This window comes from Candidatus Saccharibacteria bacterium (genome assembly GCA_016699955.1).
In the GTDB taxonomy this organism is placed as follows: domain Bacteria; phylum Patescibacteriota; class Saccharimonadia; order Saccharimonadales; family UBA4665; genus JAGXIT01.
In genome coordinates this window covers 288,358-403,700 of record CP064993.1, presented here as the reverse complement: position 1 = coordinate 403,700, position 115,343 = coordinate 288,358, and the positions used below count along the sequence as shown (strand labels likewise).

The following is a 115,343-nucleotide window of genomic DNA, read 5'->3' as shown; positions in this document are numbered from 1 at the left end:
TCCAGACTGATCACCGGGTTCATAGAAAGTCCTGTACCTATCGCCCACATCAACTTTTACCGTTTCCGGCTTAAAGCTGAATCCCGGCAGCGGCTGGTCTGGATTACGATTGATATCAGTGGTCGTCGTGTCCGGCCTCGGTGTAGGATTATGTTCACTCCCTGTACTTTCACAAGCTGCAACTGCGAGTGCCCCTGCTACTGCTAGTGCTGTAAATATGGTTACTCTCGACCCTTCTTTGCCAAAAACACGACTTATATTTCTGCCCATTGATTCCTCCAGTATATTATATTGTCTATTAGTCAATATTATATATTACTGGGTAATATTGTCAAGCAAAGACCCCAGATTACATTCCCAAACTTTCCACCTAGCTATTTGCAAGGACTAGCTGTCGCTGCTCAATTGGATTCTCCAATTGTATCGTTTTCGTGATCGGTTGTTAAGGATATCTTCTACTTCTCGTAGCTCTTGGTTGATGAAACCGACAGCGCTGCACGATTGTATGCGGCCAACGGATGAAAATAGTCTTCAGGAAACCTTTATGGCCGTCACAGACGACCTAAGTTGGCGGTGGCAACAATCACAATAACTCGGTCCAATACGTAAATCCTCGTTGTTTCATACATAAGGAATGTCATAAGACATTACGTATTTCTCGACAACAGATGTAGAAAGAGCAAAAAACCAACACTTTCCTGCCTATAGTTATAAAAATCGTACTTGCAGGAATTTAGTTCGTAGAAAAATGCCATAAGGCATAGGTGGCTGCGGCTATAACTGCGACGGCAAGCACCGTTGCTGCGGTATGTGACTGCTGTGCTTCAACCATTACTGGATTACCTGAATGTTTTTGGGACACTAGTCTATCTGAGTCCGCAGAAGAGAAGTGCACGGTCAAGCCTGCTTCTTTTCCCAAGCTTGTAAACATCGCCTTGTCTTCCGTGGGAAGCAGAGCCTTACGATCCTTAATATTTCGTAATTCATCGCCATCGAGCCAACGCAGCTGGCAGCCAGGCCACAAGCACGAGTCAATCATAACCCCTGAACCACAGTAGTTAACGGCCGTCATATCGTGGCCACAGGCAGGACACGCAATGAGGTACTGACGGTGGCGCGCTTGGGGCACTTCGGCATCTACGGCATCGATAGCCCGAACCAGTGCTTCATCTTGCCGACTAAGCTGACTTGCCCCCAGTAGCACACCGTGACCTTGGGGACATACATGACAGCCTTGTTGGATATCCTTCAAATCAGACGCACAAATAGGACAACGCATGCATATATACTACCACTAGTTGTTTGTGCGGAACGTCAATCGGCGTTTCTACGCGTTGGCTTTGCGGCGAAGGCGAATGTGATAGAGTATGGAACCGCTGGCGACTGCGCCGATTACCGGCAGAATCGCACTTTCAGGACCGGTGTTTGCAAGTTGGGTTGTGGTGGTTGTGCTTGTCGTACTCGTTGCAGCCGCGGCCGGTGTTTCTGTAGACGTTGAACTTGTCTGGCCGGCACTAGACGAGCCGGTACCGCTAGTTGCTGACGAGGTCGTGGGGGTTGATGGGGTCGTGCTTTGCGTAGATGAGCCCGCCGATGGAGTTGCTGTATCGGTTGTACTGGTTGTACTGGGAGTCGTAGACGTAGATGTAGAAGGGCTTGATTTGTCTTTGTTAACCGGGTTTTCTATGGCATTGGAGCTTTTTTGAACAGTTGATTGGACGCCGTTTTTTGCCGTTTCGACTGTGCGATCTACTTTGGGGCTGCGCCAAAAGAGCAACCAAAGCACAAACCATACCAGTGCCGCTAAAATAAGCAGTGAAACAATAAACCATATTATTCGTCCGACAACTGAAACTTTATTTTGCTCGTACATGCACCTAGCCTCTATTCCTTATGATTGTACGATAGCAGAATAGTTGCATTAATGCAATATACCATGGCTCGCTAGCAATAGCGTTGCTTAAGCTCGACCTGCTAAAACCTCAGCCGGCGCAACAAACTGTCCATCGCATCGACCTTGTGCGGTTCCATGGGAAGAAAATCTGATATGTAGTCAACGACAGTCTGCTCATGCACCTCATCGACATAGAGCGCGACTGGTGGCATAAACCGTTTTAACGGCATAAGCGATATCCCAAGCACTGGCGCCGCTTCATCAACTGAAAAAGCCTTAAAATCGTCAAGGTGATATGTTTTTTGCCCTATTTGAATTAATCCGTCACGTAACGCGTAGCTTGCTTCAATGGGTCGATGTGCAGAAACAAAAAGTAGTCCGCCTATTGCCAGCACAACAACCGCCGTAGATATGACGTCCTTCGTAAACAGATAAATGAGCGCGCCCAGCAGTATGCTGCCAAGCGTAACTGCTCCGTACCACGTCGCGTTCTTTTCATTATCAATATATTCTGCCGCACTCCAAGCGATATCTGCAGTCTGGAGTTGATTTTGGGTAAGGTTTTCTGACTCTGACCAGGTTTGTGCCGGAATTTCTTGAGCTGCTTTGTCCGTTTGCTCAGCATATGTCAGAGCTGGCAGTGGAGATACTGCGGCCAGCGGCGTAGCTTGTAGTGAACCCTGAGCGTGCGGTGATGGGGTAGGTGGCAGGGAAGACACGGGCTGAGCACTCTGCTCGACTATTTGATTATTCGCCAGAGGCTGCGGCGCAGGGTTTCCCGGCGATATAACTCGCCCCGGTTGCTGTTCTTCCATAAGCGATATTGTACTACATGTGTGTGTAGAGAGGCTAACTAGCCAGATTCCCTTGTCCTAAACCGGCACTGCGCGCTGGTTCACTCCGCTCAATTGGATCAGGCAGTTAGATAAACATTTTTGCTATTTTTAACCTCAGTTGCTATAATCACCTCTGTTCTTTTTACATGGAAGAGTGACCGGTAGCTTACGCCAATTAGGTACTCGCAGTACTTTTAGAACAAAAGCTGCCCTTTGATAAAACTGGCTGAGACGACAACCGAGTTTCAGAGATAAAACATGGAGAGATGTCCGAGCGGTTTAAGGAGCTTGTCTTGAAAACAAGTGTGCCCGCAAGGGTACCGAGGGTTCGAATCCCTCTCTCTCCGCCAAATCTGTTACACTAGTAGCAGAAGCCAGCCAGAATGCATGTGTTCAAGACAAAATTGAGCAAAGCGAACGAGGCAATAGCCAAGCTTTAGAGGGCGCGCAAACTAGTTGAACTCACTTCAACTAGCACAGCAGAGGGGCGAGTCCCTCATAAAAAGGAGAGGTACCCAAGTGGCTGAAGGGGACGGTTTGCTAAATCGTTAGAGGGGCGAGAGTCCCTGCGAGGGTTCGAATCCCTCTCTCTCCGCCAGACTGAAGACTTCACCGAAAGGTGGAGTTTTTAGTTTGGCCCGAGACGGGATGAGAACGGGAGTGCCAGTGACACTCCCCGATCCCGAAGCCCGGAAGTTGCCTACGGCAAGTTACGGGGCGTCACGAAGTGACGAGGCGAATCCCTCTCTCTCCGCCAAAATGAAGACTTCACCGAAAGGTGGAGTTTTTAGTTTGGCCCCAAGCAATTGCTTTCTTATCCCATCCCCGCCTGTGCAAAAACAATCGCATCGACCTGCTTTGCGCCGGCTTTTTTTAGCAATCGGCCAGCTGTTTCCAGTGTTGCGCCACTGGTAAGGACATCGTCAACCAAAATAATGTGTTTGCCCTGCAAGCGATTGGCGTGGATTATTCGAAAAGCACCTTCCAGATGCCGCAGCCGCTCCGCCTTTCCCGAGCCTACCTGATGAGCCTGTGATGTTCTTGCCAGAAATGACTCACACAAAACATTTTGCGAGCCAGCAAGTATACGTGCTAGTACTTCTGCCTGATCATACCCGCGCTGTCTAACCCTTCGAGTTGCGGTTGGAACCGGCACCAGTACAGCGTCCTTTGGCAGGTGAGCTAGCAGGGGTGCTAGTAGCTCCGCCATTTCGGCGAGCCCAGAACGAGCCCTTTCATATTTAGCATGATGAAGTAACTCTTTTGCAAGCCCATCGTAATGCAGTGCAACATGCAAATGCCTAAGCGGACTATGTCGACGACAGGCAAGGCACACGCCGAAATCTCTGGTTACCGCACGGCAACGATAACAGCGCGAGGGAACGGAGGGCAGGGCACTACGGCAGGACTCACATATGAGCTGGTTGTCTTCGGTCTTGCAACCAAGACATAAATGTGGTGCATATAGGCTGATTATTTTCTCAAGCAGTAGCATGTTGTGATTATTGCGTTGTAAATAAGTGCACCCGCCCTTGCACACTGTTGACGGCCTCAGTTATACTGTTTTTAACACAAACAAGCAAGATGCTGTCTATTTTGTAATCCGGCATAAACTGCCGGCGGAGGGTAATAACTACTATGGCACGACGCAATCGTGATGACGATTTGTTACTGGAAGAAGATGAATTAACTGCGGCGTTTTTGGGCGATGAAGCTCCCCAACAAGCCCCAGCACAAGTTGATGATGACCCTGCAACAATGGGTTCCGTCGACGAAGAATGGAACGACGAGGAAGCCGTGTTGCCCGGGCAACTCGCGGTAGACGTTTACGAAACGAGAGAACTGCTCGTTGTCAAAGCGCGAACTGCTGGCGTCAATAAAGGTGACCTAGATGTAAGCATTGCCGATAACACCCTCAGCATTCGCGGTACTTTAAGTGCAGGTAACGAAGACCAGGTTGAGAACTACTTCGTGCAAGAGTGCTACTGGGGTGAATTTAGCCGCAGCATAGCGCTACCCGTTCCTGTCAAAGAAGAAGATATTGAGGCTGTCCTTAAAGACGGCGTTCTAACGGTTAGCTTCACCAAGGTCAAGCAAGACACCGTCAAAAAAATCCAAGTCGTCTAGCCCTACTCGTGCGTTACACGTACAAAACCGCCGGTGTATTTATCTGGCGGTTTTTTCATACAACTTACCCCAAGACATGCTACTTCGCTTTTTTCTAAGAGCTCCCCCGCCTTTGAAGGCTCCTTGCTCGCTTGGCTTGCACCCTGAAGGGGTACCTAAAAGGCTGGGGACGTCTCTGACGGCAAGCAGGCTGACTGGTGCAATGTAACGTGGAAGCAAAAAGCCCCGCAAAACGGGGCTTTTTTACGAAGCGACTTGTGTTAAGGATTGGTCGTGACTTTGCCAAGCACAAACTTCACAATAAACTGTGCCAGTGCTACAACCACTAAACCTATGAGCGCATAGATAATAGTATTTTTTGCGGATGTAATCTTGCCGCTATCTCCACCAGACGTGATGTAGCGCAGCCCGCCCCAAATTATCATAATCACTGCCACGACGCCGACAAGCACAGAAAAGATATTAACCACATCAGTGATAACACTGTTGATTTTTTCATTACTACCTGCGGTGTCGGTATCGCAAGTTCCCGTGCCATCAACGGTTAGCGTACTGACAGAGTTACACAACTTACTTTGAATCTCTGGTGCTGCGAAACTAACTGCCGATGCGACGAAGGGGACTACCACCAGCATTGCGACTCCAAGTAACATAGCTATTCTTGTTCGAATCTGAGTAAACATTTTCATATTCCTTTCTTATTTTGCTTATCTTAATTTATACCACTCTAGGGCGTGCAATTCAACTACGACTTCTTGGGCTTCGTTACGCATGTATTTGTTTTATCGTCTACTACCTGATTACTCGAGCAGGTCGGAACGGTTCGAGTTGCTCGATTGAGCACAAATTTTACAATACCCTGAGCAAGAGCTACTATCACCAGCCCAATCAGAGCGTATACCAATGTATTTTTGGCACTCGTAAGCTTGCTACTGTCGCCCCCTGATGTAATGTATTTAAAACCGGCCACAATAATCATAATAACCGCCACAATACCTATAACTGCCGTGAATATAGTAATAACAGTCGATACGACCGAATCTATCTTGGTTCCTCCGCCCGCATCTTGATCACAGCCAGCGCCACTACCGATAGCCTCACACACAGCCTGCTGGTTTGGGCTCAAAGCCGCCTGGGCGTGAGCAGCGCGAGGGAACAACGCTAAAACGCTCAGAAGGGTCATCCCGCTAATAAGCACAGTAAAAATGCCAAGTCTGTACGTAGAATGTTTCACGTGCCTATCCTTTTTATTACGTAAGTTATGATTGTTTGCGCCAGCACAATAATGACAAGTCCAATAATTGCCCCCACAAGCGTGTGTTTTGCACTCGTCACTTTTTGTGTGTCACCGCCTGAGGTAATGTAACGAAAGCCACTGATAAGTATAATGATGATGGCTCCAATGCCAGCTACCACCGCAACTATCTCCGCGACATTATACAGTATCCCATCTGTCCCCGTTAGCGGATTCTCGGTTGTCCTACTTTTACATGTTGGCGAGTCGGGAGCCGTATCGCAAACATCTGCCAGTGGGTCAGCGGCATAGGCAACTGGCACTGTCGACGCAAGACCCATTGTCAATAGCAAACAGAGCGTAAGCCCAAAACGTATGGCTTGCTTCATTATGAGGCACCTTTTACGACAAATGTCACAATACTAAATGCAGATAACGCAACAACAAGACCAATCAGAGCGTATAATATTGCCTGTTTTGCTTGCGCCATTTTGCCTGGGTCTCCAGCGGCGAGAATATAACGAAAGCCACTTATGACAATCATGAGCAAAGAAACAGCGCCAATTGTAGCGAACGTAATAGTCAACACCGTGCTGAGCATATCACTCGGCGCATCTACACTCTTACTATTGGGCAACGTGGTGACATTCAGCAAGTCCCCCGAAGCAGCAAAAAACGTGTAAATATAACTCATCATGGCGCGCTTAGTTTACTCCCTATGAATGATACTACAGCGGCCGCAACAATCGCGACAACTAGCCCAATTAACGCACCGAAAATAGTCTCACGCCCTCGTTTTGCCCTGTCAGGTTCACCATTACTTGTTATAAAATATATCCCACCCATTATCACAAATACAACCGCGACAAATCCGGCTATTCGTACTAGCGCATCGGCTATGGCAAGCGAAACGGGTAGTATACCGCTATTTTTACCGTCTCCCAGGAGCTGAAACTTATTATTTATGTTACAGTCAGGGTCAAAATTATCGTCTTGTAGATACGCAAACCACGGTTTAAGCCCCAGAAACTTTTTGCCACACGTTGCTGCACTAGCCGTCCCACCTACCGGGGCGGTGTTACTAGATATTCCTCCAGGCGATAAGAACTGCAGTGCTGAGTACAAAAACAGAAACGCAATGAACCCGTATAAAGCTTTTATTATTTTTCCCTTACCGGCGGCCGTCTTTTGGGGATCACCGCTAGAAGCAGAGTATTGAATGCCCCCTATAATAATTCCAATTATTGCCGCAATCCCCGCGGTAAAAGTGAGAATCTTAATTATGGGATTTATATATTTAGCATACAAACATTTTTTCGAATCATCCTGGGAACCATCTGGGCAACACGTTTTGTTGTCACCCATTAGTGACTGTCCAGTGGGGCAAGTAGAGCCGATTGAACGAATACTAGTTGTACCCGTAGGACCGGCAGGCGCAGCCGGTGCAGTTCGCCTAGCGTCGGTTGGGCTCATACACGCACCCTGAAAGTACGTCCAGCCTGTCTGCCCACAAGGAGCGCCTTCTACTGCTTGGGCCGCGACCAAACTAGGGACAGCCATTAGCGCCAGAGAGAAAAGCAAAAAAGAAAACCAGGCGAGTTTGTGCCATTTGTTATGCCACATGTACTTCATTTTTACACTATACCGTCTTGCCGTCCCTAGCACAACCTTTGTCCCGTAGCTCGACTACCCTTGAACCTAAAAAGTAGCTGCCCTACATTTTAGGATGCCTACCTTTTAGGTTGCAAAGGTGGTGAGTTGCTACGTTGGATTTGACAGCCACTAGTATATATGCTAGTATTAAATTGTTCTCCGTATTTTATACCATTTACTTGATTGTAAAGAAGAACGTAAAATCTCACCCCAAACGCGACTTTCGTAATACTTTCGCTAATTCCAGTGTAGCAGTCTCTGGGCTTTCTGCGTAGTAGCGCTGAAACTGGGCTGGGGTCATGAGGTCTGGTAAGCCCATGTGCCAGCGCCGGTTCATGTAATGTTCGGCGTACTTGTCGGCCTGTTTCTGGAGCTTTGGTATGTCAGATTGTTGGTAGTCACCCCGAGGAAAACACTCGCTTCTCAGTGATTTGTTAAAGTTCTCAATGTGCGATTGTTCGTTTTTCTTGTAGGGTCGGCTGTAGCGGTGTTCTGCGACAGCCTCGACGGCCTCACGAAAGGTCGTCTGAAATTCGCTACCGCCGTCAGACTGGTGCAGTAGGGTGCGACCATAGAACTGGTGGTGCTTGGTAAAGGCAGTGGCACCAGTGGCCATCTCTAGGTTATTACCGATGTAGACGCTGGGCTCCTTGGAAAATATGTCAATGGCGGTGTAGGCGTAGACGCCACCACCGAGATCGACGGTGTCATGCTCGACCACCTCACGCGGTGCGTGAGCCGTCACTAGGGCTTTGTGCTTCTTGTAGCGCTGCACACTAATAGCAGCTTTGGTAAAACGTCTGTGGAGGTACCGGTATACGGTCGAGAGGGCTAGGCTAATACCATGGTTTTCTTTGAGCTCTTTACGTATCTTGGCTCCACACCAACCAAACTCGTTACGAATGTCGACAATCTTCTGGATGACATATTCGGGAGTCTGAGCCCTAGGGCGACGCACCTTGCAGGCTGCTTTGCGACGGTGGAACTCACGGATACCAATCTGGCGAATCTTTGCCAGCCAGCGGTAGACGGTAGCCCTGTCCTTACTGACCACGATTGTTATTTGTTCCATGGTTGAACCAGCTCGGGACATATTCCAAGCTACTTCGTAGTGTGTTAGTGTACGCATGAGCGAAACTCCTTCCTTTGTTTAGTTAGTCCTAAACGAAAGTATACGGGTGTCGCTCTTTAGTTAGCTCCGCTTTGTCGCATTGTTAGTGGGAATTTTCCGAGAAGGTTGCGCTACAGATGACAGCTACGCCAGAAACCAGACCGTCCCGACCACAAACTGGCTTAGGTGCACCAGTACCAAGTGCCGAGCATAGTCCCCAGTCTAAAGCCGGTGTCAATCCACCATACTCTGCACCAGAAGACACTAGTACGCGGTTAACCCCTGAGCCTACGCATGCTCCGGAACACCCAGTTTCGCCAGAAGACCCACTTAAGACTGGCGCGACCACGCCCACACATCGGAAAATTCCCTTCTGGGTCAAGGTGACGTCCGGAGCGGTGGCGCCGGTGGCCGTAATATCCTTTGCCCTAGCTATTGCTCACAAAAGCGACGGCGAAGCCACGACAGCTGGAATAGCTGCAACTGCATCTGCCGAGCCCGGAGCAACGGGTTCAGCTGAAGCAACTGCTGCTGCCAAGCCCGGAGCAACGGGTTCAGCTGAAGCAACTGCTGCTGCACCAATTCTGGAAGTTAAAATTCCAGAAGTTAAAATTGGAAGTCTTGAGAAAGTTATATTTTCGCCCAATCCACTGCCCTTAGAGCCTATCGAGGGAATACCCGGGAAATTCAAACCTCTGGATCCGGAATTCTTTGCTGTGCTTTTTTCGAAAAACCCGAACCCTGAACAGGCTGTCGCGGCTAGTTACCAAATGGAAGTTGACGTACACAATGCAGGCCTTGGCGCAAATATAAATCGGCAGACAATCAACGATACCCCAGATGGCCCAAACGGGGAGTTTAGCCAAGCAATCATTTCTGATAATATAGCCGATGCCGTGGTTCCTGCCTATTTGCAGGCCCAATATGGCACAGCCAATGAAGCGCAGCTCAACGTAACGTTCCAAACTGCACAAGGCGAGCCCCTCGCCGAAGCCCTCAGAAAAAGAATTGCTAATAATTTTCAGAGACAAGTCTTGGGTACTGTTTACGGGGATACAACCAAGCCCCCAAGTCTGACAATGTCCAATCTGGAGTGCAATCAGCTCGGTAAAACCGCATTTACGTGTACTTTTATAGGAAGCGGCGTTAACAATATGGCTGAGACTGGTATCCCTCACGGCAGTACGACATGGAAAGAAAATATCAATTCTACATCAACCGAAACTAAGTATGCTATGAAGATGGCTGTCGTAATGGGGCGCTGGGTCATAGTAAGCTGATAGAGACAACTCGGGCAGGCTCTTTATACTCGAGGAAATGGTGCCCTTGTTCAATCCGTGTCTTCCATAAGGCTTAGATATGGTGTTTAATATTGGCATAAGCACTACTATGATAAAACGATTTTCAGTTTACTTTATTACATTCGTACTGGCGGCAACCTCGTTAGTGTCCTTGCTAATGCCTACGAAGGTAGCAGCTGCTCCCTTGGACTTCTCTGCGCTATCCATTCCTGACCAGGCCTACATGTTCGAGTCCTACACTTACATGAACTATAATAATGACTTCACGTGCGCGCGTCGTTTCTCGTCCGCTATAACCATCACAAGGGCTGCAAACTGGGAGTTTGGAACCGCCACTAATGCCGCGAACCGTTCTGGGCTAGTAATAGGCGAAAATAAGCCCTGCGGTGATGGTGCCTGGATGGCGCAGGCCTGGGGTAAGCTTGGCTACAGCGACCCGACGCAGGTTTTGTTAGACCTTGGTTACACAAAATTATCTCCACAAGATACAAATGGAATCACTACCTTTAAATACTATAAAGCCGCGAATGCAAGCTATGAGTTCCCCCCTCCTGGGGCTGTTTTGAATACCGCTGATGTGAAGGATGGTGTCTGGCGCATATTCAAAGAAAAATATGGTGATGTACCGCGCCTGAATGACAATTCAAGGTTTTATATTTACAACAATGCTTATACATCTCCGTCAGGTTGCAACGGAAAAAAACTCGAACGCTACGATGCGAATAATGAGCTTCAGCAGGCGCGCATAGTAGAAGAGGAGCTGGTGCACTTTTATGACCTCGATGGCATTGAGTACATTTGGAGCCAAGGTCGAGGCCTTGGAAGCGATATTACAACTGGCTACGACCTAATACCTGGGCAACCTGATCAGTTTGAGCAGTCGTGTAAAATGCTTGTTGAAAAAATGTCGGGTAACGCTGGGCGAGACCTAGCAAAGGCATATGCCAACTTCATAGCAGCCAACCCGGACGCTGCAGACAGTTCCACAAGAATAGGTGGAGGCAGCACTTCCACCGGAGACAGTGCCTGCGGCTATGGTAACAGTGCTCTTAACTGGATTGCGTGCCCATTGACCACACTCATGCAGGAAGCGGCCACAAAAGTCGCGGATATGCTGCAGGGCCTACTCTATTTCCCAACCGATGCTATCTTTAACTCAGGGACACTAAAAAACGCCGACTTCAAAGAGGCTTGGTCGAGTTTCCGCAATATTGGTCTGGCGCTAGTAATTATAGCCGGGCTTGTCATGGTAATTAGCCAGGCTCTAGGGCTTCAGATACTTGACGCCTATACAATTCGTAAACTCATGCCTCGACTGGCAATAGCAATGATAGGGATATCTCTCTCTTGGCCAATCCTAAATTTCGCCATAAGCTTTTTCAATGATATTGGTTCATGGACTAGGTCGCTGATTATTGCCCCCTTCGATGGGATGCCTCTAGCCAATTCTGGGGGTACCAATGTTTTGCTCAACTGGGGCGCTCTGTTTATAGGCGGACCAGCCTTTCTTCTATACTTATCCCTCCTGGGTCCGCTGGCATCTTTGAGTCTACTGGGGACACTCCTGCTGGCAATTATCGTGGGGTTGATTACACTAGCTATTCGATGGGTAATTATTGCCTTGTGTATTCTGTTTGCTCCCCTGGCAATTGCTGCTTATGTACTGCCAGGAACACAAAAACTTTGGTCTTTTTGGAAGACTACCTTCATATCTTCGCTAGTAATGTTTCCCATTATCATGGGGCTACTTGCCGCTGGCGAAGTGATGGCTAGGGTTGCTACCGCCATAGAAGCAGGAAACTACCTGTTTATACTACTCCTCTACTTTGGCCCGTACTTCTTGCTACCACTAGGATTCAAACTGGCCGGCGGACTTCTGAGCACCATTTTCTCGCTTGCCAATGACAAAAGTAAGGGTGTTTTCGACCGTATGAGTAACTTCCGTCAGAATTCCCGCAAGCAGCGCTTTAACGAATATGCACAGGCTCGCCGTGGCGAAGGCATTGTCGCACAAACTGCAGCATATGCACGTGCCGCGGGGGACCCAGGCGTGGGCATAAGGGGACTGATATCAAAACACGGCCGACAAGCAATACGTACATCGCTGTCAGAGCAAGCCGCTGCTGAAGCCAGAAAGAATGACGTTCTCCATTCAACAGACGATGACTTCGGCCTCAGGGCTGCTCATGATGTAGGCTTGGGTGTCGCGCAAGGTAGGGTCGGGAAATCACGAGGAGAGATGGAAGAGCACTTTGTTAGTACCTATCTTAGCTCAGCCACTGCAGCAGGGAGAACCCGTAGCCGAGATGATGCCCTACGAGCCTTAGCCGAGCTGGAGGCCGGGCTAAAAACTCAATTAGGGTCAGGCACGATGACAAGAGTAGCTGGGGCATCAAAAGTCCAATCTAAAACTGTCTACGGTGAGGGCGAAGCAGGAATGCGTGAAATGCTGCAGGATGTTGAGGACATGGTTCAGGCTGGCCTCTGGACGGATGCACAGGCGACGGCCACGATTAAGCAGGCTCAACGGCAAGAATTTAGCAGCATTAGCCACGGTGATCTATTGACGAAGTTCCATGAGCTCCGAGCTAGTAACGGAGGACAGGGACGAGCCGTAACTATGAACGATGCAAGCCAGATGTATGAATCCGCCGTTACCCAAATGCAGTTCAGCTCCTTAGCAGGAGCACGCAAGGAGACGATTGAAGGGGTTGCGAAGCACCTACAGGCTCGGTACCAGGGCGCAATACGTGCAGATGGCTCAATAGACGAAGATGAGGAAAAGAAGATTATGGCCGATATCGCCAGTTTCCGCGAAGCAGTAAATTATTACAATAGCGAGAACAAGGATCTGCTCGCAGACTACTTAGCCTCACAACCATCAGGATACACCGATCCAAATACCGGAGCTACTATTTCTATTCGTCAACGCGAAGAGCAGCTCCGAGCATCTTCCGATCCAATATTCATGGATAGGCGTAAAGAGTGGGACTCTCGTCAAGGTCAAATGGTGGGTCAGCCAGGTGGTCCGCAAGGGACCGGCCCTGGGCAACCCGGTCCACAACCGACATCATAATTGTTTGTTCCAAGAACCATGGGCTACAGGGCTTCAGAGGCCAGAGCTCTGACAGGTGAGAGTTTCGGAAAATTCCCACTAAGAATGCGCCAAGGGGCCCAGGGGCCTGGAGGCTAAGAGGCTAGGCCTCTGGAAATTAGCTCTGGAAGCGAGATTTTCAGGTATACTATAACCAATATGGCGACGTATAAGGTTTTACAGGATATTGAATCGGAAGACACGCTAGTCGGGCCACTGACGCTCAGGCAATTCATTTATGCGGCAATTTCAGCATTTTTTATGTACCTCTCGTTTTTTGCCGTTACAAAAAATGTCGGATTTCTGTTGATTCTGTTTATACCGCCCGCGCTTTTTACCGGTTTTTTAGCAATACCGTGGCACGGAGACCAGCCGACTGAGGTCTGGGCACTAGCAAAGTTGCGCTTCTATCTTAAGCCACGAAAGCGCATTTGGGATCAAAGTGGAGCAAAAGAACTGGTTACAATTACTGTGCCCAAAAAGGTTGAGCGCAACCTGACAAATGGTCTGAGCCAAACGGAAGTACGGAGTCGTCTGCACGCACTGGCTGACACAATTGATAGCCGAGGTTGGGCGGTAAAAAATGTCAATGTTACCCTCGACGTCGGACTGCATCAAAATGTGGCTCCTTCTGACCGCTTGGTTGACGGCTCAATGCTGCCACAAGAAGTTAGTGGTGTCGATGTCAGTGCAACCGACGACATGCTTGACCCACTGGCAAACCCAATAGCTCAACATTTTGACAGTATGATACAAACCGCGGCTGCTTCCCAGCGCCAGCAGCTCATGCAGCAGATGCAGACAGACCCCGCGTCACAGTCCACGCCAACTCAACAAACAACGCAGCCGCAAAACGACTACTGGTTCATGCATCAACCGACACCCGTCAATGGTCAAGCGACGTTTGCGAGCGCAGCAGTTGTGTCGCCCGGTATGCCCGTGGCAAATGAACCCCCCATTGTTACTCAAGCAGCTTCACCTACCGCCGACGAGGAAGCGTTGGTACAGCAGCTGAAGGAAGCCCATCAATCGCGGGCTAGCACCAATGACCATTTGAAACACATAAAAACTCCGGCGGAAATTGCCGAGGAGCAGCGTCGCATTGCTCAAGAAAATGCCGCCATAGAAGCAGAGCGTCAGCTGGCAGAACGCCAAAAAGCACAAGTGACTTCAGAGAAGCGGGCTGCTATAATGAACCTAGCAAGTAATGATGATTTAAATATTGCAACGCTCGCTCGTCAGGTAACAAAAGAAACAAGGCATGATGACGACGAAGTTGTGATATCTCTTCGCTAAGTCATCCAAGGTGGAGCAAAAGGCATGGACCCAAACCAGCAACCATACACACCACAGACGCCTTCTCAAGGTATGGCTGCGGCCGCATACCCTCAGCCCGTGCCGCCTCAGCCACCGCACATGGCTATAGCACCAGCCCCTGGTTCAGCAGGCAAGGGAACACAGCCCCCCGCAAACAGCACGCAGAACACCCTTCAGATTGCCGAGATACGCGATGGCATTGTCATCATGAACGACGGGACATACCGAGCCGTTGTTATGGTCAAAAGCATCAATTTTGACCTGATGAGTCCCCAGGAACAAGAGAGTACTGAATATGCCTACCAGGGCTTTTTGAACTCACTATATTTCCCTATGCAAATATTTATACGTTCGCAAAAAGTAGACCTTCAGCCTTACATAGAGAAACTAGACAAAATCCGCACTGAGCACGACAACATGCTACTTGCCTTACTCATGGACGATTACATCGGTTATATAGATCAGTTAGCTTTACAGACTAACATTATGGACAAAAAATTCTATATAGTCGTCCCGTTCGAACCCGCTGCTGGCCCAGAAAAGGCAATCACACAAAGTAAAAACTTCTTCAATGGTTTTATTGATTTGTTTAATAAAACTGAAAACCATGTTGTGATTAATGAGCCTGACCTTGCCAAAGCAAAAGACGAGCTGCGAAACCGCGTTCAATCCGTACTTGGTGGCTTGCAACAGTGTGGCATACAAGGCTTGCCTCTTGATACACAGGAGCTGATCGAGTTGTACTACGACACATACAACCCAGACACCGCTACGCGCCAACAGCTGAAAAATTTTAACGACCTTACTGCCGAAGTCGTTCAGAAAGGCCAAGGCATGGCACCACAGGAACATTTGCAGAGGGAGCTCCAATGAACAAAAGCGTTTTGAGTTTTGGTTTATGGGTTAGTAGGACGCATTACAAGACTTCGTTCTTGTCTCTTGTATGTTGCCCTTTGTGCGTAAGACAGGAGGTTGGCTAAATGGCTTTTGGCAAGAAACAGCCCGCTATTGACCCGGTTTCGCTCGCCCAAAATCAGCAGGCGCGTGAGCAGGCAGAGGTTAGCGAGGCTTTTCGCAAGGGCATTACGGCGCTCCGCGACTTCATAGCACCGAGCAGTATTGAGTTCTTTAGCACATACTTTCAGATTGGCACACGACTAGCCCGCACCTACTACGTCTATGGGTACCCCCGTCAAATCTATACCGGCTGGCTGAGCGGCCTCGTCAATTTAGACGAAGTGATGGATCTTTCTATATACGTATACCCCGTGGAAAGCCAGGTTGTGCTTGAAAACCTTCGCAAAAAAGTTACTCAGCTTGAAGCAGGCTTACAAATAGATGCCGAGAAGGGTCGTGTACGTGACCCGGGTAAACAAGCTGCTATTCTCGACGCCGAAGAAATGCGCGACAAGTTGCAGGTGGGCGAAGAACTCTTCTTTAGGTTTGGTCTGTACTTTACCATTTACGCCAGCAGCCAAGACGAGCTTGAGTTTGTCAGCCATAAGGTAGAAAGTATGCTTGGCCAGCAGCTTGTCTACAGCAAAGCCGCGACTTCCCAGCAAGAACAAGGACTCAACAGTGTTGTGCCGCAAATGATGGATCAGCTACAAATTCACCGCAACATGAGCACCGGCGCTATCAGTACCAGCTTCCCGTTCACCAGCGCCGATCTCAGCCAGGATAACGGCATTTTATATGGCATCAATATGCACAACTCAGGATTGGTCATTTTTGACAGATTCAGTCTCGAAAACGGCAACTCAGTCGTGTTCGCCAAGTCTGGCGCAGGAAAAAGCTTTGCAGTAAAACTTGAAGCCTTGCGGAGCCTCATGTTTGGAACCGAAATTTTCATTATTGACCCCGAGAACGAGTACGAACGCATGTGCGATGCGGTCGCGGGTGCCTACGTCCGGCTCAGCCTTAACTCTGCAACAAGAATTAATCCGTTTGACCTACCCCAAGTTGTTGATAACGAGGAGGCAGATAATGCCTTGCGCTCTAACCTCATAACTCTGCATGGTTTATTGCGTCTGATGATGGGCGGCGCTCAAGCCCAAATGCTTGGAGGAAACAGCACGCTTGCACCAGCGCTTTCACCAGCAGAGGAGGCAGACCTTGACGCGGCGCTTATTGACACCTACGCAAAGGCTGGCATCACCCAAGACCCCCTGACCCATTCGTCGTTACCACCCACTATAGCCGATTTGTACGACACGCTCCTCCATATGGGCGGTAGTGGGCCGCAGCTTGCTCAAAGGCTGCGCAAATACACCAGTGGTACATTTGCTGGAATATTCAGTCAACAAAGCAATATTAATATCAACAATCCGCTGGTTGTGTTTAACATACGTGACCTCGAAGATGAGCTCCGGCCAGTTGCCATGTATATTGTATTAAACTACATCTGGAACAAGACAAAAGGTGACCAAAAGAAGCGTATTTTGATTGTTGACGAGGCGTGGCAGCTCATGAAATACGAAGACAGCGCAAACTTCCTCTTCAGCCTCGCTAAACGCGCTCGAAAATATAACTTGGGCATTACCACTATTACACAAGATGTAGAGGATTTCATGGGATCTCGGATGGGTCGCGCCATTGTGGCAAATGCGAGTATGCAAATTCTCTTGAAACAATCCAGTAGTGCGGTTGATGTTCTGAGCGATGTTTTTAAGCTCACCGAAGAAGAAAAGAAACGGCTCGGCCAATTCCCCGTGGGACAGGGGCTGTTCTTTGCTGGCCAGAATCACGTTCATGTGCAAATAGTTGCAAGCCCCACCGAAACCAGCCTCATTACCACCAACCCACAACAGGTTCAAGCCATGAGGCAGGGTGAAATGACCCAGCCCCAGGGAACAATCGATCTTCAAAACCAATTATACCCAGGGAGCACGAATAATCTTTCGTAGGAGTTACCATGCCTCGCGTATACGACCCAGAAACAACCAAACAATACGTACCAGGGAGCCACGATGATTTAGGTGTTCACCCCGAACGTGCCGAAGCAGAAACCGACCAACTTGAACGCCTATATAAAAGCTCGCCAGACGGACATGCCGGTAACGCCCGCCGGGAACAGCCGACTGCAAAACAACTAGCCGAAAACAACCGTGCAGCCGACAGCCCAGATACCCTACGTGATAAAGAGGATGCTGGCGGAAGTTCGGCAGACCAGCCAAACGCAGCGCAAGACGAGCAAAACAAGCTCGGACGAGGTTTTACTGGATCAAAGCAAAAACTGAAAGGTTCAAACAGCCTGGTAAAAAAAGGCTCTAAAAAATGGCTCATTGCTGGCGCTGGCGGGGCAGTGGGAGGACTTGTTGCCGTGATAGTCATTGTCATGCTTTTCTTGTCGTCTCTTGGTTTGCCGAACTTCATGCAAAATGTTATGAAATATAGTTTCGCACGCTTTAGCCGTCAACTAGCAACCACGAGCGTGTTGTCAACTCAAGAAGCTTTGGCGGTGCAAGCCGCAGATGGACGAGTAAAGACGGCCTTAAAGAAGCGGTTTGGTCCAACCATCGACCGCTTTGAGAAGTGGCGACCACAGAAGGTTCTTGAAAACATTGGCGAAACAAAAGGTCTTCATTTTTATTACGGAGGAAGTGACGGCGCAACGCTAACAAAAATTGCGTACGGGAGCGACACTTATGGAATAAAGCAACCGCCTGGTGTTTTGGATATTAAAGGAAACCTGAAAGACCCTTTACGGTTCGGGGGGTACGTTGAAAACGCTAAAATTCAAGCAACCATTCTGCGCGCTGTCCGAGAGGATATGAAGCTTACTAACGTCAACTTTCTAGTACGCGCAAAAGCAATGGAAAACTTGCGGAGTCGAATTGGTGCCAACTTGGCCGGCCGGATCCTGTCACGCTACAGTGGTCTCGATAAAGATAGTGCCGCGCTCAAAGCCGCAAGAGATAGAGCAGCCGTGGTAAGTGGCGCACAATTCGTTGCAGAACCCCCCGCCACCGCAGTTCTAAAAGATGGTGCTATTGCTGCATCTGAGGCAGAAAAAGCAGTGCTTGCGAGTGATGAGTTGCTGGATGATACTCTCAAAAAAAATGGTGTGGCCGACAAAATCATTCGGGATGTTGAGGCTACTGGGGGGGCCGCGCTCGGCGAAGGTGCGCTAGGAACCACGCTATCCTTTATAAACACTGGATTTGCCATCGCTCTTCCTCTTTGTATCATTTATGACGGCTCCATGGAAAAAGCAGGTTCAACCATCGACCAACAGTCAAATCAGCAACAACTGGCCTTTTACGATACTATGGCTGTCTCCGCGCAACAAATGCACGGTAGCAGATCTGATGTCAGCGATCCTGTTGCGCTGGCAACAGCTGTGGGCGCAACGAACGATCAATTTGGTGACTACAGCAATTCAAACGCCATGCAGAGAGCTGCTGGCAAAACACCAAATACTTCCGATAGCCCGCGCGCGCAGGCGAACGCAATGGGTACATACGACTATTCAATACTTAACGCCCTAAACATTGCCCCCGGGGGAGTAGCTGGCAATGCGGTTAATAAACTCGTCTCGGGCGGGTGTAGTGCCATAACAGATATGCGCACCGTTGTTGGTTTGGCGGCTGGAAACATTCTGCTTGACATTTTTACTGGCGGCGGCAAGGTTCTACTAGAGAAAGGGGTAGAAAAAGGCGTTACAAGTTTTATTACCAGCTACATCAAACTTAAGTTTACGAGTATGCTTGAAACAGCGGTCGCCAAGTCGATTATAAAGAAGACTGCTAAAGATAGTCTTTCTACTGTTGAGACGAATTCAATTACCCGTATGGCACGGTTTGTTATCGGCTCAAAGGCTCTAGGCGTAGGCGCCGTCAAACAAGGCGCAATCATTGGGGGAACGTATGGGCTAACGGAACTTGCCCGATTGATCACGTACACCCGGGCTGGGCAGCTTACAAGCGGGCTTTCAATGGGAACTGACAATGCTAATAACGTTGACTCCGGCGGAATAATTGCGGGCAACGAAGCATCACGAAGTATCACGTTTGGCGCTCCTCTTACTCCCGAGAGTATCGTTCTTAGTCAACAAGCAGATGCCATATATCTTGCTGACCAACAAAAAAACTTGAGTTTCTTTACACGTTATTTTGCCTTAACAAACGCCGGTTCACTTGCTTCGCGTATGGCAATAGGGATGAAGATTAGCCTAAATTCGGGCTTATTACAGACAATAAGCAATATTGGCACGACCATACTTAACCCACTACGGTATTTCGGATCGTTTATTAACAACCTCAGCCCGACAGTAAAAGCACAGGCGGCAGGTTCAGATAGCTACTACGGGAACACTCAGTTTGGCTGGACAGAGCAAGAAGAAGCGTTAATCATAAATAATCAAGACAAATATGGGATGGCTATCAACAAAGAGTACCTACGACTCAGCGGTCGCTCGGATGATATAGCGGCCAACTATGGCAAATGCTTCACTAGCAGCCTTGGAGAGCTCTTTAGTCAACGAATGATCGAAAGGGATGACCGTGGGGATGTGGTAGACAACCCAGAATTACCCTGTTCACCATCCAATCTCGGTAGAAACAATACTCAGGGATTTGGCGATCTAGTATTCCGCTGGCGGCTTGATGGACGTTATGAAAACAGTTTCGCCCACCTCGAGGATCTTTCCAAAGTAACAACAGGTGTAGCCCCGGTCGGCTCAAACTCACCCACCGGTTCAGATCTGGGAGCGCCCGTGGGCACGGCTGACGTTGCCGCCCTTGCTAAACAAATTTTGGCACTTCGGGACTCAGGGAAAATAACAATAGCTGACTATTCTTCCAACAAAGCAGCTGACAGCGCTACTAGGTCACTGGCCAGCCAGCAACTCGAAGACATGGCGGCTGGCAAACCGGTGGGTATTACGACGCGCTGCGCTTACCAAATGCCGGCGACAATTACCCCCCATCCTTCTCTGCTTAAATTTCTCGTTGATTATGGTAACCAGTACCACTACAAAATCAACTCTCTCTTCGGCCAGTGTCACAGCGCGGGCAGCCAACATGGCCGAGGTCAAGCTGTCGACTTTGGTTGTCCGGCCAATGTCCAACTTGGCGACAGTATTGGGCAAAAATACAATGTTGTTCGCTTTCTTGGTGAGTCTTGCGGCGGACCAGGCAATCACTGGCACTATTCACTCGGGAGAACACCATAATGAAACTATCCCTACTTCGCCCACGCGCACAGCATAACACCTCACTTTTCTGGCTGACTGTCAGACGAATATCCTACGTCCTTTGTGGGATTATTGTTTTAGTCACTTCGCAGGGTAAACCAGTGCTCGCGTATACAACAGATGATTTTAATTGTATGTATTACAACACTTGTTGGTATAACCCTACCGAGGTACCCACCTGCAGCCAACCTACTTCCAATGTGGCGACATCAGCAAATAACCACGAAAATCTTGTAAACGCATACAACTACTTCTTGTCAAAAAAGCTTCCAGACGGAACGCCACTAAGCAGAATACAGGCTGCAGCGATTATCGGTAACATCGCTCATGAATCAGGCGGTGATCCACTTAATACGCAAACTGGCTTCACTCCCGATAGAACAACCGACCCCACCCAAGTTAGCTTCAATGCCAAGGGTGATCAGGGTGGGTGGGGTCTTATACAATGGACTCCGGCGAGTAAAGTAATTGGCATAGCCCAGAAAGCAAATATTACCGGCCCAATTTCCGAATTATCCACTCAGCTCGATCTTGTCTGGTGGCACATGAACTACGATAGCCCCACCAGTAAAAAAAATATGCTGGCTGGTTTCACCCAAACCGACTTACGAGAGGCGGTTGTATACTACGAATTATCAATGGAGGGTGCGGGAGAGAAAGCCTATGACTCCCGCGTAAAGGCAGCGGAGATAGCCCTCAAATACCAGCAAACTGGCGCAACATATGTAAATGCTTCTTCGGGTTGTTCTTGCTCAGTGGGCAACGCCTCCAACGCACCCGTCGTAGTGCTTGACCCGGGTCATTCCGGTGCTTCTACGAGGGATGCTGGCTTAAAAGATTCAGAAACTGGCTTGTATATAGGCGAAACCACAAACCCTGAAGAACGGAAGCAGGTCTGGGAGGTAGCACTTCAGACCAAGACAATCCTTGAATCAGAGGGGTATAGGGTAATAGTAACTAAAGAAACCGAAGACGAGGCAATTAGTCTTAAGGAACGCGCTACTATTGCAAATAATGCAAATGCAGCAATAGCAGTGAGTATCCACACAGACACCGGCAGGTTTGGTGACAAAGAAAAATCCTGGGTAAGCCCGCAGAAAGTTGGCGCTTACCGCCAAAATGATGAGGGTATAAAAACCACCTTTTCAGACTCGGCAGTAGCCGCGAAAAGCCAAGAATACAGCAACAAAATGATACAGGCTAGAAAAACTGCTGGCGAAGCGGGCACAATTGAGAAAGACCTAAACTTTGATGGGCGTTCCGGTCTTTCTGCGGGTAATATATCGATTGTGCAGCTTTTTTCCAAGGTACCTTGGGTATACAACGAAACTGGGCGGACCGGATTCAAACAAGACGTCTACGCCCGAGGCATAGCACAAGGCATAATGACTGCCGTACCTGTCGGATCAGGAGAAAAACCCATTCAGGCGCGGGCGGGGACAACCCCCCTATGGGGAAGGGTTAATTCTTTCTTTTCTCCTACCGCATCGGCTCAGACGACTTCTGCAACCAGTCAAGCCGGCTGCGGAACAACCGGCTCGGGTAGCGTCGCCCAAGTAGCGATAAACTATGCCTGGCCTAAGTACCGAAAAGCGACAGAAAACCCCACAGAAAAAAAACCATCGTACGAGCAAGCAATTCGAACGGCAAAAACCAACGGCAAGTACACGGGTGATACTTGCTACGGAGGTGGAGTTGATTGTGGCGGCTTTACGACAAGAGTTATGCAGGATAGTGGGGTAGACCCGAAATATGGTGAAGCTAAGAACGGAGCGAGGAATACCGACGGTCAGCTGGCTTACGTCCGAGAAAACCCGGACATGTACGAGGAAATCAAACCAAAAACCACCCAGGACCTTGCAAAATATTCTTATGCCATTGCACTCAGAAGTGGTCATACCTACTTGTACATTGGAGAACATGCAGGCTTTTATTCTAAGATTGCTTCTGCGTCACAGTGTTCAAGAGCACCCATGGCTGGCCTAGAGGGCGTTGCCGACCCAGATTTCTTGTGGTTCGTTGTTAAAACAGATTTAGGTGTATAAGGAGGAGAAATTATTATGCAGGACAACTCGCGCCTATTCAAACGAAGGCTTGTTGCGCTCAGTGTATTTTTTGCCGTACTACTTGTGATACTTATTGGGCTAAACCTGTATTCAAGCACTTCACGCCAGGGGAAAATTCGTGTAACGGTTGCCGTTTCGCCAGATGATGCTACTGTTTATCTTAATGGCAAGGTAATATCTGCCGGTGTGCAGTATCTGGCGCCCGGGGAATACGAGTTTTCTGCAAAAAAGGCTGGCTTTGCAGATGACACACAAAAAACAACTATCTCCGCCTCCCGAACGTATATTGGTCTACTGCCCGCCCCCGAGTCACCAGAAGCTATCACCTGGTCAAATTCTGAAGGAATTAATGCTAAGCGCGAAGAGATAGGCGGCTTGAATGCTGAGAATAGAGGCGCTTCATTCCACGCAAAAAATCCCATCATTGAACTGCTGCCTCATTACGATATATCTGGCCCATACACTATTGATTATGGCTATGTTGGCGCTGGTTCTGACAAAATATTCCTTCTCATAGGTAACAGTACCCCGACGGGTCGCCAGAAAGCGCTGCAATGGATCGTTGATAATGGTTACTCTCTCGCGCAGCTTGACATACGTTTTGATGATTTTACTAATCCGTTAACAGGAGAAAATTTGTGAAGCCCTTACGCTTACGGACAATGTTTTTCTTAGGGATATTTCTCATTTTACTAACAGTTCTGACTATATTTGTTAGGAACTACCTTAATAGTCGTCCGCTGACAGTGATATACCAAAACGTCTCTGCGCTCTCTATTTACGACGTTTCTGGGAGGGAAGCTGGCGGTAAAGATGTGCTACTAAAAAAACTTGCAAAAAGCGGTGAAACTGTTCGTATACCAAAAGCAATTTCATCCGTTTTAGTTGTTTACTCTGGAGCTTCCGGCTATGCGGATGGCTTTAAGTATGCGGATTCGCAGAGTGTAACGATTACCCCTGAATACTCACGCGATAAAATAAAGTCGCTGATTGGTGAGCAGTGGGGTGAAATTCAGTCGGCGGTCTTTAGCGAACTACAAAACCAAAGTTCATATAGTTTAGCAGAGGGGACATTACTAATGCGTGGGAATTGGTATATCTCCAAGCTCACTCATGTTGACCCTCTCAACCAAAATAGTGATACCTTGCGGGTATTATTGAATAAGACTGAGGCCGGCTGGGTAAGAGTTGGTACGCCTCGCCTTGTGTATTCGGTGTTTTCAACTAGTGATGTACCTGCCGATGTATTAGACGCAGTTAACGCTTTCTAGCCCCCTCAAGTGAGATTACAGTGTACTTTTTAACGTCATCCTTAACTATGTCTGCTTCGGTTGTCGTTAGGAGCGTCTGGTAGTGTTGGAGGTGTGTTGTTAGGGCGCTTCGGCGAGTAACGTCTAGCTCACTAAACACGTCATCGAGGAGAAGGAGTGGCTTCACACCGTTAACGCGTTCCAGTACCTGTAGTTCAAGTATTTTGAGGGCAAGTGTGGCGCTACGAACTTCGCCGCGTGAGGCTGTAAGGGTGGACGGGACACCATCAAACAAAACCTTGAAATCTTCTCGGTGCGGCCCGTGAGTTGTAAACCCTCTGTCTATCTCTCTTGATATATTGGACTCTAGCGCATGTAGCAGTTGTGATTCATAAGTTCCGGCGGCAAACTGACCACTATACTCCACTGTTACTCGCTTCTTATCTTTCGATAGTTCGCCGTAAAGTTGGTCTATTTGTGTATGAAGCTCCGCGGTAAGTTCGCTGCGGGCGCGGTGAATAACAGCGCCGAGTTCGCTGAGGCGTAGGTTCCATGGAAAGTAGTCGTGGGCAAATGCGTTTCTATGTTTCAGCAGCGCATTTCGTTGAGCGAGCACCCGTTTGTAGTTTTTCCGAAAACTAGTATAGCCTGGTGTGGTTTGCTCGAGAATATCATCAAGATAGTTGCGGCGGTTCTCTGGTGCCCCTTGTAGTAAGAGGAGGTGATTTGGTTCGAAAAGTACGACTGGGTGTTTTTTGTTGTCGGCCAGCCTAGTGTATTGTTTGTCGTCAATGGTGTATGTTTTTTTTGTAAGACCATGTGGCGTTAGTTTTATAGTTCGGTTGTGAGATGCGTCAAACAAGGCATCGAGCCTTGCCCATTCTTTTCCAAAATGGATTAGATCGGCGTCTGCTACGCGGTAAGAGCCACCGCGCGCAGCGACAAGCACCGCCTCAAGTAGGTTGGTTTTGCCGCTGCCATTTGACCCAACAATAACATTTACCCCGTCACCAAATTCAAATTTTGTGTCTAGGTAGGACCGAAATTGTTGCAGGCGTATGCTCGAAATCATACGGTTAGTATACTGGACTTACGTCTAGCTCTTCAGGGGCATGATAATGTGTTTATAATCTTCTTGGCTAGGATCTGAAAGAAGTACCGCTTCAACCTTACCATTAAAACCAATTTGCACATCTTTTCCGGTCATGGCTTGCAGCGCCTCAAGAAGGTACCTTGAATTGAGTGTGATTGAGCCAGACCCTTCTGCCTTCACCGATGTTGTGGCGTTATTTTCACCAAGTTGTGAAGCAACGGCACGAATCCACACACTTTGACTTGCCTCGTCAACACTCATAACAACACTTCCGGCACTTTCGCGCGCAAACAAACTTGTCACTTTTACAATATTCACCAGTTCTGCGCGCGGAATGAGCGCGGTTGTGGAGAATGTCGAGGGAATAAGTTTGCGGTAGTCGGGATAATTACCTTCTATTAGCCTTGCTACCAGTTCCACGTCACCAACTTTAAACAAAACTTGTTGCTCGTCGCAGGTGACGGTAATGTCTTCGTCTTGATCTGTAATAATCCGAAGTACGTCATGCAGCGCAGAAGCCGGTATAAGAAGATTGACGTCCTCTTTAATAGTACTGAGCCGTTTTTCCGCAAGACGATAGCTGTCCGTTGTTGCAAGGTACAGAACACCCTCTAAAGTCTGCACAGCAACTCCTGTTAGCACCGGCCGGCTTTCGTCGTTGGACGCTGCAAAAAGCACCTGTTGGAGCGCTGCTTTCATGAGCGGGGCAGGGACACTCCAGGTTTTTCCTTTATCTATCGCTGGCATTACCGGGAACTCTTCGGAGCTAACACCATTTATAACTGACTTGTAGTGTTCTGCTGAAATTTTCAGTCTCTGCTCATCTAATTCCAGTTCAATCACACCATTTGGTAAACCCGAGACAAGTTCTTGAAAAAGCCGAGCAGGAACTGTTGTAGTTCCTTCGGTTTGTATTTGAGCCCCAATTGTACTGGAGATTGCTATGTCGAGATTGGTTGTTGAAAGTTTTAGACGATTATCTTCTACTGCTATGAGTACATTTGCGAGAATTGGTAATGTCCCTCTAGTATTGGCAACACGTGAAACGTGCCCGAGTGCTTTCGATAGGTTTTCTTGGGTTACTTTTAGCTTCATCAATACACCCTTCCACTTAGTTGATTATAAATAATTTCATTTTTACCAATAATAGCCCTTATTATAGGCCCTGTGGAAGAAGGGGATAACGCGCTCGTAACAGAGAGAAAATACGAAAAAATGAGGGGGATAACACAGTGCACACGGCAGGGGGCACTAGGAGTATAAACACGTAAGAAGTCCCCAACCCCCAAAACAAAACATCGTGAGTGGTGGAAAAAGCCAACAAAAACCCATCCTTTTTCCACAAACAAACCCCCATTACTCCACAACACCCGGCTTACATTATGCATATAAATGCTCCTTAATATCCGCAATAATAGTTCTCATAGCGGGGTCAAGGTCGGTTTCTTTCCTGATTTTATCGACCGAATGAATGGCAGTAGTGTGGTCTTTGCGGCCGAGCTCATGAGCAATTTTAGGAAAACTAAGGTGTAGCTCACTCCGAAGTAAATACATTGCGACCTGTCTAGGGACAACAATATCCTTGTCTCGCTTAGGGCTCAAAATATCGTCGAGTGAAATCTGGTAATACTTTGCACAGCGCTCAACAATTTGGCGAGCACTGAGATGTTTTGGCCGTCCCTTTGACGAACCGAGTAGCCCGGTGACAATCGCTAGGTTTGGTGCAAGACCGCGCATTTCACAAAAAGCCAAAACCTGGTTGAGCGCACCCTCGAGCTCGCGGATGTTTGTTTGGAACTGGCTGGACAGAAACTCAACGACATCATGAGGCAGGGTAGTGTCTTTATCTTCAGCTTTTGACTGGATAATGGCGCAACGGGTTTCGAAGTCGGGGTTTTGCATATCTATACTCATACCCCAAACAAACCGACTACGGAGGCGTTCTTCTAAGGTTGGGATTTCGCGCGGTGGCTTGTCACTACTAATAATGATTTGTTTATTTGCTTGGTGAAGAGCGTTAAAGGTATGGAAAAACTCCTCCTGAATTTTCTCTTTGCCAGCCAAAAACTGCACATCGTCAACAATTAGTACATCAGCCCCGCGGTAATAATCCGCAAAATCTGTGTTTTTTTTGAAACGAAGCGCGTCAACAAACTCCTGAACGAACTGCTCACTTGACACATACACGACATGAGAACCGGGTCGGCGGTCGAGCACCGCGTTACCAACGGCCTGTATAAGGTGAGTTTTTCCTATACCAGCTCCGCCATACAAAAAAAGCGGGTTGTACTTGTTGCCGGGGTCGGTGGCGACCGCCTGACAGGCAGCATAGGCAAGTTCGTTGCCAGACCCAACAATAAAGTTTTCAAAAGTATACTTTTCATTGACTCCTTGACGGTATGGGTGAGCCAGGGAGCTACCGGGGCGAAAATTGCGCGCCGTGGGTGTCTGCTGGTGCGAAACTTGCGCCGCGCGGGCGTCTCCGAGCACAACTGGCTCGTCTAGCGTGTCTTTACGGGCAGAGCTTGTGTGAATCTTAAAATCTACCGTCACAGTACCAGCATCGGTTTTTTGTAATGTTTCAGTTATAAACTCCCGATATTTTTTTTCAAGCTGCTGTTTAACGAAAACATTCTGCACGCCAACCACTGCATGCCCCTCGTCTACAGAAAGAAGATGGGTATTTTTAAACCACGTCATATAGTTAGCGCGCGAAAGAGATATCTCTATGTCGCCGAGCACTGTTTGCCAAAGCCGGTCACAATCTACTATGGTTGCCACGTTACACTCCAATTTCTGTGTATAACTATACGCTAACTCCTACCTAGTTTTCCACAGCATTTTCTACAACTATTTTGTCAAATATAAAACGCTTCAAAAGAGAACAACTTATCCACAGGGCGTGTTAACACCTTAGATTCTGTGGATAATACTGGGAAAGGGGGGATAACTTTGCTATACTATGACGCGAATAGCAAATATAGCCAGTGATCTGGGCGGCAAATCGCTCCATGGTATACTGTATGGTAAAGGAATAAAGGGAAAAAGCATATGCCAAAACGAACCTATCAGCCAAAAAAACGCCACCGCGCAAAAGTGCATGGCTTTATGAAGCGCATGGCAACCAAAGCCGGACGCGCCGTCTTGCAACGACGTCGTATCAAAGGCCGTACGCGGCTAACGCACTAGGTCGGAGCACAGGGCAGTGCTTGCTAGTAATCATCGCTTTCGAGGCAGCCGGGATATCCAACGGCTGTATAAACATGGAGCGGGCTCCCGAACAAGACTACTCGGGTTGCGCTACCGCACCGAGACCGACCAGTTATTTCGTGCTGCTGTAGTTGTTAGCAAAAAAGTGCATAAATCTGCCGTTGTACGCAACCGCATTCGCCGCCGTCTTTACGAGCTGCTTCGCACGGATTACGGCGTACACCTCAAAGGAGTCGAGCTACTTATAACAGTGTTTGACGCGTCGCTTGCCACCATGTCAGCAAAGTCTCTCAAGCGCGAGTTAGCCAATTTGTTGTCAAAAGCGCAAGCTAGTGGTCGACCGAAGACGAATCGTGGTATAGTAGAAGACAAAGGGGAGTAAATGTTTACTGAGTTCGTTGTTCAACCAATCTTTAATTTGCTCGTACTCATCTACGCGCTTATACCTGGGCACAATTTTGGTTTGGCAATTATTTTGTTTACCGTTGTCATCCGGCTTCTTATGTGGCCGCTTGTCAAAAAACAACTGCGTCAAACTAAAATTACGCGCCAACTTCAACCAGAACTAAAGCGGATTAAGAAAGAGGCTAAAGGCGACCGCCAACTTGAAGGCCGCATGATGATGGAGTTGTACAAAGAACGCGGTGTTAACCCGTTTGGTATGTTCCCAACACTTATTGTGCAAATGGTTGTACTAATCGGCCTCTATATTGGGCTAATTAAGGTCATTAAAGACCCCAACCAAATCGTACAGTTCGCCTATGCACCATTTCAGCATCTACCATGGATGCAGCATCTCGCAGAAAACATCAAAGCATTTGACAACTCACTCTTTGGGATAGTTGACCTTTCGAAAGCTGCTGTCAGCAAAACGGGCATATATTTCCCGGCGCTGCTCTTGGTGTTCCTCAGTGCCGGTATCCAGTTCCTGACGAGTCGCCAGCTAATGCCGTCGGACAAAGAGGCGCGAAAGCTGCGGCACATACTCAGGGCTGCCGGTGAAGGACAGCAGGCCGATCAGGCCGAGGTGAGCGCTGCCGTCGGGCGTGGCATGGTGTACGTTATTCCATTTATGGTATTTTTCTTTACGATTAACCTTGCAGCCGCACTCAGCCTTTACTGGTTTGTTGGCGGGCTGGTTGCGTACTTGCAACAGCGTAGAGCACTTAACGACGACGCCGACCGGCTTGTTGAAGCGGCCGAGTCAGCTGATGATAAAATTCCAACCAAAAAAGCGAAGCCCAGCCAAGACAATAAACCGGTTCGTACCACAAAAAACGGCAGTAAGGTCACCATATCCTCAACCCCTGAAGCAGTAGTCGCAACCTCAACAAAACAAATACGCAGCAAGGCCTCCAAAAAAGCTAAAAAGAAACGGAGGTGACTATGAACGAAGATGTTGAAGCAGCAATTCAGTACGCAAAAAAATACCTAGAGGATATACTTTCATTTTTTGGGCTAAATACTGACGTCTATGCCACTACCGAGGACAATGAAGTAATTGAATTGAACATTCCCTCTACGCACCTCAACGGCTTCTTGATTGGTCAACGCGGAGAGACCATGCGCTCCATGCAGTTTCTTGTCAGTAGCGCTCTCAAGAACCAAAACTTTGCCATGTGCCGTGTCAATGTCGACGTAGCCGAGTACAAAAAACAACGTGCCGATCGGCTAGCGAGCGCTGCCGAAGACTGGGTCAAGCATGTGCAAGAAACCGGTGAGCCCTACGAAGTAAAGCCGATGAATGCCGCTGACCGTCGTACTGTACACAGGGTCGCTTCAGAGGCCGGACTGGTGAGTGATTCAGTTGGCGAAGGCCGCGACCGCCACATCGTCATTAGCCCCGCAGCGTAGAATATCCTCGACAACGTATCACGCGCAGTAACACTTGGCGCGACAAGTTTGGCGTAGCCATATAACTAACTTGCATAACACACTAAAAAAGAGTAAAATAATGCTCAAATAATTGAGAGAACTAATGAAGCGTTATTACTCGGCGGCAGTCTGTCTCAGCTTACTTCTTTTTTTGGGTGGTTTTGTGTCCGCTGTGTCACCAAGTCGTCCAGAGTGGCTTAGTAACACCGAGCCACTTATTACAAAAACCAAAGAGCTCCCAGCAAACACTGAGCCACTGAGTACGAGCGTAGATTGCACGATTTTGCCGCCCTCAAGCGGCTATCCAGCCCCACGATGTGGGTACAAGACCCCCATAGGCACCCTTGCAACCGGCGACCAAGAACTTATTGATGGGCCAAACGGCGCGTACCGATACGAAGTTAACCCCGGTGGTTTTGTTCAGCCTAGCGTCCCCAATCACCCCGAGCTGATATTTACGAGATATTATACGGCTTCGGGCGCAACGATAGCCCTCGGAACGTACAATCCGAGCGCCCTAAATTATATTAACAATAACCTCGGGACATACTACACGTATAAAGGGCTGTTTTCTTATGCCGTAAGACCACTGGCTAATAACACAGTCCTGGCATCGATTAGCGGCGATTTGGCGTATTCCAATAACGGCCAATGGTTCTCTGCAGTGGCGGGGAGTCGTGGGCTTGTGCGATTTGATATCAACAACAAAAAGCTCAAATATCTGGCCTGGGATATTGAAACGTACGCGCCTTCCGTAGATAACTTTACGAAAACGAACAACACTGCCATTACAGATGATGGGAGATATTTAGCAATTGCGTTTACAAAAACCGAAAATGACGGAACAAAACACCCAGTACTACGGGTCTACGATACAGAAAGTTGCCGTGACCAATATGATCTCAACGACGCGCTTGTTGCGCATAATGACTGTGAGTATAAAGATCTGTGGAGTGGCCAGTATCGCACCGGGAATACCCGTGGCCTTCGTGATGTCTTACCGACGGCCGAGTACCCCCGCCGCATTCGGTTTTTAGACAAAAACACACTCACCTTTGACACCGTTTATGACCGCACGAGTACGACAAGTTTTAAAGTGGCCCGCTACAGCGTAACCATGCCCAAAGAAACCCCGCGAGAATACGTAGGGCTTTTGGGTATGGGTGACTCGTATATTTCAGGCGAAGGTGCAACCGGCACATTTTTTGCCGGCACCGACACGAAGCAAAACAAATGCCACGTCTCCTACTACTCTTACCCCTACCGCATTGGAGCAAAACAATTTCCTTACGGTCGCTCCGTCGCTTGCTCTGGGGCAAAAATGCTTGACGTGACAATGGCCGCGGGGGACCCCGAAATAAACCCGGAAACTCGTATAAGTAAAGAAAGTGAGTATTTGGGTCAAGACGATAAAACCTGGCAGGATAGGCTGGACAACGAAAAAGAACTAATATTTAAAAGCTTTTCTCCTGGTTACGCCCAACAAACTATCTTCGCTCGCGAATACAAACCTCGCACCGTTCTCCTCTCCGTCGGAGGCAATGACATCGCATTTGCAAAGATTCTAACTACCTGTGTTGCCGGTGATATTGCCGGTACGTGCTACCAGTATTACGAAGACCGCGTTCAGCTTATGCAGCAAATACTTGGCCAATATGACCGTTTGGTAAAAACATACAAAAGCGTTAGCACAGAGAGTGGCGGTGCGCGCGTGTACGTGGTAGGCTATCCCCAAATCTTTAAGGAGGGCGGAAATTGCGGCGCAAATGTGCACTTCAACGCTGCAGAGGTTAAGTTTGGAGCGCAGCTTATAATCTACCTAAACTCTGTTATTAAACGGGCTGCGGCAGAAGCTGGCGTGTACTATGTCGACACAGAAAGCGCCCTGAATGGATATCGTCTTTGTGAGGCTCCCAAAGACTCGGCGGGTGTAAATGGCCTAACTGCTGGTGACGATAAAGGGGTGACAATGCAGGCTCATGCTGCCGGGAAAACATATTCACATACGCTAGGTATTGCTAACGAAAGCTATCACCCCACGATATTTGGCCACAAACTGCTCGCGCAGAAAGTACTCTCGAGCACAACCAACCTTACCGCACCTATGCCAGCACCTCGCGCCAATAACAAACCAAGCCTGGACTATACGAGCGCGCTCCTTAAAAACGTTGTGCACGCACCTGAGCAGCAACGCCACACTGAAGCGATCAAGTGGTCGGACGGTGGCGTAAAAGTTCTACAAAAAGATAGTAAGTACACAACCAATATTCCGAAAGGGGTACTTAAACAAGGAGCTCCAGTCAAGGGAGTTCTGCGTTCGGAGCCAGTTACACTATTTGAGGGGGCGTATGATGAAAACACCGCCATAACCTTTGAAGTCCCAAGCGATCCGTTGGTCGGATTTCATACGTTTGATGTGTACGGTATCGCCGCAGACGGCACGCCTGTAGATTTGCGAGAAGTAGTTTTTGTGGCAGAAGAGGCAGAAGATTTTGACGGCGATGGTGTAAAAAACAACCAGGAAGCTTGCCAGCTCGTTAGCTCGTCAGGAGTCGATGTAGACGGAGATAGAGTTGACGATGCCTGTGACGGAGAACTACGCGGTGTAGCGGTTGTTGCAGATCTTATACCCGACCTTCCGCCAGAGAGCCCGATTTCATTTGACTCTACCGAAGACAATAACGAATCAAACCAGCAGGGTATTATTGCGCTTTTCGTACCACCCCAAGTAAATAGCCCAGAGGAAAATAACTCATCCCAGACAAAAAAGGACAGCGGGGCCCTACCGTCAAACACCCCAACTAGTCCACCGAATAACCAGCTTGCCACTGCAATGCGTATAGCCGGAAGTCTGCCGCCAAACTACGGATATGCCTTGACTCCTTATCGTGCTCCGACATCGACCGAGGACAGCACTACCCAACCTGAACCCATGGTACTGAGTGGCACCACTAAAATGCCCGCCAAGCTGACAAAAACAGCAGACAGCACAACCACAAAAAGTAAATCCGCGCTTGCATATGCTTTGGCCGGTTTTGTTGCCGCCGGGCTGGTTTTATTACTCGTGGTCTTGCGCCGCCAAAAAACATAGCAAATACTGTTACAATAAGCTCATGCCAAAATTAAAACCGGCCAAGCTTCCTAATAAAACCCCGAATACTATATCCAAGATACAGAACTGGTATAAAAGTCTCAGTAAGATAGTTAAACTAACCCTTGCACTAGCCCTAATCATAAGCCTTCTTTTCGGAGTCGGCCAAGCTCTGATATACAAAGAAAAGACAACGTACAAAAATGCAGAAAAACAAATAGCCACCTTCGTCGATGAAGCCGCCAAACTCGCCCCAAGTGCTAAAAGGTTAAAAAACAAATACTGTTCCCGTATTTCCGAAAAGTTTGATGACGGCGCGCTAATATGCGTAGTGGAAGAGAAATTAATATTTCAAGGCATTTCCCTAGATAGCTTCAAGTCTGTTATGGCGGCAGTACAAAAACATGAAGCGATAGCAAATTGGACAAAAGAGTTCACAGAACAGTCCTCGGAAGGTACCCCAGGAACCGTTGCTAAAACGATTTATAGATTCAATAATTTAACGTGCGGAATATATTATCGTCAGCCGTATGTCGAAGAAGTTTCTAGTGGGCAGGCCTCAGTAACGAGAGACTACATTATTGAGATTAGCTGCTCCGGCCCGGCCCAAAGAGAATATTACTAAAGGGCTTAATAACAAAATCTAGTTGTTGCTAAAGCTTAATACGGACAGATTTCATTGTCATCAATTCTCGTTATTCTTGTAAGTGCAAACTAAACAAGGAGTAGCGAAGATGACTCGAAAGAGCTGTCCGTTTTTTAATTGTACCAACGTGACCAAACATGGGCTACAGAATGGTCGCCAGCGTTATCGCTGCGTGGCGTGTAGCCGCACATGGACGAGTATTCGACGTCCGGGAAGACGACTCAATGTTCTATGGCACAAGTATGCTTTTGATGGTCGCAGCGTACGGAGCTTGGCGTGCGAATACAAAGCAAGCGAAGGCAGTATTCGTAGCCGATTGCACGCCTACACCCCAACCCTCATCACTCAAGTGCCCCGCACAGTAGCCGTCATCATTGATGTAACCTACTTTGGCAGCTGGGGTATATTAGTAGTCATTGATCCATATGCAAAGCAGAAAGAAGGTGAAAACACCGTGCTGTATTATGCAGTCGTTGAGGGCACCGAGCGAACCATAGATTACGAGATTTCAACAGATACGATTGAAGCTATGGGTTACAGTATCATCGCCGTAACAATTGATGGTAGACGCGGTGTGCGGAACATGCTTGAAGCGAGAGGTATACCAGTCCAGCATTGCCAGTTCCATCAGCTGATGACCATCACCCAATGCCTGACAAAAAAACCGAGACTGACGCAGAACATTGAGCTACGAGCTATTGCTTTGACGCTCAGCCAAACGGACGAGCCGACGTTTGAGGACGCTCTGGCTGGTTGGTACGGTAAACACGGTAAGTGGCTCAAACAGAAGGATCCAGTCACCAAAAGATGGGCACACGAACGTACCAGACGAGCCTACTTTAGCCTCGTCAGAAATCTGCCGTACCTATTCACCTACCAAGCAGATTACTTGCAAGAATACGCATGCCAAACAGGCAAGAAAATAGCTAATACTACCAGCCCGTTAGATGGCAGGTTTGGTGTCTGGAAAGACAAGCTAATCAAGCATCGTAGAGCCTCAAAACAGCTCACTTTTACGATGCTTTGTAGTTTATTCTCTGAGGATACAGGGGTGAAAAAACACTAGATTTTGTTATTAAGCCTACTAAAGCGATCACTTCAGGGCTTGTTCACAAACAACACGGGGCTTATTCAGCGGTGCGTTGCCAGTAATGTACCCTCACCCCATAGGCTACGAGCTACTAGGTTGTTACAATAAGCTCATGCCAAAAATAAAACAGGCCAAGCTTCCTAATAAACCAGGGAAAAATATCTCCAAGATACAGAACTGGTATAAAAGTCTCGGTAAGATAGGTAAACTCTCCCTTGCACTAGCCCTAGTCATAACCCTCCTTTTTGGAGTCAACCAAGCTCTGATATACAAAGAAAAGACAATGTACAAAAATGCAGAAAAACAAATAGCCACCTTCGTCGATGAAGCCGCCAAACTCGCCCCAAGCACTAAAGAAACAAGAAAATACTGTAGGTACAGCTCAGCAAAGTTCAGTAATGGAAGCCTGAGCTGTACAATGTCAACGACAATAAAATATCTTCCTACCTCTGAAAATGATACAAAAGGCATAATTATGGGCGCAGATAACGCGCAAGCCGTCATTAAGTGGCGTTTTCTTGGCGACAACACGCAAAGCAACAAGAAATATATATCAGAAAATTATATTAAGTCACGGATATACGAGACCGAATCCATAAGATGTGGCGTGCACTACAGGTATGATGAAGATAAAGATCACAATAGAGTATCTATTGACGGTAAGGTAGTCTTGACTATTGAGATTAGCTGCTCTGGCCCGGCACTAAGAGAATATTACTAAAGTTATCGCTTCAGGGCTTTTTCATACACGGCAAGGGTTTGTTCGGCGGTGCGGCGCCAAGAATATTTTTTGGCTTGTGCGCTGCCGCGCAAAATTAAATTGCTTCGTAGCGCTTCATTATCTATTACAGGACTAATTTTTGTGCCCATATCTGCGACGTCTAGCGGGTCGAAATAGATCGCTGCGTCGCCGTACACCTCCGGCAAACATGTTGCATTGCTGCTGACGACTGGCGCACCGTGCATCATTGCCTCTAGCCCAGGCAGCCCGAAGCCTTCAGACAAGCTAGGAACAACGTAGGCGGCGCAGTTTTCGTACAACCACCGCAGCTGCCCCTCACTCACAAAACCAGTAAACACAACATTACGAATACCCTCTGCCCTTACCCGCTCTTCATGTCGAGCATAGTTGCCATCTTTCTTCCCGACCAGCACGAGGCGCAGCTCTGGGTGGACTTTTTGCAGCAACACAAACGCGTCAATCAACCTCCCCAAATTTTTATGTGGCATGGGTTTTCCTGTGTACATAACGTACTGCGTATCACTAAGCTCAGGAACGGTCTCGGGGCTATCCAAGATAGCATCGGCCGCAAGCGGAACAACAGTAAATTTGTCGGGGGATATTCCTGCAAAGGCAGCCACATCTTGTTGCACAAAATGTGTATAAGAGATAAGTGCCTTTGAGCGACGCGCGACGCGCTTATTCACCCATACGTACACACGTTGTTTCAGCCAAAAAACAACTACATTTTTTGAAGGATTGCGAAAACGCGTGGTCGTTAAATCGTTCATTGTCGTAACAACTAGACCACCATACAACACTGGCTGCTGAACCATGGGGAAATGAACCAGGTCAGGATGCAGCTCGTTAATTTGTCGCAACAAACCGGTCTGCTCGGCAAACGTGAATTCTTTGTGCGGGCATGCTAGCGGCGTAAAACGCTCACTGATTGGTTGCCAGCCACTCATATCAGTTGGTTTGAGTAGCACCGTGTAGTCGTTGTGAGTGTCTAGCTGCTGCAAATAATGGAGCAGGCGCTCAACGTAACGCCCAGTTGTGGTACGCAACTCACGCGCATCTATGACGATTCTCATACACTCAAGTATACTCGACTTGCCTAAAAACTCCCGCCGCCCCAGACTCACCGTGACCGGCTATAAGTCACTTTTCTTTCGTCTATGGAGATAAGTTCCTCGCCTAGAAGAGAAACCGCCTTCTGGCTTGCTCCTGGACGAACCCGAAGACAGCGAGGGTTCTATGAAGGCAGAGCATAAACTACGCCGAGGCATACGTACCATCAACCCTAAGGGAGTGGTATACTTTTTATAGAATTTAATGAGAGGAGCTGAGACAGTATGGCGAAGAAAGCGCTTTTAACGGGCATGGCCGGGCAAGACGGCGGACATCTTGCAAAATTACTACACGAAAAAGGCTACGAAGTATACGGAGTTGTTCGCGGCCAAATGGAGGCAAGCCATCCACGCTACCAAAAGCTAAAAGCAGAAATGCCATATGCCGAGCTTGTCATGGCCGACTTGCTTGATCTTTCTGCGCTGACTCGTGCGGTTCAGAGTATTAAACCAGACGAAGTGTATAACCTTGCGGCCATCAGTCACGTAGGCTACTCATTCCGCGACCCAATTCTTACGTGTGACGTGACGGGCAAAGGTGTTCTAAATGTGCTTGAAGCAATCCGTCTAAGTGGTCTCGAAAACACAACACGCTTTTATCAGGCTTCTACTTCTGAAATGTTTGGCGGTCTTGACTATAACCGCCCGGGCAAAGGGTATGACGAAGACTCAGTCTTTCATCCACGTAGCCCTTATGGTGTCGCAAAGCTTTATGGTCACTGGATTACTAAAAACTATCGTGAAAGTTACGGCATGCATGCAAGTTGTGGCATACTTTTCAACCACGAAGGCGAACGCCGTGGACCCGAGTTTGTAACGCGCAAAATCAGCCTGTCGGTTGCACGGATCAAGCAGGGTACCCAAGAATATTTGGAGCTTGGCAATCTCGATAGTAAGCGTGATTGGGGATATGCCGGTGACTACGTTGAGGGTATGTGGCGCATGCTCCAACAGGATAAGCCGGACGATTATGTACTTGCGACCGGTCAGACCCATACAATCCGCGATTTTTGTGAACTGGCATTTGCCGAAGTTGGCATGAATCTCACCTGGAGAGGTGAGGGCGAAAAAACAGAAGGTGTTGACGAGGAAGGTCTGGTACGCGTAAAAGTAAACCCAGAATTTTACCGTCCCGCTGAGGTGGACATCTTACTTGGCAACCCAACCAAAGCCGAAACCGTCCTTGGCTGGAAGCGCGCCGTCGACTTTCCCGGCCTTGTAACGCTTATGGTTGAGCATGACCTAGAACTCGAATCCGACTGAACCTTGACCTAACGGTGGTTTTCGTCCTGTAGAAAGTTCGCGGTTGCTGCCGTATTGCCGGCTAGAAGACTAACGGCGTAGCGTAAGGTACGCGCGTCACCTATATCTGCAGGATTACCAACGTAGACCATCTCTACGCTCTGGCTCCGTCGAGCCAACTCTTCAGCCATGGCGAGGTCGGAAGGGCTATCGCCGAATGCGACATAATGTTTGGCTTTCAAGTCTCGGGTTTGGAGAAATTCAAGAAAGCGGTCAGCTCCCAGTGCCTTGCCAACGTAGCGGCTCTCAACGTCAGTTGCAATCGCTGTTTTATCAACTCGGAACATAGCTCCCTCAGGATGTGAATCTAGTAGGGCCTGAAGCTCAGACGCAAAGACAGCTTGTACCACATGGAACTCATCGATATTGGCACCATCAAGCATCTCGACGGAGAACATCGTCTGCTTAGGGTCTAGGTTACCCATAGTGTCGGCATACTTGCTTGCTAACTCATCGACGGCTTGGCTTAAAGTATCTGGCAAACTTAGCGAATCGGCTATGCCATATAAGGGGGTACCGTCTTCGCCAAACGTTGCCCAGGAGGCGCCCTTCTCACCGACGATGATTGCGTTTTGGAGGATGCCCGGGTCGCTAGCTCTTTCCAGCATTGGCTGGACTACGTTGTCGACAACCCACTTTGTTGAACGACCAGTGTTAAATGCGACCGGCAGGCCAGCCTGGAGGCGGTCAATCAGCCCCGTGAAGATAGCCTCTCTATCGACAATCTTTGTCGTAGGGTTGGTTAGCACGCCGTCAACATCGAATAGGTATGCGGTGTCGACTACTCGACGTTCCTCGGGTACTAATCCGACTCGAACCAGCTCGTCATCTAGGTCAGGCAACCCTTGTTCGCTCGGTGTATAAGCCGGAGTATAAGCGTCAAGATTTCTGTCAGCAACGTGCTTGTTCCACATACGCTCAGGGACAAGCTTATTCGCGCCCGGGAAGGTTTTGTAATACTTTGCTACCATTGCATCCATCGTTGTATAATTCTGCGCAACACCTATCTTCGCCTCATTCAACCACTTGTCAGCTGCAGCTTTATTACCTTTTTCGAGCATCAAGCTATATCCGCATGCGAGAAAAGCGGCAGCATGGGTTGGGGGCAGAGGGCAGTGAACCTCTGAAAGTAGTGTCTTGATAGCCTCCGGCGAGGCTGCGATATCGAAAAACTTCTCGTCAAGATCTTCGGGGGCAAGACCTTTATTTTTATTCGAACTCTCGGAGTGCTTTCTGACTTCCTCGAAAGTCAGACGAGTCTTTGCTAGGTAAAGTACCTCAGTGTGTGGCTTAATATTATCATGTGCCATGGCAACGAGACGTATACCCGTGAGCTCCTTTTTATCAAGACCTAATTCTTCCTCCATCTCCTTCGTGACGCTACCCAAGAGACTCTCGGTGGTGACGTCCGGCGGGGTGCCATCTTTTTCACCGTGCTTCTTGGGGGCGGCATCTATCCACCCCGCAGCACTTGCTCCTGGGATATCATTGTAGCTGGCATTACCCCCACTCATTTTACCGTCCAAAAGATTTCGGTGTGATACAGCACGATGTTGCAGGATTAAACGGTTATCAGCAGTGACGAGCGCCAGCGTTACGGCAGCAGCTTCACTTAAATGACCAAGCGCCTCCCTGTGATATATAGGAGACGAGAAGCGATTGTACATATAGAAAGGGACAAGCTGGGCTGAGCCGGTAAGCAGGTTGCTGTTATCTGGGTCCTCCATAAGGTTGCGAAAACCGATTTTCTTACCAAGCCCTTGCCCCGCCACATACTGAAACCTTTGAGTGGCGTAATCGCCTGAGCCTATAACCTGTTGAATGTTTTCTCGAATCCGTTGTACAGCTTGGCTGTCTCCAGTTTGTTCAGCTTGATGTGCCGAAAGGCGTTTCTCCGCAACATATGCAAGCAGGGGCAGTTTAGCAAACCGCATTTCCTCCCAAACCGCAGCTCTTACCTTTTTCGGAATCTCCGGGTCACCCAAGATAGCAAGACTGTCCCCTAAAAGAGCAGTACGCCCAACACCGGTAAGTGATACGTTATAACCTTCTGGATCGGTTGATAAGTGGGTTATAGCAAAGCTACCGCCATCAACGACGGGAGGTCGATCAGGAGTGTTTCCAACAGGGTGAGCCATGACGATATATTATAAACAAAAAGTACTAAAAGTCAAGAATGACCCCTAATGTCTAGGCTAGTCTCGGCTGCGCCAATCGGCGACAACGTCGGCGAGGGTGACTTCCAGAGGGATTTCTGGCTGCCAGCCGGTATCGGCAGTTAGTTTTTCGTGGCTACCGTAAATGTCGGGCGTATCAGAGGGACGCATGCGCGTAGGGTCATTCTCTACGACCGCATGTGAATCGGCAGCCGTAAGAATCAGGTCAAGCATTTCCTGTCCGCTGTAGCTAGTACCGGAACAAATGTTGTATGTCTCGCCGGTTCTACCATGTTCCAACATGAGCCTATAAGCTCGTGCGATATCTCGTACATCTGTGTAGTCCCGTTTTGCATCCATGTTCCCAGCCAAGACTCTATCGGTCTCACCACGCTCCACGTCAATCACTTGCTTGGTCAGGTCAGGTACGATGAAGCCTAGGTTCTGCCCTGGGCCAATATGGTTGAATGGGCGAGCGATGACCACCTCAAACCCGCGCAAATGGTAGTAAAGACCCATTTGCTCCTGACCAATCTTACTGACGGCGTAAGGTGACGACGGGAGTACGTGAGACTCTTCTGTGAGTGGCAGAGAAGCGTTCGGGTCATACAGCGCACCGCTGCTGATAACGACAAATTTCGGTTTTGCACCCTGCTTCGCAGCCTCTTCGAATAAATGCACCTGAAGCCCGACGTTGACCGAAACGTAGGTAAGCGGGTCGTCAAAGGATGGACCAACCGCTGCCATGCCAGCAAGGTGAATGAGGCCAGTTACGCCAGTAAAGTCTATCTGACTTACCTCTTCTGGGTTGTTTAGGTCCGCCACTATGTAGTGCGTAAGACCCTCAGGATCTTTCATGCCCGGAACGCGTGGACCGCCAACACCAATAACCTCATAGCCAGCTTGCGCCAGTTCCAGTACGAGATGGTTGCCCACAAACCCGTTCGCTCCGGTAACGATAACTTTACTCATATCAGATAGTATACGGACGAGCCCTAGGAAAGTAAAACTCTCTTGGTCGGTGAACCATTGATTGTCGGAAAGAGTGATTCACGGTAGAATGTATAGCGTATATGAAGCCTTTTATCGAACGGTACCGTTACCCCGCTATCTTATTGCGTGAGCTTGTGAGGACCGACTTCAAGATTCGCTACAAAGGATCTGTTTTAGGCTACGTGTGGACGGTACTGAAACCACTCGCGCTTTTTGCGATTATGTACGTCATCTTCATACATTTTTTGAAGTTTGGTGCCGATGAGCCGCATTTCGCAGTCGCCCTGTTGCTGGGTATTGTTCTTTGGAACTATTTCACTGAAGTAACTATGAACGGCATGTCCGCAATCGTCGGGAAGGGAGACCTTATGCGAAAACTTTCATTCCCGCGCTACGTCATCGTCATCGCAGGTTCATTCTCTGCTCTTATAAACCTCGCCATTAACCTTGTCATAGTTGGAGTACTCATCGCGGTGAATGGTGTAGAGTTGGCGCCTCGAGCAGTCCTAATTATCCCCGTTGCAATCGAGCTGTTTGTTCTCTCTCTGTCAGTAGCGTTTTTCTTGGCCGCGTTATATGTAAAACTGCGTGACGCAAACTACATTTGGGAGCTTCTACTACAGGTTGGTTTTTATGCAACGCCAATCCTCTATCCGATTTCACTTATAGCCAAGTACTCCCAGGACGCAGCAAAAGTTGCGCTGCTTAATCCACTCGCTCAAATTATTCAGGATGCAAGGTATGCTCTCATAGCACCATCAACAACCACGACGTGGCAAGCCTTCGGCGGTGGCGCCTATGCTTATATACCGCCTACCATCGTCGTACTACTACTAATACTTGCGGTCACGTACTTTAAGCGGCAGTCACCTAGTTTTGCGGAGAATGTTTGATGGGTAATAAGATTGTTGTATCGGTTTCAAACCTTTCAAAAGATTTTCGTTTACCGCACGAGCGAGTAACTTCCATAAAAAGCTTTTTCATACATCCGTTGCTGACACTGCGAGGGCGTAAGGCGGCAACACAGCATGCGCTCAAAGACGTCTCGTTTGATGTTCACGAGGGCGAGTTCTTCGGCATAGTTGGTCGCAATGGAAGCGGCAAAAGCACACTGCTCAAGATGATAGCTGGTATTTACCAGCCAACTGATGGAAAAGTGGGGGTTGCAGGGCGCTTGGTGCCATTCATCGAGCTTGGTGTTGGGTTTAACCCCGAACTGACTGGCCGCGACAATGTGTATCTAAATGGGGCGCTCATGGGCTTCTCCCGCAAAGAGATTGATGCCATGTTTGACGATATTGTATCTTTTGCTGAACTCGAAGAGTTCATGGATCAGAAACTCAAGAACTATTCATCTGGCATGCAGGTTCGGCTAGCGTTCTCCATGGCAACCCGGGCGAAGGCAGACATCTTGCTTATCGATGAGGTGTTAGCAGTCGGGGACGCAGATTTCCAGCGTAAGTGCTTCAACTACTTTAAAAGGCTTAAAAGAGTGGAACTACAGTGATATTTGTCTCGCATGACATGGATGCGGTCCGTGAATATTGTGACAGAGCGATTCTTATTGAGAATAACGAGATTATCGAAGCCGGAGAGACGGATAAGGTAGCTCAAAAATACACTAAATTATTCACAGATAGTACGGCTGAGATTGAATCCCTCGGCGAAGAAAGTAGTCGCTGGGGTAAAGGTGGAATAAAAACGACCAAGGTATCCGTGCGCGCTTCAGAAGCGCGCATAACGATTTTTTATCAGATTGAAGCAAGTACTAACATAGAAAATCCAAACGTTGGGTTACGTATAAGATCTGTGTCGGGCGAAAACATTACAGGAACAAATACAAAAATTGAAAAATTTAAAACGGGCGTAATGTCAGTAGGTGATACTAAGAAACTAGAATGGGAGCTACCAAACGTATTGGCAGATGGTGACTATTATGTGGATGCGGCACTGATTGCCTCGGATGGTATTACGGTCTACGACTGGTGGGATGAAGCGGCACAGTTTAAAGTAAAGAAAGAACGAAACATACCATATTCTATCGACCCAGGCTTTCGCGTTAAATAACCTTACGGGCTATTACTGCGTAGTCTCCATGGCCGTATAAAGTCTCGTACATCTCGGCAATAATTTTGTCTTGATGATTTACCTCTGGACGTACACGATGCAAGGGCACTATCTCAGGCTTGAAGCCGACACTCTCAAGCATAAAAGCAAGGAGTTGGGGTGGAATTGGCTTTTGGTGGGAAGGATCAAGATAGAAGGTATTCGCACCCACCGTGACTGCCTGAGGGTTGGGGGTTTCAAATAATACAAATCCTTGGGGTGATACTGTTCTGTAGCACTGCTCAAATATTTTTAGCAGTGCCTCAAAAGGAATGTGTTCTACTATATGAAAACCTGTTATTGCGGCTAGGGATGAACTTTTTTGCTCCAGTAGAAAACTTAAAGCATCATTTTCAACTGCATCGTAACCTAACTTCTTCGCTCTTTGTACCATGCTTGCGTTCATATCTACGCCAACAGCTTTGAGTTTATTGTCTTTTAGTAAACTGAGTAATTCTCCTCTCCCGCAACCGATATCAATGATTGGTAATTTTTTTGTTATCGGCGACAAAGAAAGAAAAAGTGGTAGGTGCTCAGAAATTCTCTCTTTTATATCTTCTTCTGAACCTCTAAATTTATCCTCAAATAATTTATAAAAATAATCAAACTCATGGTTGTCTGATACAGTATTGTTGACGCTTTCTATTGTTTCTGGAGCTCTCGATTTCGTTAAATGCTTCTCGACATCTAAACGATGCTGCAGACCAAGAATTCTAGAATCTAAGTTGGGTAAGACACTTATCGTATTCAAAATCGACACGATCCGTTCATTGGCTTCCCGTGACAATCTCTCTAGCTCATCAATACGATTCCCCATAGCTGTTTGCGCATCCTCTGTCCGCTTAGCCATATGGGGTAATTGATATATATGCTTCAATAGTTTAACCGGGTAGCCAAGCTTTGTTTTTACCGACATTATTTTTCCTTTCAGCTAACCTTCTATGGTAATTATATATTTCTTATTTGATTTGTACATTATGAGATAACTATATTCTGAAGTGTTTCTATCATTTTTTTCGCCTCACGTGGCCAGCTAAATCTACGTACTTGTTTGAAGCCCTCTGAAATCATATCTTTCTGCAAAGAACTGCTCGACAAAACTACATTAATGGCATCGGCTAATTCACTTACCGACTCAGCACTCACCATTTTCGCGGCATCCCCTACTGCTTCAGGCAAGGAAGAGTTATCAGAAGATATCACCGGAACCCCGCAGGCCATCGCTTCGATAGGGGGTATACCGAACCCTTCGTAAATACTTGGGTAGACGAAAAGACTTGCTCCGCTGTATATTGCTGGTAAGTCGGCGTCATTAACATAGCCAGAGGGGCGCAGAATAGTGTTACCCGCACTCTTTAGCCTTGCTATAATTTCAACTATTTCACCGTCTTGCCATCCTTTTGCACCAACTAAGAGTAAGGGGTGGTTCTTACGTGTGCTTACATCTAGCTTTTCATATGCAAGGAGAAGATTTTTAAGATTTTTCCGAGGCTCGATGTTGCCTACAAATAATATATATTGTCCTAATATTCCATATTTATTTTTTACTTTTTTAATCTCTTTATTAGTGCGTTTATGAAAGACTTCAGTGTTAACGGCAGGATAGTATACCCCAATATGGTCAAGGGGCGTATTATAAAACATGCTAATTTCTTTTTTGCTATTTTTCGAAATCGTAGCAATGTGGGAGGCTCTTTTGGCAGATTTCTTAACTTGGTCTGATAAAAATGCCTGGTTGCGTGGTTCTGCAAATTCTGGGTACTTTTCAAAAGATAGATCATAGATGAAAGGAACAGACTTTGAAAATAATAGAGGCCACGAGGAATAGTTAGGAAAAACATATAGCTCAGGGCCAAATATAAGGTCAAGGGGTGGCTGTTTTCCTCTAATTTTTAAACCATTAGATATTCTCAATGAGAATGGAGACTTGATTAACTTAATATTTTTAAAATCATAGCTACGTGCCTTGTCTATGTGCGGAAAATGAACGAACATGCGGACATCAAGATTAGGGTAATCTGTTAGCTGGGCATCTAGTGCTCGGAATAGTTCTAAACAATAATGACCAATCCCACTAAAATGAGGCATTACGAGGACTTCGCCGTCTATATATACTCTTTTCTTTTTCATAACAAGTTCCATTATACCCGTATCATCCTTTTAAGCGTATCGTTACTCTTATATACTGTAGGCATATGACAAATCAAAAAGAAACTACTGAGCAGCACCTTCGGCGTGCCCTTACTGATGCAATGAGCGAGATTAGCAAGAGAGACCACACAATTGCTTTACTGAATGCAAAGATTAATGAGTTGCATGCAGTATCGGCTGCGGAGGATCGTACAACAATTCTTGTTAGAAAACTGTATAACAAAATAGACAATAAAATTATGAACCACATTAATACTCATGGAACCAGAAAAAAGATCGACATAAAAGTACATCCTAAAATCACTTTAGACGAAGCACTACCACTTAATAAGCTGCATGCCATTGCTATAGGCTACGATATCGACGAGTTTTTTACCTATCACTCAAAAAAACAAGCACACCCACTAAAATTACACTACAGGGTGGGAGCAAAGATATATAGAAGTGGTCGTGATGGGAGTTTTGCTATGATTCGGCGCACACTAGGTAAGGTGAAGGGGTAGAAATGTAATGAGCGGACGGATTTTATTAGTTGATGGTCAGATTCTTCAAACTAACGCACGTGACAGGGGCATGGGCAGATTCTCCTCTCGTCTAATCCTCTCCATAATTGATGAAAATGAGTATGATCATGTAGAGGTTTTGCTTACAAAAAGGACATGTGCAAACCCGGTCAGTAAAGAGTCTATCAAGTCGATGTTCGGTAATGTCCATGTAACATATCTAGACCTTGCCACGACCCTGCACGCCCCTATCGAGAAAGCTAAAGAGCATAATGCTGGTATAATCAATGAATACATAGACAAACATTTTTCCGAAAAGCATACCATTGATTTTTTAATACCGTCACCATTTCAAGAGCCTGCAGTGTCAGTCTATCCCGAAGCTGTAAAAAAAATAGTCGTTTTTTATGACTTAATACCTTTTCTAAACCACACGCGCTACCAGCCGGTAATGCCCTTTGAGAACTATTTAAAACGATTCAACCTTTTGTTTGATGCAGATGCGATTCTAACAATTTCAAAAGCGGTTAAAGATGACGTCATGACATACCTGGGTATCCCAGATGATAGGCTCAAGGTTATTGATGGAGGTCCGATTACGTTAGGCACTCATCCTGTTAAACCAAAGATTGATATTCCTGAATATTTCGTACTAATGCCTACAAGTGATGATCCTAGAAAAAATAACCTTATGGCAGTAATAGCATTCGAGTCGTTTAGAAAATCTCATGCGAAGCCCAGTTATCTTGTGATTACTTCCAAAATTCACAAAAGTGAACGGATTCGGCTCGAAGTTGTATCTAGCAACCTCATCTTTACAGGAAATGTAAGTGATGATGAGCTTGACTGGCTGTACGAGCAAGCAGCAGCGATTCTATTTGTACCGGAGAGCGAAGGGTTAGGTCTACCAATACTCGAGGGGGTCGCAGCGTCAAAACCAATAGTATGTTCATCAATACCTGTATTTCGAGAGATATCTAAAGAAGGACTTTACTACACAGATTACCGCGATCCTATGATGATTGCTGATTGTCTTGAAAACGCCGTCACTGAGGCAAAGGTTGACGATAAAGAATATAAGCGCATACTCGATCATTATTCGTGGAGTGCAACAGGCAAACGTGCAGTAAGCTCTATGCGCGAGGCGAGCATATCAAATACACACGAGCGACCACGTATAGCAATATTCACCCCACGAACTGACGGACTATCTGCGGTGGGTAAAGTCGTATCAGAGGGCCATGCCACTCTAAGTAAATATTTTGACGTCGACTACTATACGGAGCAGGGAGTTAGCAACGTTTCTACAAGGCCTGACTTTTTAAAGCACATAGCTAAATGTTTCCCCGCAGCATGTTTTTCCGTTGAAAAATATCAACAGTACGAAGCCGTTATATATCATATAGGTAATAGTGACTATCATATTTTCAGTATCGCAAACGCACTGTATCTTCCGGGCATTGTGATCCTGCACGATACAAAAATCGGTGAAGCTTTCAGGATTATGGAAGAACAGGACATGATATCTCACGAACGAGCGGTTCTTGAAAAAGTAATTACCGATAAACAGCAGGTTGATACAAGCAGCCATCTTTATTCAATCGTTCAAAGGCAGGTTGGGTTTCTAACGCATTCGAAGTATGCAAGTGAAGCAGTAGCATCTATAGCTGAAGGCAGTTACAAATCGACTATATCTGAGGCTGCTCTACCTACGCACGTTGGGAGAATGGATGAACATCGTAGGTATGATGCAATCACTATTGGACTCGCGGGTATTATCGCGGGTATTAAAGGACTTGATGTAATTAAAACTATTGCATCTGATAATAGTTTTAGAAATACACAGATTCATATGTTTGGCTATAATTTTGCAAGCGAAGAAACGCTCGATGAGATTACCTCGTTTGATAACGTTGAGCTAACCACTAATTTAACGGACTTTGATTTTCAGAATAGTCTCAGGGACTTAGACATATTTGTTAATTATAGGATGAAATATCAGGGCGAAACTTCTCTTTCAACGCTTGAAGCAATGAGACATGGCTGCGTAGTCATTGTCCGCAATATAGGATGGTACTCTCAGCTTCCCGATGATTGTGTAGTAAAGGTGGATAAAGAGCTCGAAGTTGTCGAAGTACTCAAACAACTCATACTTGATAAAGGTAGGCTCACGTCTATTTCAAAAAATGCAAAAGAATATGTTCAAAAGTCTCACTCGCATGAGAAGTACGTGCAGTCACTACTAGGCTTAATTAATGATTCATCTGTTAGCAAATGTGAACCAAATATCGTATCGTCCACCGTTAAAACTGGTTCAATAACAACCGCAGAGGATATGAAGAAGCTAGTACTAAAAAACGAGGCATCAGAATGACGGTCTGGATCGATCTCACAGACTTTCTTCAGTGGAAGGGAAGCCTAACAGGCATACAAAGAATTCAGTATAATCTTTCTAAGCTATATATTGAATCTAAAGAAGTGGTGAAATTCTTTGTATACACGGAGGAAAAAAAGGCGTTCAGCCAGGTTGATTTTATCCCAGATGATATCGTGAAGTCTGGGATTATAGATACAAAGAAAGACCATAAAGTATATACAGAACATACCAAGAAATTTCTAGCAAGGAGCCGTGTTTTTCTTGCGGGTAATCGTACTTCGTATAGGCACGCACATGATACCGTTCGTGTAACAAGCCCGTTTAAGAAAGATGACAAGGTCCTTATTCTGGGAGGAATATGGGTAGGTGAGTTTATAAACGATTTAAAGAAAGCAAAGGAACAACATGGTTTTAAGCTCGTACACTTTGCTTTCGACATGATCCCTACGTTGTTTCCAGGTTTTGTAGTTGATTGGCTTCCTGAAACGTTTACTGATTATCAAAAAAAAGTTTTTTCGATCTCTGAAGGTATTATAGCAATCTCTGAATCAACAGCATCTGATGTACGAGAATTCATAAAGGATCATAGTATACAAAACAGTCCTGCTATTAATGTTGTGAGGATTGGAGAGAATATTGATGAGGTTTCAGGCAGTAATTTACCCGCAAAACTCGGTGATCTTAAGCCAGGATTTATTTTATCTGTCAGCACAGTAGAAGTACGAAAAAATCATTTATCCCTTTTCTATGCGCTGAGAGAAGCAAATCGTAGAGGCATAGTTATACCTATGATTGTTATCGTAGGCCGCAAGGGCTGGCAAACGGATGACTTTAGCTACATCGTCGAACACGACCCTATCGCTAAACAAGGTATACTTGTCATCAACGATGCGGATGATTCCACTCTGGTATGGCTATATTGTAATTGCAGGTTTAGTATCTTCCCATCATTCTATGAGGGTTGGGGTATGCCTGTCGCAGAATCGCTTTCGTATGGAAAATTATGTATTTCGTCAAACACATCTTCATTGCCGGAGATTGCCGGAGACTTAATAGACTATTTTTCACCATACGACACAGGAGATATTCTGTCGTGCATCGTAAAATACCTCGATGACGATACTTTATTAGAAAAAGAGAAGAGTATTCAAGACAGCTACAAACCTACTAGCTGGTATGATATGTTCGATCAGGTTAATGCGTTCGTGAAGAGCGTATAACAAAGAATTACTTCTTCGGTCGGGTGAGGTTTCTTAAACCAGATAGTCTACGCTTTACTGCTATCCGATGCCGAATGGGGAGTGGTTTAACACAACGGTAGTACTGCATATAAGCTGATTCAATAGAGCTAGGCAACGGGTTCCCTAGTACATAATCTTGGTAGTGGAACACCTTTGTTGCATGCGTTCGGGGCATGTCGCGAACACCTCTTTGCTCAACAATTTTAAAGCCACACTTACGCAGTACTGACTTAATTTGCTTTGGATAGTATTCGAGCTTATGTTCAGGATGTATAAATCCAGAAGTATGGATTTGAGTGATGAGACGGTTAGGCGTATCGAGGCTGAATGATCCACCAGGTTTTAGAACCCGATAAGCTTCACGAATCATTAACTCGCCCGCTTCTTCGTCGATATGCTCAATTGACTCGCCTGCCCATACAAGATCCACGCTGTTGTCATCCAGAAAACTAAGATCACTCATGTCACCGAAGTGAACTCGTATTTTGCCTTGAGGAGTTTTTTTAGGTTTTAGCTTCAATTCCTTATACATAGGATCTCGGGAATCAGGAGGTAAATCTACGACGATTATCTCTTCAAAATCATGGGGGTATCCCATCTCGTAGACAGATCCGTTTGCTCCTCCAAGATCAACAATCCTCTTTGCAGGAGGAAGAAGAGATGATACTAGCTGTAAGCGTGCATGGTGAGCGTAGTATAGGTGGAACTCCATTGCTGCATTGCGACTTATTTTTAAGAACTCCGGTGAGAGGAATAACTCAACTGCGTAAAGTCGCGCGTTACCACCACTGGAATTTATGCGTTTTGCTATTGATCCTGCTTTTGTTATGCTGATGGACTTACCTAGCAATAGTTTATTCAGCTCTTTGACTTGTTTCGGAGATATTTTTGCCATACTCTCACTCCATTATAATAGCCTTAAAGTTGAGACAATCTCCACATGAACCACTCAGGTGAAAATTTTGGCTGAATCTTCAGGGCTATTCTGTCACTTGGATTGGTGATAATGAACTCACTTCCTGGCTCGGCTAATCTCATATTCCAAAATGGATAGACACCGTTCACAAGCCAATATTTTCCAGGATTCATATTAATACGAATATTACCTGGGCCAGTCCGTCTCAGAATTATGTGGTTTGGCGACCACTTTTCCACAGTAGCATTGTTTGTTAGGATAAATGTACAGGAGTTAATATCGCTATCGCAACGTATTGTATCTGCCCCGAAAGGCGCAGGATTACGTGTATCAATAAGGGCGTCTCCAGCAATGACCTGACCAATGTTAGACATGGTTGTAGCTGTCAGGTTTTCGTCATATACCGCACCATTCCGCTTTGTGTCGTAATGAATTTGTTGGTTGATGACGTCTGATTCCGGGTAGTCAGCAGCGTGAATAGTGTAAGGTTTTGCGAAAAAGACAGAGCCGAATATAAAAAGCTCAACGACACTGATTGCCACAAGAGCATTAATTACTTTTCGGTACCTATTCAGGGGATATGCCCCAACGAAGAGTATTACCATCAAGGATGACCATACCATCCACCTTGAAGCTACGCGCATATCAGAGAATACTGGGAGATGACTCAAAATATTGTAAGGTGAAACATTACCAATAATTAGCCCAAGACCTAAGAGGAAGAAAACAACGCCGAGGATCAATATAATACCTGGAGATATTCTATTTACGACATGCTTAAACAGAAGCCGCGACCTTATTAGTAAAATAAGACAGATTATCGCGGCAATTCCTGTTGCAAACCCAATATACGCACTTACTTCCATCCACGACCAGTTTGGTATTGTAGGCTGATCAATGTATTGTCGTATCGGACCGAAGATTGAGAATATGCCCTTGAATATGCCTATAGTTTCTTCCGGGAAGAACGATAGATTTCGAGGGTATTCGCGGACGTAACTCATACTTAAAAGCATACGTGGTCCAGCAACCACTAATGTCACAAGCCCCGCCATTACTAACATTTTTATCTCAATAAGATTTAACTCAATAGATACTTTCAGTGAACGCTTTTTTGAAATCTTTAAGCCAATCTTAACGAGTTCTATGATAATAAATAATCCAATAACCGCTAGGCTCATTACGGTGGTATTGTGAGCGGCGGCATTTATCATGAGTCCTAGCAGGAGTCCAAACCACAGCCAACCATGTTTAATTTCTCGACGTCTTATAAAAATGTATAGTAACAAAGGAAAGAACTCGATTGTGAAAAATGTATAGTGGCCAGCTACTCGGTGAGCAAAGAAGCTCCCGAACGTCCACACATAACTTAAAAGAATCGCTGTGATGATTGGTGTCCGGAAGCAGCGATTTAAAAGATAAAACATGCCCCAGAAACCAATTATCAAGTACATGACCAGTGCAATTTTATATCCAAGAATGGATCCAAATACTAGGCCACATAATGTAGGTAAACTTAACAGACCAAATTGCGGGTTAGCAAAGAGCGGAACTCCTCCACTAATCCAAGGATTCCACCATGGGAATTGACCGTATTCCAGCATAGATTTACGAGCTGCTTCTACGGATTGCATTAGGTAGTCAGCATCTCCTGGTGCGAGGAGACTACCAGTCAACAAGAAAGGCGTAGTGTATAGTAGTATTACTAGTGTTAACAGGACTACAAATAGAATTCTATTCCCAGAGAGTATTTTTAAGATATAAGGAATGAATTTGTTATGCATCGATGGGTGACCCTATAATAGCATTATGAATAAAAAACATAAACTAGATATAGATTTGCTACGTAATACAGTACGCTCTAACAAGCGGGTCATAGCATATGTCATATCCGGCGTGTTTGCGCTGGCCATAGATTACATTATTTTTTTGTTGTTTTTATACGCGCTTAACGCGCCTCTCTCGGTCTCCGTCGCTGCTGGGCTTACGAGTGGTTTAATTGCAAGCTTTAGCCTAAACAAGAAATGGACATTTAAGTCGGATTCAAGACACCGCCACTCTGGCGGCAAGCAGTTAATTCTGTACATCCTACTTTTCGTTTTTAATAATTTTTTTACGTATCTATTTATTAGGCTAACACTCCTTATTGGGATTATACCGTTAGTATCAAAGATGCTTGCAACTATTTGTATAACGCTATGGAACTACGTTCTTTATAAAAAAGTTATTTTTCGTTAGACGACGAGTCGTGCTCAATAATGTATAGAGGTCTATCTTTTGCTTCTTCATATATACGCGAAATATACATAGCAATAAGTCCTTGGCAAGCTAGGATAATTCCCACTAGGAAGACTATAAAAGTACCGAGTATACCGGACCCCGTTACATTGAGTTGTAGGGGGTCTCCTAACATAAATTGTTCTACAATAATGAATAATCCCAGCAACACAGATAGTGGAATAATGATTAATCCTAGATAACCCGATGCATATAATGGGAAAGTTGTGAGCGATACAAAGCTGTTAAATGCGAGTTTCACTAGCTTTGAATTTGTGTATGTTGCTTCACCAAACTCGCGTGCATTTGCTGTAAATGTAATATATGTCTTTTTATATCCAAGCCAGTCTATAAGTGCTCGTGTAATTCTGTTTTTTTCTTTTAATTTAGCAAACTCAATTTTTACACTTGCATCTATAAGCCGAAAATCTGTAGACCCAGGTACTAAGTTCTCATTAGCCATGGCGTTGAATAAAGCATAAAAAAGTTTTGAGCCATAACGTTTGATGATGCCCTCTTTTTGATTTGCAGTACGAACGCCGATGACGACTTTGCTGCCTCTTTCCCACTCCTTTAAAAAGTCATCTATACGATCAACAGGGTGTTGCCCATCGGCGTCTACAACTAGGATAGCTTCTCCTGTGGATGATACAATGCCTGCGGTTGTTGCTGCCTCTTTCCCAAAGTTCCTTGAGAACGAAATTATTCGAACTGACTTATCTTTATTCATTATTGATTTTAGAACTTTAAGTGTATCATCAGTGCTTCCGTCGTCTACGAACAGAATCTCGTAGGAGTATCGAGCAGGGAGAGCAGCCTTAAGCCTCTCATAATAATGAGCTATACCGGCATCTTCGTTATATGCAGGCGTTACAATGGAGATTTTTTTACTCATAGAGTTAGTATAGCAAAATCGTCACATTATCTAACTGTCAAGTTTATAGCCATACCGCCGTTATTAAATACTGTCCTACCATCAACAACAGGCGCGAAAGATTCACTGTATGATCCCGGCTGTGACGGAGCCTTAATAGGGAACTCAAACGACCCATTTTCACCAGGTGCCACGCTAGTCTCATTTAACCCAGCTGGTCTAGTGCAGTTGATGAGCCAGCTATTATTACAGATTATGCTTTGTCTCCCCCATGGCCCATAGGTAGCGAGCCTAGTATCGGTTATTGTGAAAGATCCTGATTTTGTCCATGTTGTATTGCCTGTATTCTTAAATACCACTACAGCGTAGGCTGATTGTCCAGTAACAAGGTCTGCATTCCATCCCAATGGAGTTGACTTCGAAGAGTCAGTATAAATTTGTTGCCAAATCGGTTGAGCAGAAAACACTGCAGGCTTGACGCTGAGATTAATAGTCATTGCACCAGAGCTAAATAGTGTTCTTCCGTCAACAATAGGTGCAAATGATTCGCTATAGTTACCAGGCTGTCTTGGTGCTTGTGCAGTGAATTCGAAAGTACCGATTTGCCCAGGATTAACAGTCGCCTCATTGAGCGGAGCGGGCCTCGAGCATTTAATAATCCAAGATTCGTCACAGAGCAGACTATCTCGACCCCATGGCCCATAGGTAGCGAGCCTAGTATCGGTTATTGTGAAAGATCCTGATTTTGTCCATGTTGTATTGCCTGTATTCTTCATGGCGACTACAACATGCGCCTTGCTACCGGCCACTAATTCTGCGTTCCAACCTAAGGAAAATGCCTTTGTATTATCTGTGTATACTTGTTGCCATACGGGTTGAGCAGCGAATATATCAGGGTAGACGTCTATCTTAAATACCATTTCTCCACTCGAGAAAACTGTACGCCCATCGATGATAGGGGTAAATTTCTCAGTGTACGCTCCAGGCCGTGAAGGGGTTTTTAGAACGAACTCGAATGTTCCTAGTGCTCCTGGCGCAACGTTGTTTTCTATTAAAGAACCTGCGCGAGTACATGGGATAACCCATGTAGAATCGTCACACAACAGGCTGGGCCTACCCCACGGGCTAGATGTTGCTAGGCGGGTGTCTGTAATACCGAATGCCCCTGATTTTGTCCACGCAGAGTTACCTGTATTTTTCATGATTACGCGGGCATAAAGCGTTTTGTTTGTGAGAGCACTTGCATTCCAGCCAGCAGGCACCGTTCGATTGCTATCTGAGTATAGTTGCTGATATAAAGGTTGAGCAGAAAATGAAGTGGCCAGAGGGGAGCCAAACCAGTCATTCCACACTCTCCAGAAGTTTCGATTTCCGTAGGCACTACAGCCGTCACCGGTGCCGTACATGTTTGCAAGCGCTGCGGCGTTTGGTTGGTAAGGGGTGTAAGTATATAGTGCCGCGCTAGCTTTTGTTTCTATATGGACATTCCCTGCACCACATCCGGTCGGTGCGACATTCCACAAGATGCTATTTACTTGGTAGGGTTTTTTATATTGCCACCATGACTGAGTCATACTATCTCGGTACCATCTCAATAAATCAGCAGCCTCATCCATCTGGATTGAGAATCCTGCATAGTTACTATCACAATTAGCACTACCTCCCGGGCCACTATCCGGACAGTGCGCACCCATGGCATATAGGTATTGATTTTGGAATGGCCAATCATCTGTCGTGAGGGGGCCAGCCGATTCCGTGTGAAGCTTTATGAGTAGAACCTTGGGGTTAATACTGTACTTTATACTTGCGTTATAAATCATCTGAGCTGCGCTGACTGCACCAGCGGGAATCGGTGCGCCAAATGCGTTGCTAGCGGGAAGCCCTGGCCCCGGCGCTGTCTTCGGTACCTCGTAATAATCTTTTAAACAGGTAAACGGCAAGTTGCTAACGTTACTCTGGTAGTAGCTGCCGTACCTTTGTGCAAAAACGGCTCGAGTCGTTGTCGTCCAGGTGCCCCCCGCAAAAGAAGAAAATTTCGGTTGCCCCGTAGAGGCATTATAGTAGTAGCCAACCGACTTCTGACCATTGTTGTCACAAGCGGGCACTTTGCTATTCAAAAATGCCTGGATATCACCAACGGACATGTCATTGGCATTTGTAAACAATCCATCATCTATGATACGACCTGCTTTCCAGTCACTTGCAGAGACAGCCATGACGGATTGAGCCGGTAGGACTAGGCTCACAGGTAAAAGCAATACGGCAACTAACGTGATTAACCATAACTTACGCATGGTTTATTTCACCTCCAAAGATTGTCCTTGTGAAAGTGTTTGTCCTGAACTTGTTGTTACTGTCAATGTGATCTGCCATTGGCCGACGCCTAGGGTACTTTTTGCGATATTGAATCCGGCGCAAGACGAGAATTCTGGCTGGTAGATTATCTGAGCCTGCTGCTCTGTGCTCTTGCTGCCGTTTTGTGCCTTGAGTACGCATTCTCCCGACGAAACTCCTGAAAGTTTCGTAAGCACGGTTACGGTTTCTCCCTCCTGTTTTACGTCTAGGTTCAGATTGGACTGATTGGGCTGAGGTTCTGATACAGGGGTATCTTGTGAGGGTGTAGTTTTTTGTGAATCATCGAGAAACGACTGTTTCGCTTCCGTGTCAGCTTTTTTTTCTGCTTCTGCCTGCTGCGTAACTTTTTTTTGTTCGGCCGTCTGCGGCATGCGGAGTATGTTTGTTGTTCCTGTTTTTTCGAGTATTGCGATAACTATTCCTAGGCACAGCAAAACCCCAACAAGCAGGGCAAGTTTACGAGAGGTTGAAATATGCGAGAGACGACTTTTCATAGCGAGAGTATTAGCTTAATACAATATACTAGAGTATAACCATATGCTCAATAATTTTCAAGGTCTGTTGTCAATAACCACTACCAGAAGAGTATCCCTTGACGTCAAGGAAAGGAAAAGATGCAATTGATGAAAGCCCCCCGTACACCATTGATACCCTACACAAGCAATTCCCGGATGACGTCGCCTGCCTAGACTTCATGTTCGCTAAACAATACGGCGACCCCCCGCTTGCCCTAAGTGCGGGGTCACTAGGCCTCGGTATTACCGTGTTCGCAGTCGCAAATGCTATGCCCGCAAGGATTGTGGATATCAGCTTAGCCCATGGGACCATAAACCATCTTGCGTAAACGCTTATTCTTAATGTAGTGCACAGTAATGCCCGTACAATAACCCCTATCATATATGACGCCATCATAGCCGGTGCATACCTTAATTGCCACTTGCCAAACCTATTTTCGCTGCTCGAAAACAGGTGACTTCCCACTTGCTTACGCAAATGGAAAGTTCGGTATAAGACTATGCTTGCTCCCAGATCTCCTTGCTGAGTATCCCGCCCTGTTTAATCTTCTCCACCGTCGTAAACCGCATCCGTGGCCGCTCCGCATCGTCATCCTCCCATTCCCAGGCATTAGCGATAAGCCCTCGTGTTCTACGCTTAGCGTAGATAAGATCAGTCATCCTCGGACATACAAACAAAACAATTGGCAGCTGTTCCGTATCAGTATTGTCTTGCCATCCATCGCCCTCCTCATCCAGGAACTTCACATAATCGCCCAGGCGTTTCTTCATGCGGTAGCGTGGTAGGGTTGGGTCAAACACTTCAAGGATGTAGCTTTCGGGTGTTTCTTCTGCCTTGCCAGCATTGTTTATTTTGTCCTGGCAGTAGATAAGGTTTGGCTGGATAAGTTCACTCTCAAGTACGAAATGGTAGTAACTGCGCTCAAGCAGATAATCTGCCTCAGTTTGGTAGTAATAGCGTGGCTTCTTGTCTTTGGCCTCATTTGCGGCATCTTCTTGTTCCATCGCTAATGCACAGTCTGCAACAAGCACGCACCGGTCAATGAACGTTTGGCTGCGTGTTGGCTCCTTGTAGCGCTTTCTAAGCTCTTCTGGTGGACAGTAGGGCAATACTATCATCTCGCCGCTGTTCTCGTCTTTGCTCTTCGTAGTTAACGTGCGTAAGTGTCTCACGCCGTTTAAGCCAAGGTAGTAAATGGCTGGCTTAGTCTTCTCGGCAAAGTGGGTTGAGTATATCCACTCGACGTAGCCTTTATCTCGCAGGTCACGCAACCACATGTTAATCGTCTTGGGGTCTTTGTGCTCGAGAAAGGCTTGTATTTGAATACGGTTCAAAAATCTGAATCTGTACAATAGCAGCAATATCTCTTGTTGCTTCTTGGTTAGCTTTGGTAGGGTCATGCTGGTTTGTCTGTCGGTACTGGTTAGGCGTTACGTTGGTATCTATATAGATATTCTGGCTTATTTTCGGCTTATTTCTCCGTTGTTTATATCTGTTATAGCTTTATAGGTATTAGTCTAGGGATATATATGGTTAGGTTTTGATTAGTAGTTTTTAGATTGCTATTTCTAGTTCTGGTTTTTTATCTTTGCTGTTTTGCTGGTTCTTCTGTCTTCGGGTAATACATACTTTGCCAACCCCACCTACCCGTATACTTTTAAGGGTAGAGGATACAAAATATTGTAGCACAACAGATAAAGTATCTCGTATGTTTTGCCCTAGCCCTTGGGGGCAAAACTTGATATGCACGCAGCATTGCTTAAACATACCTTAGCCGAGACAATTCTAGCTGTTTTTTGACGTCAGGGGATACTCTCGCACTACAAGGCCTGATATGAAGCCAGCGGACTCACAAGGCTAGCAGTGAAGGTCAATTTAGCTAGAAAGCATTGTCGTTACTTTCTCATAGGCAATCTTCTCTGGGATGCCGATAATCTGCCCAGAACAACTCCACAGACTTCATACTGTAGCTACTAAGGGCGTACATCTAAGAAGTCCCGATAGGTATCCTTGTAACGGGCATATATGTTGCGCCCGGAAATTGATTAGTAAATCGTGGTGGCGGTGTCTTGGGTTGTTTTCGCCATTTAATCTCATACGCGTAGACTGCACCATTGTACTGCTCAATGTAATCAAGCTCAGAGTCAGGGCTTCGCCAGTAGTTTACGTTTGCTCGGAGCTGATGATTGAGCCTCGTTTTTAGGCGTTCAGCAATGCAGAAGTTTTCGAAAACGCCACCGAGCTGTTGTTGTTCGACAATCGGTATGTCAAGCTGACCGGCGAGGGTATTGCGTACACCTATGTCATAAAAATACACTTTGCGCTTGCGGCTGGCAAGAAGCTTTCGTGGATTGCTGCTGAGTGGATGAAGGCGAAATATCACAAAACACTGTTCTAATAAATATAGGTAGCGCTCAATGGTGCGGGGTATGGATACTTTTTCTATCGATAACACTATAGCGCCAATAGTCTAAAGCCAATAATAGCCCTATTATTGTAGGTACAAAGTCAATAAAAGGCCTATTATTGCTCTAATCGTTCGTAATTTGTTTGGTTCTATAAGTGGTACAGTGGCTGTTATCAGGCGTTTGTTAGGTAGTTGTCGTAGCCGGATTTCTTCAGTGGTGCGGCGAGGGCGGCCAGCTCGTCGGTCGTGATGAAGCCTTGCTCGTAGGCAATCTTTCCAAAGGCTGCCGATGATCTGACCACGCGGTTTTTGGACGACGGGGCTGGTAGTAATGAAAACTCGGGTAGCCTAAGCGAGTCAGTCGGCTGGTTTTGTTGCGGTTTGAGATAGAATCCAGGTGTTAAACACGTCATTAACGCAAGTGCTTACGGCTTATGGAGCGTGCAATAACCTAAATAACCCCAGTTCGACATAAAAACCTGTGCATCCTCTCTCTCGTCGCAAGAAGCGCTGCGTCAGCAGCGCCTTTAGGAGTGGGGCGCGCGAGCCCGACCCTACTGAGGTCGACTGTTATGTCGAACTCAGGTTAAATAGTGACATTTGGGTCACTGTCGCCGAGACTAGTGGATTAACCTGCAAAGAGTGTAAACAACAGGGGTGGGCTATAGGACTTATGGCTTTAGATACTTGCCGTAGCCCGATTTGCGCAGTGGGGCGGCGAGATGCCACGCTCCGCGAGGCCTAGTATGGTGTATGGTGCGGACGAAGTTTTTGCCTTCGCCGATGACCCATGTGGTGCGGAGCAAATAGTGCTGGGGCAGGAGTGAAACGACGAGATCACCGGCCGCTTTGCTCCGGCCACAGGCACCAGCGTTAACCCTGAACGAGTTTTTTTAACTGGTCAACGAGTGAATTTAGCGAGGCTTCATCGTTGGCTTCGGCGTTTAGTCGCATAACGGGTTCGGTGTTGCTAGCACGCAAATTAAACCAGCCATTTGGCAGCGTGACGCTTAGGCCGTCGAGCCAATCTTGCTCATGCCCCGCAAAGGCATCGCTCACTTTTTGTAACATCGCTTTCGGGGCGGCCACTTCAAAGTTAGTCTCCGGTATCATTGGGTTGGTTGTATGCGAAGTGAAAACCATCTCAGATAGTGCGCCGTCCTGGGTAAATATTTGCTCCAAAGCCACCAACATACTCAGCATTCCCGAGTCATTTGACCAGTAGTCTTTGAAGAAAAAGTGCCCAGTGGTTTCCCCGCCAAAGATTGCATTGTTTTCGCGCATAACTTCACCAATGTTGCTGCGGCCAGCTTTTGACCGAACAGAAGTGAAGCCGTTTGTCTCCAAGCGCTTCACCACGGTACGTGAGGTGCGTACCTCATACACAAACGACGGGCTCGGCGTAGCGACGTACTTTGTCGCGAGCAGGGACATCATTTCACTTCCGGACACCGGCCGGCCGGCCTCGTCAATCATAGCCATTCGGTCGCCGTCCCCATCAAACGCCACACCCAGGTAGCAGCCGGTGTCTCTCACGGTTGCCTGTAGATCCTTCAGCGTTTCCAGTTTCTGTGGATTTGCTTCGTGGTTTGGAAATGTACCGTCTGGTTCAAAAAAGAGGCGCTCTACGGTAAAAGGAAGACGAGGCAGTAATTTCTCGAGTACGACACTCGCCATGCCATTGCCACAGTCAATTGCAATGCGCACCGGCTTAAATTTTGAAACATCGACAAATTGTAAACAGTACTCTACCCAAGCATTAATGAGGTCTTCGTGCTTCGTAGAACCAGTGGTTACTGCTGGCGAGGGCGGGGTAGTACTGAGTGCGCCATCACGAACTGCTGCCAGTCCCTGATCAAGGCCAATGGTTTTCGGGGTGTCATCGAACAGTTTAATGCCGTTGTACTCACCCGGGTTGTGACTGGCGGTAATGATGGCTGCCCCTGCTGCCCGAAAATGAGTCACGCCGAAGACTGCCATGTCACTCGTCACCATACCAATATCTATCACGTCTCGGCCAGCTTCCGTTACGCCGCGGGCAAGGGCATCCGCCAGCTCACGGGAATCTGGGCGCATGTCATGACCAATGACGACAGCCCCCTCTGTCTGTAGCCACTGTGCAAAACTCCCCCCAACACGCTGTACTAGATCCTCTGTCAGTTCAGTGCCAACCTTGCCACGTATATCGTACGCTTTAAAAATGTCCGCAATATTTCCCATGAATCCTCCTTTGTTTCGTGTTTATTAGTATACGCCGTTAAACAAGCGAGATATAATGGCTGCATGAAGGTACTCTATGTAACCCGCAAGTTTCCCCCAACAGTTGGGGGAATGGAAAATGTCGCCGCGTGGTTGTACGAACAACTGGCTACGCGCGCTACCGTCAAGCTCATCAAATTTGGCGGAGCCAACAAGTATCTACCGGTGGTTTTCCCGTGGCTCGTGCTGCGGGCGGTTTTCACCGGTTGGATTTTTCGCCCCGACATCATCTATGTGCAGGATGGGCTAATGGGTGCAGCGACGCCAATCTTTAGAGCGCTCCTCAGGCGTCCTGTAGTCGCAACCATTCACGGTACCGAGATGGTTTACAAAAACCCATTGTACGTCAAAACGGTTATTCCGGCCTTGGGTCATCTCAATGCAGTGGGTGTCATTAGTCGCGCTACCGAAGAGCTGGTCAATGCTAAGCTCCCGGGCATACCGACCCAAGTGATTCACTGGGGCGCAAAAGACGAATTTTACCGGGTTGGCGACCAGGAACAGATACGACGTACACTAGAAAGCGAGATAGGAGTAGATATTGTCGGAAAGCCAGTCATCTATTTGGCGGGTCGCATGACAGAGCGGAAAGGTGCGCGGTGGTTTGTCGAGAATGTCATGCCGCCTCTCAAGCAACAAATCCCTGAGCTTGTGTGCTTGATAGCTGGGCAGGGTAAAGACTACGAGGCGACAAAAGAAGCAATTGAACGACTTGAGCTGAGTGATTCAGTGCACCTGCTTGGCTACGTTCACGGCGAAAAGCGCGCATTGCTGTATAACGCAGCCAATCTGTTCATCATGCCTAATCGCAGTGGCTATGGGTTTGAGGGCTTTGGCATGGTGGCGGTTGAGGTGACTAGTTGCGGTACTCCGGCCGTGGTTGGCGAGTTCGCAGGTACGGTCGACGCGGTTATAGACAATAAAACCGGCTGGTTGGTACCGGTCGATGACGCGAAAGCCTATCTAGAGAAAATAGTATCTGAAATAAAAAACCCATCGTTAGACCGCGCAAATGTTCGTGCAGCGACGCTCGCCGCTTATGATTGGGATAAAACGGCTGACATGTACCTTACGCTTTTTGACAATACGATTGAAGCATCTCGGAATAAATAGCTACTCTACCGTGACTGACTTCGCGAGGTTGCGAGGTTTGTCGACATTCAAACCTTTCTCAACCGCAACGTAGTACGCAAATAGCTGGACGACAATGGCGCTAAGTAGCGGCGTGGTCTGTTCAAGAGATGGTGGTATGTATATGACATCATACACGAGCGACTGAATGTGTTCATTTCCCTCCGTTGCTACAGCAATGACTGGCCCTTTTCGTGCCCGAATCTCTTCAATATTGCTATAGGTTTTTTCGAGCAGCTCCGAGTCGGTGGCAATCGTAAACGTAGGGAAGTTCTCATCTATAAGCGCCAGCGGGCCGTGTTTTAGCTCGCCAGCTGCGTAGCCTTCTGAATGTATCAGGGCACACTCCTTCAGTTTCAACGTACCTTCGAGAGCCAGCGGATAGTTGTAGCCGCGCCCGATAAACATCATGTCTTTTGTGTCGACGTACTTGCGGGCAAGCTCCTTGATACGGTCGGCTTGCGCCAGTACTTTTTCGGCTTTTTGCGGCAGTAGGTTCAGCTCATCAAGCAGGGGCTTGTACTGATCGCTGCGTCCATTACTGAGGTATAAGGCAATTAGGAGCAGTATAGTGTACTGAGCTAAGAATGCCTTTGTGCTGGCTACGGCTTGCTCGGGGCCAGCGTGACAGTAGACGCCAGCGTCAGTCATGCGGGCAATGGTACTGCCGGTTGCGTTTACGACACCTAGCTTCAAGACGCCGTAGTTCTCCACTTTCTTGAGCGCGGCAATCGTGTCGGCTGTTTCGCCGGATTGTGACACCACGATAAGTGCCGTACTACGCGAAAAAGGCTCCTTGCGGTACTTGAACTCCGAGCCAATGTGTACCTCAACAGGTATACCAGCAAGTTCTTCGATGGCGTATTCCCCAAGTAGCCCAGCGTAGCTGGCCGTGCCGCAGGCAACAATGACAATTCGGTCAACGTGCTTGAGCTGGTCGGCCACGCTTTCGAGCCCACCTAGCTTGACAATGCCGCTATCTGGCTTTATGCGTCCAAGCGTGGCAGAACGGATAGTTTGTGGTGCCTCAAAGATCTCCTTCAACATAAAGTGCGGGTAGTCACCCAAGCTGGCTTGGTCGGCATCGTAGTCCAGTGTTTCTGTGTCGCGTTCGACAGTTTTATCATTTTTTAAATCATGAATAGTATAGTCACCGCCTCGGTGCGCGACCACGTATTCGTAGTCGCTTACGTACACAACTTCCTTGGTGTGCGTCATAAGTGCTGCTGGGTCAGATGCAATAATGAGCGATCGATCTTCGGTAATCCCAAGCACGAGCGGGCTGCCGAGCCGTGCCGCAAACAACGTGTCTGGCTCGCGTGATGTTATGACCACCAGACCGTATGCACCGCGCAGTTGCTCGAGCGTTCGACGAAAAGCTTCCTCAAAAGTTGTTGTCTCGCGTGCATAGTAATCGATCAAATGAGGGATAACTTCAGTATCGGTTTCAGTCGCAAACTCGTAACCTTGTTTCTTCAGGCTGTCCCGTAGCTCAACATAGTTTTCAATGATGCCATTATGCACAACCATAATATCGCGCGTGGCGTTGAAGTGTGGGTGTGCATTTGCCACCGTTGGTGTCCCGTGAGTTGCCCAGCGGGTGTGGCCGATGGCAGTGTCACTTTCCGGCCGTGGTTCGCCTAGTGAATCCACTAGACTTTGAACGCGCCCGGTCTGCTTAGAGACCTGTATCGACGCATCCTTCAGAAACGCGACGCCCGCCGAATCGTACCCACGGTATTCTAACGCCTGCAATCCAGCCAGTACGACAGAAACACCTTTATTTTCTTTTCCAATATAGCCAACAATTCCGCACATGTGTGTATCCTTTCCAAGAAAAATGCAACCTATCAAGTGTGTACCTTCACTAGATTACCGACAAGCTAGTCCGGCAGCAATTATTTGACGATTTTTTACTAGGTTTTAAAGTCGCGAAGCTGTTTCAGGAGGTATTTTTTAACTTCGTTTTGAAAGCGTTCTTTTGAGAATTTCTGTGCGTAGGCTCGAATGGCGGCACTGCTGTAGGCTCCGGTGTCAAATTGTTTCAGCGCGAGAGCCAATGATTTTGCCGTCTGCGCTTCAAAAAACGTTCCGGTAACGCCTGGTTTTATGAAATCAAGCGCGCCTCCACCCTTATAAGCAAGCACGGGCATTCCTGCCGCCATAGCCTCCACGGGTGTAATTCCGAAATCCTCAAGGCCAGGGAAAATGAGGGCACCGGCGTTAGCAAACTCTTGCTCCAGTACCTCGTCCGTAACTTTGCCCAGAAATGTGACGCTTTTTCCGGCCAAACGGCGCAACCGGGCGTTGTCGGGCCCAGTCCCAATAACGGTGAGGGGCAGCCCTAGTTTCGTGCAGGCTACTACCGCCAGGTCAAACCGCTTGTAGGGTGTCTGGCGTCCAGATATGATAAAACCTCGTCGTTTCGTTCGGCCATGGTGTGACAAATGAAAACGCTCAAAGTACACTGGCGGAAATATGACGGTGCTGTCTCGCCCGTAATATTTTTTGATTTCACGTTGAATATGCGAAGAATTGGCAATCATGTAGTCGGGTCGCTGGGCGGCCCTGTAGTCCCAGTGCCGTAGCGGTTTGACGAAAAGCCATAGGCCGAGCCTTGCAAGCGGATCGAAAAAGCCAAAGCCTGGTCGTCTCATATATTCGTTGTAGCGGCTCCAATAATAGTGGGTGGGTGCGTGGCAGTAGTTTATGTGAAGCGTGCCAGGAGAAGTTTTTATGCCTTTGGCTTCTGCCCCCGAACTGCTAATAACTAAGTCATAACCCTCAAAATTCAGGCGAGAATAATACCAAATCCGTAAGATGGGCAGAAATTTCCTTATCTTACCGAATGGCTGCAACCAGCCAGTTGTAACTTTGTTATCTAGCCTCCTCCGCCAGTCATTCGTCGCGTACGATGCATAAATGGGTGCGTCCGGAAATAATTTGTGCAGCTGTTCGACGACTAGCTCTGCGCCCCCGCCAACCAACCAGTCATGCACAATGGCAACTCGCAGCTTGCTAGGTTTCAGGGGATGGGTGGTAGGTGGCGATTGTTTTGTCATTTTAGAGATTATGCTCTATCTTTTATCTACCATCTAACGTACGATACCGTGCTCCGTGTCGGAACAGTCGCTCCAGCACGACTCGTATTGTCTTGGTAATAATAATGATGTCTAACCAAAAGCTCCAGTTCTGCACATAGTACAAATCGAGCTTGCGGCGTTCCTCAAAACTCATAGCATGGCGTCCAGAAACAAGCGCCAGGCTGGTTAGGCCGGATTTTACGCTGAGTATGAGATTTTTTTTGTCGTACTGTTCCAGCTCGTAAACATCGAGTGCTCGCGGCCCGACAAGACTAATGTCACCCCGAACCACATTCCATAGCTGCGGCAGTTCATCGAGGCTCGTAGCGCGTAAAAAACGGCCAACAGACGTGACACGCGGATCATTTTTAAGCTGGTCACCGTTTTCCCGATACTTCTTGGCAAGTTCTGGTCGACCCATCTTAGCAAAACCATCCTCGGGAGACATATTGTTGTAGGCTTGCTTCATGGTACGAAATTTGTAGACCCGTATAGTTGTGCCGAACCGACTCATCCGCTTCGCCCTGTAAAACACTGGCCCCGAAGTGTCAGACAGCTTTATAAGAACCACCACGGCTAGCCATAACGGTAAGCTAAGCAGGAGCAGTAAGCTGCCAAATACTATATCAGTCAGACGTTTAAGGATGCGCCCCCAGCCAAACAGTGCCGTGTGATGTACATGTATAACAGGTATGCTATTTCGAAACAGATCAACATCTATATTGCCAACGAACAGTTCATTGTTGCCTGGTACAAAGCGGTAGCTTATGTGATGTTCCTGGGCAAAGTCAAATATTGCTGCATTGTCTCTCTCATCGGCGTAGAGTTCTGTCTGAATAATATTGTGAATATTATTTGGCTTGCTTGCCAGAAAGTCGTTGAACGACGCGAACCCCTGAACGCCTGGCGGTAGGAGTTTTCCATAACCTATAACGCCCGCAATTTCATACCCTGATTGCTTTGTATTTGCCAGCGATGTTAACAGCTCGGTTGTGATAGGAGTTTTTCCGATAATAACAATTCTGTTTAGCCCAATACCGTAGTTAAACAGGGCGGTTCGAATAATCCGTGCAATGTTCCTTAGCGACAAAAGCAGCACAAAGGCTATCCCAAAACCATATATGGGCACCAACTTTGCCGGGAACACGGTTTGAAGGCTCATATAATCCCAAAAAACCATAAAAAGCAGTCCAATGAACGACCCGACGAATAGCCTGCCTGCCTCTGCAAAACGTCGTTCATAGATATTTGCGTTATATAGCCCTAGCAGCGCGAATATGAAGATCCAAAAGGGAAGTAAACTGACAAAAAGTAATATGTACGTGCTGCTGTCAACCGGTTGCGCCACAGCGACACTGCTGGAGCCGCGTATGACAAAAGCAGCGACAAAGCTAACTAGGAGCGCAACGCCGTCGCCTACCATCAAAAAAAAGTTGTACACGAGCGATGCATTGTTTTTCATCTACAAAGATTGTATCATTTTTCGGCGTATGCTCGGAACCAGAGGAGTCAAAAGCTCAGTTTGGTCGGATTAATACCCAAAAGGTGAGGAGGGGATTAGTCCCTCCGGTAAGGTGCCGCAGGCATGCATCATACTGACACGATTTTTTCCCAGGGCAGGTCAGGTTTACCAAAGTGGCCGTAGGCGGAAGTCTGCGAGTAAATGGGGCGGCGAAGGTCGAGGGTTTCAATGATGCCTTTGACGCTTGTATCAATGAGTTTATCTTTGAAAATGTAGAGTTCGGCCTCGTTAACCGTGGCGGTGCCAAAGGTATCAATGGTTTGCATGAGCGGCTTTGGCTGGCCAATCACATAGGCTAGGCCAACTTCGCATTTGGTAGCAAGCCCGGCGGCAACGATGTTTTTAGCGATGTATCGGGCTGCGTATGCGCCAGAACGGTCGACTTTGCTTGGATCTTTCCCACTGAAAGCGCCGCCACCCACCCGGGCGTAGCCGCCGTATGTATCGACCACTATCTTTCGTCCAGTCAAACCTGCATCAGATTCTGGTCCGGGAATATGCCATAAGCCCGTGCCGTTGACTACAATGTTGTGCTCGGCTGGCAGTTTAAGCTTGTAATGACGCAGTACTGGCGTGAAGACTCGGTCAATCACATCTTTCCGAACCTGTTCTGCAGATGTTTTTTCATCATGGGCGACAGCAGCGACCAGTTTCTCTATGGCCACCGGCTGGCCGTCTTCGTTGTATCGCACAGTCACTTGGGCTTTGCCGTCTGGCCGCAACCACTTCAGCACACCGTTCTCGCGGCACTCGTCAATCCTGCGCGTCAGAGCATGGCCAAGGGCAATCGGTAAGGGCATTAGCTCGGGTGTTTCACTGCATGCAAACCCAAACATCATGCCCTGATCGCCGGCACCGTCTTGGTCGACACCCAGTGCGATTTCGGGCGATTGTTGGTGCAAAAAGTTTGTAAAATGCGATCCTTCTGCCGAGAATTTCCACTTGGGATCGGTATAGCCAAGCTGTTTAATTTTACCGCGGACAACACTCTCAAAATCTACTTTTGCCGTTGTTTTAATCTCTCCAAACAAGCTAATTTGGTTTGCTCCCACCACCGTTTCTATACCGGTTCGCGCATTTGGATCAAGCGTCAGTACGGCGTCAACCAGAGCGTCACTGACGGCGTCAGCCATTTTATCAGGATGTCCAGCGCACACTGATTCGCTGGTAAAAAGCGTTGAATCGCCAACTGTATTTGTCATATAAAATAAAAAACCTTTCCCGGCAGGAAAGGATAGTGGTCACACATATCTTCCCGCCATTACCTTAGTAATAGAGGCTAGATGAAGCACCGTTCAGGTAAAACTGATGGTTGCCGACGGGTCAACGCGCTAGTCCGCTCACCGTACTCTCGATATCTCACTTGTTAAGTACGACAAGTATAACACAACGGCCGGGAGCGTAACCACGCCGTAACCCTTTTTAGTAGCAGCGGGTAAGTCGAGCCTAATATCGGTAATGGTCAGGCTTGTAGGGGCCAGTTTTCGGTATGCCGATATAGTCGGACTGAGCATCAGACAGCTCGGTTAGCTTGCCGCCGAGTGCCTCAACGTGCAGGCGAGCAACCTTTTCATCGAGCTCTTTGGGCAGCATGTAAATGCCGACTTTGTGGTCTTTGGTCCAGAGTTCAATCTGTGCCAGCACCTGGTTACAGAAACTGTTACTCATGACAAAACTCGGGTGACCAGTTGCACAGCCAAGGTTTACCAAACGACCCTCTGCAAGCAGGATTACTCGGTGGCCATCAGCAAAGGTGTATAAATCAACCTGTGGTTTTATTTCTTCGTGCTTAATGCCTGGCATGTCCTGCAAGGCCGACACCTGTATTTCAACATCGAAATGGCCAATGTTGCACACAATTGCCGAGTCTTTCATAGCCTTCATATGATCCAGCGTAATGATATCTTTACAACCAGTAGTGGTTACAAAGACATCTCCCTCTTGTACAGCCTGTTCCATGCGCACAACTTCGTAGCCTTCCATTTGCGCCTGAAGTGCGCAAATAGGGTCGATTTCAGTCACAAGCACACGGCAGCCATACGCCGCCAACGACTGAGCACTGCCTTTGCCGACATCACCGTATCCGGCCACTACGGCTACCTTGCCCGCTAACATAACATCTGTGGCACGCTTAATCCCATCGACCAACGACTCGCGGCAGCCATATTTGTTATCAAACTTACTTTTAGTGACCGAATCATTAACATTTATAGCTGGCAACCGCAGTTCACCCTTTTCCAGCATCTGATAAAGATGGTGAACACCAGTGGTTGTTTCCTCACTTACGCCTTTTATGTCAGCCAGTAGTTCAGGATGTTTCGTGTGTACAAGTCCCGTTAAATCGCCGCCGTCATCTAGTAGCATGTTTGGCCCCTTGCCGTCCCCAAATAACAGCGTTTGCTCGGTGCACCACCAGTAATCCTTTTCAGCCTCTCCCTTCCAGGCAAACACCGGAACGCCGGTTACCGCAATTGCCGCCGCGGCTTGATCCTGTGTGCTAAAAATGTTGCAAGAGGCCCAGCGTACCTCTGCACCCAGGTCAACGAGTGTCTCTATGAGTACAGCTGTTTGTATGGTCATGTGCAACGATCCGGCAATTCGGGCGCCTTGAAGTGGCTGGGCGGCCTTATACTCTGCGCGCAGTGCCATTAACCCCGGCATCTCCTTTTCCGCTAAAGTAATTTCTCGTCGTCCCCATTCAGCGAGGGAAATGTCGGCAACTTTGTAGCTATTTGTTTCGTTCATTACTGTGCTCCTTTATGATAAATCAATTGTTTCAGAAAATGCCACGCGGTACCGAGCGGCAATTGTTTCCCGTGTGCACGTATGTGTTTGTGTCCCGACGGTTTCAATCGCAAAACTGCTGCAAACAGCGCCAAGTTGCATACTGTCCTGCAATGGCCAACCCCGCGCATATCCATACAAAAAACCAGCGCGGTAGGCATCTCCGGCACCCGTTGGGTCGGCGACACGTTCTGGTCTAGCTACTCCCACAGAAACAGGCTCAGTGAGCTGTGCGCCGTCCGCCCGTGAACCCTCGGGTCCGTGGGTAGTAATAACTACAGGGACTTCGGCGAAGATGTCTTCAACGCTAAGGCCTGTTTTAGTGCTTAGTACGGCCAATTCATAGTCGTTTAATATCAGTACCTCCGCCGCCTCCAGTCCCGCCAACAAATCTTCGATCGGGGCGTTTGAAACTTGTTGGCCAATATCATAGCAGAGTGTAAGACCGTGCTCCCGACATTCCGCGACTTGGCGGCGCATTGCAGTCGGGTCATGAGGCGAAATAACAACGATTGGATTGTACTCATACCACGGCTCCAAGTGAAGCTCACTACTGTCAAACATAGCTCCTGGGTAAAAACCGCCGACTTGGTTTTGGTCACGGTCGGTAATGACGTTAAAGCTCGCTGTCGGCAGAGTGCTCTCACAAATATGCCCGATGTTGACGCCATGTCGGGCGAGCTTTTCCATGTATTCAACCGCATCGGGTCCGACTGAACCAAGCAAGTAAGGCTCATCACCTAGCAGTGTAAGACCGTAGGCAATATTTGCCGCGACGCCCCCGAAGCTATCATGAAGACTGTCAAGAAATATCGAAACAGACACCGACTCAAGTTTTTCGGGGTGCAAATGGTCGCTGTACGAGCCGCCGAAACTCATAATCCGGTCTATCGCTATTGATCCAGTTAGAACTATTGGCCTCTGTGTAGTCATAGTACTAGTATAGAGTGAAGATAGGATTGCTCAAAACCCGGATGTAGGTTCGGCTATACTATAGCTATGCATAGGCTAATCGCGAAGGGCAAAACTAGTTTCACGGCGCGGCGTGAGTCGCTGCCACGTAGAACAGGGGCACTACCTGACTATGCCGTAGCATTGGTACTGCTGTTCGTGCCGTTTCATGCTTTCTTAACCGTCTCAGGTGCACATCTGGGCGCAAACTATACACTCATCAGGCTTCTACCCGAATGTGTACTCCTCCTCATAGTTGGTTGGCTGCTGTTTTCAAAGAGCGTAAAACCGGCGTGGCGCAGTCTGCAGCAGCATAAACTTGCTTGGTTGCCAGCAAGCTATCTCTTAGTTAATCTTATCTATTTTATGGGTACCAGTATTTTCGGCACTATGGACGTCCAGGTGGCGGCGTATAGCCTATTACTCAATACTCGTCATGTTGTATGGTTTTGGCTCGTGTATGCTGTTGCTTTGCAAAGTGATTGGCTGCACAGGCACTGGCAACGTCTTATCGTGTTTCCTCTTGGCATTGTGTCTGTCTTTGCACTATTACAATTTTTTGTCCTACCTCCAGATTTCCTGAGCCATTTTGGGTATCAGACAGGCGTTACAATTACGCCGGTTCAGACCATTAACCAAGACACCCTAACAATCCGGGCACAATCTACCCTGCGTGGGCCTAACCCACTTGGCGCGTATCTGGTGCTGGGCATTGGATTGTTATGGGTTGCCATGCTAAAAATTTCGGGGAGGTATCTCTTGCTCTTGCTGGCTGCTGGAGCAATGCTAGTCAGTTTTTCGCGCAGTGCTTGGCTCGGTCTGTTAGTAACTATGACCGTCTGGCTAGGTGCAAAAAGAGGGTTTATGAAAGGTGCCCGAGTAGTACTACCTTTTGCTCTCGGAGTTTTCGCCCTGCTCGTATCAGCTCTTTTTCTTCTTCAAGCAAATCAAGGCTTCAAAAACGCAGTCCTACATGTTAATGATCAATCAACAGCTGAGCAAACCTCAAATGAGGATCGTCTCAGCGCATTACGAATTGGGATTAAAGATGTTGTCAGTGAACCGTTTGGGCGAGGGCTCGGGACGGCCGGACCGGCCTCTATGTTGGAAGATGACATCCCTGCACGCATCAGTGAAAATTACTTTTTGGGGCTAGGCCAAGAGATAGGATGGCTTGGCATGGGGCTTTTCGTCACCGTATGTTACAGGCTTGGCCGGTCGCTGTACGCTCGCAAAGAGGGGTTAGCGCGCATGCTTTTTGCGACACTGGCAGGCTTAACACTCGTAAATTTACTTTCCTATGCTTGGGCAGACGTTACTCTTGCCTACCTGTGGTGGGGGCTGGCGGCCATTGGTCTTGCCTGGCTGCCAACTTCAAAAAAGCCCCAGAAACAACATGCTTAAACACTCCAAATCACCAACAACATACTTCCAGCTACCAAAAACTGCGAAACAGTTTTTCTTTTTTAACCTTGGCGGGGCAGTCTTTTTGTGAGCGGATACTTCATATTTGCATTGTTATACGGCGTATTTCATTGGCATTGGCTTATTGCCAAGGGCATAGCTGATTTGGTCGGCTGGTTGCTCAACTACCTCGTCCAGCACTACCTTGCATTTAATTATTCAGCCAGGCAACAGGGCCACAAAAAAATCCTCAAGAAGTACGTACCATTTAGTTTGCTAAATATTCCCATAGATTACGCTATTGTCGGCGGCCTTAAGTGGCTTGGGGTTACCCCATTCATCGGTCTCTGGATTTCCAGCCTCTTCTTCACCGTCTGGAAATGGTTTTGGTATAAACATTGGGTGTTCAAAAATGGTAGTATAAAATCATGAACGAAAAGCAAACAAATGAGGTTAAAGCCGTATCTGTTGTTGGTGAATCTACGGTGAAAACAGTGCGACCCACCAAAAAACAGAAAGAACTTTTGGGCTATATTGAACAGTTTATTGCCGAACATGGCTACAGTCCAAGCTACCGCGAAATAATGAACGGACTGCAGTACACGTCGGTTGCGACTGTAGCGCTGCATGTCGGTAATCTAATTAAGCGTGGGCATCTTGTGAAGCGTGATTACAGCGCTCGCTCACTCGAGGTAGTTGCTCCAACGCTACAAATCGAAAAATCGCTCCTGACAAACGAAGTGAAACCAGCAGAGGAAAAGTGGCTGATCGAGAAGGTCGAGAAGCTATTTGCTGACGTCGAAGGGCAAGCCATTGCTACCGAGCAGCAGCTCCAAGATATTGCAGTTGTCTTGGCTGCTTTTCGTGTTCTCGGTCTTGAAGGCTCCGCCCAGAGCTTTACATCTCGCCTAGCAAATCTCCGCACCCACAACTCGAAATAGTTTTTATCACGGATATCTCGTTTTTAGCAGCAGTGCTTCACGGCTCTGCCGGCCGAGCAGGCTTAGTGGTGCAATATGCGTGTTTGGTAAAAATTACTATATCTAGCGTACTAGCGACCGTGCTACACTCTAGTCACTTAACAATTTGAACGTCGTGAAACGTGGAAGTTGGTGAGATTCCAACACTGTGCCGCAACTGTAATCCTCCCATTCGAGAAGGTAAGTCAGATCTTCGTTCGCGGTAGTGTAACCCGAGCAGGTCGTGACAAAATATATTGTCGTCACCGCGTGTGGCGATTTTTTTGTATTACAATGGCTCGAGAAAAGGAAGAAAGATGAAAAATAAACTAGCAATTGCCGCCGTGGTGCTAATTTTAGCAGGGGGTGTCGGGGCGTACACAGTAAATCGAGACACTCAGCCAACCAAAACAGTGCAGCGAAGCCAAGCGGTTGCAAAACAAATTACATCTACAGCTGATAAAAAAATTGTACGCTACAACGGAGCTGTTGGGCAAACCGCCCTTCAGACTTTGCAGTCACTTGCCAAGGTCGATACCAAGGAAAGTAGCTTCGGGACCATGGTAGTTGGCATTAATGGGGTAATGGCCGAAGAGGGCAAAAATTACTGGGCATTCTATGTCGATGAGGTTTATGCAAATGAAGGCGCGGGAACTTACCAGAACAAGTCTGGCGACAAAATCGCCTGGAAGCTTGAGGACATCAAACTATGAGCAGCTTTCGCATAGCTGACAACAGCAGTCTTTGGCTAAAACTGAGCCTTGCATTAATGCTTGTGGCATTTGCGGTCTTTGCACGACTTGTACCGCATCCGGCAAACTTTGCACCACTTGCCGCCGTGGCGCTGTTTAGTGGGGCCATCTTACCGCGACGCTGGGCGCTTGTTGTGCCAGTTATCGCGATGGTGACAAGCGATATCATCATTGGGCTGCATCCGCTTGTGCTTTACACTTGGGGAAGTTTTGCGCTCATTGCTCTCATTGCCGGCAAGTATTTGACGGCTTTACGGTTTAGCCGTGTCGTTGCGAGCAGCGTCGGAGCTTCAGTTTTGTTTTTTCTAGTTACTAACTTCGGCGTGTGGATGCAGGGTCTCATGTACCCCAAGACGGGCGCCGGTCTCATACAATGCTACATTAACGCTATCCCATTCTTCCGCGGTACATTGCTGGGCGATCTTTTCTATAGTGCTATGCTCTTTGGTCTTTACGCATTTTTTGTTGCTTCGAGCCAGGCAAAAGCTCCACTTCAGGCAATCAAATAGTCAAATACAATGAAATCAACAGAGGCAAAAAGTGTATCTCGGACAAAACGATCCAGAATCGGTATATACAGTGGTACGTTTGATCCGGTACACGCCGGGCATGTGGCATTTGCCCTGCAGGCTGCCGAAGTAGCGCAACTCGAAGCGGTCTACTTTGTCCCAGAACGGGTTCCTCGTGCCAAACGCCAGGCAACTCATTTTGCGCATCGCGTTGCTATGGTTCGTCGAGCAGTCCGGCCTTACCCTCACCTAAAAGTGCTAGAGCTTGCGGATAAGACATTCTCGGTGGCGCATACCTTACCACGGTTGCAGCATGAATTTCCAGGAGCAGAGCTTGTTTTTTTGTGTGGCTCAGATGTTTTGCAGCACATGGCGAAGTGGGCATACGTCAAACAATTCCTGCGATCGGTTGAGCTGTGCGTTGGTCGGCGTGAAAATGAGTCTGCCGACAGTATCAAAAAGATTCTTAGCAAAATACCATCATCCCACGCCGAAGTTATTGTCTTCGAGAGCCACGCGCCGGCTGTCAGCTCAAGCCATATTCGCGCTGCCTTGCGCGAAAAACGTGGCGCAAAGGGGCTACTTGCAAGTGTAAAAGTATATGCAAATCAGGAATGGCTTTATCTTTAACAGGCTTACACTGCTGCAAAAACTACCACGCGTATGCATTGACTTCAGCATAAGCGTATTGCTATAGTTATATTATCTTCTGTTGCACGGCGAGGTGCATAGAGACAAAAACATTTACATAAAAAAAGTGATACCTTCAAGGGCGAGGTCTTTTGAGTGTCACAAGGGAGATAGTATGTCTATACCAATTAAACTGACACACGAAACGATTGCCGTGCGCATTCGCGTTAAACGACCGGGCTGGCAGCAGTACATCCACTACTAGCAGTAGCTATTTCTTTGCAGCGAGTGCTTCATCAAGAACCCTACTAAACGCCTCAACACTAGGCTGCGGGGGGTTTTGATTATCAAGCAGGCGGCTATTGACAATCTTCTTTCCATTTATAAAGTAGGTTGGCGTCGAGAGCTCCTCTTTGGTTGCTTTGTAGACATCTAGGTCAGCGTTTATGCGGGTGTTTACCACGGCGCTGGCAAAGTCGGTTCGAAATTTAGCCGTGTCTAGTCCAACCTGCTCAGCGTATTTTACAAAATACTGAGAAAGGGGGTCTTTGCTTGCGACCCACCCAGATGTACCGTAAGGGTCCTGATTTTCATAGAGTAAGTCGTGCATCTCCCAGAACTTGCCCTGAAGATCGGCTGCTTCGGCAGCGCGAGCGCCAGCAAATGCATTCGGGTGTATAGAAGTGAGCGGAAGATTACGGAATTGAAAGCGTACTCTGTCCCCGTATTTCTCTTTAATTTCCTTCGCTATTGGGTAGAAGCTTTTGCACGCTGCGCATTGGTAGTCACCGTATTCCGTAAAGGTAATTTTACTATCTAGTTTTCCAGCGAAGTGACTCGTTGCTTGGGTGGCGCTGTTCTTTTTGTCACCAGAAGTGGTGTCGGTCTTGTTGTTAAGTAGTATGACGCCTACAAAGGCAACAATTATAATCCCAATGATTGCTAAAAATCGTTTATCCATGTATTCCTCCTGATAACTAGTCTTGCTATGGTATCACATTTCGGTGCATGCTACAGCTGCTGTCGGATGTTGCTATACTATTACTAATGACACAGTTTCTAGTCGGTCTCATCAGTGCAATTCTCGCTATCATGTTTGCTGTGCTGTATCATGCTTTCGGCCATGTTCCCGCCAAGGAACTCAAAAGGCGGGCGCGAGGGGGTGATGAAATAGCCAGTCTACTTTACCGCTCTGTTTCGTACGGCGTTAGCGCACGGCTGGTACTGGGAGTTCTTACACTGGTGTTAGCCTACGGCAGTATTGTCTTTTTAGAACGAGCGCTTGGCATGTGGCTGGCGGTGCCGGTGCTTTTGGTAGTTGGCGGGGTTGGCGCTCGGGTTGTTCAAGCAAATGGTGGAGCGAGCAAATCTGCCCTTTGGCTTGCTTCAAAAGCTTCGCCACCTCTGGCGTGGTTGCTTGAAAGGCTCCATCCGCCTTTGCAAATGTTGAGCCGGTTTGTTCGCAAAGTCTTCCCCCTGCATGTGCACAGCGGTATGTACGAGAAAGAAGATTTCGCCGAACTGCTCCAAAAGCAAAAAAACCAACCGGATAATCGAATTGCCCACGGTGAAATTGATTTACTGGCACATGCGCTGACCTTTGGCGATAAGCATGTATCTGATGCGCTCGTGCCGAAGCGCGTTACCAAGTCGGTTTCAGCCGATGAAGCCGTCGGACCGGTGCTTATGGGTGAGCTACATGCCAGTGGGCATAGTCGTTTTCCGGTGTACGAAGTAAAGAAGGACAACATTGTTGGCGTGTTGTATTTGCATGATCTAGTTTCGACAAAGCGCTCAGGTGTAGTGCGAAATATTATGCGCCGCAAGGTAACTTATGTGCATGAAGATTTTACGCTCTACCAGACGCTACAGGCTTTTATAAAAACTAAGCAGCATCTGTTTATAGTGGTCAATAGCTTCGAGGAGTATGTCGGCATTATTACCATCGAAGACGTACTGGAGCGTGTGATCGGCAAGCTCATCGTCGATGAATTCGACAAGTATGACGATCTTCGCGCCGTGGCCGCCGCCGCTGCACATAAAGACCACACTTCCACCAAGTCGTCTCACGCCCCAGAAACAACCAACTGATTATTCACCCCCACCAATAACCTCACCCCCATAACAAAAACATTGCAACCGCGACAAAAATGCTACTATTTTTTGGGATATAAGCGGAGACTCTCGTGTACTTCTACGCAGTCTTTCAATTCCAAAGACTCTATTGCTTCAAGCAGCACATCTCGATAATCCATGTCTGTTACCCATACACTACGTTGTACCATTTCAAACCCAAGATTTTTCAGGAGCCGCCGCAGGGTCTCCCGAATGTGTGCTCTCTGCTGAGGAATGTCAAAGAGGACAATTAGTCGTGCATCATTACTGAGTTTGCGAGCAATATACGGACGAACTTTGTGCATACCTTTCTCGGTTAGTATCGGGACAATATCTTGTGCAATTAGACCATTTTGCCGGGCGCGGTAGTAGGTGGTCTTAAGGGTCGCCTGCTTGTAACCAGACACTTTTTCAAGTTCTGCAAAAAACAACCCAGGCTTAAAACTTAGTAGCACGTTCTCTTGCGTATAGGGCATCAGGCCACGTAATACGAAAATTAACGCCGGATGTTTCTTGCTTCTATAATTCGTTCGATAGTCAATCGGTTTTATCCTCATATTTTAATCATAACAAATCTGTCGCGAGCGCGACAGATTTGTTATGAAAGAGAGAGAATTATGGGGGAGGGTGGTAGAATGGGGGCAGATGAGACAGCGGTTTTTTACAGATAGTAATTTACGGGTCGGCAGGTAGTCTGGCCGGGCTGCTTGTGTGATCGATCCTAGAGAAAAGCGCCGCTATCAACTTATGAGGATAACTATTTATGCGTACACTTGCTACTGAATCAATATCAAAAGTCGGTCAGGGGATTACCGTGATGGGCTGGGTGCAGTCGCGCCGCGATCATGGTGGCCTGATATTTATCGATCTACGTGATCACAGCGGGCTACTCCAGCTCGTCATAAACCCAGAGACAGCAAAGGCGTTCAAGACAGCCGAGGAGTTGCGCGACGAATACGTCATTGCCGCAGAAGGAATGGTGGTAGAACGGAGTGAAAATTTGCGTAATCCACACCTGGAAACTGGTGGTGTCGAAGTGAAAGTCGCTGAAATACGTATCTTAAACCGCGCTGATACATTACCCATACAGCCATTTGCCGAAGCGCAAGCAAACGAAGAACTTCGTCTGCGCTACCGATACCTAGACTTACGTCGTCCCAAGATGCAGCACATGCTCAAGAAACGAGCAGCCTACTATAAATTTATGCGAGATTATGTAGAATCGCAAGGTTTTACCGAAGTTGCTACACCAATTCTGGCCAATAGTAGCCCCGAGGGCGCACGTGATTTCCTCATCCCTTCGCGTATACATCCCGGCAAATTCTATGCCCTTCCCCAGGCGCCGCAGCAATTTAAGCAGCTCCTTATGGTAGGCGGCGTGCCGCGCTATTACCAACTGGCGGCATGCTTCCGAGACGAAGACCCACGGGCAGATCGGCTCTACGGCGAGTTTTACCATCTCGATGCCGAAATGAGTTTTGTAGAGGACGGCGAAGAAGTGCGCACTACATTTGATCCGCTTATAACAAAACTTGTCACAGAATTTGCCGGTAAAACGTTGCTGACAACCGACGTCCCGCGTATCCCTTTCACTGAGGCGATAGAAAAATATGGCAGTGATAAGCCGGACCTGCGTTTCGGAATGGAGCTGATCGAGTTATCTGACGTATTTGAGAAATCCGAATTTGGCGTATTCAAAAATGCCGTTGCAAACGGCGGAGCAGTCAAAGCCATTTGCGTCAAAGGTGGCGCTTCGCTTTCGCGCTCGCAAATAGACAGTTTTACAGAAATTGCCAAAAGCGAGGGTGCTGGCGGGTTGGCCTACCTCACGTACAAAGATGGCGAAGTGCAATCACCGATTGCTAAATTTATGAATGAAGTTGAACTCACCGAAGTAAAAAACCGATCCCAGGCTGAAGACGGCGATGCAGTGTTCTTTGGAGCCGACACGAGGCATGTCGCTAACAAGGTGCTTGGACGGCTGAGAAATGAATTTGCTGCCCATTTCAACCTGAAGGATTCGAATGTTGTCGCATTGTGCTGGATTATAGATTTTCCTTTCTATGAGCTCGATGAAAAATCGGGCAAAATGGACTTTGGCCATAACCCGTTCAGTATGCCAAAGGGCGGTGCGCAAGCCCTGGAGCATACCGAAAACAAGCTGGAAATCTTGGCGGATCAATATGACATGGTCGCAAACGGTTACGAAATATGTAGTGGTGGTGTGCGTAATCATAACCCCGAAGTGCTTTACAAAGTATTTGGGCTGCTTGGATTTGACGAAGTTTATGTGGAAGAAAAATTTGGCGCTATGTTAAACGCGTTTAAGTACGGCGCGCCACCTCATGCCGGTTGCGCCTTTGGCCTAGATCGCCTGTTTATGGTGCTCATGGGCGAAGAAAACATCCGAGAAATCGTGGCATTCCCCAAAAACGGCAGCGGCCTTGATGTTATGATGAACTCACCGAGCCACGTCGACGACCAACAGTTGAAAGAACTCTCAGTACGCATAGCTGAAGAATAGTTGTGTTTTACTAGCTTGCTAGGTACAATCTTTTTATGGTTTTGCATGTTTGCGGTTTTTGTCTCCGTCCGCGCCCGTAGGGGCATGCATTTATAATATTTGCGTACATGCCCTCGTTTTATAAATAAACGGGGGCTTTTAATATGGAAGTTAAAACACATGACAGAAGTAATAAAATTCGAGTTTTTTACACCCGGTAAGCAGCCACCAGATAACGTGTTGGAGCTGGTTGCCGCGGGAATTAATAAGGAGACAGAAACCATGGTGCCTGTGACGCCAGAAACACTTTGGCTTAGTCCGCTCAGCCTTGTGTTGTCCATTCGTGGAGTACCGGCGGCGTATGGTCGCTACAAGCGTCCAGATGAACAGGCTACTCCTGTCATAAGTCAAACAACATCAGGTGATACGACAATACTTGGTGGTAAATTTAGGCAGATAGGTTCTTTGTGGGTACCGAATGATTTTAGAGGGAAAGAACTTGGTAAACATGTTATAAAGCGTCTTACATGTGCGAGAACCGCAGAAGATTGGGTTCCTTATGCCTTATGCCGGACTGGATCTAGCCTACGTAGGTTCCTAGATTGCGGATACGAACTAGCGGTCGCAACGTATCCAGGGCTGGATAGACCAGGTCGCGCTTGCGCTGTATATACACAGGGAAGGGTGCCGGCTTAAGAAATACTACACGCCGCCTAATAAAAATCGTAGTACAATATCTAGGATAATTAGGAGGGTTTATGCAGCATTTAGTGGCGGCGAATCAGCTCACGCCAGAGGTTTTGAGCGGGCTTATGCAAAAAGCCGAGGAATATCGTACACTGCTAGAAACCTCAGATGGAAGAAAGCAGCTCCGTGAACTTTATCCGGATAAGATTGTTGCAACTCTGTTCTACGAACCATCTACGCGCACACGTCTGAGCCATGAATCTGCCGCACAGCGGTTGGGAGCGGGCATCGTCAGTACCGAAAATGCGCTAGAGTTCTCATCTGCCATAAAAGGCGAAACCATAGAAGACACCGTACGGGTGGTGGGTGGCTACGCCGATGCCATCGTGATTCGTCACAAAGAAACGGGTATTGTCGATAAAGCAGCTGCGGCCAGTCCAGTTCCGATTATCAATGCCGGCGACGGCACTGGCGAGCACCCAACACAAGCTTTGCTGGATGTCTACACTATTTGGCGCGAAATGGGCACACTCGAAGGCCTCAACGTCGTAATGGGTGGCGACCTCGCGCACGGCCGTACTGTTCGCTCGCTCGCGCAAGTCATGAGTAACTACAAGGGCACAAGTTTTACCTTTGTGTCAGTCCCACAGCTGCAAATGGGTGACGACATTAAAGCACTGCTCAAAAACCGTGGTATGTCGTTTACGGAGACAGATGATGTGAAAGCTGCGGTACGGGCAGCAGACGTTGTGTACTGGACGCGGCTTCAGAAAGAGCGGCTGAAAGACCAGAGCGTGGAAGACAATTTCGTGATAGATGAAAGTGTGTTGGCTGGTATGAAAGAGAAGTCGATTATTATGCATCCACTGCCGCGGGTGGCGGAGATAACGGTTGAAGTAGATAACGACCCGCGCGCTGTTTATTTCCGGCAGTCTCACAACGGCGTGTATGTGCGCATGGCGCTGCTTGACCACCTCTTTAGCCAGCATTAACCACTGAGATAATGGGTTCACTGTTGCCCCAGGCACCCGTGCGAAGCACGGTCGTCCCGCCGGTTCTCAAGAGAGGCGGGGCGGGATAGTGCGGGCTGTTCATGAGCGAAGTGATATGAACAGCCGAAGTGAGACGAGCCTCTCTTAAGAAACGAACCCCGCTACGCGGGCAGCGTACCGGATTTAAGAAAATGGGGTAAGGATGGTGCCAGTGGATGCAGGGAAAAAAGTGCCGTTTTCGTAGACGGGCTGGCCATGAAGAATTACACGGGTGACGCTGCCAGGGACTTCTACTCCGTCAAATGGCGACCAGCCACACTTGGTTTGGAGGTCGGCATTTTGGATAACGTACGACTCCATTTTCACTTCGACATAAGTTGACTCATCTGTTGGTAAGCCAAAAAGTGCACTTGGTTTCGTAAAGCATTTTTCTACTATCTGCTCCAGCGTGATTTTGCCCTCAGCGCGCGCTTTGAGCAGCAAAGGCAGAGTTGTTTCGAGGTTTGGTACGCCAAATGCACCAGCTTGCTTGTCGGAACGTGTGTGCGGGGCGTGGTCTGACTCAAAAATGTCAATGTCGCCCAGGTGCTGCCACAAAAAGTCTTGGTCAGCCTGGGTTTTAAGCGGGGGCTTCATCATGCCGTACACACCCAAGCGCGCGACATCACTTTCAGTCAGAAACAGGTGGTGCGGTGTAACGCCGCAGGTAACCGGTAGACCGCGTTTTTTTGCGGCAATGATTTTCTCAAGTACCGCGCGGCTGGGCATGTGGCAAATATGCACTGGGCGGTCGAGTCCCTCTAGGGAGGCAATGGCGATATCTATAGTGTCTTCTTCGGTATGCAGTAAAACAACTTGTTGGCGCGGCCAGGCCGCGTAAATTTCTTTGAGTCTGGCAGGGTCGAGCGTGTAACCGCCGGTGGTGTTATTTAGGTACACTTTTAGGCCAATAGAATGTTTCGCGCCAGCCGCGAAAGTGTCGAGATTATCTCCCAGAGAGCCATAGTGAAAGCCTATGTCGCACACTACTTTTTGCCCTGCCAATGCAATTTTGGCTTCAAGTCGCTCGGGCGTAGTAATTGGCTCGGCATTGTTAGGCATATCACAAACGGTAGTAAAACCGCCCGCTAGCGCCGCCCGCGTGCCAGTCGCAAAATCTTCCTTGTCTGTTTGCCCTGGCTCTCGCAAATGCACATGCACGTCTACAAGCCCCGGCAATCGTAAGATCTCACTCATGTCACTAAGTATACTCTAGCTGCTACAATGAGCGGTATGAACGAAACACTGCGAGCGGGGTTAGGTATTGCTTCTGGGCTACTGATGATACTCTGTGTCGTGCCATATATACGCGACATCTTGCGGCGTACTACTAAGCCAGAACGGGCGACTTGGTGGGTATGGCTAGGACTTGGTGTGATGTCGGTAATCGCCCAGTTTCAGGCAGGCAGTCGCTGGTCTTTGCTGATGACTGTCGGTAGTGTAACAGGGTGTGGTGCCATAGCATTTTTTTCGCTAAAGTACGGCTATGGCCATTTTAAAAAACAGGATACGGCGACTTTGATAGTCGCTGCCCTGGGCATGGTACTATCGCAGGTTTTACACAGTCCACTTATAGCGCTGCTTATCATCGTTTTTGTTGATATGGTCGGTTGCAGCTTGACGATAGTCAAGACGTGGGAGGCACCTCAAACCGAAACTCTCTCGACCTGGGTCATGGCAACTGCCGCTGGGTTACTCGGTGCTCTCTCTGTAAGCAACCCGAACTTAACCAAACTTGTTTACCCACTTTATATTTTCATTGGCAACTTCATAATGATTGCCATCATATACCACCGCCGCCGGGCGCTAGTATCTAACTTAAGCTCGTCGTAAGCACACTCGCCTACCCTACCCGCGGTCAGCGGCGTATCTTTAGAGCCGGGTTAGCTAGCTCTGCTACAATGAACGCATGAAAACAAACTCAAGGTTGCCGGTTTTCATCGCATTATTTCAAGCACCACAATAGAAAAGGGAGGGCGAACAATTGCGGGACAAGATTGAGTTGTGGAAAGGGCATGTGCGGGAGCTTTCGGGGCAAGCAACATTTGTGCATCACGAGTGGTTCGTGCGCTGGCACCTAGAGGTTGTGGAGCGTATTGCGTTTGAGCTGTGTGACAAGTATCCGGCGGCTGACCGTGAGCTCGTGGAGGTGATGGTGTGGCTGCATGATTACGGAAAAATTCTAAACTTTGACGACCAGTATAATGAAACACTTTCGTCTGGGAGGGTAAAATTAACAGAGATGGGTTTCACCGCGGATTTTGTAGAGCGTGCCGTGACGGGCATAGAAACAATGGATAAAAAAATGGAGCTGGATTTGCGCGAGGCATCGTTGGAAGTGCAAATTGTGGCAACTGCCGACGGTTGTTCGCATATGGTCGGACCGTTCCTTAGCTTGTACTGGCGCGAGCACCCGGGGCTTACAACGCAGGAGCTTATGGCTGCAAACCGCGCCAAACTGGAAAAAGATTGGACGCGCAAAATAACTCTACCTGAAGCCCGCTCTGTTTTTGCTGCTCGCTACGATTTTTTGAGTCAACAATTTTCAGAGGATCCGAATGGTTTTCTTGAGACGTAGGTAGATTGCTAGTATTCTTGCCCGCTCTGCTACAATAGTGCTTAAAGGATAAGCATAATGGCAAAAATACCGATCAGCGAAACAGGTTCCGATGATGCAAAAGCCGAAGAACATGTCGTCCAGATTATGGGACCAGCCCAGGGCTTTGACGGCAGTATGCCCGTAGTGAAGTCGGCCCCTGAACTATCACAGAAACCAAGTTCTGAGCAGGCTGTCTCCCCCGAATTGAGTGAAAAGCAGCAGGCTGCAGATTTCGATGGCGCAGCGCCACAAGAAGAAGCGAGCGATGTTGATGTGTTACCTACGACGGAGGGCGAAGACGGCTCATACGAGAAAGACCTCGATATGGAACAGCTGCCAGAAGACTTCAAAGCTTCTTCTGAGCAGGATGAAAAAGCCACCGCAGCGGCAGTCGACGATATTCTGCATAAAGATGCAGATGCCGCATTGGGTGTGCTGGCTGCACCGGCGACCGTCATGAAACCATCTGTGTTTGAGCGGATGAAAAATGCTTGGTTTCACTGGTGGGACAGCCCGTGGAGTCGATACGGCACGATTATGGTTGGTGTTCTGCTAGCGCTAGTGGTAATTTTTGCGAAGCCAGTGCGAAATATGATGTTAAACACTGCTGGGGTGCGCTCTAGTGTACTCGTAAGCGTACTCGATGGTGCGACCAGTCTGCCCTTGCAAAATGCGGTAGTTAAAGTTGACGGCGTATCTGGCAAAACAAATGATAAGGGCGAGGTGCGACTTGCCGGCATACATTTAGGTTCCCACGAAGTGGATAGAAGAAAAATGGCTTTGGCAGGAGTTAAAAAACAGGTAGATTTTGGCATGCTTATTGTTGAACTCAGTGAATTTACGCTCAAACCAACTGGTCAAAAAATTAGTTTTGTGTTTACTGACTATCTGTCGGGAAAGCCGGTAAGCGACGTTTCAGTAACAAGCGGTGAGGCAACAGCCAAGTCAAACAAAGACGGCAAAGCTGTAATGACGATTGCGCCTGGTAGTACGGCTAATATAAAAATCTCAAAAGACAGTCTTCGGCCAGAAGAGATTGACATTGCCGATGCTCAGGACGGAGTTGTAAAACGCAGCCTTGTTCCGTCAGCTCGCGCTATCTTCATCACTAAAGAGACTGGTAAATTCGATGTTTACAAAATGCACGTTGACGGAAAAAATCGTGAACTTTTGCTAGCAGGCACAGGTCTAGAAACGCAGGCTATGGCTGTCCTACCTAAGCCCAGCGGTGACAAAGTTGCCGTTGTGTCTTCCAGGGACGATAAACGTAATAAAGACGGTTACCTTCTGTCGGGTCTTTTTGTTCTCGACACCGAGTCGGGCGACCAGGTTAATATCGAGTATTCCGAACAGGTAACTTTACTTGGTTGGCGCGGCGATACCTTGGTTTACAGTCAAACGGTTGCCGGTGCCAGCGCCGCCAACGCTAGCCGCCAGAAAATTATTGCCTACGACTTTGCGGCTAACAAACGCTTCCAGCTCGCCAATGCAAACTATTTTGCCGGGATTGAGCTCATAGGTAATACGGTGTACTACACGGTTTCGGCGACAGACCCGAACACCAAAGAAACGTTCTCAAAAGTAAACACAGACGGTACTGGTAAAAAAGTATTGTTTAGTGGAGACGCTTGGGCTTTACTGCGGAGCGATTACACAAAACTGAAATTTCAGACCCCATCGAACTGGTACGAGTACACACTCGGTGCTTCCGCGCCCGTGGAGTCCACGCCACCATCTAGCTATAGCTCACGGTATTTTGTCGATAGTCCAAAGCTAACAGTAAGTGCTTGGGTGGATGTGCGGGACAATGCGGGAGTGCTATTGTTACGAAGTCTTTCGGATGGGAAGGATAAATCACTTATCACCCAGAAGAACATGCAGGTGCCATCGTATTGGTTGAATGACTCGGTTATTGTGTACCGCATAGCTGGAGCTTCGGAAGTAGCCGAATATGCCGTAAATGTGGCTGGGGGTGCTCCGCGCAAAATTGCCGATGTTAGTTTAACGAGCGTTCGCTAGGGGTAGATGTGTTGCCACGGTGTCAGCCAGAGCCATATGGTTGGTTTGACCTGTACAAAAAACAGGGATCACAAACAAATAAACTGGTACAATAAGGGCATGGATACAGACATCAAAAAGCAACCAGTATCAGTCGCTCAAGACAATGCTCCTCGGGAGGCTCCTGTAGCTCAATCTGCTCCGACATCAGGTCAAGTATTGGATGTCGGGGTGCCCCAGAAAAATGAATACTCGACGACCTCGACCGGTCAAGAGGCTACAGTCGAGCAGGCAAGCGCCAATGTAGGTGCTGCAGCTGTACAAATCGAGCCAGGTACTACGCCTCAGGCCAGTGTACAGACAGTACCCCAAGACAAAAAGGTTGAAGTACCACAACCTGTCAAACAAGCAGATAAGCCTGCGCCGGCTAAGCTAAAGCAACCAAGTACGTTGCCCATAGCAGCTATGGTTGGAGCTGTCATTATTTTTACCGCGCTCGCTGTCGTGACGTACATGGTGTACAGCAAAGGGCAGTAGGCGTGCAGGTATTTCACGGTTTGCACAACCCAGGGATTGACGCTTTGCTCAAAACGGGCGCTGTCGGTGTGTTGCCGACCGATACTGTCTATGGCTTGGTATGCCGCGCCCAAGATCCAGGGGCAGTACGGCGCCTCTTTACGGTCAAAAAACGGGATGCGAACCCTGGTACGGTGCTGGCAGCGAACATTCAACAACTGATAGACCTTGGCATGAAGGCTCGTTACCTCAAGGCTGTGGAGTATTTCTGGCCAAACCCCATAAGCATTGTCATTCCTTGTGGTGATGAACTGACATATCTTCACCAAGGTAAGCATTCACTCGCAGTTCGTATCCCAGACAGTGTTGACCTGCGTGCCTTTCTCGAGGTATCGGGACCGCTCATGACGACTAGCGCCAATCACGCCGGTGAATCGACCGCACGAACCATGCAGCAAGCAGAGGAATACTTCGGTGAAACGGTTGATTTTTATGTTGACGGTGGTAATATGGGCGACCGCCAGCCCTCGACGATTATTCGCGTGGTTGACGACGCCATTGAGGTTCTGCGGGAAGGTGTTGTCAAGATAGACGAAACCGGAAAGATACATCGTGGATAGGTTCGCTACAACCGCGCGGCCGTACTGTGCAGCTTTTATGCTCATTGAGCGTGACGGAAAGTACTTATTCGTGCGTCGGAAGAATACAGGATGGATGGATGGATACTACGGCTTACCTTCGGGTAAAGTTGAAAAGAAAGAGGGTTTTTTGGCTGCTGCCGTCAGAGAAGCCAAAGAGGAAGTGGGCGTAGTAGTTAAGCCAGAAAACACCAAATTCAAACTCGCTTTTTGGCTTCAAGTCACTGATGAGCCCAAAATGGAATGGTGTAATATGGTGTTTTTGGCGGAGCAGTGGGCAGGTGAGCCTTACAACGCCGAGCCTGATGTTCACGAACACATTAGCTGGTTCGGATTGGATGAGTTGCCTGAAAACGTTATTCCCAGCGTCAAAAAAATGCTTGGAGCTATACAAAGCGGCGAGCAGTATGGAGAGCAACATGTTGAAAAATAGTGTAAATCTGGTAGGGTAATAATACATGGAAGGCGCACCGATCTCTACACCGGAAGACAGCTCAGAAAAGGATTCTTCTGATAGTAAGACCGAAAAAAAGAGTAAAAAAAGCCGGGAAATCGGTAGTATCATAGCTGGCGCCGAAAAAGCTGCCGAAAAAGCAGAAAAAAAAGAGAAGGTCGCAAAAGAAGTCTCACTGCTTGACAAGCTTTTTAGCGGCGAAAAACTTGCCTCAGAAACGAAACCAGGTGAAGCGGACAGAGAGAAAGTAGTTGAACAAAGTGAAATGCCTGCTGAAGAAGCGCCGCTTTCTGATGCCGAAGAACGTGTTGCCGGCTCGCTACAAAACGAGGGTGAAATTGATTTACGTGGAATTCCACCTGAACGGGACAGTGCAATTATTGAGCGCGCGGTCAGCCTTGCTACGGTAGAGCAAGCTGCAGAAGACACGGCGAAGCCGCAGCAGGAAGTGCCTGTTGTTGCAACGACCGAACTGGATCTGCCTGAATACACGGAAGAGGCACAGGAAATACCAGCTGCTGAGGTGCAGGCCGGTACTATTGTTGAAACGGCTGAAGACAGTGATAACGAAGACGACAGTACCCCCGCCTATACTACGCGTACCGCGGCAAGCAGTCGTGCGGCGGCTACGTCTTCAACAACAGGCTCGGGAGCAGCGCCAGTAACGCCCGCCGCCCACGCTGCAGCTGGGGCTGGCGGAACTCGCCCACCAACTCCGCCCCCGCCTGTAGGATCTTCTGCAGGATCATCTGCACGTCCATTATTCCCGCATCGACGCTACGCAGCAGGAACGACTTACACTGCACCGCTCGCGCCCGGCTCAGTGTACACGGCACCGGCTGCGGCCAATACGGCTGTGTCTGCTGCAAACGTTGCGAGTGCCGTAGAGGATGCTGAGTATTACGCCTATAAACGTGGCAGGAACAAGGGTCTGGTAGCGGGGTTGATTGTTGGCGGTGGTATCGAGCATATTCGACATAAGCGCCGCGAGAAAAAAATGGAGCGTAAATTTGCAGTTGAGCGCAAACAGGTAACGAGAAATATTGAAAACCAGCGCTGGGATCAGATTCGCGAGGCCGAGTCTGCAAAGGTTCGTGAAGCGGCCGCTGAAAAGTACCGCACCGTTGAGCGGCCATCAGCCGCGATTCGTCCTGAAGCCAATCGAACTGAGCAAGCACAGTCAGCCAGGGAGATTATGCAGCAACGCACCGAAATTAAGGCCGAAATAGAGAAGAAACTGGTCGCTGAGCACAAAGAAGCTGAAAGAGTAGTAACAAAGGCGGAACAAACTGAAATCGATCGTCAGCGGGAACAACTGGAGCTCGTTCAGGGCCACCACATTGAACGCAGCGCTTGGCACAATATTGAGGTCGACAAACACGGCAAAGCTGTCCAAGAAACTTCGCTTGTGTACGGCCATGAGTATTATAAAGAACGTGCCCATGAAACTAGACCGAAGTCAAAACAAGTAATTGACGGTGCTGCCGGTGAGGTGGCGCTTGTTGCAGCAGTACTCGCAGGTGGGGGCGGAGGCTCGCCACCTAACAACGGTCAAAGCCCGGCTGCCCAGTCGTCAACAGCTAGCCGTAGTACGTCCATACCGGCGCAATCATCCGCAAGCCAGCCAAAATCACTCATCAAAACGATTACACACCCCCCAACGACACCGGCCGGAACAGCAGGCTGGTTTATTGTACTCGTCGTTCTACTCGCAGTATTGGCTGTGGTTATTTTCTAGCGTACATCAAAATCCAGTGTGAGTGCTTTGTGATCCGACACAAGGTTGTCGAGTACCCGAAAACCGTGGACATGAATGCCGCTGTTTACCAGTATGTGGTCAGGAGCAACATCTGGAACCTTGCCAAGGACACTCAAGGTGTCAGAAATGCCGTATGTACTAGTCAAATCCTCAAGCATGCCATCAAATAATTTCATTGCAGCAGTGCCGGGGTTGATATTGAGATCGCCGGCAAATATAACGGCGCCAGAAAGCTCCCGGATTGCGTCGGCTACACGCTGCATACAGGCAACCGTTTTTTCAGAGCCTAAGGGGTTAGGCTCCCAGTAGCCGTGGTGGTTTACAACGTGCAGGCGCTTTGCGTCGGGCAGTTCTAGGCAAACAACCTGAGCATTGCGTATGTTTGACTCAAATACGGCAGTTTTGTCGCAGGGCTGAAATGCCCCATTCGTAAAAAATGTCGTTTTTTGTACCAGAGGGAAACGGCTTAGTATTGCGTTGCCGCAGCCGACGGTGACATCAACGTAGGGTGCCTCATAAATCGGCGAGAAGTAGACGTACTTATAGTCACCAACTTTTTTCATAAGCTCGAGCAGATGAAACGTGTTATCTGGCAGTCCAACAATACCATTGGCGTTAAACATTTCTTGAGTTGTTATGATATCTGGCTTCTCTTGTTCAATGAGTGGCAGAATTTGCCTAGTGAGGCGTCCCATCCAAACGTTTAGCTGCATTAGTTTCAACGGAAAAACTCCTGCCGCAGCAATTCATCCAAGCTGCCGCCGCCACCAGCACTGAGGCAGAGCACCGTGTCATCGCTGTCCAGATGCGCTTGTAGCCGCTGATTTAGGCGGTCACCGAGTGCTGCAGGCTCAGCGTGGGCTTGTACTTCTGCGCTTAGTAGTTTACATAGTTTTTCCGGAGTAAGAAGCTCAAGCGACTCATCTTCGCGCGCCAGATAGCTAGGAACAACATACAGCTGTTTGACGCCCTCAAAAAGAGTTGGGAGCGTGTTTTTAATAAAATGTTGGCGAGTGTTATGAAGACCCTCGTATACAACCACAAGATTTTCCCCTGCCACTTCGTGACCAAGCTGAAGGGCGCCACGAATTTTCTCGGGGGTGTGAGCATAGTCGCTGTATAGCCCGGGCAATAGCTGTTCGAAGCGCCGAGAGACACCGGGAAACTGTTCAAGGATTGTCACTAATTCATCGACAGGTTTGTGCAGGAATGGAGCAAGTGCGTTGGCAACTTGCCACGCGTTGCGTCGGTTAACCTCACCAGAAAGTTTAATTAGTTTCATTTTTTCGTCTGTATCTGATAAAACAGCATCATTTTCACTTGGTTGGTTGCCAATTCGGGTGACATCGCTCTGCCACATCACGCTTGAGTGCGACTGGCAGATAAAGTTTTTAAACGCCTGGGAGTAGTTCTCGGAAGTAGGATAAATGTCTGGGTGATCCCAAACTATACCCGTGATAAGGCTAAGGGTAGGGTGAAACTGGAGGAAGTTACGGTCAAATTCGTCGCATTCGTATATGAAATATTCTGCGCCTTGTTCAAAGGCGCCCATTTCGGCAAAACTGCTTTTTGCGGGCAAGATGTAACTTATAGGAATGTTGAGTTGCTTGAAAACCCAGACTGACATTGCAGTGGTGGTTGTTTTTCCATGCGTGCCGGCAACAGCGATAAGCTTGAGATTTTTTTGCGACAAGATCTCATTTAGCAACTCGTCGCGCTTACTCATGCGTATACTTTGCTTTCGGCAGAACCGAAACTCTGGTGCATCGGGTTGCTCGATAGCAACAGCGGATGAGTACACATACCAATCTATAGCATGGCGTGCATGAATTGTACTGATATTTTCTTCCGATTGGTCGATAGAAATATCAGTTATGCCGTGCTCGCGCAAATACTCAATGTACTGCGAGCCCTGTTTGTCCGACCCAGAAACATCGTACCCCGCCTGTTTTGCCACCAGCGCAAGGGGTCCTATCCCTGTTCCGCCTATGCCAGAGAAAAATATGTGCATGCCACTAAGTATCAGGTATTGGGTATCAAGTATCAAGAGCCCCCAGTTGGTGGCTCTGAATGTTCTGTCTATAGGCTACAGCGCGACCAGCAGCTTAGCCGAGGTACTTCTTAATAAGCCAGTGATACACCACGCTCACAAGAAATCCAATAGTGCTTAATACAGCAACAACCAAACTCCAGCCTGCGAGGTCAGAAGACCACTTTGCCGAAACAAAATCAAACTTGTACAGTGCATCTGGAATGTCTGCCAGTCGGACTCCGCGAGCTTCGGTATAACTTTCTATGCAATTTATCGTGTCCTGAGCAGTTGCAGTCTGACCCTGGGAACTACATTCCTGGAGTGCTTGATTGTATAGCGAGCTATTGTTTTGACCCAGCTGTGCTTGCTGCTCTGCCTGTAGCCGTTCGTACGTGTACTTAAGCTGTATCGGCGGGTGCGCTCCATTTGTACCTGTCTCCAGGCTGGTGTTCATGTGTCCGTGCACATGTTCTCGTAATGCCCTAAGAGCTGCCTCAACATCTCCGTTATTCTTATCGGCAACAAAGACGGCGTCACGTAACCTGCCCATTTCGATATTATTGTGTTGCAATGCCTTAACGGCTATGAAGCCAAAAAGCATCGCAATCACCAAAAAGTACCACGGGTGAACGTGCTTCAGGTAACGCCAGACATGGTGTAATTTTGATTTATCCATCTTGTTTATGATTATACTCGAGTTACGAAAAACTCCACACTCCCACACTCATCAGGAACATCGTTTTGTGGAGTGCGACGGTTACATCCCTACCGGAGAAACCGCTGCTTGACTTACTCCTGGATGACCCTGAAGAGACAGTGGCGGGCGGTTTCTGCAAGCCGAGCTAATGGCCTTACGGCGTGGCACCGTAATAGCTGGCCGTATGTTGCAGATCCGTCATTCGTCTGGGCAGTAGCCGCCAGCACTCTTCATGTAACGGAGATGCCGGCGGACAGTTTGCTATCTAGCGATTGTTTGTAGCGTTGTTTTGGGGTGTCGAACCGTTGTTGCTAGCTTGGCTGGGAGCATTTTCTGCCGGTGTTTGACTTGTTTGCTCGCTACAGTCAGGACCCTTTGGATTTTGCTTTACGAATTCTTCGATGCTCTTAGCAACTTTACCATCGCTATTTAGGTTTTCCCAGAATGTTACTTGGTCGCGGTTGATTAGCATACGGTCAAGTGGGGAATGAATTTGCTGACAACCGAGTTTTACCAGTGTGTAGTCTCCGGTTGCTTGCTGTTGGCCGCTTGAGCCGGTGGCTGCATTTTGTGTTAAATAGTAGACGTTGGTTATGTCTAGGTATTTGCTGTTAAGGTTTTGGATGTCACCAAAGTAGACCTGGCCATTGTTTAGAAAAACTGCTTGGTACTGCTTCTCTTTCACGTAGGTGAATTCGTTACCGCCAGAGTTTCCACGGGCAATCAAAATGGTAATGAGCAGTAATAGTATTGCGACACCGAAAAGCGTAGCAACATAAAGAACATTGAGCCACTTTGGAGTGTCACTACTAGCCACTTTTTTACCAGCCTGGTGAGGCTGTGGAGGTGTCACGGTCGCGCTGACTGGCGCAACGGAAGCCTCTTGTTTGTTCGAAGGGTTTGAACCAAATTGTCGAAAATCCATTTTTCCACCTTTTAAGACGTTAAATAGTTACAACCATAAGTGTAATACACTAGCCATCTTCAGGCAACACCAAATCCCTCAAGCTGTTGTGATTGGTGCCAAAGGTGTTGACAAACAGATTGCCACCGATGTATGTTAGGGATACTAACTTAATGTTATAGAGGGGAGATGTACGCATATGGCATACACGCACAAGAACTCAAAAGGTGTTACTTACCACCTAAACTCAAAGAAAGTCACACTTCGCGGCGGTAAAGAACAAACCATTTACTACTTTAGCAAAGACAACCGCCCAGAGGCATCTGACCTACCAGAAGGCTTTAGCGTGAACGAAAACCCACGCAATGGTTTCCTGACCGTCAAGCGCAGCTAAGTTACGTCGTTAAAAACTAAAACGTCCGGTGATTTACCGGACGTTTTTGCCTAGGTAGTTACAGAGAATTTTAAGCGTCGTGGTACCCTATTATAATGAAACAAAATGCATCCATAGTGACGGTAACAGGCTTAACGAAAAAGTACGACGGCAAGGCTGTCGTAGATGGTATTAGTTTTGAGGTTCGCGAGGGTGAGATATTTGGTATTTTGGGGCCAAACGGAGCAGGCAAGACGACTCTGCTGGAGATGCTTGAGACGCTCCGACCGATAGACGGCGGCTCGGCCACTCTGAATGGTTTGGATGTGTCCTCTGAGCAGAGTAAGGTAAAAGCGCTTATAGGTGTGCAGCCGCAGTCACCATCTTTTGAAGAAAAAACGAAACTTACTGAGCTGCTAGAATTTTTCTCGGCTGCTTACTGCGAAAAAGTAGATACCATGAAGTTTTTGCGGGATCTACAGCTTGAAGACAAGGCCAAAAACTACGTTGAGCAGCTTTCTGGCGGTCAGCGCCAGCGTTTCTCTATTGCTGCGGCACTAGTGCATGGGCCGAAAGTTTTTTTCTTGGACGAGCCGACAACAGGACTTGATCCTCAGGCGCGCCGGAATCTCTGGGAGCTTATACAGGAAGTGCGTGACCGCGGCGTGACAGTGATTATGACTACACACTACATGGATGAGGCTGAGCTGCTCTGCGACCGTGTTGCAGTGATGGACGAGGGGAAGATTATTGCTCTCGATACGCCAAAAAATCTGGTTCGGGCGCTACTGAAAAGGGGCTTCAAGAAAAAACAGCACGTCGAACAAGCCAACTTGGAAGACGTGTTTATTGACCTCACAGGAAAGGCACTTAGGGACTAAAGTATGAAAAAAGCTTTTTTGCCAGTACTAACCTTTGCCAAAATCGACATTCGTCGCCTTTTCCGCGATAAACTGGCGATATTTTTCACGTTTGTTTTCCCTCTACTATTCCTCTTTGTTTTTGGTGGTATATTTGGTCGAAACAACACAAGTGTTAGCTTCAACGTTGCTTTTTTGAACCGGTCGAACACGGAGTTTGCCAGGCAGTTTGAGCAAATGGGGCAAAAGGATAAGGTGTTAAAAATAGATTCCCAGGTGAAAAATCTGGATGAAGCGCAAGAAAAAATGAGCCGCGGCGAGCTAGACGCTACTATTATTTTACCGCCAGAATTCGGTCAAGTGGGTGCTAAGGGTTATCCGACGGGAGAGGCACAGGTGCTGTACAACAAAAGCAATGAGCAGGGTGGTCAAACGCTTGCCTCAGTTCTAAACAGTATATTTGAAGGCATAAACAAACAATTTGTCCCTACCGAAAAGCCCTTTACTGTTACGGCAAAGTCCACCGCCAAACAGGGTCTAACCCAGTTCGACTATGTGTTTGCTGGGCTGCTAGGGTTCTCGCTCCTTGGCGCTGGCATATTTGGCCCAACCAGTGTGTTCCCGAAACTGAAAGAAAGGGGAGTCTTACGTCGCTACCATACGACAACGCTTAAGGTATGGCAGTATTTTCTCGGTAACGTCATATCCAACACGTTTGTAGGGCTCATGTCAATCGTCACCATGTTCGTGGTTGGCCTGACGGTGTTTAATCTGAACATGCGCGGCAACTACCTCGTGCTTGGTTTGCTAGTTACTTTCGGTGCGATCATGCTCTTTGGGATAGGTCTTGCGGTGGGTGGTTGGGCCAAAAACGAGCGCCAAGCAGCGCCGCTGGCACAGATTATCACCTTTCCCATGATGTTCCTTTCTGGCAGTTTCTTCCCTCGTTTCCTCATGCCTGAATGGCTACAAGGGGTCACGAACTACCTGCCACTGACACCAGTGATTGATGGCGCTCGGCTTATCATAACCGAAAACCGCGGTGTTTTTGATCTGCTACCACAGTTTGGCATTATTCTTGGCTGGACAATCGTGGTCTATATCCTCGCCTTTCGCTTCTTCCGTTGGGAATAACAGGGGTAAAAAGGCTGCATAAACTATTGAAATAGCTAGAGTTAATCCAATTGTTTAAGCTCCACGCCTCTGAAGGTTTCGCTCCCTCTCACCTAATGCAGGAAGGCGCTAACAGTGGTGCTTACACCGAGCTGGGTTACAATAGTTAGATAATGACGTATGACCAGGTAGATAAGCCATTCTTTATTTTGGCGCCGATGGATGATGTGACTGACACTGTGTTCCGGCAGGTGGTGGCTGATTGTGCGCCTCCCGACCTGTTTTTCACAGAGTTTGTGAATGTCGATGGTCTGATGAGCCCAGGACGTCCTCATTTACTTAAAAAGCTCCGTTTCGCTAAAAAAGAAGGGAAAGTGGTGGCGCAGCTGTGGGGGCTAAAACCAGAAAACTTCCGCGCCGTGTGCGAGCAAATAGCCAATGGCTCTTTGGCCCGTGAAGTCGGCCTGCCTCCGAGTGTAAATTTCTTTGGGGTTGATTTAAACATGGGCTGTCCAGCCAAAAGTGAAGTAAATAACGGTGCGTGCGCCGCTCTGATACGCCCCGAAAACCGTGAGTTAGCAGAACAAATCATTGCCGCTGCTCGCACTGGTCTGCGTCAAGGACGGACCCTGACGCAATTGCCGCTCAGTGTAAAAACGCGCACGGGCTTCAGTGCGGTCGATATGACGTGGTTTGATTTTCTGCTACGTCAAAACCTGGACATGCTTACCATACACGGTCGGACTCGTAAGCAAATGAGCAAGGTGCCAGCTGACTGGAGTTTAATAAGTAAGGTGCGTGAAATGCGCGATGAACTAGGCGTCAGTACGCTAATTGTCGGTAACGGCGACGTCATGAGTCGTGAGCAGGGCGAGCAGTTGGCGAAAAAGTATAAGCTCGATGGCATCATGATCGGTCGTGGCATATTCCACAACCCCCTGATCTTCTTGCGTCAAGGCCGGACCCTGACACGCACAAAAAGCGAACAAAAACAGTGGGGGGACTATCTTGTCGAAGAGAGGATTGATCTGTTTCGCAGACACGTTGTGCTTTTTGCGGTGACGTGGCGGCGCGGCGAGCAGCCTATTCACACCCTCAACAAATTCTGCAAAATTTACATCCAGGGTTTCGACGGCGCCAAGGAGCTTCGCGAGAGGCTAATGAAGGCCGATTCGACCGACGAAATCCTGGCTATGTTGAGCCTATATAAGATATAGTATCGTCATGCACGTGAAAGCGGTTCTATCTGATTCGGACGGTACACTCGTAGATACAGTTCAGCTGATTCGTCATGGTCAGTTCGCGACACTCAAAAAGTATTTAGCGCAGAAAAATGTACCTAGCCAGAATGTGCCGCACTACAGCGAGTTTGTCGCTGCTCTAAATGAGTCTGTCGGCGGAAGCGCAAAAAATACCCTTGAAAAAACTGCGAAACTACTTTTTCATAATCGGTCAGATATTTTAGATGCATTTGATTTTGATGCGCTACATGACCTGTTAAACCCCATTCAAGATAGTCTCGCTTCCACTTACGTGAAGCCCTACGACGGGTTATCGGAGTTACTTCACTCTCTTGGAAGCCTGCATATAAAATTTGGAATATTTACTAGCGGTAGTAAGCATCACATTGTTAGGAATTTGGGAGTAGCCTTACCAGAGCTTGTGCTCAGTAATCTTTACCAAGATAGTTTTCGGAGCGAAGACGAAAAGTTCAACATATTTGTCTCACGGTTCAAAGAGACTTTTCATTTACCAGATTTCAGCGTAGTGACATGCGAGCTAGTGGACGCGCACAAACCTGACCCTGCCAGTCTTCAGTATGCAATGGAAAAACTTGCTGTAAAGCCTGACGAGTGCCTTGTGCTGGGAGATCATGCAGTTGATATGCAATCCGGGGCCAATGCGGGTATATCCCAACGAGTGGGTATATCGCATGGTTTTCACGACAGCAAAGCCCTGGAGCTCGCGGGCGCAACAAAGATCATCACTTCCCTTGATGAGCTGAAAGACATGCTAAAATCAAGCGTATGACAGCAGTAGCGGTACTTGGGTTGGGGATTATGGGGCATGGGATTGCTGATAATTTCTTGAAAAACGGTTATGCCGTGATGGTATGGAACCGTTCACCCGAGAAAGCAAATGACCTTGTTTCGCGTGGGGCGCAAAGAGCAGCATCGGTCGCAGATGCTGTTCAGTGTGCAGATATTGTTTTTGAAGTAACTGCGAACGATGAATCTGCGCACGAGGTGTGGTTAGGCGAAGGTGGCATTATTTTCAACGCAAACCCCAACCAAATGCTTATCACCTGCGCTACTTTATCTGTTTCATGCGTCGACGAATTGGCTAAAAAATGTGCCGAAAAGTGTCTGACTTTTTTTGACATGCCCATGACCGGTAGCCGTGCTGGCGCAGAAGGGGGTACAATGGTTTTGCTCGCAGGTGGTGATGAGAAAAAGATTAATGAGGTGAAGCCTCATCTGGAAAATATTGCATCCCAGGTGAAGTACTTTGGATCAGCCGGTTCTGGGATGCGCATGAAGCTAGTGCTGAACTGCCTGCAAGCAGTACATTTGGCGGGGTTTGGCGAAGCTATGCGGCTTGCAAAAGCCTTGGGATTAGACGAAAAACAGACCGGGGAAATGTTAGCCGAAAAACCAGGTGGCGCGACCACGCAAATGGTGTGGCGTGATTACCGAAATCACCCAGAACCTATAAATTTTGCAGTAGAACTAATCGCCAAGGATGAAACCTATGCGCTCCAAAACATTGATCAAAACAAAACTCCACTTATAGCATCAACGCTTGCTTCCTACCAAGAAGCAATCGCCGATGGTCATGCCCAAGACGACTGGACGTATGTGGCGCGGTAAGCTTAACCCATATTCTTAACGGCTGTTAGAAAAGTGCGACATCTACTACAAGTGTTTTTGCTTGAATGACTGTTAAAATATGCGTTTTTTGCGGCCGATAACGTAGGCGGTGAGGACGGTAATGAGGCAGATGACGAGTAGGCCTAGGAAGGTTTTCGGATTTTGTGCGTGAGGTAGGCCAATGTTCATACCGTACATGCTGAAAAACATGGTCGGGATGGAAATAAACACACTGACCATGGTCAGGATTTTTATAGTGCGGTCGAGGCTGTGGGAACTTATAAGCGTGTAAGTTCGGCGTATGGACACCAACGATTTAAGATTAGATTCGCACGTTTGGATTGATTGTTCATTGTTAAGTATGACCGTGTTCACCAGGTCGCGGTGATGGCTAAAAGATGGGATATCTTTGTTTGTTAGCAGGTGTCGTAGCGTCGTGTTAGTCGGTCCGAGTGAACTGAGAAAGTCATTCATATCGTCTTCTATGTGTACAAAACGTACGAATGAATCAGGCCCAAGTGCCCGTTTGCCAATATTGCTCAAAAGTCGATGAATTTGTTTGCTTGAATCATGAATAAAGCGGTCGTACTGTGCGTCGATGTGCAGGAGCACAAGAAGCATGATGTAGACGGGATCGGCACTGTTTTGCTCTAGATTCCTTTCGGCCAATATTTCTTGCAAGCTTGGTAGTTTTTCAAGACTGACGGTTAGTAGCTTGGCTTGATTTAGGGCAAAGAGAATTGGCGCAGTTTCTATGTCGCCAGCGTCTGTTTCGTACGCAAAGCGAGTAATAATATACGTAAAGTCGCCAACTGTTTCAACGCGGGGAATTTCATCTCGGTCAAGGGCATCGTGCACGAAGCGCTCGGCAAGTCCGTACTCAGAACAGAGCACGTCTATTTCGTGATCGTCTGGTGCTTCGGCATGTACCCAAAAGCTGGATTCGGCCGATTCTAAATTGCGAACGCTGTTCATACTGGAGATAGTATATATCGCTTATGTCAATCTGGATACTGCTTATGCTCACGCAAACTTCCGACACCCCAGGCTGGTCATTGTCACCCGTAAGTTCTTTTGCTGGATGTCTATAGAGCTACTGCTCCACCCACTTTAGATAAACTGTCTTTTATTAATCACTCGTGGTTTTCTGTGGAGAGAGTGCAACTTTGCGTATGACCAGCAAACGGCAACTGATGCTCGGGTACTCTGACCTGTTTGCAACTCGGTTCGGCTGAGGGTAGTCAACCGGCAGAGCATAGGGTAATATGGTAGACATGATTGAAGCAAAAAATTTATCAAAACGGTACAAGAAAAAAACAGCCGTAGACAATCTGAGCTTCAGCGTTGAGCCAGGCAAAGTTACTGGATTTTTAGGGCCAAATGGTTCAGGTAAATCAACTACCATGCGGCTCATGCTTGGGCTGGACAAGGGTGGCGGTGACACGCTGTTCGACGACAAGCCGTTGCGCGAACATGCACAGCCTTCAAAAACTGTGGGTATACTACTGGAGGCAAAGGCTTTTCACCCGAGTCGTTCAGCGCGTAATCATCTGCGAGTGCTTGCAAGTGCCGGGGGAATTCCACAATCGCGTGTGGATGAAGTGCTCGACGTTGTCGGGCTGAGGGACGTGGCCAAGAAGAATCCAGGCAAATTTAGCCTTGGGATGAGCCAGCGACTTGGCATTGCAGCTGCAATATTGGGCCAGCCGAAGTATCTTGTACTTGATGAACCGGCCAATGGCCTTGACCCGGAAGGCATTGCCTGGCTGCGTCATTTTATAAAAAATTATGCAGATGAAGGTAATGCGGTATTCGTCTCAAGCCACCTGTTGAGTGAAATGGCGCAAATGGCAGACAGTGTTGTGGTAATTGGCAAGGGGAGGTTTATTGCCGAAGGATCTGTTGCGGATTTGGTAGCGGGCAGTGCTCATGGTGGAGTTTTTGTGCGGAGTACAAATGAAGTGAAGCTCAAGGAGGCACTGCAAGCATCTCGGGTAAAATTTGACACTGAGGGAGACGGGTTTAAGGTGTCGGGTAAGTCGACCGACCAGATTGGCAAGCTACTTTTTGAAGCCGGTTTGCCAGTACTGGAACTTGCGCGGCAGGACGCTTCGCTCGAAGAAGCGTTTTTGGAGCTCACTGCTGGGAAGAATGAGTTTGAAACCAAAGGAGTAAAGGAATGATCGCTGCCATTCGTTCGGAAATTCGCAAATTGTTGTCGTTGCGTTCGACGTATATTATCTTCGGTCTGAGTTTGCTTTTTGTAATGCTCATGGACGGGGTTGTTACCGGCTACAATCACGTGCATTTAGACGACACTTTTGTCAACTGGCTGATTACTTCAACTCTGCAAGGCACAAGCTTTATCCTAGGGCTTATTGTTCTGCTGCAGGTCACCCACGAATATCGCTATAACACCATTGCCTATACACTGACGTTGGCGCGGCGGCGCACCTCAGTTTTTCTCGCGAAAGCGCTAGTTTCATCGTTGGCCGTACTCATCGGAGCTGTCTTGTTTGTGGCCACCGGCGTTGCGAGCGGACTTATAGGTTTAGCTGCAAGTGGCGCGAGTCTGCCAGAGCAAAGTATTTTGTGGGGAGATATACTCCCGAAAGGCAGCGTGTATGTTTGGGGCGCTGGTATGTATGCTCTCATTATTGGCTTTTTGCTCAGGAATCAGGTGGGCGCAATTGTTATGTACCTATTCGGCACCGCTATAGTCGAGCAGCTGTTGTCGTTACTTCTCAAAGATAGTAGCGGCTATTTGCCGTTTCGTGCTCTCGAAAACAGCCTACTTACTGGAGATATAGCGACGACATTTACGCCCGAGAAGTCGATGGCAATAGTTTTTGGCTGGATTGTTGCTGCTGGTGCAACAGCGTGGTTACTTTTTATGCGCCGTGATGCCAATTAGCTCAGCAGTGTAATCGTTATTTTCTCAAGTACGCACGCATTTCGCATTATTTAGGCTGCTTGCCCGCAGAGCCGTGAAGCATTGCGGGTTTGTTCAGCCTCCTGCACATTTTTCCTTTCAGCCGTAACTTAATCACGGCTTCTTCCGTGCTTTGAGGAGAAAATGTGTGGAACGTTTGGTCTCTCGTGGTGGGGGTACTTGGATTTGAACCAAGGACCAATCAGTTATGAGCCGACTGCTCTAACCACTGAGCTATACCCCCACCAAGAGGGACTAAACCAACCAGATTATAGCAGATGACAGGGGTGATATACTAGAGGGGTGAAGATACATACAAAAATAGCTAACATGGTGCATACCTACCAAGAGCCAGTGAAGGCGTATTTACTAAGTATGAGGGACGTACGAAATGTCGGAACCTTGGCTTTTGTTGTGCTTGTGCTGCTCATAAGCTGGAGCGGGGTAAGAGCCATAGAAACAAACTATCGGCTGCAGCAGGAAGTCGCGCGCATGCAGGAGCAAAACGAAGTAAAAAAGTTACAAAATGAAAACCAAAAATTGGAAAACCAGTATTACACAACACCTCAGTACAAAGAAGTTACAGCCCGGCAAAACCTCGGGCTCGCCTCGCCAGGCGAAACCGTTCTACTGGTGCCAAAAGACGTTGCCCTAGCGCATACCGTAATCATGCCAAATGAAAGAGCAAAGACATCTCCTGCCAAAAAGAAACCATTCTACCAAAAAAACTTCGAAGCCTGGATCGACTTCTTCTTCCACCGTACTCCCAGCTTGAGCCGCCCATAGTACTCGGTGTAATATGACGATCGCGTAAAGAAGTAAACTGTCGGTCGAAATGTGTAGGGTAGCGCGCTCCATTTTTCGCTGCATACGTGTTATGTTGTGTATGATGCGGTGACTGAGAATAGGTGGTCGTCTGCAGGACGGCAACGGTAGCATTATGCCTGCCCCGCATCTCCACACTAACCATGACTGCACAAGTTTGACATAGTTGAGCACCTCTGTTAAACTTATAGCTAACGTCACTAGTCGTCATACGTCGCGGGATGGAGCAGCGGCAGCTCGCATGGCTCATAACCATGAGGTCCCAGGTTCGAGTCCTGGTCCCGCAACCAAGCATAAGCATTTTGACCTCAGAGAAATCCGAGGTCTTTTTCTGTTATGATTAATTAATGGAAGAAACTCAAAGATCACCTGACCCTGGAGTTAATCCATTAACGCTAGAGTCTGATCCAAAGCAGCAAATCTCACCTATCACCAAAAAACAGCAGGCCTCCGTGTACGCTATGGAACAGTCGCCTGCCGAGGATATTAGTAGTCCGATAGTGTCACATAAAACAAAGAAGATCCTAAAGTATGCCCTTATCTCGATTGCTGCCATCCCTGTGATTGTTATAGGGGGGTACATTATTGTCTTTGTGCTATATGGTTATATAAAAATGTCCAAACTACAGAATGCCGCCAACAATAAATTAGAAAAGCTTGAACAAATGCTTTCAATTGATAGTAAAGTAACCGACGCAAGAGGAATAGTTGATGGAGATGTCTTGACGGCATATAATGATCCGGCACAATCAAGTTCTGCATATCTTATATTTGAGAATAAAAGTTATTTGCGTGAGATAGAAACTAAATTGGCTGAGGCTATGGCAAAAGAGGGTTTCAAGAGGGACGGCGGGGATAGAGCCCCCTACTACAAGACGACCAGTCCAGCGTATTCAGGGAACCGATTAGACAATATCAATCGGATTGAAATGAGGTATTCAAACAACCAGGATGCCATAAAGATTACTTACGAACTGGACAAATACTATGCTTGCCCCAAGGATTACATGTGCGAAAGGACAGAAAAGTCTAAGCCATCAGAAAAGATATACGACATTCGGTGGTACGCTTCCGTGCCTGTGGTCAAAGTATCTGTTAGATATGCTGATAAAAATTACTACCTGACCCGGTTGTAAGACTTGATAACAGCATCCGTCTACTTAATTCTGTAAGGATATCGTTCCAGTGTGAATGTGCTTGGGCTCCCAGAGAAAAAGGACTGCTGAAAGGTAATCCTTTTTCTTTGGTTCTTGGAGTTTGATTAGAGCCTAAGAGGTTCGGTCGTTAGCCACAGTCCCCAGAATAGCGGGCGGCTGGATTGATGGGCGCTGTTCTGTCCCCGTAACCAAGTCAGACTGTCAGATACGAAACGGTTCCAGAAATTGGAGCAGTTGTTGGTTCCCTCGGTTAATTCGCTGCAGTCTTACATGGACCTGCGTATAGAACTCAAGACCTTTGCAACATTGCAGCAGGCACCTGCGTATGCCTAAGTGTACTCGCTTCTTCCTGGCTCCATCAAAGCAGTAGTGCCGCCGTAATATACGGCGCACACTGCTAAGGCTAACAATGGCTGTGCCGTAGGCATCGCCAACTCGTGTCAGGTGGTACCACACCACCTCAGCACAACGTTTGAGTCTATGTCGTAATTCAAGTATCCGAGTCATGAGTTTATGAGCCATGTACATCGCAGTAGGTGGTTTGCTTTGCTGTACACACGGGCTGGGCGGTTGGGATTGTCGAACTGAGCATGCTCATTGAGCTTGTCCCACTTCTGCTTCCATCTCCAGATGGTGGTACGGTGTACACCGCAACGGTTGGCAACAATCTGCAAGGGTATTCCCTCACACACAAGCAACCGCATTGCCAAAGCTCTCGCTTTAGGTAGGTTAGGGTTGATAGAATAGGCCATGGTAGGCTCCTTCCTGTTAGATGTAATGCTCTTACAGTTTAGGATGCCTACCTTTTAGGTTGCAAAGGGGGTGAGTTAGTACGGACGGCAATTATCCCCTCTAAGCAAGTAGAGCTATTGCTTGTTCATTGAGATCAACTGATTGCTCAAACGATCAACCTCTGCATTGGCTTGCTCAAACTCACGTATTAGGTGGTCATCAACACCTTCAACTAGGATTTGTTTTTCGTGTAGTTTTTCTGCAATTTTGGTAGCCCTGTTAAGCGCTGCTGTATACTCTTCTAAAAATTTAGCGTCCATTATGTTCTCCCTCGTTATGTAACTATTATACGCCTCTGTTGTACCGTAGAAACTTCTTATGGTAGAATTATAAAAGCAGTTTAATAATGTGGTGCTGGTCAAATTACGCGAATACAGCCGCGGATGTAAATGGAAACCTTTTTGGTTTCTGAACATCCGCGGCTTTTTTGTTTACAGCATCTCAACTGCCGTTATGGGGATATAGTTTAACGGTAAAATGGCAGGCTAGTCACCTTGCAGATCGGGGTTCAACTCCCCGTGTCTCCACCATAAAATACAAATTCAAAACAAAAGCCAGTAATAGAAAAGCCCACTACGCAAATAGTGGGCAGGCAGGCTAGTCACTTCCTAGTATAGCAAGTGACTGTTCCAAGCGCTACCCTTCGACTTAGCTCATCTAAAATCTTTCCGAAATAGTATTCGTTAGCTCATTAATAATGTTTCCAAAAAGCTACCTCTAGCCCTACGCTGTCAGGACTATGAGTACAAACGGAAAGAATTATCAAATGAGCAGATTATCCCGCCAGGAATATCTTGGCGTAATGCGAAAGAAATACAAACGTCTCAAGAAGAACCAGAAAAAGAACCCAGCAAATTACTTAGTGACGTGGTAGACATTACTGGCTATCACCGAACCTATGCTAGCGTCTTGCTGCGCTCCCCGCCGCCCAAGGCGATTATCCGTAAGCCGCGGACTGCTCGCTATTCGGTCGAAACTAAGCAAGTTGTTTTGCTACTCTGGCATGCCACTAGTAACATCTGCGCTGAACGCTTGCAGCCATTCATGCCAGAGCTTTTAGATAAGCTAGTAGCGTGCGGCGAACTGGCCGTAAGACCCGAAATCGATGATCAGCTTAGGCAAATTAGTCTAGCTACTGTTAAACGCATTGTCTCCCGCGAGAAGCGACGCAGCATCATCCGAATTGGCGGTACAACCAAACCAGGTAGTCTGCTAAAACGGCAGATTAGTGTGCGTTATGGTCGCTGGGACGAAACAACACCGGGTTGGTGCGAAACAGACACCGTAGCCCACTGTGGCGACACATTAGCTGGCACGTTTATCTACAGTCTAAATTTAACGGATGTAGCTACTAGCTGGAGTGAGCAGGTGGCTATTATGGGCAAGGGTGAACGAGCGTCTGTAACTGGCCTTGACAGTGCCCGTAAGCGTTTGCCGTTTAAACTACTGGGTATTGATTCGGACAACGGCAGCGAATTCATCAATTGGCACATGGCGCGCTATGCTAAGAATAATCGATTAACCTTTACCCGTTCTAGGCCATACAGAAAGAACGACCAAGCCCATGTCGAACAAAAGAACTGGACTGCCATACGGCAACTAGTGGGTTACCAACGTATGGACACAAATGAACAGCTAGAAAGCCTAAATGACCTCTACCAAAACGAGTGGAGGCAGTACCTTAATTTTTCCAACCAACTATGAAAGTTAAAGAAACCGTTAAAGACCAGGCTACGGGCAAGAAAACCAAACGCTATTACCCAGCTCAAACACCCTACCAACGGCTGATGAGTCACCCTAACGTCAGCGACAAGCAGAAAGCCATGCTACAATCACAATATGACAGCTTGAATCCCGCGAAATTACAACGTGAGATTCAACGGAAACTTAAAGCTTTAGAAACTAGTTTCAGCAAGATTGTTAAATGAGCTAATACGCCCTTTTGAACTTCAAAAGGTCTATTAAATATACCCAAAGTGGATTTGCTTTAAGAAATGAAAAATTATATAATACTGCACGATAAGCTGTCTAGACTTATGAAATACACCGTAAAACAATTACTGGTGGATTTTCCTGACGATGCTGCGTGCTTTGAATGGCTCGTGCAGTACCTGTACCCAAATGGAATAATCTGCCCCAGGTGCGATGATGTGACCAAACATTATAAAGTTTCAGGTCGCCGTTCTTACGTTTGCTCAAAATGTCGCCATCATCTTTACCCGCTTGCAGGCACTATATTTCATAAGTCACGCACGCCCCTAACGGATTGGTTTCACGCTATTTATATTATGAGTACGAATAAAGCTGGTACGAGCGCTCGGCAAATACAGCGTGAGATTGGTGTGACGTATAAAACAGCTTGGCGAATGATGCACCAAATCCGCTCTATGATGGGTAATCAAGATACAAAGTTAGAAGATAACGTAGAGGTAGATGAGGCTTACATTCATCCGAATACCTACAAGAGATCGTCTGCTAGGCGTAAATATGGAACAAATGCTGGACGTAAAGGAGAGATACTATTTGGAGCAGTGCAGCGGGGTGGTGACGTAAAGATATGGCACGTTAAATCATCTGGTGTGCGTGTTTTAAGACCCCTCATACTCAGCAACGTAAAGGATGGCTCAATAGTTCACAGTGACGGTCACGGCTCGTACAGAACACTTCCGCATTATGGTTACGAACATAGAACAACAAACCACGAGAAACACGAATACTATACGCCCGAAAGCTACACGCAAAACATTGAAAACGTCTGGTCACACATAAAGCGTGGCATCAAAGGTGTCTATCGGCACGTTAATCCAGGCTACTTACAGCTTTATGCAAATGAATATGCGTGGCGGTACAACCACCGCCAGCACAAGGTATTATTTTGGCATCTACTAACAGATGTTATTTCGCCGCAGGTTTCTTCTTTTTCGGTACAGCAGCGGACGGCTGCTTACGCGCGACCTGCTTTAACACATCAAAAAACTGTTTCTTAGTCGGTTGCTTTTTCTTTGTAGCTGTCATTGCTTTTAATTATAACTCTTATGCGTGCCAATAGTGATTTGGGCTAATTGAGTAATACGGAATTGTAACCAGTCCTACGCCTATAAGACAGAGGAATATGTGCTTTGTGATGCTATGACCTTTTTGTTCGCGTACATAGTTTGGCTTTGGTCTGTTTGCTTGTTGTGGGGTGTCCATTCTAACTCCATTTCTTTTTTAATAAAAAAGGACAGCCATCGCTGGCTGTCTAGACCCACAAAAAGGTTTTATCCCTATTGCTTTTTAGCAAATGGCTGCCCATTTTCGGGATAAAAAATGGCTTCTTGTGGTTCTAGACAATGTTCATTATAACATCGGTGTTGTTTTATTTGTACAATTATTAGTTACTTGCTCTGAGGGGATAATTGCCGTACGGACCTGTTGTATTAAGGAATAAATCATTGTAAAATAACATCATGAATATAATAATTTCCGCTTTGGGGCGCTATGAAGTAAATGGTAAACCAGACGATGCAGATGTAGTAGTTGGGCATTCTTTTGGCACCTTAATCGGCGAAGGCAGTGCGAATCGTGCTATTGCAGATTTTGCTCTTCAGGCTGCTAACGGGCGACCGATTGTAGCTGACCGAATGTTAGTCAATGCCTTCCCTAATAGCGGTGAAGATGTTGATCATGTGGTCGAGGGCCCAATTTCCAATGGCGTAGGCCAAGGAGTTGGTTCGTGGGGCACTCTTGTAGCAGCCAAAGCATTTATGGAGCGCGAAGGTTTGAGCTCTGCTCTTATGGTGGGGCAAGCTCATCACATAGGTAGAGTTGCCATGCAAGCCAAAAGGCTGGGTATCCACTCAATCATACCGGCGAATCTTCCTAATCGTTTCGACCCTGAATCTGAGCAGCGCTGGACGCGCTCTTTGGGAATGTGGCTTCCTCGGGAGGTCGTTGGCTCTTTAGTGCTCCGACTACAGAATAAACTGTAGGTTTGAGATCTAGCTATCGACTCGAATAGTACGATTTCAGTACAAATTTCGGTTCCAACGAAGTAATTCAAGAGAAATGAAATTCCAATTCGATTGCACGTACGCAACCAAGAAAATACCCCAGCTTACACGGGGTTTTTTCTTGGTTGCGGGCGCGAGACGCGCAGTAGTTTACTTCCCAGATGCCGCAGCGGAAAAAGACGAAGCCCGCTGTCCTGATCCCGCACTTAACCCGAACTCGGTGTTCAAAAGGGTGGGGCGCTCTAAAAGTATTCGCTCTCGCTCGCCTAGCGTCTGATGGCGCTAAAAGTGGTGCTTACAGCGAGTTGGGTTTATCGGATTGTACGCAAAAACGCAGCGCCGTAGAGCACCAGGAGTCGGCGTCATAGAGTTTTAGTCGTTCTCTCTCCTTCGTAAGACATCCACGAAGAATTTTACTGTCGTGGCGTTGATTTCTCTCATCGCTAATGGGTATTTGTGGTAGCCGTGAGTTGTGTCAAACTCACAGTATGTCGTCGGCTGGGGCGCTAGCAGAGCCATTTTACGAATGTCTTCAAGCGATACTGAGCGGTCTCGGGTGCCTGCGATAAATAATGACGGAATACGTAGTCTGGGTGCTTCATTACTCGCATGGTAGGTTTGGCGGTCAAGGTAAAAGCTGTACGGCAGGCGAAGGTCATGAAAATGTTCGTTGCTAAATGATTGCCAGCCAGTTGATTCCCATGCCTCTTTTTCACCTGGTTTTATCATTTTTGGCCCAGACGACGGCTGACAACAGCAGACTGCTTTGAAGCCAGGATAGCGTACGGACGAGGCAAGCGCTACAAATCCACCCATGCTATGACCCCATATCGCTATACGGTTGGGATTGACTCCTGGCAACTCTTGCGCATATTGCAGTACATCTTCTACCGCAGAAATGTAGTTTGTCACGGTGTAATCATGCTCAAACGTGCCGCCTGACTCACCTGACCCTGGTGCGTCAAACCGCAGGGAGGCAATGCCAGCATCAGTCAGCGCCTTAGACAATGACGTGATGTGTTTTTCTTCCTTCCACCCCGTAAAACCATGCAGCAAAATCGCCAGCGGAATATCTAGTTTGATTGCCGGTGTATCAAGCAGCCCCGCTATTTCCAGTCCAAGTTTTGTACGTATCTTCACGGCAGTCGTCATAGCCCCAGTATACTCGAGCACAAATGTCGGTCACACTTTGGTTCGGTTTGATAACATGAATGTGTGGCATATTAACTACCGCATCTATACGTATACGGCGCCTCCACAGACTTAAAACTTTACTCCCGCAACGTACGTGATTACTTAAGGCAGCTGTCGTATTTCTTGGCGAAAGCTAAGGTATTTGTGTAGTGACGGGAGAGACCGTGATTCCGAGCGATGCCCTTCTGATGCATCTCTGCTTGCAAGTTTTGATACTCAGCGCTGTACCCCTGGCGAAGTTCGGGTGCGGCGGCGCAAATGGCTGGCCAAGCATCGGGAGAAAGGTTTGCGAGGTAGCTCGTATCGAGTGAAATGCTGCGATTTTGTCGCTCAGCAATGTTTTTGTGGGCGATAATTCCTTCCGGATTTAGGACAGCAGCGGTCATGAGCACGCCGACTACAATATACCAGCCGCTTGCGTACAACTGCCGCGAGTTCAGCTTACCCCACAACCAGACAATCAGCGCTACGCTACCAAGTAAGATGCACACGAGGCCAAGACGAGCAACGAAGCGAGCCATTGTCCATCCGTAAGTTGCCTCGTACAAACTGAGTCTTTTCCAGGCCGAAAGTATGACGATGCTGTTCAAAATAACAAGTGCCGTTGCCAGTGCTTTTGTGCGGGTATGGGCACTTGTCTTTAGTGCGGTCATGACGTATTTGATGACTGCGCTAGCGAGCAGGGTGGCGACGAGCAGCTGACCGTAGCCCCGCTGTGCGTATGTTGCATAGGTAAGACCATCCGGAAGAGTGCCGCCGGCAAAAAGATACCGAAGTTGTAGCACGACAAAAGCAGCAAATATAATCGATAGCGTCCACAAGATAGTATCGGCATCGCGGAGGGTAAGGGTGGGCTTGATGACTGCCGGGGAAACTTTGGCCGGTTGCGGCTTCAAGAGTAGCAGGAGCGCCACCATAGACAGAATTGCCCAAAAGCCGAAAGTAAAGAGTCGGCCAACGTTGTAACCCTGCAGCCGGTTGCTCAGTGAACGGAAAATATCTCCAAGCCAGCTAAAGCCACTGCTGAATATTTGGTCGGCCGATGCAAAGAGAGCCACGAAAACTACTCCCAATATAACAGCACCCACAATGCCCCGGTTAATTTTTATGCGCTTGTCGGTTCGCCTGCCTAAACCATCGGAAAGATCTTTCGGCAAGCTTAAGCAAGCGCGCCTGAAGCGCGAGAAAAGTAGTGGGATGCGTGCTACGAGGGGGATGTCGCGGTAGTTCTCCACGAACGCCGTAGTAGCTAATAATCCCAGTGAAACAAGTGAAATTACCACAGACCAAAACTGGACGAGTGGCGCAACTCGCCAAACCACAAGGGCAGCATTTATGAGTGCGAGTGTCGTATATGTGACGGGCAGACGGAGTTGTCGATTTTGAGCGATGATTGCTAGTAGGCAAATGCCAGCCCACAGTCCGACGAATATAAAGAAATTTAATCCAAAAATAGTTTGCCGCACCAAAACATCGGTAATCATTCCGAGTATAAGACCAACAAGTATTACTTTAAGGGTGAAATCTCTGCTTAGCTGCATATCTACACATTTTACCACTCAATATATAATGACCTGCTACATTCTCCATAGAATCACCAGAGGGAACCGCAATAACGGGTGTAGGAAAAGATCTGATCGACATGTATTGTTACACAACAATATGCAGCAATAGTAAACGAGCCGTATAACAAATATTGACAAATCGTAAGTATTTTGCTATAATGAGTACCAGTTTTGAGAGTGCACTACGAAATACGCACTCAAAAAACAAAAAGTACAAACTAACCACCTTTCTACATATATTGTGCATTCGTATACATACGGCGCTCAAGTGCTATTCGTGGTGCCATATTTTGGCACGGAATAGGTAAAAGTAGGGTAACCTTGCTTGCTCATGTGTTTGAACAACACGCACTAGAGTATTTTTCAGGCTAACTGCAAAGCGGTTGCCTGACCTCAAAAAAACAGAGCGAATAGCAGGGCAGGGTTGTACAAATCAATACAAAAACCGAGCAGGGGAGCCACAAAGTCTTCCCGACTCACAAAAAAGAAAGGGTGGCAGAGATGTTATTTGCCGTCAACGAAGGGTGGGCGTATGAATTAGTACCATGTAACGACGCCGCCATGTTAGCCATCGACGAAGATATCATGAAACTCTGATATCAACCGTGGCACGAAACACTCCGGATTTCTCTGGAGTGTTTCTTTTTTTGCTTCGTTCCGCTTTGGCAGGGGAGGGGTGCGCAGTATAATAGGTATAAGCAATGTCCGAAAGATACGATAGTTTTCAACCTCGGCGAGCCACGAGTGTCGATGGCTTCTTGAGTGGTCCTGGCCAACGTCCGCGCCAACCACAGTTTCGAACGCCAGTTTCACCGGGGGTAGCCTCAGCGCCGTCTCAGGGAAGAACGGTAGGCTTACCAGATATGCCAGAGCGCAGTATCCCCTCCCCTGTTTTAACAAATTCGCAAATACAGCCAGAACGGGCAGATTACCACCTGGATGGGTCCGAAACACGCTATGCACCTCTGGAAGACGAGCCTCGTCTTTCCCGCAGACAGCGTCGTAAGGCCGCCATAGCCGCTAAAAAATCGGAAAAAAAGGACACAAAGCGACGAAAGAAATCTGGCAGCAAGGTAAAAAAATTCTTTAAAATTCTAGGAGTTATTTTTCTTGTAGCGGTGCTTGCCTTTGGCGCGCGGTTCTATAAAGATATTGCGAAACTCACCGGCAACAATAATCCGTTCAGCTTGCTTGGCGTGTTTCGTCCTAGCGATCTGCAGAACGATAACGGCCGCGTGAATGTACTGGTTGCAGGCAACTCAGCTGACGACCTAGGGCATAACGGCGGCGAGCTTACAGACTCAATTATGGTGCTGAGCATCAACACAAAAAACAACACTGCTCTCATGCTTAGTGTGCCTCGTGACTTGTGGGTGCAAAAGCCAGAAGGCGGTCACGGCAAGATAAATTCTGTTTTCCCAGAGAGCGGCATGGAGGGGCTTGAAGCGGTCGTAGAAGACGTGACGGGGCTGACCATTCATTACAACGCACTCGTCAACTACACAGCTTTCAAAGACCTAGTCGATGCAGTGGGGGGAATAACAATAAACATTCAGAGCGAAAACCCTAATGGCATTTATGACTCAAGCCTAGACTGGACATCACGCCGTTGTTGTGCGCTAGCAAAGTACCCGAATGGCCCAACCAAACTTGACGGTAAGCAGGCGCTCAACTTGGCCAGGGCGCGTGGCGAAGGCTATGGCTCGTATGGCTTCACTGACGCTGACTTCACCCGCACTGAGCATCAACGTCAAATGCTGCTCGCTATCAAAGACAGAGCATCAAGCGCATCGGTCGTAGCAAACCCCCTTAAAATCAGCAATCTGGTAGACGCCGTCGGTAGTAATGTTAGAACAGACCTGCAGCTGAGCGAAATGCAGGCACTGTACTACTACGGTAAGAACATCGATAACTCCAAGATAGATTCGTACAACATCAACACCCTAAAAGGCGAAAACAGCACCATGCTTTCAAACTATGCGTCGCCCGATGGCCAATCAGCATTAATACCTGCTGCAGGCGTTGATAATTTTGCCGACATAGCCGCGCAAATTGAGAAAATATTTTCCGCTGGACCGTTAGTCAAGGAAAATGCTGGGGTTGTCATACTGAACGGTACAGACGCGGTTGGTCTTGCCAAGCAAGCAAAAAATAAATTGTTTTCTCAAGGAGTAGAGGTGTTGACGACCGGCGACGCGCCCGCCAATCAGGCAGCAACAACAATCGTCGATAACTCGCTCGGCAAAAAGCCGAGCACACTTGCCTACCTAAAGAAAACCTATCAAGCGACCGTGGTCGCAAACCCAACGCTTACGGCGAATTATCCAGCGGCCGATTTCATTCTTATACTGGGTGAAAATGCTGTACCAAAAACCGACACAACCAATACAAATTAACATTTCCGTTTGCCTACATGTACAATAGTCATATGCACAGACACCATTTCATCACTCGTTTCTTACTGATATCACTAATATTTGGGAGCATGTATAGCCTGCTGCACGTTATGAATCGTAGTCTTGCTAACGACATGCCGCAGCTGCTAGCGACCCAGGCTGCCAAACAGCTCGATGCTGGCCTCGGGCTCCAAAGCATTAACATGGGTGCGACTGACCTTGCTAATAATCCTGTGCCGTTTGTAATTGTGTACGACAAGAAAGAAAAAGCAGTCGCCGGATCTGGCTACCTGGGTCGTATACTGGCGCAAATGCCCCGCGGCGTTGTGGAGCATGCCAAGCCGGGCAAGCCACATGCAGTTACCTGGGCACCGCGCGAAGACATACGGATTGCCAGTATCACTGTTGCCTCAAAAGATTACTACGTAGTAGGCGGACAATCCCTCAAAGCAACTGATAACAGAGCCAGGCTTTTACTTTGGTGTACTCTTGCGGCCTATGCGGCAGCGCTGTTGATTATGCTGGCTGTTCGTTTGTGTCGTTGTCGCCTTTGTCGATTGGCAAGAAGCACCTCAGACGTACAGGGTTGCCAGGGCAACGGCAGTTGTATGTGCAGTTGCGCAGATAAAGTTCAAGCAGACACAACACCTCATCCAGCTGCTACCAAAGAAAAACTCGAGACCAAAAAACGGCCATCACGGGTAAAAAGTCCTGCGGACAAGTAGCCTCTAGCGGGCCAACCGTGCTATACTTAGACCACTAGATTCTCTTAGGTCAAACGCTCGTACAGGCCGTTGCTTAACTGCACACTAGCTTAAGGAACGGCTATGATTTCATTCGTTTGGCCGCCCGGCGAACCTATGGTCGCTGGCGCAGGCGGGTCAGAAACGTATACTGCAGGACATGTGCGCGAGCTGTTACGCCGCGGGATACCGGCACAGGTTGTCACGATAGGTCATGGTACCCGTGACGGCCGGAAAGATTTTCCTGATATTCCGTTTCTGGCGCTCGAAAACGCCCTGCAGCTGCAGGAACTTGGCGGGCAGGTTGTATTTGTGAATCGTGCCTACGACATACCTACCAAAACCAAAGCAGCCATTATCCTCCACTGCGTTGTACCGAAACCAAGTGTAAAGCACCTCTATAAACAGCACATCCGCGGTAAAACAGTCATTGCGACTAGTATATATAACGCTCAGCAATGGGCGTTGTATCTTGATATCCCGTACCGACACATTCACATTGTTCTGCCCTTTGCCGACCCAATATTTGGCAATACGCCTAGATCGAAGTCAAGCAAGTATACTCGGGTACTTTATGCCGGTAGGCTGCATCCCGAAAAAGGAATCTACACGCTGCTTGAAATGATGCACGAACAGGCCATGCGCAAGAATGGCTATAAATTTAGCATTGTTATGGCCGGTCAGCATGTTGAGACTGGCAAGAGCATAGCCCGGATGCTCCAAGGTTATCCGTATGCTGAGCTTTTGCCACCTCAAAAAACTATTCAGGATATGGCTGAACTGCTGGGTCGGAGTGATGTGCTAGTGGTACCTTCCGTTTACGCTGAGCCATTCGGTATGCTTTCCATAGAGGCACAACATGCGGGTTGCCGAGTAGTGGCGAGCAATATGGGAGGTTTGCCAGAGACAAACTGCGGTTTGCTGACACTAGTGGAACCCCGCAATCCACGCGCACTTTTAAGGGGCATCGACCAAGCCGCTGTGCTTGGTGCGGCCACAAAACGGCAGCGAGCTGCTGCCTCGAGTTATTTTTCGCTCGATGCATCTGTCGACGCGCTTCTAGCTGTCCTGCGCAGGTAACGCGCAGACTGAACGCTATGGGTGAAGTGCGGGTTTACGTAACGCGAGCTCATTTTAAGCAAAAGCGGAGTACAATAGTGGTATGAACATACCTATTTCACAACTCATCGATTTGTCACATAAAACAGCAGTTATTACTGGCGGCGCAATGGGAATTGGCGAAGCAATTGTACGGCGGTTGCATGAAGCCGGTGCTAACGTAGTCATTGGCGACCTTGCGCAGGAGCAAATGGATGCCCTCGCCGGAGAACTCAATGGTTTGAGGACAGATTCTGCGGCAACATGGCACTGTGACGTCAGCAAGGCAGAGGACATAGAGGCGCTGCTCAAGGTGGCGCAGGATAACTTTGGGAGCGTAGATATATTGGTGAACAATGCCGGAATATACCCACTGGTCAAACTGGCCGATATGGATGAAGCACAAT

Annotated in this window: 106 protein-coding genes, 5 tRNA genes, 3 pseudogenes and 2 riboswitches (2 of these 116 only partly in view); of the genes and pseudogenes, 67 read left to right on the top strand and 47 right to left on the bottom strand. The window is 47.7% G+C overall.

Going from position 1 to position 115,343, the window contains the following annotated elements; all coding sequences use genetic code 11:
* Both IPL85_02075 and IPL85_02070 read right to left on the bottom strand, forming a co-directional pair.
* A protein-coding gene (locus IPL85_02075) for a hypothetical protein (protein QQS20217.1) crosses the window boundary here: on the bottom strand, positions 1 to 270 show its 5' portion. It extends 291 nt beyond the left edge of the window; 270 of the gene's 561 nt are visible here — the first part of the coding sequence; it begins with the start codon at positions 268 to 270; its stop codon lies beyond the left edge, outside the window.
* 463 nt (positions 271 to 733) lie between these two features.
* Positions 734 to 1,279: a zf-TFIIB domain-containing protein gene (locus IPL85_02070; GenBank protein QQS20216.1), complete on the bottom strand. Its 546-nt coding sequence runs from the start codon at positions 1,277 to 1,279 to the stop codon at positions 734 to 736.
* 88 nt (positions 1,280 to 1,367) lie between these two features.
* On the opposite strand from IPL85_02070, the gene IPL85_02065 reads away from it, so the two are divergent.
* Positions 1,368 to 1,706 carry a hypothetical protein gene (locus IPL85_02065; GenBank protein ID QQS20215.1) on the top strand — a complete coding sequence of 113 codons (339 nt, stop codon included), beginning with the start codon at positions 1,368 to 1,370 and terminating at the stop codon, positions 1,704 to 1,706.
* Between the two features lie 268 nt (positions 1,707 to 1,974).
* On the opposite strand, the gene IPL85_02060 is transcribed toward IPL85_02065, so the two are convergent.
* On the bottom strand, positions 1,975 to 2,709 hold the full coding sequence (locus IPL85_02060; GenBank protein QQS20214.1) for a hypothetical protein: 735 nt from the start codon (positions 2,707 to 2,709) through the stop codon (positions 1,975 to 1,977).
* A gap of 281 nt (positions 2,710 to 2,990) precedes the next feature.
* Here IPL85_02060 and IPL85_02055 point away from each other — a divergent pair.
* Together IPL85_02055 and IPL85_02050 are read left to right on the top strand one after the other, a co-directional pair.
* Positions 2,991 to 3,080: transfer RNA gene (locus tag IPL85_02055), tRNA-Ser, on the top strand.
* A gap of 155 nt (positions 3,081 to 3,235) precedes the next feature.
* Positions 3,236 to 3,328, top strand: a tRNA-Ser gene (locus IPL85_02050).
* Positions 3,329 to 3,544: 216 nt separating this feature from the next.
* Here the strand turns inward: IPL85_02050 and IPL85_02045 are convergent.
* Positions 3,545 to 4,027 (bottom strand): ComF family protein, encoded by a 483-nt coding sequence (locus tag IPL85_02045; protein QQS20213.1) that lies wholly within the window; start codon positions 4,025 to 4,027, stop codon positions 3,545 to 3,547.
* Positions 4,028 to 4,042: 15 nt separating this feature from the next.
* On the opposite strand from IPL85_02045, the gene IPL85_02040 reads away from it, so the two are divergent.
* Both IPL85_02040 and IPL85_02035 read left to right on the top strand, forming a co-directional pair.
* Positions 4,043 to 4,183 (top strand): hypothetical protein, encoded by a 141-nt coding sequence (locus IPL85_02040; protein ID QQS20212.1) that lies wholly within the window; start codon positions 4,043 to 4,045, stop codon positions 4,181 to 4,183.
* A 185-nt stretch (positions 4,184 to 4,368) separates the two neighbouring features.
* Complete coding sequence (locus tag IPL85_02035) at positions 4,369 to 4,857, top strand: Hsp20/alpha crystallin family protein (protein QQS20211.1); 489 nt, start codon at positions 4,369 to 4,371, stop codon at positions 4,855 to 4,857.
* Positions 4,858 to 5,117: 260 nt separating this feature from the next.
* On the opposite strand, the gene IPL85_02030 is transcribed toward IPL85_02035, so the two are convergent.
* The 6 genes from IPL85_02030 to IPL85_02005 form a co-directional block, all read right to left on the bottom strand.
* Complete coding sequence (locus tag IPL85_02030) at positions 5,118 to 5,546, bottom strand: hypothetical protein (GenBank protein ID QQS20210.1); 429 nt, start codon at positions 5,544 to 5,546, stop codon at positions 5,118 to 5,120.
* Between the two features lie 56 nt (positions 5,547 to 5,602).
* Positions 5,603 to 6,091 (bottom strand): TrbC/VirB2 family protein, encoded by a 489-nt coding sequence (locus tag IPL85_02025; GenBank protein QQS20209.1) that lies wholly within the window; start codon positions 6,089 to 6,091, stop codon positions 5,603 to 5,605.
* Entirely contained in the window at positions 6,088 to 6,480 is a 393-nt protein-coding gene (locus IPL85_02020; GenBank protein QQS20208.1) for a hypothetical protein, read from the bottom strand. Before IPL85_02020 ends, IPL85_02025 begins: the two co-directional genes overlap by 4 nt.
* Complete coding sequence (locus IPL85_02015) at positions 6,480 to 6,788, bottom strand: hypothetical protein (GenBank protein QQS20207.1); 309 nt, start codon at positions 6,786 to 6,788, stop codon at positions 6,480 to 6,482. Before IPL85_02015 ends, IPL85_02020 begins: the two co-directional genes overlap by 1 nt.
* Positions 6,785 to 7,723, bottom strand: a complete 939-nt coding sequence (locus IPL85_02010) for a hypothetical protein (GenBank protein QQS20206.1) — start codon at positions 7,721 to 7,723, stop codon at positions 6,785 to 6,787. The genes IPL85_02015 and IPL85_02010 overlap by 4 nt, the downstream gene beginning before the upstream one ends.
* Positions 7,724 to 7,949: 226 nt before the next feature.
* Positions 7,950 to 8,873, bottom strand: a complete 924-nt coding sequence (locus IPL85_02005) for a DDE-type integrase/transposase/recombinase (protein QQS20205.1) — start codon at positions 8,871 to 8,873, stop codon at positions 7,950 to 7,952.
* A 119-nt stretch (positions 8,874 to 8,992) separates the two neighbouring features.
* On the opposite strand from IPL85_02005, the gene IPL85_02000 reads away from it, so the two are divergent.
* The 9 genes and pseudogenes from IPL85_02000 to IPL85_01960 all read left to right on the top strand — a co-directional run bounded on the left by IPL85_02000 (position 8,993) and on the right by IPL85_01960 (position 24,100).
* Entirely contained in the window at positions 8,993 to 10,135 is a 1,143-nt protein-coding gene (locus tag IPL85_02000) for a hypothetical protein (protein ID QQS20204.1), read from the top strand.
* Positions 10,136 to 10,400: 265 nt separating this feature from the next.
* On the top strand, positions 10,401 to 13,232 hold the full coding sequence (locus IPL85_01995; GenBank protein QQS20203.1) for a hypothetical protein: 2,832 nt from the start codon (positions 10,401 to 10,403) through the stop codon (positions 13,230 to 13,232).
* Between the two features lie 177 nt (positions 13,233 to 13,409).
* Positions 13,410 to 14,546 carry a PrgI family protein gene (locus tag IPL85_01990; GenBank protein ID QQS20202.1) on the top strand — a complete coding sequence of 379 codons (1,137 nt, stop codon included), beginning with the start codon at positions 13,410 to 13,412 and terminating at the stop codon, positions 14,544 to 14,546.
* A 24-nt stretch (positions 14,547 to 14,570) separates the two neighbouring features.
* Positions 14,571 to 15,440 carry a hypothetical protein gene (locus IPL85_01985; GenBank protein ID QQS20201.1) on the top strand — a complete coding sequence of 290 codons (870 nt, stop codon included), beginning with the start codon at positions 14,571 to 14,573 and terminating at the stop codon, positions 15,438 to 15,440.
* 107 nt (positions 15,441 to 15,547) lie between these two features.
* Positions 15,548 to 17,395 (top strand): annotated as a pseudogene (locus tag IPL85_01980) (conjugal transfer protein TraC).
* 86 nt (positions 17,396 to 17,481) lie between these two features.
* Positions 17,482 to 20,742 carry a hypothetical protein gene (locus IPL85_01975; GenBank protein ID QQS20200.1) on the top strand — a complete coding sequence of 1,087 codons (3,261 nt, stop codon included), beginning with the start codon at positions 17,482 to 17,484 and terminating at the stop codon, positions 20,740 to 20,742.
* Positions 20,742 to 22,808 carry an N-acetylmuramoyl-L-alanine amidase gene (locus IPL85_01970; GenBank protein ID QQS20199.1) on the top strand — a complete coding sequence of 689 codons (2,067 nt, stop codon included), beginning with the start codon at positions 20,742 to 20,744 and terminating at the stop codon, positions 22,806 to 22,808. The genes IPL85_01975 and IPL85_01970 overlap by 1 nt, the downstream gene beginning before the upstream one ends.
* A 15-nt stretch (positions 22,809 to 22,823) precedes the next feature.
* Positions 22,824 to 23,471 carry a hypothetical protein gene (locus IPL85_01965; protein QQS20198.1) on the top strand — a complete coding sequence of 216 codons (648 nt, stop codon included), beginning with the start codon at positions 22,824 to 22,826 and terminating at the stop codon, positions 23,469 to 23,471.
* Positions 23,468 to 24,100 carry a hypothetical protein gene (locus IPL85_01960; GenBank protein ID QQS20197.1) on the top strand — a complete coding sequence of 211 codons (633 nt, stop codon included), beginning with the start codon at positions 23,468 to 23,470 and terminating at the stop codon, positions 24,098 to 24,100. The genes IPL85_01965 and IPL85_01960 overlap by 4 nt, the downstream gene beginning before the upstream one ends.
* On the opposite strand, the gene recF is transcribed toward IPL85_01960, so the two are convergent.
* The 3 genes from recF to dnaA form a co-directional block, all read right to left on the bottom strand.
* A complete protein-coding gene (gene recF / locus IPL85_01955; GenBank protein QQS20196.1) occupies positions 24,087 to 25,151 on the bottom strand; it encodes a DNA replication and repair protein RecF in 1,065 nt (354 codons plus the stop codon). The two genes, IPL85_01960 and recF, sit on opposite strands and share 14 nt — an antisense overlap.
* Before the next feature lie 24 nt (positions 25,152 to 25,175).
* Positions 25,176 to 26,267 carry a DNA polymerase III subunit beta gene (dnaN, locus tag IPL85_01950; protein QQS20195.1) on the bottom strand — a complete coding sequence of 364 codons (1,092 nt, stop codon included), beginning with the start codon at positions 26,265 to 26,267 and terminating at the stop codon, positions 25,176 to 25,178.
* Between the two features lie 285 nt (positions 26,268 to 26,552).
* Positions 26,553 to 27,965 (bottom strand): chromosomal replication initiator protein DnaA, encoded by a 1,413-nt coding sequence (dnaA, locus tag IPL85_01945; GenBank protein ID QQS20194.1) that lies wholly within the window; start codon positions 27,963 to 27,965, stop codon positions 26,553 to 26,555.
* Positions 27,966 to 28,223: 258 nt separating this feature from the next.
* Between dnaA and rpmH the strand changes: the two genes are divergently transcribed.
* From rpmH to IPL85_01905, 8 genes are all read left to right on the top strand, one after another.
* On the top strand, positions 28,224 to 28,361 hold the full coding sequence (gene rpmH, locus IPL85_01940) for a 50S ribosomal protein L34 (protein ID QQS20193.1): 138 nt from the start codon (positions 28,224 to 28,226) through the stop codon (positions 28,359 to 28,361).
* Positions 28,362 to 28,377: 16 nt separating this feature from the next.
* Positions 28,378 to 28,764 (top strand): ribonuclease P protein component, encoded by a 387-nt coding sequence (rnpA, locus tag IPL85_01935; protein ID QQS20192.1) that lies wholly within the window; start codon positions 28,378 to 28,380, stop codon positions 28,762 to 28,764.
* Positions 28,765 to 29,766 carry a membrane protein insertase YidC gene (locus IPL85_01930; GenBank protein QQS20191.1) on the top strand — a complete coding sequence of 334 codons (1,002 nt, stop codon included), beginning with the start codon at positions 28,765 to 28,767 and terminating at the stop codon, positions 29,764 to 29,766.
* A 2-nt stretch (positions 29,767 to 29,768) separates the two neighbouring features.
* Positions 29,769 to 30,236, top strand: coding sequence for a KH domain-containing protein (locus IPL85_01925; protein QQS20190.1), 468 nt, complete (start codon positions 29,769 to 29,771; stop codon positions 30,234 to 30,236).
* 124 nt (positions 30,237 to 30,360) lie between these two features.
* Positions 30,361 to 33,348: an SGNH/GDSL hydrolase family protein gene (locus IPL85_01920; protein QQS20189.1), complete on the top strand. Its 2,988-nt coding sequence runs from the start codon at positions 30,361 to 30,363 to the stop codon at positions 33,346 to 33,348.
* 22 nt (positions 33,349 to 33,370) lie between these two features.
* The gene (locus tag IPL85_01915) at positions 33,371 to 33,973 is read left to right on the top strand and encodes a hypothetical protein (GenBank protein QQS20188.1); all 603 of its coding nucleotides are present in this window, start codon (positions 33,371 to 33,373) and stop codon (positions 33,971 to 33,973) included.
* Positions 33,974 to 34,082: 109 nt separating this feature from the next.
* Positions 34,083 to 35,060, top strand: coding sequence for a hypothetical protein (locus tag IPL85_01910; protein QQS20187.1), 978 nt, complete (start codon positions 34,083 to 34,085; stop codon positions 35,058 to 35,060).
* A gap of 136 nt (positions 35,061 to 35,196) precedes the next feature.
* Positions 35,197 to 35,805, top strand: coding sequence for a hypothetical protein (locus IPL85_01905; protein QQS20186.1), 609 nt, complete (start codon positions 35,197 to 35,199; stop codon positions 35,803 to 35,805).
* Between the two features lie 2 nt (positions 35,806 to 35,807).
* Here the strand turns inward: IPL85_01905 and IPL85_01900 are convergent, their stop codons facing one another.
* Complete coding sequence (locus IPL85_01900; GenBank protein ID QQS20185.1) at positions 35,808 to 36,899, bottom strand: glycosyltransferase family 4 protein; 1,092 nt, start codon at positions 36,897 to 36,899, stop codon at positions 35,808 to 35,810.
* 261 nt (positions 36,900 to 37,160) lie between these two features.
* Here IPL85_01900 and IPL85_01895 point away from each other — a divergent pair, with 261 nt between their 5' ends.
* Entirely contained in the window at positions 37,161 to 38,198 is a 1,038-nt protein-coding gene (locus IPL85_01895) for a GDP-mannose 4,6-dehydratase (GenBank protein QQS20184.1), read from the top strand.
* 8 nt (positions 38,199 to 38,206) lie between these two features.
* Here the strand turns inward: IPL85_01895 and IPL85_01890 are convergent, their stop codons facing one another.
* Together IPL85_01890 and IPL85_01885 are read right to left on the bottom strand one after the other, a co-directional pair.
* The gene (locus IPL85_01890) at positions 38,207 to 40,375 is read right to left on the bottom strand and encodes a hypothetical protein (GenBank protein QQS20183.1); all 2,169 of its coding nucleotides are present in this window, start codon (positions 40,373 to 40,375) and stop codon (positions 38,207 to 38,209) included.
* A 57-nt stretch (positions 40,376 to 40,432) separates the two neighbouring features.
* Positions 40,433 to 41,365, bottom strand: coding sequence for a GDP-mannose 4,6-dehydratase (locus tag IPL85_01885; GenBank protein ID QQS20182.1), 933 nt, complete (start codon positions 41,363 to 41,365; stop codon positions 40,433 to 40,435).
* A gap of 101 nt (positions 41,366 to 41,466) precedes the next feature.
* Between IPL85_01885 and IPL85_01880 the strand changes: the two genes are divergently transcribed.
* Together IPL85_01880 and IPL85_01875 are read left to right on the top strand one after the other, a co-directional pair.
* Positions 41,467 to 42,279, top strand: coding sequence for an ABC transporter permease (locus IPL85_01880; protein ID QQS20181.1), 813 nt, complete (start codon positions 41,467 to 41,469; stop codon positions 42,277 to 42,279).
* Positions 42,279 to 43,453 (top strand): annotated as a pseudogene (locus IPL85_01875) (ABC transporter ATP-binding protein). The gene IPL85_01880 and the pseudogene IPL85_01875 overlap by 1 nt, the downstream one beginning before the upstream one ends.
* Here IPL85_01875 and IPL85_01870 read toward each other — a convergent pair.
* Together IPL85_01870 and IPL85_01865 are read right to left on the bottom strand one after the other, a co-directional pair.
* Complete coding sequence (locus IPL85_01870; GenBank protein QQS20180.1) at positions 43,446 to 44,408, bottom strand: methyltransferase domain-containing protein; 963 nt, start codon at positions 44,406 to 44,408, stop codon at positions 43,446 to 43,448. The pseudogene IPL85_01875 and the gene IPL85_01870 sit on opposite strands and share 8 nt — an antisense overlap.
* Positions 44,409 to 44,467: 59 nt before the next feature.
* The gene (locus IPL85_01865; protein ID QQS20179.1) at positions 44,468 to 45,622 is read right to left on the bottom strand and encodes a glycosyltransferase family 4 protein; all 1,155 of its coding nucleotides are present in this window, start codon (positions 45,620 to 45,622) and stop codon (positions 44,468 to 44,470) included.
* Between the two features lie 65 nt (positions 45,623 to 45,687).
* Here IPL85_01865 and IPL85_01860 point away from each other — a divergent pair, with 65 nt between their 5' ends.
* Genes IPL85_01860 through IPL85_01850 form a run of 3 tightly spaced genes read left to right on the top strand, consistent with a single transcriptional unit; the run spans position 45,688 to position 49,743 of the window.
* Entirely contained in the window at positions 45,688 to 46,146 is a 459-nt protein-coding gene (locus IPL85_01860; GenBank protein QQS20178.1) for a hypothetical protein, read from the top strand.
* Positions 46,147 to 46,153: 7 nt separating this feature from the next.
* Complete coding sequence (locus tag IPL85_01855) at positions 46,154 to 48,520, top strand: glycosyltransferase (protein ID QQS20177.1); 2,367 nt, start codon at positions 46,154 to 46,156, stop codon at positions 48,518 to 48,520.
* Positions 48,517 to 49,743, top strand: a complete 1,227-nt coding sequence (locus tag IPL85_01850) for a glycosyltransferase family 4 protein (GenBank protein ID QQS20176.1) — start codon at positions 48,517 to 48,519, stop codon at positions 49,741 to 49,743. The genes IPL85_01855 and IPL85_01850 overlap by 4 nt, the downstream gene beginning before the upstream one ends.
* Before the next feature lie 7 nt (positions 49,744 to 49,750).
* Here IPL85_01850 and IPL85_01845 read toward each other — a convergent pair whose 3' ends face one another.
* Together IPL85_01845 and IPL85_01840 are read right to left on the bottom strand one after the other, a co-directional pair.
* Entirely contained in the window at positions 49,751 to 50,659 is a 909-nt protein-coding gene (locus IPL85_01845) for a methyltransferase domain-containing protein (GenBank protein ID QQS20175.1), read from the bottom strand.
* Between the two features lie 23 nt (positions 50,660 to 50,682).
* Positions 50,683 to 52,359 (bottom strand): hypothetical protein, encoded by a 1,677-nt coding sequence (locus IPL85_01840; GenBank protein QQS20174.1) that lies wholly within the window; start codon positions 52,357 to 52,359, stop codon positions 50,683 to 50,685.
* A gap of 130 nt (positions 52,360 to 52,489) precedes the next feature.
* Between IPL85_01840 and IPL85_01835 the strand changes: the two genes are divergently transcribed.
* On the top strand, positions 52,490 to 52,918 hold the full coding sequence (locus IPL85_01835) for a GtrA family protein (GenBank protein QQS20173.1): 429 nt from the start codon (positions 52,490 to 52,492) through the stop codon (positions 52,916 to 52,918).
* Here the strand turns inward: IPL85_01835 and IPL85_01830 are convergent.
* From IPL85_01830 to IPL85_01795, 8 genes and pseudogenes are all read right to left on the bottom strand, one after another.
* Positions 52,905 to 53,852, bottom strand: coding sequence for a glycosyltransferase family 2 protein (locus tag IPL85_01830; GenBank protein ID QQS20172.1), 948 nt, complete (start codon positions 53,850 to 53,852; stop codon positions 52,905 to 52,907). The genes IPL85_01835 and IPL85_01830 overlap by 14 nt on opposite strands.
* Before the next feature lie 26 nt (positions 53,853 to 53,878).
* Positions 53,879 to 56,125, bottom strand: a complete 2,247-nt coding sequence (locus tag IPL85_01825; protein QQS20171.1) for a hypothetical protein — start codon at positions 56,123 to 56,125, stop codon at positions 53,879 to 53,881.
* Between the two features lie 3 nt (positions 56,126 to 56,128).
* Positions 56,129 to 56,680 carry a hypothetical protein gene (locus IPL85_01820; GenBank protein ID QQS20170.1) on the bottom strand — a complete coding sequence of 184 codons (552 nt, stop codon included), beginning with the start codon at positions 56,678 to 56,680 and terminating at the stop codon, positions 56,129 to 56,131.
* Between the two features lie 519 nt (positions 56,681 to 57,199).
* Complete coding sequence (locus IPL85_01815; GenBank protein QQS20169.1) at positions 57,200 to 58,102, bottom strand: replication-relaxation family protein; 903 nt, start codon at positions 58,100 to 58,102, stop codon at positions 57,200 to 57,202.
* Positions 58,103 to 58,689: 587 nt separating this feature from the next.
* Positions 58,690 to 59,157: a DUF4143 domain-containing protein gene (locus IPL85_01810; GenBank protein QQS20168.1), complete on the bottom strand. Its 468-nt coding sequence runs from the start codon at positions 59,155 to 59,157 to the stop codon at positions 58,690 to 58,692.
* A gap of 125 nt (positions 59,158 to 59,282) precedes the next feature.
* A complete protein-coding gene (locus tag IPL85_01805; protein QQS20167.1) occupies positions 59,283 to 59,522 on the bottom strand; it encodes a hypothetical protein in 240 nt (79 codons plus the stop codon).
* Positions 59,523 to 59,788: 266 nt separating this feature from the next.
* Positions 59,789 to 59,930: pseudogene (locus IPL85_01800) on the bottom strand (hypothetical protein).
* A 52-nt stretch (positions 59,931 to 59,982) separates the two neighbouring features.
* Positions 59,983 to 61,329 carry a phosphomannomutase/phosphoglucomutase gene (locus IPL85_01795; GenBank protein QQS20166.1) on the bottom strand — a complete coding sequence of 449 codons (1,347 nt, stop codon included), beginning with the start codon at positions 61,327 to 61,329 and terminating at the stop codon, positions 59,983 to 59,985.
* A gap of 63 nt (positions 61,330 to 61,392) precedes the next feature.
* Between IPL85_01795 and IPL85_01790 the strand changes: the two genes are divergently transcribed.
* Positions 61,393 to 62,481: a glycosyltransferase family 4 protein gene (locus tag IPL85_01790; GenBank protein ID QQS20165.1), complete on the top strand. Its 1,089-nt coding sequence runs from the start codon at positions 61,393 to 61,395 to the stop codon at positions 62,479 to 62,481.
* Here the strand turns inward: IPL85_01790 and glmS are convergent, their stop codons facing one another.
* The 6 genes from glmS to IPL85_01760 form a co-directional block, all read right to left on the bottom strand.
* Positions 62,482 to 64,317 carry a glutamine--fructose-6-phosphate transaminase (isomerizing) gene (glmS, locus tag IPL85_01785; GenBank protein QQS20164.1) on the bottom strand — a complete coding sequence of 612 codons (1,836 nt, stop codon included), beginning with the start codon at positions 64,315 to 64,317 and terminating at the stop codon, positions 62,482 to 62,484. It lies immediately after the preceding gene.
* A gap of 98 nt (positions 64,318 to 64,415) precedes the next feature.
* Positions 64,416 to 65,561, bottom strand: a complete 1,146-nt coding sequence (locus IPL85_01780) for a glycosyltransferase (protein ID QQS20163.1) — start codon at positions 65,559 to 65,561, stop codon at positions 64,416 to 64,418.
* A gap of 22 nt (positions 65,562 to 65,583) precedes the next feature.
* A complete protein-coding gene (locus IPL85_01775; protein QQS20162.1) occupies positions 65,584 to 67,044 on the bottom strand; it encodes a sugar transferase in 1,461 nt (486 codons plus the stop codon).
* 128 nt (positions 67,045 to 67,172) lie between these two features.
* Positions 67,173 to 68,306: a methionine adenosyltransferase gene (locus IPL85_01770; protein ID QQS20161.1), complete on the bottom strand. Its 1,134-nt coding sequence runs from the start codon at positions 68,304 to 68,306 to the stop codon at positions 67,173 to 67,175.
* Positions 68,307 to 68,348: 42 nt separating this feature from the next.
* Positions 68,349 to 68,465, bottom strand: a riboswitch (SAM riboswitch).
* Between the two features lie 85 nt (positions 68,466 to 68,550).
* A complete protein-coding gene (locus IPL85_01765) occupies positions 68,551 to 69,849 on the bottom strand; it encodes an adenosylhomocysteinase (GenBank protein QQS20160.1) in 1,299 nt (432 codons plus the stop codon).
* A gap of 12 nt (positions 69,850 to 69,861) precedes the next feature.
* Complete coding sequence (locus IPL85_01760) at positions 69,862 to 70,821, bottom strand: carbohydrate kinase family protein (GenBank protein ID QQS20159.1); 960 nt, start codon at positions 70,819 to 70,821, stop codon at positions 69,862 to 69,864.
* A gap of 66 nt (positions 70,822 to 70,887) precedes the next feature.
* On the opposite strand from IPL85_01760, the gene IPL85_01755 reads away from it, so the two are divergent.
* The 6 genes from IPL85_01755 to IPL85_01730 all read left to right on the top strand — a co-directional run bounded on the left by IPL85_01755 (position 70,888) and on the right by IPL85_01730 (position 75,093).
* Positions 70,888 to 72,243 (top strand): O-antigen ligase family protein, encoded by a 1,356-nt coding sequence (locus tag IPL85_01755; protein QQS20158.1) that lies wholly within the window; start codon positions 70,888 to 70,890, stop codon positions 72,241 to 72,243.
* 87 nt (positions 72,244 to 72,330) lie between these two features.
* On the top strand, positions 72,331 to 72,675 hold the full coding sequence (locus IPL85_01750; GenBank protein QQS20157.1) for a GtrA family protein: 345 nt from the start codon (positions 72,331 to 72,333) through the stop codon (positions 72,673 to 72,675).
* On the top strand, positions 72,672 to 73,184 hold the full coding sequence (locus IPL85_01745; GenBank protein ID QQS20156.1) for a hypothetical protein: 513 nt from the start codon (positions 72,672 to 72,674) through the stop codon (positions 73,182 to 73,184). Before IPL85_01750 ends, IPL85_01745 begins: the two co-directional genes overlap by 4 nt.
* 132 nt (positions 73,185 to 73,316) lie before the next feature.
* Positions 73,317 to 73,437: riboswitch (cobalamin riboswitch) on the top strand.
* Positions 73,438 to 73,519: 82 nt separating this feature from the next.
* Positions 73,520 to 73,915, top strand: coding sequence for a DUF4430 domain-containing protein (locus tag IPL85_01740; protein ID QQS20155.1), 396 nt, complete (start codon positions 73,520 to 73,522; stop codon positions 73,913 to 73,915).
* A 56-nt stretch (positions 73,916 to 73,971) separates the two neighbouring features.
* Complete coding sequence (locus tag IPL85_01735) at positions 73,972 to 74,463, top strand: hypothetical protein (GenBank protein QQS20423.1); 492 nt, start codon at positions 73,972 to 73,974, stop codon at positions 74,461 to 74,463.
* A gap of 9 nt (positions 74,464 to 74,472) precedes the next feature.
* Entirely contained in the window at positions 74,473 to 75,093 is a 621-nt protein-coding gene (locus tag IPL85_01730) for an adenylyltransferase/cytidyltransferase family protein (protein QQS20154.1), read from the top strand.
* Positions 75,094 to 75,364: 271 nt separating this feature from the next.
* On the opposite strand, the gene IPL85_01725 is transcribed toward IPL85_01730, so the two are convergent.
* Positions 75,365 to 76,054 carry a thioredoxin domain-containing protein gene (locus IPL85_01725; protein QQS20153.1) on the bottom strand — a complete coding sequence of 230 codons (690 nt, stop codon included), beginning with the start codon at positions 76,052 to 76,054 and terminating at the stop codon, positions 75,365 to 75,367.
* 86 nt (positions 76,055 to 76,140) lie between these two features.
* On the opposite strand from IPL85_01725, the gene IPL85_01720 reads away from it, so the two are divergent.
* On the top strand, positions 76,141 to 77,184 hold the full coding sequence (locus IPL85_01720; GenBank protein ID QQS20152.1) for a CBS domain-containing protein: 1,044 nt from the start codon (positions 76,141 to 76,143) through the stop codon (positions 77,182 to 77,184).
* Between the two features lie 65 nt (positions 77,185 to 77,249).
* On the opposite strand, the gene cas2 is transcribed toward IPL85_01720, so the two are convergent.
* On the bottom strand, positions 77,250 to 77,684 hold the full coding sequence (gene cas2 / locus IPL85_01715) for a CRISPR-associated endonuclease Cas2 (protein ID QQS20151.1): 435 nt from the start codon (positions 77,682 to 77,684) through the stop codon (positions 77,250 to 77,252).
* Between the two features lie 287 nt (positions 77,685 to 77,971).
* Here cas2 and aspS point away from each other — a divergent pair, with 287 nt between their 5' ends.
* The 3 genes from aspS to pyrB all read left to right on the top strand — a co-directional run bounded on the left by aspS (position 77,972) and on the right by pyrB (position 81,390).
* On the top strand, positions 77,972 to 79,732 hold the full coding sequence (aspS, locus tag IPL85_01710; GenBank protein ID QQS20150.1) for an aspartate--tRNA ligase: 1,761 nt from the start codon (positions 77,972 to 77,974) through the stop codon (positions 79,730 to 79,732).
* Positions 79,733 to 79,891: 159 nt separating this feature from the next.
* Positions 79,892 to 80,407, top strand: coding sequence for a hypothetical protein (locus tag IPL85_01705; GenBank protein ID QQS20149.1), 516 nt, complete (start codon positions 79,892 to 79,894; stop codon positions 80,405 to 80,407).
* 62 nt (positions 80,408 to 80,469) lie between these two features.
* Positions 80,470 to 81,390: an aspartate carbamoyltransferase gene (gene pyrB, locus IPL85_01700; protein QQS20148.1), complete on the top strand. Its 921-nt coding sequence runs from the start codon at positions 80,470 to 80,472 to the stop codon at positions 81,388 to 81,390.
* Between the two features lie 183 nt (positions 81,391 to 81,573).
* Here pyrB and IPL85_01695 read toward each other — a convergent pair whose 3' ends face one another.
* The gene (locus tag IPL85_01695; protein ID QQS20147.1) at positions 81,574 to 82,626 is read right to left on the bottom strand and encodes a dihydroorotase family protein; all 1,053 of its coding nucleotides are present in this window, start codon (positions 82,624 to 82,626) and stop codon (positions 81,574 to 81,576) included.
* Between the two features lie 36 nt (positions 82,627 to 82,662).
* Between IPL85_01695 and IPL85_01690 the strand changes: the two genes are divergently transcribed.
* The 7 genes from IPL85_01690 (at position 82,663) to IPL85_01660 (ending at position 89,372) form a co-directional block, all read left to right on the top strand.
* A complete protein-coding gene (locus IPL85_01690; GenBank protein QQS20146.1) occupies positions 82,663 to 83,262 on the top strand; it encodes a hypothetical protein in 600 nt (199 codons plus the stop codon).
* A gap of 151 nt (positions 83,263 to 83,413) precedes the next feature.
* Positions 83,414 to 84,007, top strand: a complete 594-nt coding sequence (locus tag IPL85_01685; protein ID QQS20145.1) for an HD domain-containing protein — start codon at positions 83,414 to 83,416, stop codon at positions 84,005 to 84,007.
* A 57-nt stretch (positions 84,008 to 84,064) separates the two neighbouring features.
* Complete coding sequence (locus IPL85_01680) at positions 84,065 to 86,047, top strand: hypothetical protein (GenBank protein ID QQS20144.1); 1,983 nt, start codon at positions 84,065 to 84,067, stop codon at positions 86,045 to 86,047.
* 99 nt (positions 86,048 to 86,146) lie between these two features.
* Positions 86,147 to 86,563 (top strand): hypothetical protein, encoded by a 417-nt coding sequence (locus IPL85_01675; protein ID QQS20143.1) that lies wholly within the window; start codon positions 86,147 to 86,149, stop codon positions 86,561 to 86,563.
* A 2-nt stretch (positions 86,564 to 86,565) separates the two neighbouring features.
* Positions 86,566 to 87,162: a threonylcarbamoyl-AMP synthase gene (locus IPL85_01670; protein ID QQS20142.1), complete on the top strand. Its 597-nt coding sequence runs from the start codon at positions 86,566 to 86,568 to the stop codon at positions 87,160 to 87,162.
* Positions 87,155 to 87,613: an NUDIX domain-containing protein gene (locus IPL85_01665; protein ID QQS20141.1), complete on the top strand. Its 459-nt coding sequence runs from the start codon at positions 87,155 to 87,157 to the stop codon at positions 87,611 to 87,613. Before IPL85_01670 ends, IPL85_01665 begins: the two co-directional genes overlap by 8 nt.
* Before the next feature lie 25 nt (positions 87,614 to 87,638).
* Positions 87,639 to 89,372, top strand: a complete 1,734-nt coding sequence (locus IPL85_01660; protein QQS20140.1) for a hypothetical protein — start codon at positions 87,639 to 87,641, stop codon at positions 89,370 to 89,372.
* On the opposite strand, the gene IPL85_01655 is transcribed toward IPL85_01660, so the two are convergent.
* The 4 genes from IPL85_01655 to IPL85_01640 all read right to left on the bottom strand — a co-directional run bounded on the left by IPL85_01655 (position 89,369) and on the right by IPL85_01640 (position 93,047).
* Positions 89,369 to 90,115 carry an endonuclease/exonuclease/phosphatase family protein gene (locus tag IPL85_01655; GenBank protein QQS20139.1) on the bottom strand — a complete coding sequence of 249 codons (747 nt, stop codon included), beginning with the start codon at positions 90,113 to 90,115 and terminating at the stop codon, positions 89,369 to 89,371. The two genes, IPL85_01660 and IPL85_01655, sit on opposite strands and share 4 nt — an antisense overlap.
* The gene (locus tag IPL85_01650; GenBank protein ID QQS20138.1) at positions 90,112 to 91,404 is read right to left on the bottom strand and encodes a hypothetical protein; all 1,293 of its coding nucleotides are present in this window, start codon (positions 91,402 to 91,404) and stop codon (positions 90,112 to 90,114) included. The genes IPL85_01655 and IPL85_01650 overlap by 4 nt, the downstream gene beginning before the upstream one ends.
* 94 nt (positions 91,405 to 91,498) lie before the next feature.
* Complete coding sequence (locus IPL85_01645) at positions 91,499 to 92,101, bottom strand: hypothetical protein (protein ID QQS20137.1); 603 nt, start codon at positions 92,099 to 92,101, stop codon at positions 91,499 to 91,501.
* 286 nt (positions 92,102 to 92,387) lie between these two features.
* On the bottom strand, positions 92,388 to 93,047 hold the full coding sequence (locus IPL85_01640; protein QQS20136.1) for a hypothetical protein: 660 nt from the start codon (positions 93,045 to 93,047) through the stop codon (positions 92,388 to 92,390).
* A 178-nt stretch (positions 93,048 to 93,225) separates the two neighbouring features.
* On the opposite strand from IPL85_01640, the gene IPL85_01635 reads away from it, so the two are divergent.
* From IPL85_01635 to IPL85_01610, 6 genes are all read left to right on the top strand, one after another.
* Positions 93,226 to 93,420 carry a hypothetical protein gene (locus IPL85_01635; GenBank protein QQS20135.1) on the top strand — a complete coding sequence of 65 codons (195 nt, stop codon included), beginning with the start codon at positions 93,226 to 93,228 and terminating at the stop codon, positions 93,418 to 93,420.
* A gap of 95 nt (positions 93,421 to 93,515) precedes the next feature.
* Positions 93,516 to 94,280: an ABC transporter ATP-binding protein gene (locus IPL85_01630; protein QQS20134.1), complete on the top strand. Its 765-nt coding sequence runs from the start codon at positions 93,516 to 93,518 to the stop codon at positions 94,278 to 94,280.
* Between the two features lie 3 nt (positions 94,281 to 94,283).
* Positions 94,284 to 95,393, top strand: coding sequence for an ABC transporter permease (locus IPL85_01625; GenBank protein QQS20133.1), 1,110 nt, complete (start codon positions 94,284 to 94,286; stop codon positions 95,391 to 95,393).
* Between the two features lie 152 nt (positions 95,394 to 95,545).
* On the top strand, positions 95,546 to 96,589 hold the full coding sequence (locus IPL85_01620; GenBank protein ID QQS20132.1) for a tRNA-dihydrouridine synthase: 1,044 nt from the start codon (positions 95,546 to 95,548) through the stop codon (positions 96,587 to 96,589).
* A gap of 7 nt (positions 96,590 to 96,596) precedes the next feature.
* Positions 96,597 to 97,403, top strand: a complete 807-nt coding sequence (locus tag IPL85_01615) for an HAD-IA family hydrolase (protein QQS20131.1) — start codon at positions 96,597 to 96,599, stop codon at positions 97,401 to 97,403.
* Positions 97,400 to 98,242 (top strand): NAD(P)-dependent oxidoreductase, encoded by an 843-nt coding sequence (locus tag IPL85_01610; protein ID QQS20130.1) that lies wholly within the window; start codon positions 97,400 to 97,402, stop codon positions 98,240 to 98,242. Before IPL85_01615 ends, IPL85_01610 begins: the two co-directional genes overlap by 4 nt.
* Before the next feature lie 72 nt (positions 98,243 to 98,314).
* On the opposite strand, the gene IPL85_01605 is transcribed toward IPL85_01610, so the two are convergent.
* Positions 98,315 to 99,217, bottom strand: coding sequence for a magnesium transporter CorA family protein (locus IPL85_01605; GenBank protein ID QQS20129.1), 903 nt, complete (start codon positions 99,215 to 99,217; stop codon positions 98,315 to 98,317).
* 299 nt (positions 99,218 to 99,516) lie between these two features.
* Between IPL85_01605 and IPL85_01600 the strand changes: the two genes are divergently transcribed.
* Both IPL85_01600 and IPL85_01595 read left to right on the top strand, forming a co-directional pair.
* The gene (locus IPL85_01600) at positions 99,517 to 100,425 is read left to right on the top strand and encodes an ATP-binding cassette domain-containing protein (protein ID QQS20128.1); all 909 of its coding nucleotides are present in this window, start codon (positions 99,517 to 99,519) and stop codon (positions 100,423 to 100,425) included.
* Entirely contained in the window at positions 100,422 to 101,156 is a 735-nt protein-coding gene (locus IPL85_01595) for an ABC transporter permease (GenBank protein ID QQS20127.1), read from the top strand. The genes IPL85_01600 and IPL85_01595 overlap by 4 nt, the downstream gene beginning before the upstream one ends.
* Before the next feature lie 186 nt (positions 101,157 to 101,342).
* Here the strand turns inward: IPL85_01595 and IPL85_01590 are convergent.
* Positions 101,343 to 101,418 (bottom strand) — tRNA-Ile (locus tag IPL85_01590).
* 59 nt (positions 101,419 to 101,477) lie between these two features.
* Between IPL85_01590 and IPL85_01585 the strand changes: the two genes are divergently transcribed.
* The 3 genes from IPL85_01585 to IPL85_01575 all read left to right on the top strand — a co-directional run bounded on the left by IPL85_01585 (position 101,478) and on the right by IPL85_01575 (position 103,135).
* Complete coding sequence (locus tag IPL85_01585; GenBank protein QQS20126.1) at positions 101,478 to 101,960, top strand: septum formation initiator family protein; 483 nt, start codon at positions 101,478 to 101,480, stop codon at positions 101,958 to 101,960.
* Positions 101,961 to 102,214: 254 nt separating this feature from the next.
* A tRNA-Met gene (locus IPL85_01580) sits at positions 102,215 to 102,289 on the top strand.
* Positions 102,290 to 102,346: 57 nt separating this feature from the next.
* Positions 102,347 to 103,135 carry a hypothetical protein gene (locus IPL85_01575; GenBank protein ID QQS20125.1) on the top strand — a complete coding sequence of 263 codons (789 nt, stop codon included), beginning with the start codon at positions 102,347 to 102,349 and terminating at the stop codon, positions 103,133 to 103,135.
* 524 nt (positions 103,136 to 103,659) lie between these two features.
* Here IPL85_01575 and IPL85_01570 read toward each other — a convergent pair.
* Together IPL85_01570 and IPL85_01565 are read right to left on the bottom strand one after the other, a co-directional pair.
* Positions 103,660 to 103,908 (bottom strand): helix-turn-helix domain-containing protein, encoded by a 249-nt coding sequence (locus tag IPL85_01570; protein QQS20124.1) that lies wholly within the window; start codon positions 103,906 to 103,908, stop codon positions 103,660 to 103,662.
* 114 nt (positions 103,909 to 104,022) lie between these two features.
* A complete protein-coding gene (locus tag IPL85_01565; GenBank protein ID QQS20123.1) occupies positions 104,023 to 104,208 on the bottom strand; it encodes a hypothetical protein in 186 nt (61 codons plus the stop codon).
* 195 nt (positions 104,209 to 104,403) lie between these two features.
* Between IPL85_01565 and IPL85_01560 the strand changes: the two genes are divergently transcribed.
* The 5 genes from IPL85_01560 to IPL85_01540 all read left to right on the top strand — a co-directional run bounded on the left by IPL85_01560 (position 104,404) and on the right by IPL85_01540 (position 107,919).
* Positions 104,404 to 104,478: transfer RNA gene (locus IPL85_01560), tRNA-Thr, on the top strand.
* A 337-nt stretch (positions 104,479 to 104,815) separates the two neighbouring features.
* The gene (locus IPL85_01555; GenBank protein QQS20122.1) at positions 104,816 to 105,652 is read left to right on the top strand and encodes an integrase; all 837 of its coding nucleotides are present in this window, start codon (positions 104,816 to 104,818) and stop codon (positions 105,650 to 105,652) included.
* Positions 105,649 to 105,876: a hypothetical protein gene (locus IPL85_01550; protein ID QQS20121.1), complete on the top strand. Its 228-nt coding sequence runs from the start codon at positions 105,649 to 105,651 to the stop codon at positions 105,874 to 105,876. The genes IPL85_01555 and IPL85_01550 overlap by 4 nt, the downstream gene beginning before the upstream one ends.
* A gap of 108 nt (positions 105,877 to 105,984) precedes the next feature.
* Complete coding sequence (locus IPL85_01545) at positions 105,985 to 106,935, top strand: IS1595 family transposase (protein ID QQS20120.1); 951 nt, start codon at positions 105,985 to 105,987, stop codon at positions 106,933 to 106,935.
* A 462-nt stretch (positions 106,936 to 107,397) separates the two neighbouring features.
* Positions 107,398 to 107,919: a hypothetical protein gene (locus tag IPL85_01540; protein QQS20119.1), complete on the top strand. Its 522-nt coding sequence runs from the start codon at positions 107,398 to 107,400 to the stop codon at positions 107,917 to 107,919.
* A gap of 393 nt (positions 107,920 to 108,312) precedes the next feature.
* On the opposite strand, the gene IPL85_01535 is transcribed toward IPL85_01540, so the two are convergent.
* On the bottom strand, positions 108,313 to 109,092 hold the full coding sequence (locus tag IPL85_01535) for an alpha/beta fold hydrolase (GenBank protein QQS20118.1): 780 nt from the start codon (positions 109,090 to 109,092) through the stop codon (positions 108,313 to 108,315).
* Between the two features lie 140 nt (positions 109,093 to 109,232).
* Positions 109,233 to 110,675: a DUF4173 domain-containing protein gene (locus tag IPL85_01530; GenBank protein QQS20117.1), complete on the bottom strand. Its 1,443-nt coding sequence runs from the start codon at positions 110,673 to 110,675 to the stop codon at positions 109,233 to 109,235.
* Positions 110,676 to 111,400: 725 nt separating this feature from the next.
* Between IPL85_01530 and IPL85_01525 the strand changes: the two genes are divergently transcribed.
* The 4 genes from IPL85_01525 to IPL85_01510 form a co-directional block, all read left to right on the top strand.
* The gene (locus IPL85_01525) at positions 111,401 to 113,095 is read left to right on the top strand and encodes an LCP family protein (protein ID QQS20116.1); all 1,695 of its coding nucleotides are present in this window, start codon (positions 111,401 to 111,403) and stop codon (positions 113,093 to 113,095) included.
* Between the two features lie 32 nt (positions 113,096 to 113,127).
* The gene (locus IPL85_01520) at positions 113,128 to 113,820 is read left to right on the top strand and encodes a hypothetical protein (GenBank protein ID QQS20115.1); all 693 of its coding nucleotides are present in this window, start codon (positions 113,128 to 113,130) and stop codon (positions 113,818 to 113,820) included.
* Positions 113,821 to 113,922: 102 nt separating this feature from the next.
* A complete protein-coding gene (locus IPL85_01515) occupies positions 113,923 to 114,918 on the top strand; it encodes a glycosyltransferase family 4 protein (GenBank protein QQS20114.1) in 996 nt (331 codons plus the stop codon).
* A gap of 82 nt (positions 114,919 to 115,000) precedes the next feature.
* Positions 115,001 to 115,343, top strand: partial view of an SDR family oxidoreductase gene (locus tag IPL85_01510; protein QQS20113.1) — the 5' portion only. Its footprint extends 440 nt past the window's final position; 343 of the gene's 783 nt are visible here — the first part of the coding sequence; the start codon lies at positions 115,001 to 115,003; the stop codon falls past the right edge of the window.

What these genes read in the sequence shown, in the direction of transcription:
- IPL85_02000 (QQS20204.1), top strand. Translation starts at nt 8,993, where the DNA reads ATGACAGCTACGCCAGAAACCAGACCGTCCCGACCACAAACTGGCTTA.
- IPL85_01990 (QQS20202.1), top strand. Translation starts at nt 13,410, where the DNA reads ATGGCGACGTATAAGGTTTTACAGGATATTGAATCGGAAGACACGCTA.
- IPL85_01720 (QQS20152.1), top strand. Translation starts at nt 76,141, where the DNA reads ATGACACAGTTTCTAGTCGGTCTCATCAGTGCAATTCTCGCTATCATG.
- IPL85_01730 (QQS20154.1), top strand. Translation starts at nt 74,473, where the DNA reads ATGAAATCAACAGAGGCAAAAAGTGTATCTCGGACAAAACGATCCAGA.
- rpmH (QQS20193.1), top strand. Translation starts at nt 28,224, where the DNA reads ATGCCAAAACGAACCTATCAGCCAAAAAAACGCCACCGCGCAAAAGTG.
- IPL85_01915 (QQS20188.1), top strand. Translation starts at nt 33,371, where the DNA reads ATGCCAAAATTAAAACCGGCCAAGCTTCCTAATAAAACCCCGAATACT.
- IPL85_01565 (QQS20123.1), bottom strand. Translation starts at nt 104,208, where the DNA reads ATGGACGCTAAATTTTTAGAAGAGTATACAGCAGCGCTTAACAGGGCT.
- IPL85_01540 (QQS20119.1), top strand. Translation starts at nt 107,398, where the DNA reads ATGAATATAATAATTTCCGCTTTGGGGCGCTATGAAGTAAATGGTAAA.
- IPL85_01635 (QQS20135.1), top strand. Translation starts at nt 93,226, where the DNA reads ATGGCATACACGCACAAGAACTCAAAAGGTGTTACTTACCACCTAAAC.
- IPL85_01910 (QQS20187.1), top strand. Translation starts at nt 34,083, where the DNA reads ATGACTCGAAAGAGCTGTCCGTTTTTTAATTGTACCAACGTGACCAAA.
- IPL85_01675 (QQS20143.1), top strand. Translation starts at nt 86,147, where the DNA reads ATGGATACAGACATCAAAAAGCAACCAGTATCAGTCGCTCAAGACAAT.
- IPL85_02065 (QQS20215.1), top strand. Translation starts at nt 1,368, where the DNA reads ATGGAACCGCTGGCGACTGCGCCGATTACCGGCAGAATCGCACTTTCA.
- IPL85_01740 (QQS20155.1), top strand. Translation starts at nt 73,520, where the DNA reads ATGAAAAATAAACTAGCAATTGCCGCCGTGGTGCTAATTTTAGCAGGG.
- IPL85_02005 (QQS20205.1), bottom strand. Translation starts at nt 8,873, where the DNA reads ATGCGTACACTAACACACTACGAAGTAGCTTGGAATATGTCCCGAGCT.
- IPL85_01530 (QQS20117.1), bottom strand. Translation starts at nt 110,675, where the DNA reads ATGCAGCTAAGCAGAGATTTCACCCTTAAAGTAATACTTGTTGGTCTT.
- IPL85_01520 (QQS20115.1), top strand. Translation starts at nt 113,128, where the DNA reads ATGCACAGACACCATTTCATCACTCGTTTCTTACTGATATCACTAATA.
- IPL85_01705 (QQS20149.1), top strand. Translation starts at nt 79,892, where the DNA reads ATGACAGAAGTAATAAAATTCGAGTTTTTTACACCCGGTAAGCAGCCA.
- IPL85_01645 (QQS20137.1), bottom strand. Translation starts at nt 92,101, where the DNA reads ATGGATAAATCAAAATTACACCATGTCTGGCGTTACCTGAAGCACGTT.
- dnaN (QQS20195.1), bottom strand. Translation starts at nt 26,267, where the DNA reads ATGAAGCTAAAAGTAACCCAAGAAAACCTATCGAAAGCACTCGGGCAC.
- IPL85_01850 (QQS20176.1), top strand. Translation starts at nt 48,517, where the DNA reads ATGACGGTCTGGATCGATCTCACAGACTTTCTTCAGTGGAAGGGAAGC.
- IPL85_01545 (QQS20120.1), top strand. Translation starts at nt 105,985, where the DNA reads ATGAAATACACCGTAAAACAATTACTGGTGGATTTTCCTGACGATGCT.
- IPL85_01865 (QQS20179.1), bottom strand. Translation starts at nt 45,622, where the DNA reads ATGAAAAAGAAAAGAGTATATATAGACGGCGAAGTCCTCGTAATGCCT.
- IPL85_01695 (QQS20147.1), bottom strand. Translation starts at nt 82,626, where the DNA reads ATGAGTGAGATCTTACGATTGCCGGGGCTTGTAGACGTGCATGTGCAT.
- IPL85_02020 (QQS20208.1), bottom strand. Translation starts at nt 6,480, where the DNA reads ATGAAGCAAGCCATACGTTTTGGGCTTACGCTCTGTTTGCTATTGACA.
- recF (QQS20196.1), bottom strand. Translation starts at nt 25,151, where the DNA reads ATGATTTCGAGCATACGCCTGCAACAATTTCGGTCCTACCTAGACACA.
- IPL85_01630 (QQS20134.1), top strand. Translation starts at nt 93,516, where the DNA reads ATGAAACAAAATGCATCCATAGTGACGGTAACAGGCTTAACGAAAAAG.
- IPL85_01790 (QQS20165.1), top strand. Translation starts at nt 61,393, where the DNA reads ATGAAGGTACTCTATGTAACCCGCAAGTTTCCCCCAACAGTTGGGGGA.
- IPL85_01575 (QQS20125.1), top strand. Translation starts at nt 102,347, where the DNA reads ATGGAAGAAACTCAAAGATCACCTGACCCTGGAGTTAATCCATTAACG.
- IPL85_01870 (QQS20180.1), bottom strand. Translation starts at nt 44,408, where the DNA reads ATGTCGGTAAAAACAAAGCTTGGCTACCCGGTTAAACTATTGAAGCAT.
- IPL85_01610 (QQS20130.1), top strand. Translation starts at nt 97,400, where the DNA reads ATGACAGCAGTAGCGGTACTTGGGTTGGGGATTATGGGGCATGGGATT.
- IPL85_01880 (QQS20181.1), top strand. Translation starts at nt 41,467, where the DNA reads ATGAAGCCTTTTATCGAACGGTACCGTTACCCCGCTATCTTATTGCGT.
- IPL85_01660 (QQS20140.1), top strand. Translation starts at nt 87,639, where the DNA reads ATGGAAGGCGCACCGATCTCTACACCGGAAGACAGCTCAGAAAAGGAT.
- IPL85_01755 (QQS20158.1), top strand. Translation starts at nt 70,888, where the DNA reads ATGCATAGGCTAATCGCGAAGGGCAAAACTAGTTTCACGGCGCGGCGT.
- IPL85_01650 (QQS20138.1), bottom strand. Translation starts at nt 91,404, where the DNA reads ATGCACATATTTTTCTCTGGCATAGGCGGAACAGGGATAGGACCCCTT.
- cas2 (QQS20151.1), bottom strand. Translation starts at nt 77,684, where the DNA reads ATGCCCTATACGCAAGAGAACGTGCTACTAAGTTTTAAGCCTGGGTTG.
- IPL85_01895 (QQS20184.1), top strand. Translation starts at nt 37,161, where the DNA reads ATGGCGAAGAAAGCGCTTTTAACGGGCATGGCCGGGCAAGACGGCGGA.
- IPL85_01680 (QQS20144.1), top strand. Translation starts at nt 84,065, where the DNA reads ATGGCAAAAATACCGATCAGCGAAACAGGTTCCGATGATGCAAAAGCC.
- IPL85_01780 (QQS20163.1), bottom strand. Translation starts at nt 65,561, where the DNA reads ATGACAAAACAATCGCCACCTACCACCCATCCCCTGAAACCTAGCAAG.
- IPL85_01690 (QQS20146.1), top strand. Translation starts at nt 82,663, where the DNA reads ATGAACGAAACACTGCGAGCGGGGTTAGGTATTGCTTCTGGGCTACTG.
- IPL85_01995 (QQS20203.1), top strand. Translation starts at nt 10,401, where the DNA reads ATGAACTATAATAATGACTTCACGTGCGCGCGTCGTTTCTCGTCCGCT.
- IPL85_02030 (QQS20210.1), bottom strand. Translation starts at nt 5,546, where the DNA reads ATGAAAATGTTTACTCAGATTCGAACAAGAATAGCTATGTTACTTGGA.
- IPL85_02070 (QQS20216.1), bottom strand. Translation starts at nt 1,279, where the DNA reads ATGCGTTGTCCTATTTGTGCGTCTGATTTGAAGGATATCCAACAAGGC.
- IPL85_01970 (QQS20199.1), top strand. Translation starts at nt 20,742, where the DNA reads ATGAAACTATCCCTACTTCGCCCACGCGCACAGCATAACACCTCACTT.
- IPL85_01845 (QQS20175.1), bottom strand. Translation starts at nt 50,659, where the DNA reads ATGGCAAAAATATCTCCGAAACAAGTCAAAGAGCTGAATAAACTATTG.
- IPL85_01515 (QQS20114.1), top strand. Translation starts at nt 113,923, where the DNA reads ATGATTTCATTCGTTTGGCCGCCCGGCGAACCTATGGTCGCTGGCGCA.
- glmS (QQS20164.1), bottom strand. Translation starts at nt 64,317, where the DNA reads ATGTGCGGAATTGTTGGCTATATTGGAAAAGAAAATAAAGGTGTTTCT.
- IPL85_01600 (QQS20128.1), top strand. Translation starts at nt 99,517, where the DNA reads ATGATTGAAGCAAAAAATTTATCAAAACGGTACAAGAAAAAAACAGCC.
- IPL85_01620 (QQS20132.1), top strand. Translation starts at nt 95,546, where the DNA reads ATGACGTATGACCAGGTAGATAAGCCATTCTTTATTTTGGCGCCGATG.
- IPL85_01795 (QQS20166.1), bottom strand. Translation starts at nt 61,329, where the DNA reads ATGGGAAATATTGCGGACATTTTTAAAGCGTACGATATACGTGGCAAG.
- IPL85_01760 (QQS20159.1), bottom strand. Translation starts at nt 70,821, where the DNA reads ATGACTACACAGAGGCCAATAGTTCTAACTGGATCAATAGCGATAGAC.
- IPL85_01985 (QQS20201.1), top strand. Translation starts at nt 14,571, where the DNA reads ATGGACCCAAACCAGCAACCATACACACCACAGACGCCTTCTCAAGGT.
- pyrB (QQS20148.1), top strand. Translation starts at nt 80,470, where the DNA reads ATGCAGCATTTAGTGGCGGCGAATCAGCTCACGCCAGAGGTTTTGAGC.
- IPL85_01820 (QQS20170.1), bottom strand. Translation starts at nt 56,680, where the DNA reads ATGAAAAGTCGTCTCTCGCATATTTCAACCTCTCGTAAACTTGCCCTG.
- IPL85_01825 (QQS20171.1), bottom strand. Translation starts at nt 56,125, where the DNA reads ATGCGTAAGTTATGGTTAATCACGTTAGTTGCCGTATTGCTTTTACCT.
- IPL85_01625 (QQS20133.1), top strand. Translation starts at nt 94,284, where the DNA reads ATGAAAAAAGCTTTTTTGCCAGTACTAACCTTTGCCAAAATCGACATT.
- IPL85_02015 (QQS20207.1), bottom strand. Translation starts at nt 6,788, where the DNA reads ATGATGAGTTATATTTACACGTTTTTTGCTGCTTCGGGGGACTTGCTG.
- aspS (QQS20150.1), top strand. Translation starts at nt 77,972, where the DNA reads ATGCGTACACTTGCTACTGAATCAATATCAAAAGTCGGTCAGGGGATT.
- IPL85_01975 (QQS20200.1), top strand. Translation starts at nt 17,482, where the DNA reads ATGCCTCGCGTATACGACCCAGAAACAACCAAACAATACGTACCAGGG.
- IPL85_02060 (QQS20214.1), bottom strand. Translation starts at nt 2,709, where the DNA reads ATGGAAGAACAGCAACCGGGGCGAGTTATATCGCCGGGAAACCCTGCG.
- IPL85_01815 (QQS20169.1), bottom strand. Translation starts at nt 58,102, where the DNA reads ATGACCCTACCAAAGCTAACCAAGAAGCAACAAGAGATATTGCTGCTA.
- IPL85_01830 (QQS20172.1), bottom strand. Translation starts at nt 53,852, where the DNA reads ATGAGTAAAAAAATCTCCATTGTAACGCCTGCATATAACGAAGATGCC.
- IPL85_01855 (QQS20177.1), top strand. Translation starts at nt 46,154, where the DNA reads ATGAGCGGACGGATTTTATTAGTTGATGGTCAGATTCTTCAAACTAAC.
- IPL85_01735 (QQS20423.1), top strand. Translation starts at nt 73,972, where the DNA reads ATGCTTGTGGCATTTGCGGTCTTTGCACGACTTGTACCGCATCCGGCA.
- IPL85_01595 (QQS20127.1), top strand. Translation starts at nt 100,422, where the DNA reads ATGATCGCTGCCATTCGTTCGGAAATTCGCAAATTGTTGTCGTTGCGT.
- IPL85_01725 (QQS20153.1), bottom strand. Translation starts at nt 76,054, where the DNA reads ATGGATAAACGATTTTTAGCAATCATTGGGATTATAATTGTTGCCTTT.
- IPL85_01965 (QQS20198.1), top strand. Translation starts at nt 22,824, where the DNA reads ATGCAGGACAACTCGCGCCTATTCAAACGAAGGCTTGTTGCGCTCAGT.
- IPL85_01890 (QQS20183.1), bottom strand. Translation starts at nt 40,375, where the DNA reads ATGGCTCACCCTGTTGGAAACACTCCTGATCGACCTCCCGTCGTTGAT.
- IPL85_01570 (QQS20124.1), bottom strand. Translation starts at nt 103,908, where the DNA reads ATGGCCTATTCTATCAACCCTAACCTACCTAAAGCGAGAGCTTTGGCA.
- IPL85_01770 (QQS20161.1), bottom strand. Translation starts at nt 68,306, where the DNA reads ATGACAAATACAGTTGGCGATTCAACGCTTTTTACCAGCGAATCAGTG.
- IPL85_01615 (QQS20131.1), top strand. Translation starts at nt 96,597, where the DNA reads ATGCACGTGAAAGCGGTTCTATCTGATTCGGACGGTACACTCGTAGAT.
- IPL85_01805 (QQS20167.1), bottom strand. Translation starts at nt 59,522, where the DNA reads ATGACGTGTTTAACACCTGGATTCTATCTCAAACCGCAACAAAACCAG.
- IPL85_01835 (QQS20173.1), top strand. Translation starts at nt 52,490, where the DNA reads ATGAATAAAAAACATAAACTAGATATAGATTTGCTACGTAATACAGTA.
- IPL85_02010 (QQS20206.1), bottom strand. Translation starts at nt 7,723, where the DNA reads ATGAAGTACATGTGGCATAACAAATGGCACAAACTCGCCTGGTTTTCT.
- IPL85_01900 (QQS20185.1), bottom strand. Translation starts at nt 36,899, where the DNA reads ATGAGAATCGTCATAGATGCGCGTGAGTTGCGTACCACAACTGGGCGT.
- IPL85_01930 (QQS20191.1), top strand. Translation starts at nt 28,765, where the DNA reads ATGTTTACTGAGTTCGTTGTTCAACCAATCTTTAATTTGCTCGTACTC.
- IPL85_01775 (QQS20162.1), bottom strand. Translation starts at nt 67,044, where the DNA reads ATGAAAAACAATGCATCGCTCGTGTACAACTTTTTTTTGATGGTAGGC.
- IPL85_01920 (QQS20189.1), top strand. Translation starts at nt 30,361, where the DNA reads ATGAAGCGTTATTACTCGGCGGCAGTCTGTCTCAGCTTACTTCTTTTT.
- IPL85_02040 (QQS20212.1), top strand. Translation starts at nt 4,043, where the DNA reads ATGTCGACGACAGGCAAGGCACACGCCGAAATCTCTGGTTACCGCACG.
- IPL85_01860 (QQS20178.1), top strand. Translation starts at nt 45,688, where the DNA reads ATGACAAATCAAAAAGAAACTACTGAGCAGCACCTTCGGCGTGCCCTT.
- IPL85_01765 (QQS20160.1), bottom strand. Translation starts at nt 69,849, where the DNA reads ATGAACGAAACAAATAGCTACAAAGTTGCCGACATTTCCCTCGCTGAA.
- IPL85_01640 (QQS20136.1), bottom strand. Translation starts at nt 93,047, where the DNA reads ATGGATTTTCGACAATTTGGTTCAAACCCTTCGAACAAACAAGAGGCT.
- IPL85_01525 (QQS20116.1), top strand. Translation starts at nt 111,401, where the DNA reads ATGTCCGAAAGATACGATAGTTTTCAACCTCGGCGAGCCACGAGTGTC.
- IPL85_01885 (QQS20182.1), bottom strand. Translation starts at nt 41,365, where the DNA reads ATGAGTAAAGTTATCGTTACCGGAGCGAACGGGTTTGTGGGCAACCAT.
- IPL85_01925 (QQS20190.1), top strand. Translation starts at nt 29,769, where the DNA reads ATGAACGAAGATGTTGAAGCAGCAATTCAGTACGCAAAAAAATACCTA.
- IPL85_01745 (QQS20156.1), top strand. Translation starts at nt 72,672, where the DNA reads ATGAACGAAAAGCAAACAAATGAGGTTAAAGCCGTATCTGTTGTTGGT.
- IPL85_01535 (QQS20118.1), bottom strand. Translation starts at nt 109,092, where the DNA reads ATGACGACTGCCGTGAAGATACGTACAAAACTTGGACTGGAAATAGCG.
- IPL85_01550 (QQS20121.1), top strand. Translation starts at nt 105,649, where the DNA reads ATGAAAGTTAAAGAAACCGTTAAAGACCAGGCTACGGGCAAGAAAACC.
- IPL85_01905 (QQS20186.1), top strand. Translation starts at nt 35,197, where the DNA reads ATGCCAAAAATAAAACAGGCCAAGCTTCCTAATAAACCAGGGAAAAAT.
- IPL85_02035 (QQS20211.1), top strand. Translation starts at nt 4,369, where the DNA reads ATGGCACGACGCAATCGTGATGACGATTTGTTACTGGAAGAAGATGAA.
- IPL85_01605 (QQS20129.1), bottom strand. Translation starts at nt 99,217, where the DNA reads ATGAACAGCGTTCGCAATTTAGAATCGGCCGAATCCAGCTTTTGGGTA.